The organism is Lysobacter sp. DMC104 (assembly GCF_056313665.1).
In genome coordinates, this window is the sequence record NZ_JBQUZW010000002.1 from 224,940 (window position 1) to 335,320 (window position 110,381).

Genomic DNA, 110,381 nt, shown 5'->3' on the forward strand with positions numbered 1-110,381 from the left:
CTCCGAACCCGCCTGACCTCTCCTGCCGCGCCCTCCCCGCCTCTCCCTCCCCCCGTTCTTCTCCAACCTTCAACGAGACCTCGCCATGAACGCTTCCGCCAAGCCCCAGATCGCTGTCATCGGTTACGGCAGCCAGGGCCGTGCCCACGCCCTCAACCTCCGCGATTCCGGCTTCGACGTCGTCGTCGGCCTGCGTCCGGGCGGCCCCACCGAGGTCAAGGCGCTCGCCGACGGCTTCACCGTGAAGTCGCCCGCCGAAGCCGCGGCACAGGCCGACCTGGTCGCCGTGCTTACGCCCGACATGGTGCAGAAGAAGCTCTACGCCGACGTGCTGGCGCCGAACATGAAGCAGGGCGCCTGCCTGCTGTTCGCGCATGGCCTGAACGTGCACTTCGGCATGATCTCGCCGCGCGCCGACCTCGACGTGGTGCTGGTCGCGCCCAAGGGCCCGGGCGCGCTGGTGCGCCGCGAGTACGAGATCGGCCGCGGCGTGCCCTGCATCTACGCCGTGCACCAGGATCGCAGCGGTCGCGCCGAGGAACTGGCGAAGACCTATGCCGGCGGCCTCGGCGGCGCGCGCGCCAATCTGATCAAGACCACGTTCAAGGAAGAGACCGAGACCGATCTGTTCGGCGAACAGGCCGTGCTCTGCGGCGGCGCCAGTGCGCTGGTGCAGGCCGGCTTCGAGACGCTGGTCGAGGCCGGCTACCAGCCGGAGATCGCCTACTACGAAGTCCTGCACGAACTGAAGCTGATCGTCGACCTGTTCTACGAAGGCGGCATCACCCGCATGCTCGAGTTCATCTCCGAGACCGCGCAGTACGGCGATTTCGTCAGCGGTCCGCGCGTGATCAACGCCGAGACCAAGGCGCGCATGAAGGACATCCTGAGCGAGATCCAGGACGGTACCTTCGTGCAGAAGTGGGTGGCCGAATACGACGCCGGCCTGCCGAACTACAAGCGCTACCAGCAGGCCGACAAGGACCATCCGATCGAGAAGGTCGGCAAGGAACTGCGCGCGAAGATGCAGTGGCTGCAACAGGGCCAGGCCGCGCCGCAGCCGGCCGCCACTCCGACCAAACCCAATCCCATTGCCGAGACTGCGTGATGAACGGTGCCCGCTGGCTGGTGCAGGCGTTGCTGGCGGAGGGCGTGGACACGCTGTTCGGGTATCCCGGCGGCACGATCATGCCCTTCTACGACGCCCTGCATGGATCGCCCCTCAAACACGTGCTGGTGCGCCACGAGCAGGGCGCCGCGTTCGCCGCGAACGGCTGGGCGCGGGCCAGCGGGCGGGTCGGCGTCTGCGTCGCGACCTCCGGTCCGGGCGCCTCCAACCTGGTGACCGGCATCGCCGACGCGATGCTGGACTCGGTGCCGATGGTCTGCATCACCGGCCAGGTCGCCACCCACCTGATGGGCACCGACGCGTTCCAGGAACTCGACGTCTTCGGCATGACCCTGCCGATCGTCAAGCACAACTTCCTGGTGCGCAGCGTCAACGAACTGCCGACCGTGCTGCGCGAAGCGTTCCGGCTGGCGCGTGAAGGGCGTCCCGGCCCGGTGCTGATCGACCTGCCGAAGGACGTGCAGGTGTCCGATGCCTCGCACCTGCCGGCGCACACCCCGGCGCCGGTCGATGCCGTGCCCGGCGCCAGCGACGCCTCGCTGCACGCGGCGCTGGCGCAGCTGGCGCTGGCGAAGAAGCCGCTGATCTACGCCGGCGGCGGCATCGCGCTGGGCAATGCGGTGGAGGCGTTCCGCGAATTCGTCGAGGCCGCGCAGATCCCGACCGTGCTGACGCTGAAGGGCCTGGGTGCGCTGCCGGATGCGCATCCGCTGAACCTCGGCATGCTCGGCATGCACGGCAGCCGCGCCGCGAACCTGGCGGTGCAGGCCTGCGACCTGCTGTTCGCGGTCGGCGCGCGCTTCGACGACCGCGCCACCGGCAAGCTGGCCGAGTTCGCGCCGAACGCCCGCGTGGTGCATCTGGACGTCGACGCCTGCGAACTGGGCAAGCTGCGCTTCGCCGATGCGCCGGTGCGCGGCGACGTCGCGATCAGCATGCGACGCATGCAGGCCGCGGCCGCCGCCCACCTGCACGCGCGCCACGGCGCCACCCGCCTGGCGTGGCGCGACGCCTGCGCGGCGGTGAAGACCAAGACCGCGCCGCGCTACGACGCGCCCGGCGACGGCGTGTATGCACCGTCGCTGCTGAAGCGGCTGTCGGCGCGCGCGCCCGACGCGATCGTCGCCTGCGACGTGGGCCAGCACCAGATGTGGGTGGCGCAGCACTGGGCGTTCGACCATCCGCGCAAGCACCTGACCAGCGGCGCGCTGGGCGCGATGGGCTTCGGCCTGCCCGCCGCGATCGGCGCGCAGATGCAGGACCCGACGGCGCAGGTGATCTGCGTCAGCGGCGACGGCTCGTTCCTGATGAACGTGCAGGAGCTGGCGACGGTCGCGCGCTACCGCCTGCCGATCAAGATCGTGCTGATCGACAACCAGGCGCTGGGCATGGTGCGGCAGTGGCAGGAGCTGTTCTTCGAGCGCCGCTACTCCGAGATCGACCTGTCCGACAACCCGGATTTCCTCGCGCTGGCGCAGGCGTTCGGCCTGCAGGCGATGCACGTGGACCGCGCCGCGGACGTCGATGCCGCACTGGACGCGCTGCTGGCCGCGCCCGGCCCCGCGCTGCTGCACGTGGCGATCGACCAGAACGCCAACGTGTGGCCGCTGGTGCCGCCGAACCACAACAACGCACAGATGCTGGACGCCAACGACGATGCCGACGCCGTGCAGGCGCTGGTCGACGCCGACGATCCGGACATCGCCGCGCTGCAGGCCGCGAGCACGCCGGTCGCCCGCGTCCCCGCGAGCGCGCCCGCACCGCAGGCCGCGGCTGCACAGCCGGCTTCGCCCGACGCCAGCGCACAGCCCGCCGCCACCGACACGCCGTCCCCGCATTCCACCCCCACCGCTTCCTGAGGAGTCACGCCCCCATGCGTTACCGACTCGATCTCACCCTGCGCCAGTCCGAAGGCGCACTGACCCGGGTGCTCGGCACCGCCGAACGCCGCGGCTTCCGGCCGCTGGCCGTCGAAGGCGAAGCCCGCGCCGACGGCGATCGCTGGCACCTGCAGATGACCGTCGAGGGCGAACGCCCGGCGGAAGGCCTGCACCAGCAGCTCGCGAAGCTCTACGACTGCCTCGACGTGCAGGTGCAACCATGCAGCTGAGCGCCGTCGCTTCGCGTCCCGCCGCGCAGCCGCAGGCCGTCCCCGCGACGCCGAAGCTGTGGTTCGACGGCGAACTGATCGACACCGGCACGCCGCAGGCGACCGTGCACACGCATGCGCTGCACTACGGCAGCGGCGTGTTCGAGGGCATCCGCGCCTATGCCACGAAGCGCGGCGCCGCGGTGTTCCGCCTCCCCGAGCACCTGGAGCGCATGCGCAAGGGCGCCGAGCTGCTGGGCATGACCTTCGATCCCGCCGTCGCCACCGAAGCCGTACTGGCGACGCTGCGCGCGAACCGCCAGAGCGACGCCTACATCCGCCCGCTGGCGTGGTACGGCGACGGCAGCTTCGGCCTGGACGTGGCCGGCCATCCGCAGCATCTGATGGTCGCCACCTCGTCCACCAACGTGCATCTCAACGGCAACCGCACGCGCGTGTCGGCCTCGTCGTGGCGGCGCAATCCGGCATCGGCGCTGCCGCCGCTGAAGCTCTGCGGCGCGTACGTCAATTCGATCCTCGCCAAGCGCGAAGTGAAGGCGCGCGGCTTCGACGAAGCGATGTTCATCGACGACGCCGGCTTCGTGGTCGAGTGCACCGGCGCCAACCTGTTCCTGGTCCGCGACAGCCGCGTCACCGCGGTCGAGCACCGCGACGCGCTGCCGGGCATCACCCGAGACACGCTGCTGGCGCTGACCGGCGCCGAATCGCGCCCGGTGACCGTGGCCGAACTGCTGGACGCCGACGAAGTGTTCGCCTGCGGCACCGCCGCCGAAGTGTCGCCGATCGCCGAGATCGACGGCCGCACGTATGTCGAAGGCAGCCCGGTCTCGCGCGACATCGCAGCCGCCTACGCGAAGGCCGTGCGCGGCGAGGACAGCCACGCTTCGGCGTGGTTGACCGAGGTCTGAACATGGACAGCGACGTCGGCCCGGTTCCCACCCCGCCCAGCGTGCAGGCCGGCGACATCCTCGCCGCGCAGGCGCGGCTGCGGCGCTACCTGCCGCCGACGCCGCTGCACCACGCCGAACGCTTCGGCTGCTGGCTGAAGCTCGAGAACCTGCAGCGCACCGGGTCGTACAAGGTGCGCGGCGCATTGAATGCCTTGCTGGCCGCGCGCGAACGCGGCGACGACCGCCCGGTCATCGCCGCCTCCGCCGGCAACCACGCGCAGGGCCTGGCCTGGGCCGCGTACCGGCTGAACGTGCCGGCGATCGCGGTCATGCCGCACGGCGCGCCGGACACCAAGATCGCCGGCGTCGCCCACTGGGGCGCGACCGTGCGCCTGCACGGCGACAGCTTCGACGAAGCTCGCCTGTTCGCGATGCAGTTGGCCGAGAAGAACGGCTACCGCTTCCTGTCCGCGTTCGACGATCCCGACGTGATCGCCGGCCAGGGCACGGTGGGCATGGAGATCGCGCCGCTGGCGCCGGACGTGGTGCTGGTGCCGATCGGCGGCGGCGGCCTCGCCGCGGGCGTCGCGCTGGCGCTGAAGTCGCAGGGCGTGCGCATCGTCGGTGCGCAGGTCGAACACGTCGACGCGATGCATCGCGCGCTGAAGGGCGATGCGTCGCCGATCATGCCCGCCGCCACGCTCGCCGACGGCGTGCGCGTGAAGGAAGCCGGCGTGCTCACCCGGCAGGTGCTGGCCGGTCTGCTGGACGATCTGGTGATCGTGCGCGAGGCCGAACTGCGCGAGACGCTGGTGCGTCTGGCGCTGGAGGAACATCTCATCGCCGAAGGCGCCGGCGCACTCGCGCTGGCCGCCGGCCGGCGTGTCGCAGGGAAGCGCAAATGCGCCGTCGTCTCCGGCGGCAACATCGATGCGGTCGTGCTCGCGCAGCTGCTCGCGGACGTGCGTCCGCGCGCGCCGCGCAAGCCGCGCCGCCGCGCGCACGACGAGGCCGCCGCCGTCACGGCGAAGGCCAAACCCGTGCGCGCCCGCAACGTCTCCCCCCTGCCGCTGCCCGCCTCCGCGGCCGCGGCGATCTTCCCTGCTCCCGCCCTGGAGGCCATCGCCTGATGGACACCGACGTTCGACCGTCCGCACCCGCCCGGGTCGCGATCTTCGACACCTCGCTGCGCGACGGCGAGCAATCGCCCGGCTGCAGCATGACCGCCGTGCAGAAGCTGCGCTTCGCGCATGCGCTCGCCGAACTCGGCGTGGACACGATCGAGGCCGGCTTCCCGGCCAGCTCGCAGAGCGATCTCGACGGCTGCGCCGCGATCGCCCGCGAAGTGCGCGGCGCCGGCGTGGCGACGCTCGCCCGCTGCAATCCCGGCGACATCGACGCCTGCGCCCGCGCGCTGGAACACGCCGAACGTCCGCGCATCCACGTGTTCATCAGCACCAGCCCGCTGCATCGCGAACACAAGCTGATGATGAGCCGCGACGAAGTGCTGGCGCGCGCCGTCGCCGGCGTGGAGCGCGCGCGCCAGTACGTGGACGACGTCGAGTTCTCGGCCGAGGACGCGCTGCGCACCGAGCCCGACTTCCTGGTCGAGATCTGCTCGGCCGCGATCGCCGCCGGCGCGCGCACGCTCAACATTCCCGACACCGTCGGCTACACCACGCCGGCGGAGATCCGCGCACTGTTCGAGCACCTGCGCACGCACGTGCGCGACGCCGACAAGGCGGTGTTCAGCACCCACTGCCACGACGACCTCGGCCTGGCGGTCGCCAACAGCTTGGCCGCGATCGAAGGCGGCGCGCGACAGGTCGAATGCACCATCAACGGCATCGGCGAGCGCGCCGGCAACTGCGCGCTGGAAGAACTGGTGATGGCGCTGGAAACGCGCGGCGCGTGGTTCAACGCCACCACCGGCGTCGACACCCGCCGGCTGGTACCGACCTCGCGCCTGCTCAGCCGCATCACCGGCATGCACGTGCAGCGCAACAAGGCGATCGTCGGCGCGAATGCGTTCGCGCACGAGTCCGGCATCCACCAGCACGGCATGCTCAAGCATCGCGGCACCTACGAGATCCTGCGGCCCGAGGCCGTGGGTTGGGCGAAGTCGCAGATGATCATGGGTCGCCACAGCGGCCGCGCCGCGCTGGCCGATCGGCTGAAGGAACTGGGCTTCACGCTCGACGAGGCGCAGCTGAACCAGGTGTTCGGCCGCTTCAAGGCGCTGACCGAGAAGAAGCGCGAAGTGTTCGACGCCGACCTCGAAGCGCTGGCGCTGGGCATCGACAGCAGCGCCGGCGGCACCGCCACCGTCGGCGGCTGGCGCCTGCATCGCCTGCACGTGAGCACCGGCGTGGGCGACGGCATCCTGCCGACCGCCAGCGTCGAAGTGTGTTCGCCCGACGGCGAGCGCCGCACGGAGGCGGCGACCGGCGACGGCCCGGTGCACGCGATCTTCGCCGCGCTGGCGCGCGGCACCGGCCTGCACCTGGACATCGAGAGCTACCAGGTCTCCAGCGTGACCACCGGCGAGGACGCGCAGGGCCAGGCCAGCCTGACCGCGCGCATCGACGGCGAGGAAATCACCGGCTCGGGCACCAGCACCGACATCCTCGAAGCCAGCGCGCTGGCGTGGCTGGACATCGTCAACCGCCTGCATCGCCGCGGCGTCGCCGTGCGCGCGGCCGCCGTGCCGCCGATCGCGGCCACCGCCTGATCGTTCCTTCCCCTCCCCTTCCCCAAGTCCTCCGTCCCCATGCCGCAAGCTCAAACGCCCAAGACGCTGTTCGACAAACTGTGGGAGGCGCACGTCGTCGTCCCCGAGACCGCGGATGCCCCCGCGGTGCTCTACATCGACCTGCACCTCATCCACGAAGTCACCACGCCGCAGGCGTTCGCCGAACTGGAATCGCGCGGGCTGACCGTGCGCCGCCCCGATCGCACCAAGGGCACGCTGGACCACAGCACGCCGACCACGCCGGCGAAGGCCGACGGCAGCCACGACTACTACACGCCCGACGCGCAGAAGCAGGTGGAGACGCTGCGCGCGAACTGCGCGAAGCACGGCGTCGAGCTGTTCGACTTCGGCAGCGACCATCGCGGCATCGTCCACGTGATCGGGCCGGAGCTGGGCCTGACCCAGCCGGGCACGACCATCGTCTGCGGCGACAGCCACACCGCCACGCACGGCGCGTTCGGCGCGTTGGCGTTCGGCATCGGCACCAGCGAGGTCGGCCACGTGCTGGCGACGCAGTGCCTGCTGCAGCGCAAGCCGAAGACGCTGGCGATCGAGGTCGAAGGCACGCTGGCGCCGGACGTCACCGCGAAGGACCTGATCCTGCACGTGATCGGCACGATCGGGGTGGCGGGCGGCACCGGCCACGTCATCGAATACCGCGGCAGCGCGATCCGCGCGCTGTCGATGGAGGAACGCATGACCGTCTGCAACATGTCGATCGAAGCCGGCGCGCGCGCGGGCCTGATCGCGCCGGACGCGACCACGTTCGAGTGGCTGGCGAAGACCCCGCGCGCACCGCGCGGCGCCGACTGGAAGGCCGCGGTCGCGCGCTGGTCGCAACTGCGCAGCGACGAGGGCGCGGCGTTCGACCGCACCGTGCGCATCGACGCCGCCGACATCGCGCCCACCGTCACCTGGGGCACGCATCCCGGGCAGGTGGTCGCGATCGACGCGGTCGTGCCGGTGGCGCACGACGCCGACACCCGGCGCGCGCTCGACTACATGAAGTTCGCCGGCGGCGCGCCGCTGCTGGAGCAGCCGGTCGACGTGGTGTTCGTCGGCAGTTGCACCAACGGCCGCCTGGGCGACATGCGCCAGGTCGCCGAGGTGCTGCGCGGCCGCCGCGTGCATCCGCGGGTGCGGATGCTGGTGGTGCCCGGTTCGGTACAGGTGCAGCGCGAGGCCGAGGCCGAAGGCATCGACCGCATCGTCCGCGCCGCGGGCGCCGAATGGCGCGAGCCCGGCTGCTCGATGTGCATCGCGATGAACGGCGACCTCGTCGGTCCCGGCCAGCTCGCCGTGTCGACCAGCAACCGCAATTTCGAGGGCCGCCAGGGACGCGATGCGCGCACCGTGCTGGCCTCGCCGATCACCGCCGCCGCTTGCGCGGTGGCGGGCCATGTCGTCGACCCGCGCCTGCTGGTGCGCGACGCCGCCCGGGAGCATGCCGCATGAGCGCCGAAGCCCTGGTCCGCCTGCAGTCGCGCACCGTCTGCCTGCCGGAGCGCAACATCGACACCGACCGCATCATCCCGGCGCGGTTCCTCACCACGACCACGCGCGCCGGGCTTGGCCGCCACGCCTTCAACGACTGGCGCTGGCGCGAGGACGGTTCGCCCGATCCCGATTTCCCGCTCAACCGGCCCGAGGCACAGGGCGCGGAGATCCTGATTGCCGGCCGCAACTTCGGCTGCGGGTCCTCGCGCGAGCACGCGCCGTGGGCACTGCGCGACGCCGGCCTGCGCGCGGTGATCAGCGCCGAGATCGCCGACATCTTCCGCAGCAACGCGCTGAAGAACGGACTGCTGCCGATCGTGCTCGACGAAGCCGTCGTCGACGAACTGCTGGCGCAGCCCGGCCTGACGCTCGACATCGACGTGGCCGCGGCCACGGTCACGCTGCCCGACGGCCGCGCGTTCGCGTTCCCGATCGACGGCTTCGCGCGCACCTGCCTGCTCGAAGGCGTCGACCAGCTCGGCTACCTGCTGAAGCAGCTGCCGCACATCCAGCATTTCGAAACCACCCAGAGAGAGACTCTTCGCCATGCACGCTGACATCGTCGCCCTGCCCGGCGACGGCATCGGCCCGGAAGTCACCGCCGCCGCGGTCTCCGTGCTGAAGGCCGCCGCCCGCCGCTACGGCCACACGTTCCGCTTCGAGACCCGCCTCATCGGCGGCGCCGCCATCGACGCCGAAGGCACCGCGCTGTCCGACGCCACGCTCGACGCCTGCCGCAAGGCCGACGCCGTGCTGCTGGGCGCGGTCGGCGGCCCCAAGTGGGGCACCGGCACGGTGCGCCCGGAACAGGGCCTGCTGCGCCTGCGCAAGGAGCTCGGGCTGTACGCCAACCTGCGCCCGGTGCGCACGCATCCGGTCACGCTGTCGGCCTCGCCGATCAAGTCGCACCTGCTCGCAGGCGTCGACATGATCGTGGTGCGCGAACTCACCGGCGGCGTGTACTTCGGTGCGCGCACCCGCACCGACGCCGCCGCCAGCGACCTGTGCGAATACTCGGTCGCGGAGATCGAGCGCGTCGTCCGCCGCGCCTGCGCACTGGCCCGCGGCCGTCGCAAGCACGTCGTCTCGGTCGACAAGGCGAACGTGCTGGAAACCTCGCGGCTGTGGCGCGATGTCGCCACCCGCGTCGCCCGCGACGAATTCCCCGACGTGACGATCGAGCACCAGCTCGTCGACAGCATGGCGATGCACCTGATCTCGCGGCCGCGCGACTACGACGTGATCGTCACCGAGAACATGTTCGGCGACATCCTCACCGACGAGGCGTCGATGCTCGCCGGGTCGATGGGCCTGCTGCCGTCGGCGTCGCTGGGCGAAGGCAAGCTCGGTGTGTACGAACCGATCCACGGCTCCGCGCCGGACATCGCCGGCCGCGGCATCGCCAATCCCTGCGGCGCGATCCTCAGCGCGGCGATGCTGCTGCGGCATTCGCTGGGACTGGAGGCCGAGGCCCAGTGCATCGAGAAGGCGGTGGCCGCGGCCATCGACCATGGCGCGCTGACCGCGGACCTGGCCCCGGCGGGCACCGCGATCAACACCGAATCGATGACCGCCGCCATCGTGGCGCAGCTTGAAATCGACTGCACCGCGGTGGTGCTGCGCGACTGATCCCACCGGGCGTCGGCCGCCGGGAACGCGGCCGACACGGTGCTACAAAAGACGTGTTGACGCCCCGCCGCCCGATCGTTTAAACCTGAACCATGTCCGTCGTCGCCGCCTTCGCCGTCGCCGCCTCCCGCGCTTCCCGCGGGATCGCCGTCGCGTCGGCGGCTGTCGCCCCGTTCGCCACGCCTGCGATGGTCACCACCACCACGATCCGCACGACCGGTACCACCGGTGGTGCGGGCTGCGGCGGCGAGACGGACTGATCCCCTTCGACCCCGCGCCCCGCACCCTCCCAGGGGTGCGGGGCACGTCGCCGCGCACTTCGGGCCGCGGGGTTCCCCATAAGGAGCCTTTCTCATGGATTCGCAAGCCCCAATGGACGCCCCGCAAGCTTCTCCCGCCGCCAGCCCCGGGCTGTCGCGCCCGCTCGCCCACAAGTTCGGCGGCAGCAGCGTCGCCGACGCCGAACGCTACCGCCACGTCGCCGCGCTGCTGCGCGATGCGCCCGCACCTCGGGCCGTCGTGGTCTCCGCGATGCAGGGCGTCACCGATGCGCTGACCGCGCTCGCGACCGACGCCGCCGCCGGCCGCGACTGGCTGGACGGCTGGTCGCGACTGCGCGACCGTCATTTCTCCGAGGCGCGCAAGCTCGATCCGCAGGATGCGCACGCGCTGATCGCCTGGCTCGACGCCGAATTCTCCGCGCTGTCGGCGGTATTGGGCCGGCTCGCCGACGATCGCGCCGGCAGCGCCCTCCCCGCCCATGACCTCGCCGCGGTGCAGGGCCTGGGCGAAGTCTGGTCGTCGCGGCTGCTGCAGGCCACGCTCGGCGGCGAGGCTGCCGGCTGGGGCCGGCTCGACGCCCGCGACGTACTGGTCGTGCATCCGGGCGAACTCGGCGTCGCGGTCGACTGGCCGCGCACCCGCGAACGCTTCGCCGCCTGGCGCGAACGCCATCCCGAGACCGACGTCGTCGTCACCGGTTTCGTCGCCCGCGACGACGCCGGACGCCCGGCCACGCTGGGCCGCAACGGCAGCGATTACTCCGGCGCGATTTTCGCGGTGCTGTTCGATGCCGGCGAACTGATCATCTGGACCGACGTCGACGGCGTGCTCAGCGCCGACCCGCGGCTGGTGCCCGACGCCGTCTGCCTGCCGTCGATGTCCTACGCCGAAGCCTGCGAACTCGCCTACTTCGGCGCGAAGGTGCTGCATCCGCAGACGATGGCGCCGGCGATGCAGGCGGGGCTGCCGATCGTGATCCGCAATTCACGCAATCCGGCCGCTCCGGGCACGCGCATCGCCGCCGACGCGATCATCGACCACGACGCGCCGGTGAAGGGCCTGAGCGTGGTCCGCGACATGGCCGTGCTGGAACTCACCGGCGCCGGCCTGATCGGCGTGCCCGGCACCGCCGAGCGCATGTTCGCCGCGCTGCGCGAGGCCGGTGTCTCCGTCACCATGATCTCGCAGGGCTCCAGCGAACACTCGATCTGCTGCGTGGTGCCCGCGGCGCACGCCGAACGCGGCCGCGAAGCGGTCGGCGCGGCGTTCGCCGAAGCCATCGCCGACGGCCAGGTCGAAGGCGTGGGCGTCACCCGCGACATCGCGGTGCTCGCCGCGGTCGGCGACGGCATGGTCGGCCAGCCCGGCGTGTCGGCGCGGCTGTTCGCCGGCCTCGCCCGCGCACGCGTCAACATCCGCGCGATCGCGCAGGGCGCGAGTGAACGCAACATCTCCGTGGCCGTCGCCGACGCCGACGCCGTGCGCGGCCTGCGCGCGGCGCACAGCGCCTTCTGGCTGTCGCCGGCAACGCTGTCGGTGGGCGTGATCGGCCCCGGCAACGTCGGCCGCGCGCTGCTGGCGCAGCTCGCCGAAGCGATGCCGCGCTTCGCCAGCGAACCGCGCGTGGACCATCGCCTCGACCTGCGCCTGCGCGCGGTGGCGTCGAGCAAGCGCATGGCGCTCGCCGACCGGCTCGACCCGACGCAGGCGGTGGCCGCGCTGGACGATGGCGAAGCGCTGGATCTCGACCGTTTCGTCGCGCACGTCCGCGCCGAACACCTGCCGCACGCGCTGATCGTCGATTGCAGCGGCAGCGACGCCGTGGCCGCGCGCTATCCCGAATGGCTGGCCACGGGCATCCACGTGGTGACGCCGAGCAAGCACGCCGGCAGCGGCGACTGGACGCGCTACCGCGCGATCCGCGACGCCGTGCAGCACGGCGCGCTGTTCCGCTACGAGGCCACGGTCGGCGCCGGCCTGCCGGTGATCCAGACCCTGCGCTCGCTGCTCGACACCGGCGATGCACTGACCGGCATCGAAGGCGTGCTGTCGGGCACGCTGGCATGGCTGTTCAACCGCTACGACGGCAGCGTGGCGTTCTCCGAACTGGTCGCCGAAGCAAAGGCGCTGGGCTACACCGAACCCGATCCGCGCGACGACCTCAGCGGCACCGACGTCGCGCGCAAGCTGGTGATCCTGGCGCGCGAAGCCGGCGGCACGCTGTCGCTCAGCGACGTCGAGATCGAGAGTCTCGTGCCCGAAGCACTGCGCGAGGTGTCGCGCGACGAATTCCTCGCCCGCCTGTCCGAACTCGACGCACCGATGCAGGCGCGGCTGGAGGCGGCGCGCGCGGAAGGCCGCGGCCTGCGCTACCTCGCGCGCCTCGGCGCCGACGGCCGCGCGCGCGTCGGCCTGGCCTCGCCCGAACCCGGCCACGCCAGCCTGCACAGCCGGCTCACCGACAACCTGATCCAGTTCCGCACCCGCCGCTACGCCAACAACCCGCTGGTCGTGCAAGGCCCGGGCGCCGGCGCCGACGTCACCGCCGCGGGCGTGTTCGGCGACATCCTCGCGATCGCCGCCACCCTCGGCGCGCGCCCGTCGGGAGTCGCGGCATGACGGCACGGCAACAAGGCGCGGTGCGCGCGTTCGCGCCGGCCAGCGTCGGCAACATCGGCGTCGGCTTCGACCTGCTGGGCCATGCGATCGCCGGTCCGCGCGACATCGCGACGGTGCGTCGCATCGACGAACTCGAAGTCCGCATCGCCGCGATCCGCGGCGACGTGCCCGGCGTCGACCAACTCCCGCTGGCCGCCGAGGCGAACACCGCCGGGCGCGCGCTGATCGCGCTGCGCGAGGCGCTGGCGCTGCCGTTCGGCTTCGAGGTCGAACTCGAGAAAGGCATTCCGCTGGGCTCCGGCCTCGGCGGCTCCGCGGCGTCGTGCGTGGCCGCGCTGGTCGCGGCGAACGCGCTGCTCGACACGCCACTGTCGCGCGAGGCGCTGTATCCGTTCTCGCTGCAGGGCGAAGCCGTCGCCAGCGGCAGCGCGCACGGCGACAACGTCGCGCCGATGCTGCTCGGCGGCGTGGTGCTGGCGACGCTCGACCGCATGATCCCGCTCGCCGTGCCCGACGCGCTGCACTGCGTGGTCGTGCATCCCGACCAGGTGCTGGAGACGCGCCGCGCCCGCGCCGCACTGGCTGAGCCCTACCCGCTGTCGCAGTTCGTCGCGCAGAGCACGCATCTCGCGCTGTTCCTCACCGGCCTGCAGCGCGGCGATCTCGCCCTGATCCGCGAAGGCCTGCACGACGTGCTGGTGGAACCGCGACGCGCGGCGCTGATCCCCGGCTTCGACGCGGTGAAGGCCGCCGCGCTCGCGCACGACGCGCTCGGCGCGAGCATTTCCGGCGCCGGCCCCAGCGTGTTCGCGTGGTTCGCGTCGAAGGCACAGGCCGAAGCCGCCGCGCCGGCGATGCGCGCCGCGTTCGGCGACGCCGGCTACGACTCGCGCGCGCATGTCTCGCCGGTCGCGGGACCGCGCGCCGACGTGCTGCCGGAGGACATCGCATGAAGTTCGTCAGCACCCGCGGCGGTACCCCGCCCACCGGCATCGACGCCGCGCTGATCGCCGGCCTCGCGCCCGACGGCGGCCTGTACGTGCCCGAGTCGATTCCGACGTTCGACGCGGTCGCCGCGCATGCGGCCTCGCCATCGCTCGCCGCCACCGCGGCGGAAGCGCTGGCCCCGTACTTCGCCGACTCGTCGCTGCGCGATGCGCTGCCTGCGCTGTGCGCGCGGGCGTATTCGTTCGATGCCCCGCTGCGCACGCTGCACGGGCACGGCGACCATCTGCTGGAGCTGTTCCACGGCCCCACCGCCGCGTTCAAGGACTACGCCGCACGCTTCCTCGCCGAATGCCTGTCGGCGCTGCGCGCGCCGGACGCGCCGGAGACGACGATCCTGGTCGCGACCTCCGGCGATACCGGCGCGGCCGTCGCCGGCGCGTTCCATCGCCGGCCCGGCTTCGCGGTGGTGATCCTCTATCCCGACGGCCGCGTCTCGCCACGCCAGGCCCACGGTCTGGAATGCTGGGGCGACAACGTGCGCACGTTCCGCGTGGCCGGCACGTTCGACGACTGCCAGCGCATGGCGAAGACGGCGCTGTCCGACCGCGACCTGCGCGAGCGCATGGCGCTGACCTCGGCCAACAGCATCAGCCTCGGCCGCCTGCTGCCGCAGCTGGCGTACTACGCGCACACCGCGCGCAATTTTTTCGCCGCGCACGGCGCGCCGCTCAACCTCGTCGTGCCCACCGGCAACCTCGGCAACGCCGCGGCGGCGCTGGTGGCGAAGCGGATGGGCTTCCCGATCGGCGATCTTGTGCTGGCGACCAACGCCAACGACGTGCTGCCGCGCTTCTTCGCCGGCGGCGACTACGCGCCCGAAGCGACGAAGGCCACGCTCGCCAACGCGATGGACGTGGGCGCGCCGAGCAACTTCGAACGCCTGCGCCACTGGTTCGCCGACGACGCCGCGCTGCGCGCCGCGCTGCGGGCGGAATCGGTCGACGACGCGACCATCCGCACCACGATCGCGGCCGCACCGGAACGCCACGGCATCGTCGCCTGCCCGCATACCGCCTGCGGCCTGCACGTGCTCGAAGGCATCCGCGCAGCCGGCGACACGCGCCCGTGGGCGGTCGCGGCGACCGCGCATCCGGCGAAGTTCGACAGCATCGTCGAACCGCTGGTCGGCCATGCCGTCGACGTGCCGCCGGCGCTGGCCGAATGCCTCGCGCAACCCGCGCACGGCGAAGCCCTCGCGGCCGACGACGCGGCACTGCGCGCGCGGTTGCTCGACGCCTGATGCGATGACGCATGGCGCAAGCGGCCACGCGCCGCCTGCGCTCAGGTCATGTGGCGTTCGATCCCTGTCAGCACGACGGTGCCGGGCGACCGACCGAGACTCCAGGGCAAGGTGACGAACACGAACGTCGCGATGACGATGCCGCAGAGCACTGCCACGCGCGCGAGTTGGCGGAGGAAACGGGCGAGTTCGGGATGCATGGTACGGCGCCTTTCATCGGAGGATGCAGGCAGCGTGCGCGTCGCGGCTTAAGCGGGGCTTGGTGCAGACACTTCGCGACCCGGGCCGCCCGCGGTGGGAGGGGGAGGGCCGCCAGGCGGCCCGGATGCGAAGACGGGACTGCCGCGCGGATCAATGCGCGGCGGTCGCGCCGACCTCTTCGGGCCGCACGCGGAACCACGCGGCGTACAGCGCCGGCAGGAACAGCAGGGTGAGCGCGGTGGCGACGATCAGGCCGCCCATGATCGCCACCGCCATCGGCCCGAAGAACGCGCTGCGGGTGAGCGGGATCATCGCGAGGATCGCGGCGAGCGCCGTCAGCACGATCGGCCGGAAACGGCGCACGGTGGCCTCGACAATCGCGGTCCAGCGATCGAGTCCCGCACCGATGTCCTGCTCGATCTGGTCGACCAGGATCACCGCGTTGCGCATGATCATGCCCATCAGCGCGATCACGCCGAGCATCGCGACGAAGCCGAACGGCACGCGGAACACCAGCAGGAACAAGGTCACGCCGATGATGCCCAGCGGCGCGGTCGACACCACCAGCAGCACGCGCGAGAAGCTGCGCAGCTGCAGCATCAGCAGCGTGAACACCACCAGCACGAACAGCGGCATGCCCGCCTTGATCGAGTCCTGGCCGCGCGCCGAATCCTCGATGGTGCCGCCGGTCTCCAGCAGGTAGCCGTCGGGCAGCGTCTTCCGGATGTCTTCCAGCGTCGGCAGGATCTGGTCGACCACGGTCGGCGGCGTCGGGCCATTGACGATGTCCGCGCGCACGGTGACCGTCGGCAACCGGTTGTGGTGCCAGATCACGCCGTTCTCGAAGGTCGATTCCAGGTGCCCGATCTGCATCACCGGCACGGTGCCGCCGTTTGTGGTGGGCACCGCGAGGCTGCCGAGCAGTTCCAGCCGCTCACGCTCGTCGGCAGGCCCGCGCAGCAGGATCTCGATCAGCTCGTTGTCCTCGCGGTACGTGCTGATGTGCTGGCCGGACAGCGCGCTCGCCAGGAACGCCGCGACCTGCTGCGACGACACGCCCAGCGCACGCGCGCGGTCCTGGTCGATGACCAGTTTCACCACCTTGCTCGGCTCGTCCCAGTTGAGGTTGACGTTGATCGTGTTCGGGTTCGCGCGCACCTTCGCCAGCACCTGCCGCGCGATCGCCTGCACGCGGTCGATGTGCTCGCCGGAAATGCGGAACTGGACCGGATAGCCCACCGGCGGACCGTTCTCCAGCCGGGTCACGCGCATTTGCAGCGTCGGGAAATCGTGGCGGACTTCGCCCATCAGCCAGTCGCGCAGCACCTCGCGGCCGTGGATGTCCTTCGCCCGCACCACGAACTGCGCGAAGTGCGTCTGCGGCAACTGCTGGTCCAGCGGCAGGTAGAAGCGCGGCGAACCGGTGCCCACGTACGCGACATAGTTGTCGATGTCGCGACGCGTCGCCAGGCGCTTCTCGATCTCGCGCACGACATGGTCGGTGGCCTTCAGCGAACTGCCTTCGGCCAGCTCCACGTCGACCATGAGTTCGAGCCGCGTCGAATCCGGGAAGAACTGCTGCGGCACGAAGCGGAAGAGGAAAATCGACAGCACGAACATCGCCAGGGTCGTGCCGATCACCGCCCAGCGATGGCGCACGCAGGCGCGCACCAGACCGCGGAAGCGCCGGTAGAAGCCGGTGCCGTAGGGATCGTGCGCGTGCGCGCCCGGCGCGACGATCGGCGCCGGACCGAGCACGCCGGCGTATTGCGGCCAGCGATCGGCCAGCCGCCCACGGAACGCGCGGAGGCGGCCCGACAGCGAACCGGGCTTCGGCAACGCATGCGGGTCCGGCAGCATCTTGTCGCCGAGGTACGGGATGAACAGCACCGCCGCCACCCACGACACCAGCAACGCCAGCGCCACCACCTGGAACAGCGAGCGCGTGTATTCGCCGGTGCCCGACTGCGCGGTCGCGATCGGCAGGAAGCCGGCCACCGTCACCAGCGTGCCGGTGAGCATCGGGAACGCCGTGGTCTCGTACGCGAACGCGGCCGCGCGCAGGCGCGTGAAGCCCTGCTCCATCTTGATCGCCATCATCTCGACCGCAATGATCGCGTCGTCCACCAGCAGGCCCAGCGCAAGCACCAGCGCGCCGAGCGAGATCTTGTGCAGGCCGATGTCGAAGTAGTGCATCGCGCCGAAGGTCATCGCCAGCACCAGCGGGATGCTGACCGCCACCACCAGGCCGGTGCGCAGGCCCAGCGAGAAGAAGCTCACCAGCAGCACGATGATCACGGCCTCGGCGAGCACGCGCACGAATTCACCGACCGAATCGCGCACCGCCGCGGGCTGGTCGGCGACGCGATGCAGTTCCAGGCCCACCGGCAGCTGGCGTTGCAGCACCACGGTTTCCTCGTCCAGCGCCTGGCCCAGCTTCACGATGTCGCCGCCGGGCTTCATCGCCACCGCGATGCCGATCGCGTCCTTGCCCATGAAGCGCATCCGCGGCTGCGCCGGGTCGGCGTAGCCGCGGGTGACCGTGGCGATGTCGCCGAGGCGCAAGGTGCGGCCGCCGGCGCGGATCGGGAAATCGCGGATGGCCTGCACCGACGTGAACGCGCCGTCGACGCGCAACTGCACGCGGTCGGTCGCGGTCTCGAAGAACCCGGCCGGCGTCACCGCGTTCTGGGTCGACAGCGCTTCCTGCACCGCCGCCAGCGGGATGCCGAAGGTCGCGAGCTTGGTGTTCGACAGCTCGATCCAGATCTTCTCGTCCTGCAGGCCGAGCAGGTCGACCTTGGCGACGTCCGGCACGCGCTGCAGTTGCAGTTCGAGGCGCTCGGCGTAGTCCTTCTTGACCGCGTCGTCGAAGCCGTCGCCGGTCAGCGCATAGAGGTTGCCGAAGGTGTCGCCGAATTCGTCGTTGAAGAACGGGCCGACCACGCCTTCGGGCAGCGTCTGGCGGATGTCGCCGACCTTCTTGCGCACCTGGTACCACAGCTGCGGCAATTCACGGCTTTCCATCGAATCGAGGGCCATGAAGATGACCTGCGATTCGCCCGGACGCGAGTACGAGGCGATGCGCTCGTAGTTGCCGGTCTCCATCAGTTTCTTCTCGATGCGATCGGTCACCTCGCGCGAGACGTCCTCGGCGGTGGCGCCGGGCCACAGCGTGCGCACCACCATCACCTTGAAGGTGAACGGCGGGTCTTCGGACTGGCCCAGTTGCCGGTACGACCACGCACCGATCAGCGCCAGCAACAGCATGGTGTAGAGGACCAGCGCCCGGTTCGCGAGCGCCCATTCGGAAAGGTTGAAGCGCCGCATGGTCAGGGTCTCCGGGTCACTGTGCGCCGACGGGGCGGTTGGCACGATCGACCGGCAGCACCGGCAGGCCCGGGTACAGCAGGTGCCCGCCCGCCACCACGACCCAGTCGCCCGCCTTCAGGCCGGACAGCACCGGCACGGCATCGGCCCCGTACGGACCGACGGCGACGGGAACCGGATGCGCACGTTGCGCCTTGGGATCGGCCACCCACACCACGGTCCGGCCCTGGTCATCGCGCTGCAGGGCGCCCAGCGGCACCGCCAGGGGGACGGTGGCGTCGCCGGGCGCGCCGATGTAGACGCGGGCGCTCTGCCCGATCGCCAGCGTCGGGCCGCCGTCGGGTGCGAGCGTCGCGCGCGCGGCGTAGGTGCGGGTGAGCGGGTCGGCGACCGGTGCGATCTCGCGGATCCGACCTTGCAGCCGCTGACCCTTGTCGTTCCAGGGTTCGATCAGCACCGGCTGGCCGGCGTGGAAATCGGCGATGTTCGCCTCCGGCAGGGCGAAGGCGACTTCGCGCTCGCCGTTCGCGACGAAAGTGAAGACGCCCTGCGCCGGGCCCAGCACCTGCCCCGCTTCGGCCATACGCTGACCGATCGCACCGTCGGCTGGTGCGCGCAGCTGGGTGTAGCCGCTCTGGTTCGAGGCCACGTCGCGCTGGGCACGCGCGGCCCGGGCCTGACCTTCGGCGGCACGCAGGGCCGCAGTCTGCTGGTCCAGCGCGGAACGGCTGACCAGCTGGTCCTTGGCGAGCGCGGCGAAGCGGGCGTGGTCGGCACGGGCGCGGGCAAGCTGGGCTTCGGCAGCGGCCAGTTGCGCCTGCGCGGCGTCGGTCTGGAGACGGAGATCGTCCGGATCGAGCTCGGCCAGGAGATCGCCGGCGTGGACGACATCGCCGGCGTCGACGAAGCGGCGGGCCAGCTTGCCGCCGACCCGGAACGACAGCGTGCTTTCCTCGCGGGCGCGGATTTCACCGGCGTAGGCCGTGGTGCCGAACGCGCCTGCCGGCCCGGCCTCGGCCGGGTGCGCCACCAGCACCGGCCGGGGCGGTTCGGGCGCCGCACCCTGGTTGCCGCAAGCCGCCAACCCCGCCACCATCGCCAGCAGCGTCGCCGCCCGGACGCTTCTTCCCGCGTGCATCGCCATGATCGCCTCGCCGGTTCCGGATCATCCGGAATTAATGAACTGGCAGGTATCGTATAAATAACAAACCAATTAGTCTAGTATTCATTCCATGAGCGCGTCCCACCCCAGCACCGCCCCCGCCGAGCCCGCGAAGGCCGGCCCGGGCCGCCCCAAGGATCTCGGCAAGCGTGCCGCGATCCTGGACGTGGCCAAGCGCCTGTTCACCCAATCCGGCTTCGACGGCGTGAGCATGGACCAGATCGCCGCAGAGGCCGGCGTGTCGAAGCTCACCGTCTACAGCCATTTCGGCGACAAGGAATCCCTGTTCAGTGCCGCCATCCGCGCCAAGTGCGAGGAACAGCTGCCGTCGGCACTGTTCCTGGCCGGGCTGGAAGGCAGCCTGCGCGAACAACTGACCGCCATCGCACGTGCCTTCCTCGCCCTGATCACCAGCGAGGAAGCCGTCGCCATGCAGCGGATGATGATGGCGCCGGGCACCGGCGATTCGAACGTGCGCGAACTGTTCTGGCAGGCAGGCCCGCAGCAGGTGAAGGACGTCTTCTCGGAGTTCCTGCGCGGGCGCGTCGCGCGCGGCGAACTGGACATCGCGGACGTGCCCCGCGCGGCGTCGCAGTTCCTCTGCCTCGTGAAGGGCGACCTGCACATGCAGTTGCTCTGCGGCATGTCGTGCAGCGGCCCCGACACCGACATCGAGGCCCACATCGACTCGACGGTCGATTTCTTCCTGCGTGCCTACGCCACCGAGGCCGCCGCGTGAATCCCCGGTCGCCCGTGGACGCTGCGTGGCGTGCCTGCGCCCGGCGCTCCGGTCGTCCCGGTGACTTCCGGCACTCAGTCGCGCCCCCCTGCACCGGCGATCCTGCGCCTGCGATGCGACGGCGCGCCCGGTACACTTGACGGTTGTTCCCGCCCTCCACCCGCTGTGCCCATCGCGAGAGACCCCACGATGACGATCGATTTCGCCAAAGCCCGAGAGACCATGGTCGAACAACAGGTTCGCCCCTGGGACGTGTTCCAGCCCCGCGTGCTCGAAACCCTGGGGCGGCTGCCGCGTGAGCGCTTCGTCGCCGAGTCCCACCGCGCACTGGCGTACGCGGATCTCGCGCTGCCCATCGGCCACGGCGAACAGATGATGAAGCCGGTGCTGGAAGGCCGCACCCTGGAATCGCTGGCGATCGGTGCAGGCGAGGACGTGCTGGAGATCGGCACCGGCAGCGGTTACCTGACTGCCTGCCTCGCCGCACTGGCCCGCGACGTGGTCAGTCTGGAACGCCATGCCGACTTCGCCGAGGCCGCCCGCGCGCGCCTGCAGGCGCAGGGCATCGCGAACGTCCGCATCGAGACCGCAGACGCCTACGCCTGGGACTCCGACCGCCGGTTCGACGCGATCTGCGTCGGTGGCGCGGTCGACGCCATCCCGGCGCGCTTCCTGCGCTGGCTGCGTCCCGGCGGCCGGATGTTCATCGTCCATGGCCACGCCCCGGCGATGGAGGCCGCGCTGGTGCGCCCCGCCGACGGCACCGCCGGGTTCGCGATCGAATCGCTGTTCGAAACCGAACTGCCCTATCTCGCCGGCGGCGCGCCGGCACCGCAATTCCAACTGTAACCGACCGACCGCGATGCCGGAGATGCAGCGGACCGATCAACCCGAAGGATGCCCATGACTCGCCGCCCCCTCGCCCACACGCTCGCCATCGCCCTGACCACCCTGCTGCCGCTCGCCGCCCATGCGGACGACCTGCTGCAGACCTACGAACTCGCGCGCGACAGCGATCCCCAGTTCTCCGCCGCCGAATCCACCCAGCTGCTCTCGAAGGAGGGCGCGGTGCAGGCACGCGCGGCGCTGTTGCCGCAGCTCAGCGGCAGCGCGTCGTACAACCGCTCGCACGGTAACAGCAACGGCTCGCAGGTCTTTGCCAACACCTTGGTCACCAGCGATTCCGACAGCACCACGACCGCGCGCGACTACGGCGTGAACCTGCGCCAGGTCGTGTGGGATGGCGGGCTGTTCAGCCGCGTGCGCAGCCAGAACGCGCTGGCCACCGCCGGCGACTTCCAGCTGAAGTCGGCGGGCGATTCGCTGATGACCCGCACTTCGGCGGCGTACTTCAACGTGCTGGTGGCGATGGAAACCCTCGCCGCGGCCGAAGCGCAGGAGCAGGCGCTGAAGAAGCAGTACGACTTCGCCGACAAGCGGCTGGAAGTCGGTCTGGCGCCGATCACCGACGTGCATGAAGCCAAGGCGCAGTACGAAGCCGCCCGCGCGAATACCATCGTCACCCGCAATGCACTGGATGATGCCTACCGCGCCCTCGCGGAGATCACCGGCAAGGACGCGAGCGTGCTCAAGTCGTTGCCGGCGGACTTCCAGCCCGCACTGCCCTCGTCGCTGGATGTCAACGGCTGGGTGCAGGCCGCACTGGACAACAACCCCGCGCTGAAGGCCAAGGAATACCAGCTGCGTTCGGCCGAAAGCGACATCACCAGCGCCCGCGCCGGCCACCTGCCGACACTGTACCTCGGCGCCAACTACGGCAAGACGCGCACCGACGGCGACCAGACCAACAACCTCACCAGTGCCACCACCGCGTTCGACAACGAAAGCAAGTCGCGCAGCATCGGCCTGACCCTGTCGGTGCCGATCTTCTCCGGCGGCGCCACCCAGTCGCAGGTGCGTTCGGCGCTGGCGCAGCGCGACATCACGGCAGACCAGTTCGAACAGCAGAAACGCGCCCTCGTGCGCAGCACGCGCAGCGCCTATGAGTCGCTGGTCGCCGGCATCAGCGAGGTCGAGGCCCGCCGAGCCTCGGTGTTCGCCGCGCGCAGCGCTTACGAGGCCTCGCAGATCGGGCTGGAAGTCGGCACCCGCACCGTGCTGGACGTGCTGAACAACCAGCAGACGCTGTTCAACGCCGAACGCGAATACGCGCTGTCGCGCTACAACTTCCTGCAGAACCGGCTGCTGCTGGAGCAGGCCGCGGGCACGCTCGACGTCGACGACCTGAAGGACGTCAACCGCCTGCTGACGGTGGATGCGGCGCCGAAGACCGCGCCCTGATCGACGCCGACAAGCTGTTTCCGGAGACGGGCCGCGCATGCGGCCCGTCGTCGTTTGCGGACGTGCAAACTCAACGCGCAAACTCAATCTGCGCTGCAGTTGCCATCGAGGCAGACGATGCTGCCGACCAGCAGCCAGCCATCCGGCATGCAGAGGTAGTAATCGATGGTGAAGCCCGTCGGGAAATCGGTCTGGATCCATTCGACCGACCACAGGTTGTCGTTGTTGCATGCCGGGAGGGTCGCCGCGGAGACGGGCGTGGAGAACGTGATGCCGAAGGCAAACGCGACCGCGGCGAGCGCGGTGAGGAAAGCGCGTGACATGGGAAGTCTCCTGAAGTGACGTGAGTCGACGCGAGACCGGCGCGCGATGGCGATGGGCCCCGCGTGCGTGTTGTAGTCCCGCGGGAAACGGCAGGAATTGACCCTCGTCACGCGGATTTCCCTTCAAGCGACGACGTTTCGATGGATTCCGCGCGGCGCATAGGCGCCCTTGAAGCGACCGGGGAAAATGCACGGTCGCATCGGCGATCGCGATCGATCCGCGCATTGCGATGGAGCACGCGATGCGTGCCGCAGCGCACGCACGATGCGTGCGCGCGGCGGTCAGCGCGAGGCCGTCGCGATGAGATCCAGCGTGCGCCGCAGCGCGCCTCGCCCCTGTTCGACGAGTGCGCGACCGGTCTCGGCCATGCGCGCACGCCCGGTCGGATCGGCGAGCAGGGCCTCCAGCGCGCCGGCCACGCCCGCGGCATCGGCCTCGATGCGCACCGCGTCGACGCGACGCAGTTGTTCGGCGATGTCGGCAAAGTTGTGCAGGTGCGGGCCGGTGACGATCGGCACGCCGACGGCCGCGGGTTCGAGCAGGTTGTGGCCGCCGACCGGCTGCAGGCTGCCGCCGACGAAGGCCACGTCGGCGCAGGCGTAGAACGATTGCAGTTCACCGAGCGTATCGATCACGAACACCGCGTCGTCGCCGTCCGGATGCACGGTGAGCGTACGCGTGGCCACGCGCAGGCCGGCGTCGACCGCGAGCTGGGTGACCGGGCGGAAACGTTCGGGATGGCGTGGCGCCCACAACAGCAGCAGGTCGGGCCAGCGCGCGCGCAACTGGCGATCGATCGCCAGCACCTGCGCTTCCTCGTCGGGATGCGTGCTGGCGGCGATCCAGGTCGGCCGTCCCGGCACGGCCGCGCGGAACGCCGCAGCAAAATGGGCGATGCCGTCGAGATCGATGCGCACGTCGTATTTGAGGTTGCCGAGCACCGCGAGCTGGTCCGGACGCGCGCCGAGTCGCGCGAAGCGGTCGGCATCGCCCTCGGACTGTGCGGCGACGGTGCGGAAGGTGCGCAGCGCCCGGCCCACCAGCGGACGCAGCACGCGATAGCCGCGCAGCGAACGCTCCGACAGCCGCGCATTGACCAGGTACGTCGGCACGCCGTGGTCGCGGCAGGCGAACAGCAGATTCGGCCAGAGCTCGGTTTCGACGATCAGCCCCGCCTGCGGCCGGAACCGGCGCAGGAAACGCGACACCGCACCGGTAAGGTCGTAGGGCAGGTAGACATGGGCGACGCGATCACCCCACAGCATCTTCACGCGTTCGGAGCCGGTGGGCGTGATCGTGGTGACCAGCAGGCGGCGATCGGGCCGTTCGCGCAGCAGCGCATGGATCAGCGGCGCGGCGGCGTTGACCTCGCCCACCGACACCGCGTGCACCCACAGGTGCGGCGCATCGGGCGCGGGCACGTCGCCGTAGCGGGCGTAGCGCTCGTGCCAGCGCAGCAGGTAGGCGCGCTGGCGGAAACCGCGCCAGACCAGGTGGTACAGGGTGACGGGCAGCAGCACGTACAGCGCCGCCGAATACAGGCCGCGCAGGGTGCGTTCGATCGCGCGTTCGAAGAAGCCGGCCCGCATCCACACAGGATAACCGGCCCGGCCGACCGCACGCCCGTGGCGCATGTCCGTGCCACGCGACGGACGCCCGCGGCATGGCCGCTTACAATGCCGCATGTCCTTCGCGTTCGACGCCCCGCCACCGCGCTCGCCCGCCACCTGGCCCGCGTGGCTGGGGATCGGCGTGCTGGCACTGCTCGCGCGGCTGCCGTGGCCGCTGCAGCGTGCGCTGGGCCGCGTCGCCGGCGATGCCCTGCGCCTGCTGCTGCGCGACCGCCGCCGCGTGGCCGCACGCAACCTCGCACTGTGCTTCCCCGAGCTGGACGCCGGCGAACGCGCGGCGCTGCTGCGCCGGCATTTCCGCGCGCTGGGCATCGCCCTGTTCGAGTTCGGCCGCGCCTGGTGGGGCTCGGTCGAGCCGCAACGCCGCGGGCTGCGCATCGAGGGCGTGGAGCACCTCGACGCCGCGCGCGCCGCCGGCCGCGGGGTGATCGTGGTCTCCGGCCATTTCACGACGCTGGAGATGAGCGCCCGCCTCGCCTGCGATGCGGTGCCGCTGGCCGGCATGTACCGGCCCTACCCGCAGGCGGCGATGGAATGGGCGGTGCTGCGCGGGCGCTCGCGCTACGCCGCGGCGATGTTCGCCAAGCAGGACGTGCGCGGCGCGGTGAAGCACCTCAAGCGCGGCGGCCTGCTCTGGTACGCGCCCGACCAGGACCCCAGCCGCGGCGAGAGCGTGTTCGTGCCGTTCTTCGGCCAGCCGGCGAAGAGCCTGGCCTCGACCCACCAGCTGGCGCGGCTCTCCGGCGCGGCGGTGGTGATGTTCGAGCACATCCGCCGCGACGACGGCGGCTACACGCTGCGCTTCTGGCCGGCGTTCGAGCACTTCCCGTCCGACGACGCCACCGCCGACACGGCGCGCGTGATCACCGCGATCGAAGCGATGGCGCGCACCGCGCCCGAGCAGTACCTGTGGATCCACCGCCGCTTCAAGCGCCGGCCGGACGGCAGCCGGGTCTACGACTGACCCCGACACGGGAACACGCGCATGGACGACGTCATCCGCTTCCGCTCGACACGCTTCCGGGTCGAACCCGGCGAGGACGCGGAGATCAATCCGGGAATCTACGGCCGGCAGCTCGCCGACTGGCTGCGCGCGCGCCTGATCGAGGCCGGCGAGGCCGTCGAACCGGTCATCGCCGAAGACTGGGGCCGCTGCCTGATGTGCCGACGCGACCCGTTCCTGCTGTGGATCGGCTGCGGCAACGAAAGCGGCATCGCGCCGCCGGTCGAACCGCCGCCAGCCGCGGAAGACATCGTCTGGGTCTGCTTCGTCACCGCCGAGATGCCGCTGCTGAAGCGGCTGTTCGCGCGTCCCGACACGACGCCCGCGGTCGACGCGCTGCGGCAGACATTGCAGGGCATCCTCGCTGCGGAACCGTCGATCACCCTGCTCGGCGACGACGATTGAAGCAGCCGCTCACGCCTCCGCCGGCGGCGCCTCGCGGCCGAGCAGGCTGCCGGCGTAGAACGCGGCCAACAGCAGCATCGCGCTGCCCCAGAAGCTCGAATAGAACGCGAGGTGGGTGTTGAACGGGAACACCGTCACCGCCAGCGCCAGCATCGCCGGATACGCCGCCTCGCGCGCCGCGGGTTCGGCGTAGCGCCACGCGCGCCGCGCCAGCGCGACGCCGGCCAGCCACAGCAGCAGGCCGAACGCGCCGGTCTCGCTGAGGATCTCCAGCACGATCTGGTGCGCGTGGTAGGCCGGGCCGATGCCCCAGGCCGCGCGCTCGGTCGGCGCCGGGTCGCAGGCCGGGAACGCCTGCCGGAACTGGCGCGGGCCGACGCCGTTGAACGGATGCGTCTTCGCCATGCACAGCGCGGCACCCCAGATGCGCCCGCGCCCCGACAGCGCGCTGTCGACGCCCTCGGCGTCGGCGCTGAGCGCGAACGCGGTGCGCTCGATGCGCTCGCGCACCTGCGGCGAGGCGAAGGTCAGCGCCACCAGCACCGCCGCGCCCGCGCCGAACACCGCCAGCAGCCGGCGCCAGCCCAGCAGGTGCCAGCCCGACAGCAGCAGCACGAGGCCATAGGTGATCCACGACGCGCGCGAACCGGCGAGCAGGATCGCGATGCCGACCGCGCCGGCCGCGACGAGCCAGCCGATGCGCCCGAAGCGCTGCGCGGCGGCGATCAGCGCGAACGGCGACAGGCTGGCGAGGATCACGCCGAGCTTGAGGTTGCAGGGCCCGAACGCGCCGCTGAGGCGGTCCAGCGTGGCGACCTCGTCGGCGGTGCAGTAACCGTGGCCGCTGATCGCGGTCTTGGCGGCGTCGAGCGCCGCGAACATCGGGCTGGTACCCGCGACGGCCTGGATCAGGGCATCGACCGTCCACGCGCCGACGATGAGCGCGAGCCCGGTGAAGGTGACGCGCCGGCCGCGCGCATCCGCGACTGCCGCCGCGGCCAGCCACAGGAACGGCAGGTAGCGCAGGTCGACGGCGACCGCGCGCAGGGCGTCGACACGGTCGATCGCGTCCACCGCCGCGAACAGCTCCGGCAGCCAGTAGGCGAAGAACAGCACGCTGGTCAGCGCCCACGCCTGCGGGCTGAGCAGCGCCCCGCCGCCACGGAAACGCACGTACAGCAGGCGGCCGATCGCGATCAGCGCGCCCAGCGCCAGCACGGCCTGCGGCACGCCCTTCGCCGGCCACAGTGCGACGAACGCCAGCACCCAGAACGGCGCCCAGCGCCAGCCGGCAGGCACGCGCGGTTCTGCGGCGGCGGTCGGAGCGTCGGTCATCGGAAGCGGGCGATCGGCATCAGGCGGAGGAAGCGAGGAGTTCGTCGTAGCAGGCGAGGGTCGCGGCCTGCATCGCCGCGAGCGAATGCGGCAGCGGCCACGCCGGCATCGTAACGGACGCGCCGGCTTCGAGCAGCGCGCACGCCGCGCGATGCAGCGCGTCGACGTCGAACGGCGCCACCGCACCCGCCGGGCACAGGTCGCCCAGCAGTTCGCCGACGCCACCGTGCGCCCAGCCGACGACCGGCCGGCCGGTCGACACCGCCTCCACCACCGTGCGCCCGAACGCCTCCGGCTTGCGCGACACCTGCAGCACGAGGTCGCTGGCGGCGTACGCGGCGGCGATCGCGGCGGTCGGCGGCGTCATCGCCAGCGCCCCGGCGATGCCGAGCCGCGCGGCTTCGGCCTCCAGTTCGGCGAGATAGGCCTCGCGGCCGGGCTCGCGCACGCCGGGCATCCACAGCCGCGCGTCGAGACCGTCGCCGCGCAGCGCCGCCAGCAGCGCCAGCGCGTCGCCGTGGCCCTTCAGCCGCGTGCCCCGCCCCGGCAGCAGCAGCAGCGGGCCGTCGCCGCCCAGCGCGGGATGCTCGGCGGCGACCTGCGCCCGCGCCGCGCGGTCGGGCCGCGGCCTGCGCGGGAAGGCGTCGGGGTCGATCCCGCGCGGGATCACCCGCAGTTTCGCGGGATCGGTGTCGGGATAGTGTTCGAGCACGTAGTCGCGCACCGTCGCGGACACGCAGATCACGCGCTCGCCGCGGGTCATGATCCGGCTGTAGCGCGACGGCGAATTCAGGCCGTGCACCGTGGTCACGAAGCGCGGTCGGGTCGCGGCCGGCATGCCGCGCAGCGCGAACCAGCCGACCCACGCCGGCAGCCGCGAGCGCGCATGCACGAGGTCGGCGCCGACCTGCGCGAACAGCCGGCGCAGCGTGCGGACATGGCGGAAGGTCAGCGGCGACTTGCGGCCGATGTCGAGGGCGGCGTGCTCGGCGCCGAGCGCTTCCAGCGTCGGCACCAGCCGGCCGCCAGCAGACACGACGACGGCGCGATGCCCGGCGCGGACCAGCGCCTCGGCGATCTCGAGCGTGGAACGTTCGACGCCGCCCGAATGCAGGGCCGGCAGCAGCTGGACGACGACGAGGCGGCGCGACACGGCGCCGGCGGCCGCGGTCAATCGATCAGGACGTACTGCGCGCCGCAGTACGGGCAGGTGGACGTGCCGCCCTCGGCCTCGATCGCCAGATACACGCGCGGATGCGAGTTCCACAGCGCCATCGCGGGCGAGGGGCAGCTCAGCGGCAGGTCGCCGCGATGCACTTCGTAGCGTTGCTGGGCATTGGCGGTGGCGGGCTGGGCGGTCATGGCACGGTCTGTCCTGCGCGGAACCGGCATTCTAGCCCAGAGCCCGCCGTCCGACGCCGTTAGCATGCCGGCACCCACCCCGCAGAGGCCGCACGCCATGGACAGCGCCACCGGACCCACCGTCGAAATCGTCGGCCGCGAGGCCTCGCACTACACCCGCCAGGTGGGGATGCTCGCCCACGAACTGGGCATCGCGTACACGCTGTCGCCGATCCTCGACCTGATGAGCGAAGACCCCGCGACCTTCGCCGGCAACCCGGCGCTCAAGCTGCCGGCCCTGCGCCACGGCGACACCGTACTCTGGGGCAGCGCCAACCTCTGCCGCTGGCTGGCGCGGCACGCGCGCGGCGGCGAGGCCCGGGTGTTCCTGCCCGAGCACGCCGAAGACCCGCTCTGCATGAACGCGCACGAGGTCCTCGCCCACGCGATGGCCGTGCACGTCGAGGTCATCTTCCACGAACTCGTCTCGAAGCGCCCGCCCGACGTCGCCTCGCACAAGCGCCGCGCCAGCCTAGTCAATTCGCTCGCCTGGTTCGACACCGAATGGGACGCCATCCGCGCCACCCTGCCGGCCGACCGCATCGCCGTGTTCGACCTCGGCCTGTTCGCGCTGCTGGAACACATCCCGTTCCGCAACCCGATGGACCTCTCGCACCTGACCCGCCTCATGGCCTTCGCCGACGCCTTCCGCCAGCGCCCCTCGGCGCAAGCCACGCCCTACCGCTTCGACGCACCGCCGCCTGACGCGACGCGCTGACCCGCGGCTCGCCCGGACCGTCGCCCACGCCGCTGGCAACAAAAAACCTCCCCGCCGCAACGCGACGGGGAGGTCCGGGGGAGGAGCGCCCGCGAGGGCGGATTACTGCGCCTTCGGCACCATCGCCTCGGTCGTGATCGTCAGCTTCACCTCGTCGCTGACGTTCGGCGCGTACTTGCCCAGGCCGAAGTCGGTACGCTTCACCGTCGCCGTCGCGCTGAAGCCCGCGGCTTCGCGCTGACCCAGCGGATGCACGCCCAGCTTGTTGATGGTCACGTTCAGCGTCACCGGCTTGGTGATGCCCTTGATCGTCAGGTTGCCGACGACGATCAGCTTGTTCTTGCCGGCAGCCTTCACCGACGTGCTCTTGAAAGTGATCGTCGGGTACTGGGCGGCGTCGAAGAAGTCCGCGCTGCGCAGGTGGTCGTTGAAGTCGGGGACCTGGGCGTCGAGGCCGTCCAGCGGCAGCGTCACTTCGACCTTCGAGGCGGCGACGTTGGCCGGATCGTAGACGATCACGCCGTCGGCCTTCAGGAAATTGGCGATCGGATTGGAGAAGCCGAAGTGGCTCCAGCTGGCGACCACGTCGGTGTGGTTGGGGTCGATCTTGTAGGACGTCGGCGCGGCGAAGGCGATGGTGGAGACCAGGGCGAGCGCGGCGGCGATCAGCGTGCGTTTCATGGGAACACTCCTGTGGGATGCGGGCGGGTGGCGATGCAGCAGAGAGGCGACCGGGGCGGCGACGGTTGCGCGCCCCTGCCGTCGAGCGGGGATCAGGCGATCAGGCAGGCTTCGTCGAAGCCCAGCCGCGGCGAGCGCGGGAACAGCGAGGCCGGGTCGCCCTTGCCGAGATTGACGAGGAAGTTGGAGCGGATCGCGGTGCCGGCGAAGAAGGCTTCGTCGACCATCGCGTTGTTGAAACCGGACATCGGGCCGCAATCCAGGCCCAGCGCGCGGGCGGCGAGGATCAGGTACGCGCCCTGCAGGCTGCCGTTGCGCAGCGCCACCGTTTCCAGCACCGGCTCGGGGCGGCCGGCGAACCAGCTGCGCGCGTCGGTGTGCGGGAACAGCACCGGCAGCTTGTCGTAGAAGGCCATGTCATGGCCGACGATCACCGTCACCGGCGCGGCGAGGGTCTTCTCGCGGTTGCCGGCGTCCAGCGCCGGGCCCAGCTTCGCCTTGGCCTCGGGCGAACGCACGAACACGAAGCGGGCCGGGCAGGCGTTGGCGGCGGTCGGGCCCCACTTCAGCAGCTCGTACAGCCGGTGCAGGGTGGCGTCGTCGATCTCGCCGGAGAAGGCGTTGTAGGTGCGGGCGGTGCGGAACAGCTGGTCCAGCGCGGGGGCGTCGAGCGATGCGGACATGGGTGAATCCCGGCGTGTGAGAATGTGAACGAGGGGCGCAGTGTAGAGTTCGTTGCGGCGATGGACAGCCGCACCCCGGGAACGTATCGAGTCAAATCCGGAACGATGGCGACCAACGACGCCGATTCACCACAAATCTGTGCCGTCAGCGACGGCCGTGCCGGCAACGACCGGCAGGCGGTCGCGCTGGCGACGGCGCTTGCCCGCGGCGCCCCGATCCGGACCGTCACCCTGACCCCGCGCCTGCCCTGGCGCCTCGCCGCCCCGCGGGCATGGCCGAACGCGGAACGCGCCTTCGGGCCGGCGTTCGCCGCGCTGCTCGACGCCCCGCCGGCGGTGGTCGTCGGCTGCGGCAGGCAGGCCGCGCTGGCCACGCGCCTGCTGCGCGCGCGCGGCGCGAAAGCCGTGCAGATCCTCGATCCGCGGATCGATCCATCGCACTGGGACGTGGTGGTGGTGCCCGAACACGACCGTCTGCGCGGGCCGAACGTCGTGCCGGTGCTGGGCAGCCTGCATCCGATCGACGACCGCTGGCTGGCGCAGGCCCGCGCCGATTTTCCGGCCTTCGCCGACCTGCCCCGCCCGCGCACGGCGGTGCTGCTGGGCGGGCGCACGCGCCACGCGCGTTTCGACCGCATGGCCTTCGAGGTGCTGGGCTCGAAGCTGGAAGTCGCCCTCGCCCGCGACGGCGGCAGCGTGCTGCTCACGGCCTCGCGGCGCACGCCGAAGGAACTGCGCGACGTGCTGGCGCACCGCTACGACGGCACGCCGGGCGTGGTCTGGCGCAGCGAGCGCGACGGCCCGAATCCCTACGCCGGGCTGCTGGCCTGGGCCGATCGCATCGTGTGTTCGCCGGACTCGGTCAACATGGTCACCGAAGCCTGCGCCACGCGGGTGCCGGTGTACGTGTTCGATCCCGGCCGTGTACGCGGGCGGCCGCGACGCTTCCTCGATGCGCTGCTGGCGAAGGGCCGCATCCGCGCGATGGACACCGCGCTGGCGACGTTCGAGGTGGAACCGCTGCGCGAATCGTCGCGGGCGGCGGCCGAAGTGGCGGCGCGGCTGGGGCTGGCGCCGCGGGCCTGAGCGTCGTCGCGGATCTAAGTCGTCGCGAACCAGTCGTCGCGAACTAGCGGCGGGATGCCGGGCGACGAGGCGCCGGCTTCGCGGGACGCGCCGCGGGGTCGCGATCGACGTCGGGGCGGAACATCCGGAACGCGCCCCACGCCGCCAGACCGGCGACGACCGTGGCGGTGCCGAGCACGGGCCGACGCTTCAGCGCACGCACGGCGGACAGCGCCATCGCGGCCGCCCACGGCCGCCGCATCAGGCTGGCGGCGAGTCCGATCCAGCCGCTGCGCGCGGCCACGCCGGCGCCCAGGCCACCGAGGCTGGACATCACGCCGCGCACGTTGCCGGTGCCGTGACGCAGCTCGGCCACGGCGCCGGCCAGTTCGTCGCGCTGCATCGATGCACGCATGCGCAACAGTTCCATGCGCAAGGCGCGGACTTCGGAACGGGGGTCGCGACTCATCCCGAGATCTCCGGGTCGTCGCCATCGGCGACGGTGTTCTGGGCATCACCGCCCTCGCCCGCCGCGCCGAAGATCGCGCGGCGATCCTCGGCGAGCTGGCGCAGGGTTTCGGCGAGCGGGGCCGGGGCCGCATCGATCTCGCGCTTCAGCGAACCCAGCATCGCCAGCGCCACGCCGGCGTACAGCAGGGCGAACCCGAGCAGCGACCACGGGCCGACATGGGGCCACAGCAGCGCGACCAGCAGCGCGGTGGCCGTGACCACCGCGAACACGGCCAGCAGCATCGCCAGCAGGCCGCGCAGGAACCAGCGCAGCAACTGCGCCCGCGCCTCCGCGAGCTCCAGGCTCGCGAATTCGGCGCGGGACATCAGCAGGTTGAGCGCGGCGGTGCCGACGCGGCGCAGGGACTGCAGCGGCGATGCCATGGCCGGACGCGCCCTCAGCGGCGCGAGACGAGCAGGCCGACCAGGAAGCCGACGCCGGCGGCGATGCCGATCGAACCCCACGGGTTCTCGTGCACCCAGTCGTCGGTGGCACGGGCCGCGGCCTTGGTGTTGCGCGCGACCGAGGCCTGCGCGTCCTGCAGGCGCGCACGGGCGCGACCGAGGGCTTCACTGGCCCGCGCACGCAGCGCCTGCGCACGCTCGCCGGTGGCGGACGCGGCTTCTTCCAGGATCGACTCGACGTCGTCGAGCACGACCTTCGCGTCGGTGACGAGTTCTTCGGTGTCCAGATAGTGGTTCTTCGACATGGAGCGTCTCCTTGGCAGGGGAATGTGGATCGCGACCGGGGGAGGATCGCGCGGATGCACCGGCCGGCACATCGTGGGCGCAGCATAGCGCGCCCGGGGCGCGGCCGGGCTTCGGTATTCAGGACGCAGCCATCGTCGTGCGATCCGGGCCTGCATCGGTGTCGTCGCCATGCAGAACGCGGCGCGTGGCCGCGATCACGACCGCGCGCGCCATGGCCACCGCTGCATCCGGCACGACGATCCGTGCGCGCCGGTCGAGGGTGCACGCCAGACCGGCGGCGACCAGCGCGGCATGCGCACCCTGCAACGAAGCGGCGGCGCCCTCGTCGAACGCGCCGGCGTCGCGCAGCGCAGCGATCAGTCCGGGCGTGTCGCGCGGCGCGAGCAGCGCCGGCGCGCGTGCGGCGTCGCGCAGCACGAGGAACTGCAGCAGGAATTCGAGATCGACCAGCCCGCCCTCGCCCTGCTTGAGATCGAAGCGTTCGCCGGTCGAGCGATCCAGCTCGCCGCGCATGCGCGCGCGCATCGCCCGCACCTCCTCGCACAGTGCGTCCGCGTCGCGCGGGCGCGCGAGCGTGTCGGCGCGGGTGCGCTCGAACGCCTCGCACAGCGCGGCATCGCCCACGACCGCCCGTGCGCGCACCAGTGCCTGGTGCTCCCAGGTCCACGCACGCTGGCGCTGGTAGTCCTCGAAGCTCGCCAGTGTCGACACCATCAGGCCCTTGGCGCCGTCGGGGCGCAGGCGCACGTCGACCTCGTACAACCGCCCGGCGCCGGTGGGTGCACCCAGCAGCGCGACGATCTTCTGCGCCAGCCGCGCCGCCCAGCGCGGGGCGTCGAGCGCGCGCGCGCCGTCGCTCATCGCGTCGGCCGGCGCGTCGTGGACGAAGACGAGATCGAGATCGGAGCCGAAACCCAGCTCGCGTCCGCCGAGGCTGCCGTAACCCAGCACCCCGAAGCGCAGGCCGGCAATCCGGCCGTGCTGCGCCTCCAGTTCGCGCAGCGCGAGCGTATGCACGGCGACCAGCAGCGCATCGGCCAGCGCCGCCAGCCGGCGCGCAGCCTCGACCGCTTCGACGCGACGATCGAGCACCGCCAGCGCGATGCGGAAGCCCAGCGTCTGCCGCGCCTCATTGAGTGCGAGCAGCGCGGCCTCGCCGTCGTCGTGGCGCAGCGCCGCCGCCGCGGCATCGGCGAAGGACTTGTCGCCGGGCAGCGGCCCGGCGACGCGCAGGTCGAGCAGTTCGTCGAGCAGCAGCGGGTGCTTGGCCAGGCGATCGGCCAGCAGCGCGCTGCGCGCCAGCGTGTCGACCAGCCGCGACAGCGCCGCCGGCTGTTCGTCGAGCAGCGCGAGATAGCTCGCGCGCCGCAGCAGCGTCTGCAGCACCGCCAGCGCGCGCCGCAGCGCCAGCGGCGGCTCGCTGGACACGGCGATGCCGGCCAACAGCGCGGGCATGATCCGATCGAGCCGCGCACGCGAGGCATCGGACAATTCGCGCACGCCCGGCGCACGCGCGAAGTCGCGCAGCACGGTGTCGGCCCCGCCTGCGTCCGCGAAGCCGGCGTCCTGCAACGCACCGGCGTCGCCGGCCGTGTCCGTGCCGTTCTCCGCACGCAGCGCGCGCCAGTAGGCGACCAGCGCATCCGGTCGCGCGACCTCGCCGCGCGGCGCGAGCAGGGCCGCGAACTCGCCGGCGACGCGCGCCCGGTGCGCCTCCAGTTCGATCGACAGCGCGGCCCAGTCGGCAAAGCCCAGCCCGCGTGCGATGCGCGCACGGTCGTGCGCGTCCTCGGGCAGGCGCTGGGTCTGCGCGTCGCGCAGCATCTGCAGCCGGTTTTCCAGCACGCGCAGGAAGCGGTACGCCGCCAGCAGCGCGTCGCAGGTGTCGGCGGTCAGGTGACCGGCGTCGCGCAGCGCACGCAGCGCCGGCTGCAGGCGACGCTCGCGCAAGGCCGCCTCGCGACCACCGCGGATCAATTGCAGCGCCTGCGCGAGGAATTCGACCTCGCGGATGCCGCCCGGACCGCGCTTGATGTCGTCGGCCATGTCGCGGCGCGCGACTTCCGCGGCGATGCTCGCCTTCATCTCGCGCAGGCCGTCCAGCGCGCCGTAGTCGAGGTAGCGCCGGTAGACGAACGGCCGCAGCGCGTCGAGGAAACGTCCGCCTTCCACGATGTCGCCCGCCACCGGCCGCGCCTTCTGCCAGGCGTAGCGCTCCCAGTCGCGGCCTTCGCGCTGGAAGTACTGCTCCATCGCCGCGAAGCTCAGCGCGATGCGACCGGCGCTGCCGAACGGACGCAGGCGCAGGTCGACGCGATGGCAGAAGCCTTCCGCCGTGGTCTCGTCGAGCAGCTTCGCGAGCTGCTGACCCAGTCGCGCGAAGTAGTCCTCCGCAGCCAGTGCGCGCATGCCGTCACTCTCGCCATCGCGGGCGTAGGCGTACACGAGGTCGACGTCGGAACTGAAATTGAGCTCTCCGCCGCCGAGCTTGCCCAGCGCGAACACCACCAGCCGCACCGGCGCGCCGTCGGCATCGCGCACGACGCCGAAGCGCTGCGCGAACTCGGTTTCGAGCGCGTCGAGCGCGATGCGCAGGCAGTCGTCGGCCAGCGCGCTGGTGCCGGCGAGCGTGTCGTCCAGCGTGTCGAGGCCATGCACGTCGCGCCAGACCAGGCGCACCGACACGGCCTGGCGATGGCGTCGCAGCAGCGTCGGCCATTCGCCGCGCTGTTCGGCCGAAAGCACCGGTGCCGGCAGCGGCGACGCACCGTCGTCGGCCAGCAGCGCGGGCAGCAGCGCGGGCTGGCGCAGGCAGACATCGACCGCGAAATCGCTGGCCTGCACGAGCCGGCGCACGCGCGCCGCGGCGGAAGGATCATCGGCCAGTGCGGGCACGACGGCGCACAACCGCGCGAGGGCGCGGTCGAGCACGGCATCGGAAGGATCGGGCGGAAGCGGCGACGTCATCCGCGGATTCTGGCATCCCGGCGTGATGACCGACTGCGCGACGACCGACGGCACGGCACCGTCCGGCGGGAGCAGCGGAAGGAATGACGGGCAATAAAAAGCCCGCCCCGGTCGAACCGGTAGCGGGCCTGCTCCCTCCCCCACGTCGGGATGCCGGCGCATCGTGAAGGATGCGTTAGGACAAAGCACGCTGCGGTGCAAAAAAGAACCCGACGGTACATTTAAGCGCCCCGGAGGGACGCGCCATCGCGACACGGAACGCCCTCGTGCGCGGCCATCGACCGGCATACTGCGGACGCCGGACCACTGCGTCCGGCGTCTCCATCCGCGGCGTCGAAGGGTCCGGATCGCCCGGGGAGGCACCGGTCCGCGGACGCGACGTCTTTCATCCCGTTTCCAAGGAGTGGTTCCCGATGCATCGCACCCTGAAATCCCGGCTGGCGGCCATCGCCTGCGCCGGCCTGCTCTCCCTCGGCGTCGCGCACGCCGCGCGTCCCGTCGCCGAATCCGCGTCCCGCCAGAATGCCGACACCGCCGAAGACCTGGTCCAGCCCGGCCAGCTGAAGATCGCCAAGGCGTTGGGCGACGACGTCACCGGCCAGCTCGTCACGCCCTCCGGCGCGATGACGTTCACCACGCGCAGCCTGTCCACCGCCGGCAAGCGCACCGCGGCCGGCGCCGCGCCGGATCGCGTGCAGGCGCGGCTCGAAGTGAACGGCGCGGTGATCGACCACGAGATCGACTACGCCGCCGGCACGCTGGTAGTGAGCACCGAGGCCGGCGTCGTGATCGATGCCAGCGACCGCGCCGTGCTGCGCACCTTCCAGACCGAACTCGGCCGCAGCCTGCTGATGCAGGGCTCGGCGAAGAGCACGCCGAAATCGCTCGACCTGCTGTGGCGGCTGTCGGAGATGTATTCCGAAGTGCCGCTGGGCCATCGCCTGAAGCAGACGTGGACGATCCGCCGCACCGACGCGAAACCGCTGTTGCCCGGCGCCACGCTCGCGAATGCCGGCGCGAACGGCGACCTGCCGCGGCTCGACAGCCCGCCGCAGAAGGCGACGTGCAACGAGCAGAGCGGCGGCAGCTTCACCAACCTGCACAGCATCGCGGACGTCTGCCTCAGCGGTCGCGTGTACTACCGCGCGTCGGCGCACGACTTCTGCCCCACGCACGGCTACACCAGCAAGACCGTCGCCTATGGCTGCGGCGCGAGTTCCTGCGCGGGCCGCTGCGGCGCGGGCTGCGGCGTGGGCGACGGCCTCGGCGCGTGGTACCAGGACTGCCTCGACCACGACGTCTGCAACCGCGACCACAACTCGCAGCTGGGCGCCTGCGGCGACGAATGGACCGAAGCCGCCGACGACTACGCCTTCGGCGCGATTTCCTGCTACACGACCTGCCACTGACAGCGCCCTCCGCTGCCGTCCGCGCAAAGAAAAACCCCGCGAGCGATCGCGGGGTTCTTCGTTTGACGGCTTCCGGCGAAGCGGGCGAAGGCCATGGAAGGCCTTCGCCTGGACCGTAGCCCGGGGTGAGCGAAGCAAACCCCGGGTTGATCGATCGGGATCGATCGATCAGAAATCCATGCCGCCCATGCCGCCCATGCCGCCGCCCATGCCGCCCGGGGCCGGCTCGTCCTTCTTCGGCGCTTCGGCGACCATCGCTTCGGTCGTGATCATCAGGCCGGCGATCGAAGCCGCGTTCTGCAGCGCGGTGCGGGTGACCTTGGTCGGATCCAGGATGCCGGCCTCGACCATGTCGACGAATTCGCCGGTGGCCGCGTTGTAGCCGTAGTTGCCCGTGCCTTCCTTCACCTTGTTGACGATGACCGAGGGCTCTTCGCCGGCGTTGGTGACGATCTCGCGCAGCGGGGCTTCCATCGCGCGCAGGGCGATCTGGATGCCGTGGTTCTGGTCTTCGTTGATGCCCTTGATGCCTTCGACCGCGGTCTTGGCGCGGATCAGCGCGACGCCGCCGCCCGGGACGATGCCTTCCTCGACGGCCGCACGGGTGGCGTGCAGGGCGTCTTCGACGCGGGCCTTCTTTTCCTTCATCTCGATCTCGGTCGAAGCGCCGACCTTGATCACGGCCACGCCGCCGGCGAGCTTGGCGACGCGCTCCTGCAGCTTCTCACGGTCGTAGTCGGACGAGGTCTCTTCGATCTGGGCCTTGATCTGCTTGATGCGGGCCTCGATCGCCGAGGTGTCGCCGGCGCCGTCGATGATCGTGCTGTTCTCCTTCGAGACCTGCACCTTCTTCGCGCGGCCGAGATCCTTGATCGTGGCCTTCTCCAGCGACAGGCCGACTTCCTCGGAGATCACGGTGCCGCCGGTGAGGATGGCCATGTCCTCCAGCATCGCCTTGCGGCGGTCGCCGAAGCCCGGGGCCTTCACGGCGCAGACCTTGACGATGCCGCGGATGGTGTTGACCACCAGCGTCGCCAGGGCTTCGCCCTCGACTTCTTCCGCCACGATCAGCAGCGGCTTGCCGGCCTTGGCCACGCCTTCGAGCACGGGCAGCAGGTCGCGGACGTTCGAGATCTTCTTGTCGTGCAGCAGGATGTACGGGTCGTCGAGTTCGGCGGCCATCGACTGCTGGTTGTTGACGAAGTACGGCGACAGGTAGCCGCGGTCGAACTGCATGCCCTCGACGACGTCGAGTTCATTGTCCAGGCCCGAGCCTTCCTCGACCGTGATCACGCCTTCCTTGCCGACCTTCTTCATCGCGTCGGCGATGATGTTGCCGATCGACTCGTCGGAGTTGGCCGAGATCGTGCCGACCTGGGCGATCGCCTTGTCGTCGGCGGTCGGCTTGCTCATGGCCTTCAGTTCGGCGACGGCGGTGGCGACCGCCTTGTCGATGCCGCGCTTGAGGTCCATCGGGTTCATGCCGGCGGCGACCGCCTTCATGCCCTCGCGGATCAGCGCCTGGGCCAGCACGGTCGCGGTGGTGGTGCCGTCGCCGGCGTTGTCGGAGGTCTTGGAGGCGACTTCCTTCACCATCTGCGCGCCCATGTTCTCGAACTTGTCGGCCAGTTCGATCTCCTTCGCGACGGACACGCCGTCCTTGGTGATCGTCGGGGCGCCGAAGCTCTTCTCGAGCACGACGTTGCGGCCCTTCGGGCCGAGGGTCGCCTTCACGGCGTTGGCGAGCACGTTCACGCCGCGCACCATGCGCGAGCGGGCGTCTTCACCGAAACGGATGTCTTTGGCAGCCATGGTCTGAAACTCCGGAAAAATGAGGTGTTCGTAGGGCGGGCCTCGGCCCGCCGTTGCGACAGCGATGCGTCAGCACGCGTGCGGCGGGGCGATGCGCCCGCCCGCGCGCATCAGCCGACGATCGCGAGGATGTCGTCTTCCTTGATGATCTTGTATTCGACGCCGTCGGCCTTGTACGCCGAGCCCGAGTACTGGCCGTAGATCACCTTGTCCCCGACCTTGACCTTCGGCGCGCGCAGGCCGCCGGTGGCGTCGATGAACTTGCCTTCGCCGATGGCGACGACTTCGCCCTTGGTCGGCTTTTCCTTGGCGGCGTCGGGGATGATGATCCCGCCGATGGAGGTTTCCTCGGCTTCGATCGGCTTGACGATCACGCGATCGTAGAGCGGCTTGAGATTCATGTGAACCCTCGCAAGTGGTTGATTGGATTGGGAAAGGGCGGCGATCTTAGCACTCTCGACCCGAGACTGCCAAAACCGCGGCAAAAAGTGCGCCCGGCATGCCGGGACGGGCGGGAGATGGGGGGCGCCCGGCGGCTTTCAAGGGGGCCAGGCAAAGAAGAAGGGGCGGATCGCTCCGCCCCTTCGTCCGGGACCGCCCCCGGCACGAGGCCGGGACCGGGTTGTCGCGACCGGATCGATCAGAACCGGTAGTCGGCGCTGACGTACCAGAAGGCGCCCGGCAGGTCGTACGTGCCGGCGTCGTAGCCGTTCAGCGAGCAGGTCACGCAGATCGGCGGTTCCTTGCCGAACACGTTGTTGCCGCCCACCGACAGCTTCAGGCCGTCGAACAGCGCGTTGTTCCACGAGAACTGCACGTCGTGGTAGGTCACGGCGCCGAGCTTGTTGACCACACGGGCGTTCAGGCAGTTCGGGACGGTGGAGATCGTCGCGTTGTTGCAGTCTTCCTCGACCGAGTCGATGTAGCGCAGACCGTAGGCGACGTCGAAGTTGCCCTTGTGCCAGCCGAGCTGGGCGTTGGTCTGCCACTCGGGGATCGCGCTGTCGCCGACTTCGATGCCGACGCGACGCGAGCTGACGTTGCCGTCGCCGTCGACCGCCTTGTACTCGCGGACCCAGGTCGTCTGCAGCGCGGCGCTCAGGCTGCCGAAGCCCCATTCCGGGCTCAGCCAGTTGATCTTGAGGTCCGCACCGCTGGTCTTCACCGTGCCGAAGTTCTGCAGGAAGTTGTTCGGCGGGTTGAGGTTGCCGCTGCTGCCGCGGGTGAACGGCGAGCAGACCTTCGGATCCGTGCCGTTGCCCGTGGTGTAGCAGGCGTCCAGCAGGCTCTGCAGGTCGGCCGACAGGATGGCGCCGTCGATCTTGTGGTCGTAGTAGCCGACTTCGAAGTCAAGCTTGCGCGACCACGACTGGTCTTCCGCCCAGCCCGGGCTGTAGACCGCACCGATCGTCCAGCTGTCGGACTTCTCGGGATCCAGATCGCGGTTGCCGCCGGTGAAGGTGGTGATCTGGGTGTTGGCCTGCTCGAAGTTGTCGGGGACGCCCGCGGCCACGCACGCGGCCTCGAGGCCGGCCGAGACGCCGTTGGTGCGGTCGACCACCGGCGCGCCGGTCGGGCCGCAGGGGTCGGTCAGGGTGGCACCGAACTGGGTCAGGCCGTACAGCTCGCCCAGGTTCGGGGCGCGGAAGCCCTGCGAGTAGGTGCCGCGGACCACGACGTCCTCGATCGGCTGCCAGCGGAAGCCGACCTTGCCGGTGGTGGTGCTGCCGAAGGTCGAGTAGTCGGACCAGCGGACGGCGGCGGTCAGGTCGAGGGTGGCGAGGACCGGGAAGTTGAACTCGCCGTAGACTTCCTTCACGTCGTAGCTGGCGGAGATCGGCGAAGCGAACGAGTCCTGCGACTCGCCGGTCTGGCGCAGCGGATCGGGATTGAAGTCGCCCTTGTACTTGCGGTACTCGGCACCGGCGGCGAAGCCGGCGTTGCGGTCGGCGATCGCGAACAGGTCACCGGTCAGGTTGAACGAGAACGAGTCGAGCACCTGGGTGCTGGCGTCACGCTGGTTGGTGATGATGTAGTCGATCATCTGCCGGGTGAACGGACGCGCCTGGCCACCGAAGATATCCAGCGGCACGCAGCCCGGGGTCGCGGCGCACACCGCCGGATCGCCCAGCGCGGTGCGGATATGGGCCACGTTGTAGCCGTTGGTGAAGCGCTGCGTCGCCGAGTTGCGGCTGTGGACGTAGTTCGCGTCCCAGCCGAAGTTGCGGTCGCCGATGTCGAACAGGCCGTCGAGGCCGACGTTGAAATACCAGGTGTCGACGTTCTGCGTGAAGATGCGCGGCCCGACTTCCAGCGGGCGGCGGCCGATGAACACGAAGTTGTTGCTCGCGTCCAGGGCGAAGCCGAACGGGTTGTACGGATGGTTCGCCGGGATCGAGATCGTGTCGGCGATGCCGCCGGTGCCGGCGCCGGGACCGACGAAGATCGGCTCGGGCGCGGCCTGGTTGGTCGACTGGCGGTTGTTGAACAGGCCCTTGAAGTGCAGACGGGTGTTGTCGCTGATGTCGATCGTGGCGCTGGCGAACAGGGCCTTGCGCTCACTGGGCGTCAGCAGCAGGTTGTACGGCGCGAAGTTGAAGCGGTCGGCACCGGTGAACTGGTGGTAGGTGCCGCCGTTCGGGTTGCCCGGGACGAACACCGGGGAGGTGGTGCCGTTGTTCAGGGTGATGCTGTAGAAGTTCGTGCCCGTGGGATCGAAGAACACGAAACGACCCTGCGGGGTGCCCGAGCTGCCCGCGGCAAGGCCGGCATTCGGTTCGGGGAACGAGGACTGACCCCAGTCGCCCGAGCTGATGCGGTCCTGCTTGTAGTAGCTGGCCGCGAAGACGGCGTTCCAGCGGTCGCCGCCGGTGCCGATGGTGAAGGAGGCGTCCTTGGTCTCGCCGCCACGGCTGTATTCGCCGTAGTAGGTGTGCAGCTCGGCACCCTTGAAGCTCTTGCGGGTGATGATGTTCACCACGCCGGCGATGGCGTCGGAGCCGTAGATCGCGGAGGCGCCGTCTTCCAGCACTTCGACGCGGTCGATGATGGCCAGCGGGATGGTGTTGAGGTCGGCGCTGCCGCTGACGCCCGAGGCCGAGGATTCGTTGACCCAGCGGATGCCGTCGACGAGGACCAGCACGCGCTGCGAGCCGAGGTTGCGCAGGTCGACCTGGGCCGAACCGGCACCGATGCCGCCGCCGTCCGGCGGATAGCCGAAGTTGCCCGAGGAGTTGAACTTGGCGTTCAGGGCCTTGCCGCTGGCCGTCAGCTGCTGGAGCAGCTCGCCAACGCTGGCGACGCCGGTCTCTTCGATCTTGGCGCGGTCCATGACGTACACCGGCTGGGCGGTGACGGCATTGGTCTGCTTGATGCGGGACCCGGTGACACTGATCGTGTCGAGGGTGCTCTTGTCGCTCTGCGCGTCCTGCGCCGCGGCGATGCCGGGCAGCGCGAGGAGCAGCGTCAGGTGGACAGCGGCCGTCAGGCGATTACGGCGCAGCTTGCTCATGGGTTCTCTCCGTTGAAATTGAATATCTAAAGTGTCGCAGCGGCCACCGCCCGGGCCCCCTCCCGGAGCGGCACCCGGGCTTTGTAAACAAAATGTGAAGGCGCGGCAAGATGCCGGCCGGTCCCCGGACCTCCGGCAGGGGCCTGCAGGGCCTCCCCGCCAGGCCGCGCCGTCGCCCCCGTCACCGCACCCGCGGTGGCCGCCGATGGTTCATCGCGCTTCGCTATAGTCCCCGCATGCGCATCCCCCACCTGTCCCTCGTCGCGACCCTGCTGGTCGCGATCTCCCCCGCCGCCTGCCGCGCGCAGAACGACACCCCCGCGCTGCTCCGCGCCCGGGCCGCCCTCGAAGCCGCCGAACGCGGGCTGGTCCCCGCCGCGCCGCTGCCCGCCGGGCATGCCCTCGCCGGTTGGGTCGAATACGCCGGCCTGCGTCGCACCCTCGACACCCTGCCCGCTGGCGACGGTCAGGCCTTCCTGACCCGTTACGCCGGCCAGCCCGTGGCCGAGGCCTTCCGCGAGGACTGGCTGGCGGCACTGGCCCGGCGCGAGGACTGGCCGGCCTTCCGTGCGGCGTGGTCGTCGTCCATCAAGGGCACCGCCCTCCGCTGCGCCGAATTGAACGCCCGGCAGGCGCTGGGCCTGACCGACGCCGACTGGACCGCCGACGCCCAGGCGCTGTGGCGCAGCACCGGGCGTTCGCTGCCCGACGGCTGCGACGCGCCGATGGCGGTGCTCGCCGCCCGCGGCGGCCTGACCCCGGCCCTGCGCTGGGAGCGGATCGAGAAGGCCGCGGCCGAATGGCAGCCCGGCGTGATGCGCGCCGCCGCCCGCGGCCTGCCGGCAGACGACTTCGCGCTGGCGAACGACTACGCCGCCTTCATCGAATCCCCGCACGACCGCGCGCTCGGCTGGCCCAAGACGCCGCGCAGCCGGCTGGTCGCCTCGCAGGGGCTGGCGAAGCTGGCGAAGGCCAACCCGGCGGCGGCGGAAGCGCGGCTGCCGAAGATCACGGAAGCGCTGGGCCTGAACGATGCCGAGCGCGGCCGTGCGCTGTACCAGGCCGCGCTGTGGACGGTCGCCTCCTACGGCCCCGAATCCGCCCGCCGGCTGGCCGCGGTGCCCGACGTCGCCTACGACGACAAGCTGCACGAGTGGCAGGTGCGCGAGGCCATGGCCCGCTCCGACTGGAAGTCGGCGCTGGCGGCGATCCGCGCCATGCCCGACGCCCAGCGCCGCGATTCGCGCTGGCGCTATTTCGAGGCGCGGCTGCTGGAAATGGGCGGCGACCGCACCACGGCCCAGGCGCTGTACCGCGACGCGGCGATGAAGCCGGAATTCCACGGCTTCCTCGCGGCCGACCGCATCGGCGCGCCGTATGCGCTGTGCCCGTCGACGCCGGCGACGACGCCCGCCGCGAAGGCCGCAGTCGGCAACGATCCGTCGATGAACCGCGCCATGCTGCTGTACCGCCTCGACCGCGCCGCCTGGGCCGAACGCGAGTGGAAGGACGCACTGTCGCGGTTCACGCCCGAGCAGCGCCGCATCGCCGTCGGCATCGCCCAGGACAACGGCTGGTTCGACCGCGGCGTGTTCGGGCTGGTGAACGTGGGCGGCAAGAGCTATCCCGAGGAATCGCAGCTGTACACGCTGCGCTTCCCGCTGCACCACGACACCGCGATCCGGCGCGAGGCGGCGAAACAGAACATCGACCCGACCTGGGTCGCGGCCGAGATCCGCGCCGAGAGCGTGTTCAATCCGCGCGCGCGCTCCGGCGCCGATGCCCGCGGCCTGATGCAGGTGCTGCCGTCGACGGGCGCCGGTCTGGCGCGACGTCTCGGCCTGCCGTGGAGCGGCGGCGAGGCGCTGTACGAGCCGGAGTTCAACATCGCGCTGGGCACCGCCTATCTGCGCGAACTGGAAGACAAGTACGGCATGACCTACGTCGCGATCGCCGCCTACAACGCCGGCCCGGCGCCGGTGGCGCGCTGGCAGACGCAGCGCCCGGGCATGGACGCCGACTTCTGGATCGAGACCATCAGCTACAAGGAAACCCGCGATTACGTCGCGCGCATCCTCGCCTTCAGCGTGATCTACGACTGGCGGCTCAACGGCAACGCACTGCCGATCACCGACCGCCTCGCCGGGCGGATGGTGGAGACGCGCAAACAGTTCGTGTGCCCGGCGCCGCCTGCAGCGACCGGGAGCGCGGGCGGGACGCGGAGATGAGCAAGCGTGTCGTCATCCTCGGCGGCAGCGGCTTCGTCGGCCGGTCGCTGGTCGCGCGCCTGCTCGCGGACGGGCATCGCGTGGACGTGCTCTCGCGCGACGCGGCCACGCGCGAGCGCGTGCCGCCGGGCGCCACGCATCGCGCGGGCGACGTGCACGACGCCGCGTTCCTGCGTGACGCGTTCGCCGGTGCCGATGCCGTGGTCAACCTCGTCGGCATCCTCAACGAGCGCGGCGACGACGGCCGCGGCTTCCGCAAGGTGTACGTCGAACTGGGCGACAGCGTGATCGACGCGATGCGCGCCACCGGCGTGCGCCGCCTGCTGCAGATGAGCGCATTGCATGCCGGCGATGGCGCCAGCCACTACCTGCAGGCGCGCGGCGAAGCGGAACGGCATGTCGTCGATTCGGGCCTTGACTGGACGCTGTTCCGACCGTCGGTGATCGCCGGCTCCGGCGACGGCCTGTTCTGCCGCTTCGCGCAGTTGCTGCGCTTCGCGCCCGGCCTGCCGCTGGGCGGCGCCGGCGTGCGTTTCCAGCCGGTGTGGGTGGGCGACGTGGCCGAGGCCTTCGCCCGCGCGCTGGTCGACGACGCCACCATCGGCCGGCGCTACGACCTCGTCGGCCCCGAGGTGATGACGCTCGGCGGGATCGTCAAGCTCACCGCGAAGACGAAGGGCTGGTCGCGCTTCGTGCTGCCGCTGCCCGGCGCGCTCGGCCGGGTGCAGGCCGAAGTCGGCGAACACCTGCCGGGCAAGCCGATCAGTCGCGACAACTGGCGTTCGCTGCAACGCGATTCGACCAGCGACGACAACGGCCTGCCGAAGCTCGGCATCGCGCCCACCGACGTCCGCGCGAAACTGCCCGAAATCCTCGGCATGCGCGCCTGACGCGCGGCCGCCCGCACCCCGCTTCCACTTCGACAAAGAGGACACGCCCATGGGACTGATCGACGGCCTGCTCGGCCACGCCGGCGAAACGCCGGTCGACAAGCTCGCCGAGGAATTCGCGCCGCTGCTGGCGCCCGGCGAATCGCTGCAACGCGCGTTCTCCACCATCCGCGACCTGATCGTGTTCACCGACCGCCGCGTGATGCTGGTGAACAAGCAGGGCATCACCGCGAAGAAGACCGAATACCGCAGCATCCCGTACCGCGCGGTCACGATGTTCTCGCTGGAGACGGCAGGCCATTTCGATCTGGAATCCGAACTGCGCATCTGGCTGTCCGGGCAGCCGGCACCGATCGAACTGCACCTCGGCCGCGGCAGCGGCTCGCAGGCGATCGTCGCGCTGCTGGCGCAGCACGCGGCGCGCTGAGGCGACACGCCACGTATCGGCGCAATGCGGCGCCGGCAACCCGGGTGGCGGGCCGGGGCCCGCCCTACGTACACTGCCGGCATGAAGACCTATCTCGTCGGCGGCGCTGTGCGCGACCGCCTCCTCGGCCTGCCCGTGCACGATCGCGACCACGTCGTCGTCGGCGAATCGCCCGAGTCGATGCTCGCCGCCGGCTTCAAGACCGTGGGCAAGGATTTCCCGGTGTTCCTGCATCCGGACACCGGCGAGGAATATGCCCTAGCCCGCACCGAGCGCAAATCCGCGCGCGGGCATCGCGGCTTCGTCGTGCACGCCGCGCCGGAGGTGACCCTGGAAGAAGATCTGCTGCGCCGCGACTTCACCATCAACGCGATCGCGCAGGCCGACGACGGCACGCTGGTCGATCCGCACGGCGGCGCGCGCGATCTGGACGCGCGCGTGCTGCGCCACGTCGGCCCGGCCTTCGTCGACGACCCGCTGCGCGTGCTGCGCGCGGGCCGGTTCATGGCGCGGCTGGCGCCGTTCGGCTTCACCGTCGCGCCGGAAACCATGGCGCTGATGCGCACGATGACCGAGGCCGGCGAACTGGCCGACCTCACCGCCGAGCGCGTGTGGAAGGAGCTCGCCGGCGCGCTGCGCGCCCCGCGCCCGTCGGCGTTCCTGCGCACGCTGCACGACTGCGGCGCGCTGAAGGTCGTGCTGCCGGAAGTCGATGCGCTGTACGGCGTGCCGCAGCGCGCCGAATTCCATCCCGAGGTCGACACCGGCGTGCACGTGGAGATGGTCTGCGACATGGCCGCGCGACTGGCGCCGGGCGACGAGCTCATCGGCTTCGCCGCGCTGACCCACGACCTCGGCAAGGCGCTGACGCCAGCGGAAGAACTGCCGAAGCACATCCTGCACGAGCAGCGCGGCCTCGAACCGCTGGAGGCGCTGTGCGCGCGGCTGAAGGTGCCGGCGATGCATCGCGATCTCGCCCGCGCCGCCTGCCGCGAACATCTGAACGTGCATCGCATCGCCGAACTGCGCAGCGCGAAGATCCACGACCTGATCGCGCGCTGCGACGGCTTCCGCCAGCCGCAGCGGATCGCGCAGCTGGCCGTCGCCTGCGAAGCCGACAAGCGCGGTCGCGGCGGCATGGCCGACAGCACGTATCCGCAGGGCGCCGACCTCGTGCGTCTGCATGCCGCGGCCATTGCCGTGCAGGGACGCGACGTGGTCCGTCCGGGCATGGATGGCCTTGCGATCGGTGACGCGCTGCGGCGTGCGCGGATCGCGGCGATCGCCGCGGAGCGCAGGACGGGCGGCGACGCCGAGGACGCGGACGCGTCCTAGCGCGACGCCGCGTCGTCGCGGCGATCGAGCCGCAACAGCAGATCGTGCAGCGGCGTGAGCCGGGTGCCGAGGCCGGCGATCACGCCCAGCGTGTTCGCCAGCGCGTCCATGCGGTCCATCATCCGCCCCTGCCCCATCGCGCCCTGCGCGTATTCCAGCGCGATGCCCATCAGCACCAGGCCGAGGCCGACGATCGACAGCGAGCGCCAGCGCGGATACAGCTGCACCGCGCCGGCCGCGAGCACGGCGTACGAGAGGAAGTGTTCGAGCTTGTCGTTCGCGCTGGGCAACGTCTGCAGCGACGACGACGGCAGCAGCGAGAAGGCGACCACCGTCGACACCGCCGCCATCCACAGCAGCGACCATAGCCATGGCCGCCGGAACGGCTTCAGCGAACGGCCGTAGCGATACCCGGCCACGGCGTCAGAGCCGATGGCTCAGGTCGCCCGCCAGGAAGGCATGGTCGAGATCCGCTCGACGCGAGAAGCCGATCGCCTGGAAGCGCTCGCCCATCTCGCCCGGCAGGGTCAGCTGCTTCGCCTGCTGCCGCAGGGCGTAGCGCGCGGCCTCGTCGGGCGCGTGCGATTCCTGCTCGGCCAGCCGCTGCTCCAGGCCGTTGCCGATCAGGAAGCTCGCCTGCGAGCAGTAGCCTGCGAAGTCGAACCCCGCGCCGGTGCCGGCTTCGGCCAGCGCGGTGAAATCGACCGAGACGGTGACGTCCTGCAAGCCCACGCGCGCGAACACGTCGTCCACCAGCCGGTGGCGATGGAACGCGCGCAGCGTGCCGTCCTCGCGACGCGGGTCGTAGTACTCGCGGCGCGGATATCCGTAGTCGGTCAGCAGCACCGCGCCCGTGCCGAGGCCGCCGAGCACCGCCTGCAACCAGTACGGCAACTGCGGCAGCACTTCGGAACGGTAGCCGTCGCGGAACGACGTGCCGCACTGGCGTTCGACGTGCCGCACCGCCGCCGACAGCAGCGCATCGGCGGGACGATCGACGCGGACGAAACCGCCATCGGCGTCCAGCGCGACGTGTTCCTCGTAGACCTCGCCATCGCGGATCGCGAAACGCGAGGTCGGCAGCGCGTCGATCACCTCGTTCGCGAACAGCACGCCGTTCCACGGTTCGTGGATCGGCATCTGCAGCCACGACACGCGGGCGAAGACCTCGGGCGCGAGGCGCTCGCGCAGGCGCACCTGCTGGCGCTGGCGCAGGTCGGCGCTGGGCTCGAGGATCGCGTAGCGCGCCGGCAGCGCGCCCACGGCCTCGAGCCGGCGCAGCGCGGCCTCGGCGAACGCGCCGCTGCCGCCGCCGACTTCGACGAATACCGCCTCGTCGCCGACCTGCTTCAGCACCGGCGCGAGCGCATCCGCCACGCATTCGGCGAACAGGCTGCCGAGCTCGGGGGCGGTGACGAAATCGCCGCCTGGACCGAGTTTGGTGGCGCCGGCGCTGTAGTAGCCGAGCCCCGGCGCGTACAGCGCCAGCTCCATGAACCGCCAGAAGGGCAGGACGCCGCCGTTGCTCGCGATCTGGTCCCGGATGACCTCCGCCAGCTGTTCGCTGTGCGCACGGGCGTCCGGGTCCAACTCGTCGTCGATCACCATGCGGCAGCTCCGTTGCGGGGCTGCACAGGATAACGAATCCCGCTCAGCGGGGGGCCTGCCCGGCCTTCTGGGCCTGTTCTTCCTCGCGCATCTTCTTGCGCGCGAACCACCAGATGTAACCGCCCATCAGGACGATGAAGCCAAGGCCGCCGAGGGTCATCCAGCCGACCGGCTTGGCGAAAAGTTCGGAAATGATCGGATCCATTGCGTTGCTCCGCTGGGGATGGCGCACGGCAGCATGCGCCTGCGCCGGCAGCCGCGTTTGACTGTGGTCAAATGCCCCGTCGCCCCTCGCTTCGAGCGCCCCGAGACCCTGCCATGTCCGACTCCCGTCCCGTCGCCCTCGTCACCGGCGCCGCGCGTCGGCTGGGCGCCGCCATCGCGCGCCGCCTGCATGCCGCCGGCCACGACCTCGCGCTGCACTACCGCGATTCGGGCGACGACATGGCCGGGCTGGTCGTCGCGCTCGAACGCGATCGCCCCGGCAGCACGCTCGCCGTGCGCGCCGACCTTGCCGAGTACGACCGCCTGCCCGAACTGGTGGCGCAGGCCGTCGGCCGCTTCGGCCGGCTCGATGCGTTGGTCAACAACGCCTCGGCCTTCTCGCCCACGCCGCTGGGCACGATCACGCCCGCCGACTGGGACGCGCAATTCCTCGTCAACGCCCGCGCGCCGGTGATCCTCGCCCAGGCCGCCGCGCCGCACCTGCGCGACGCCCGCGGGGCCATCGTCAACCTCGTCGACATCTACGCCGAGCGACCGCTGCGCGACCACATCGTCTACGGCATGAGCAAGGCCGCGCTGGTCGCCGCCACCCACGCGCTCGCGCTGGAACTGGCGCCGCAGGTGCGCGTGAACGCGGTCGCGCCGGGCGCGATCCTGTGGCCGGAAGGCAAGCCCGAGTCCGCGAAGGAGACGATCCTCGCGAAGACGCCGCTAGCCCGCACCGGCACCGAGGACGAGATCGCCGAGGCCGTGCGCTGGCTGCTGCAGGACGCGACCTACACGACCGGGCAGATCCTCCGCGTCGACGGAGGACGGCTGCTCACGCGCTGATCGCATACGACACGGGCCGGCGTCTTGCGGCGCCGGCCCGTGTTTTCGCGACGCGTTCGGCGCTTGCCGCGACGTTTCAGCGCTTCGGCACGAACGCCGATTCCAGCGCCAGCCCGCGGAACGCCGACGGCGTCTCGCCCGCGACCGCATAGCGGTACAGCGCGGCGGAATAGATGCCGCCCAGCGCCGACTGGATCGTGGCCAGCACCAGCAGCGCGATGACTGCGATCACCGCCACCGCGATGCCGGCCGCCGGCGCGGCCTGCCAAGCGAGGAACGTCGCCGCGATGCCGGCCAGCACCATGCACGTCGCGATCAGGCCGAACGCCGCACCGATGCCGACGTGGCCGATGGCGTTCTCGCCCCAGGTCTTCTTCAGCAGCGCCACGCTTTCCTTCAGCGCGTCGACCGGCCCGATGTCGCGGCTCACCAGCACCGGCACCACCAGGAACGTCGCCAGCGTCCACGCCACGCCCAGGCCGCTGCCGATCATGCGCACGATGAAATTGTTGTCGCGGTCCTTCAGCGACTTCAGCACCACGCCGACGGTGGCCGCGATCGCGGCGTAGCCGAGGATCGCCGGCAACTTGCCGCGGGCGATGCGGATGCCGTCGGAGAACGTCGGATCGCCGCCTTCCAGCCGGATCGACGCCGCGCCCACCAGCGCGCTGTTGAAGAACACGATCACCGCGTACTGGCAGAAATAGAAGGCGAAGCCCACGAGCGCACCGACGACGTTGAACCCGTGGTCGAACAGCTTGAGCGCGAACACCGGCAGCGCGAACGTCGCCAGCACCAGCAGCGTCGCCAGCGACGACAGCACCGGGAACAGCATCAGCTCCTTGTCGGCGCGCAGCACCGACGCACTGGCCTTCACCAGGTTCCAACTGCGCGAGAACTTCTCGAACATCGCCTGCGTCCTCCCCGGACACGGTGTGTGGAGGCGGCATCGTCCGCGATGCCCCCACACGCCGCAAGCGCAGGAAGTCACCGGCTATGCAATAACGTTGCGCGCGTCGAACCGCTCAATCGCCGCCGGCGTCGAACACCGGCGCGCACGGCACGTCGCGCTCCGGCGAGTCATTCCACAGCGCAGCGAGCGTGCATCCGCTGCGCGGATCGACGAAGTCCGGCGCGATCTCCGCCAGCGGCCGCAGCACGAACGCATGGCGCAGTTCGTCGCGCGGCAGTTGCAGGTGCCCGGGCCCCGACAGCACCAGGTCGTCGTAGAACACGATGTCGATGTCCAGCGGGCGATCGCCGAAGCGCGGCCCGCTGCGATCGCGCCCGTGCGCATCCTCCAGCGCGTGCAGCCACGCATTGAGCGCCTGCGGGTCGAGATCGCTGTCGATCACCGCCGCAGCGTTGAGGAAATCGGGACCGTCGAAACCGACTGCGGGGAAGCGATACACGGTCGAAGCGACGATGTCGCCGAAGCGCGCCCGCAGCGCCGCGAACGCCGAACGCAGATTGCGTTCGGCCTCGACGTTGCTGCCGAGGCTCAGGTAGGCCTTGCCCATCGATGCGTCCTCAGGCGCGGCCGCGTTCGATGATCACGCCCACCGCGCGCGCGCCGCGCACCGCGCCGGGCTTGCTCAGCTTCAGGCGCACGTGCGACACCGCGAATTCGGCCAGCACGATCTCCGCGCAGCGCTCGGCCAACGTTTCCACCAGCCCGAACGACGACGCCGAGACGTACTCGATCAGGCGCTTGCTCACCGCCTTGTAGTCCAGCGTGTCGACGATGTCGTCGGTCGACGCAGGTTTGCGGTTGTCGAAGCTCATTTCCAGATCGAACAGCAGCGGCTGGCGGATGCGTCGCTCCCAGTCGTAGATGCCGATCAGCGCCTCGATCTCGAGGGCTTCGATGAAAACCTTGTCCATGCAGGAACGTCCGGGCGTCGGGGAGGCGACATTGTAGGTCGGGCCCTGGCCCGACATCGCGACATTTCCGATCGCGTCGCGCGATGGGCGGAACGGTTTCGATCGTCGTGCGTTGCGACCTGCACGGTCGCGACGGCGGGCCTGGGCCCGCCCTACGCGCGCGGCGCGGACTCGACCGCCGGCAGCGTCGCCATGTCCCAGCGCGGCACGACATGCACGGCGGCGTCGCTGCGCTGGCCGGCTTCGAGCCGCAGCGCGCCGGCGAAGGCGATCATCGCGCCGTTGTCGGTACACAGTTCGGGCCGCGGGAAACACACCCGGCCGCCGCGCTTCGCCGCCATCGCCTGCAGCTTTGCGCGCAGGCGCTTGTTGGCGCCGACGCCGCCGGCCACCACCAGCACCTTCGCACCGGTGGCGTCGAGCGCGCGCTGGCACTTGATCGCGAGCGTGTCGACCACCGCGTCCTCGAAGCCGCGGGCGATGTCGGCGCGGGCGGTGTCGGACTGGTCGGAATCGCGCCAGGCCAGCAGCACCTGCGTCTTCAGGCCGCTGAAACTGAAGTCGAGGCCCGGACGGTCGGTCATCGGCCGCGGGAAGCGGTAGCGGCCGGGGTCGCCGGTCTCGGCCAGCGCCGCCAGCTGCGGGCCGCCCGGATACGGCAAGCCCATGAGCTTGGCCGACTTGTCGAAGGCCTCGCCGGCCGCGTCGTCCAGCGTGTCGCCGAGCAGCCGGTAGGTGCCGATGGCATCCACCGCGACCAACTGGCTGTGGCCGCCGGAGACCAGCAGGGCGACGAATGGCGGCTCCGGCCGGCCGTGGACGGGGTCGTCGTCCTCCATCAGCGGCGCCAGCAGGTGGCCTTCCATGTGGTGGACGCCGACCGCCGGCAGGTCCAGCGCCCACGCCAGCGACCGCGCCACCCCGGCGCCGACCAGCAGGGCGCCGACCAGCCCCGGGCCGGCGGTGTAGGCCACCCCGTCGAGGTCGCGGACCGACAGCCCGGCCTCGGCCAGCGTCTGGCGGATCAGCGGCAGCAGCTTGCGCACGTGGTCGCGGCTGGCCAGTTCGGGCACCACCCCGCCGTACTCGGCGTGCAGCGCGATCTGGCTGTAGACCGCATGCGCCCGCAGCCCGGCCGCGCCGGGCCGGGCCGTGTCGTACACGGCCACGCCGGTCTCGTCGCAGCTGGATTCGATGCCGAGGACCTTCATGGGCAACCGGAAACGGAGGAATGCGGGGCGGATAGTCTACCCGCCCCACCGCAGCGGCCCGGCGGCGACTTGCGCCACCGGGGGGAGGGCCATTATCATGCGCGGCTCGCCCGGAAGGACCGGGCCAGGCTTCCTTAACGAGATTCCTATGCCCAGCGTCAAAGTCCGCGAAAACGAGCCGTTCGAGTTTGCCCTGCGCCGCTTCAAGCGCACCTGCGAGAAGGCCGGTGTCCTGGCCGAAGTCCGCAAGCGCGAGTTCTACGAAAAGCCGACTCAGGAACGCAAGCGCAAGGCGGCCGCCGCGGTGAAGCGCCAGGCCCGCCGCACCTCGCGCGACGCCACCAAGCGTCAGCGTCTGTACTGATTCCCGGCGCGACCCTCAAGGTCGCGTTCCGCTGCGAATCCCGAAGCCGGCCGCGCCCAGCGCAGCCGGCTTTTTGCGTTTCCCGATCGCCGGCCTCCGGCGATCGCCCTGCATCCCGCTTTCCCTGTTTTCCTCGCGCCCGCCCGGCGGACCGCGACCCCACGGAGCCCCACCATGAGCCTCAAGCAACGCCTCACCGATGACATGAAGACCGCGATGAAGGCCGGCGAGAAGGAGCGCCTGGCCGCCATCCGCCTGATCAACGCCGCCATCAAGCAGAAGGAAGTCGACGAGCGCGTCGAGATGGACGACGCCCGCGTGCTGGCCGTGCTCGACAAGATGGTCAAGCAGCGCAAGGACTCGATCGAGCAGTACGACAAGGCCGGCCGCGACGACCTGGCCGCGGTCGAGCGCGCCGAGATGGCGATCATCGAGCAGTACCTCCCGGCCAAGCTGGGCGAGGCCGAGATCAAGGCCGCGATCGAGGCTGCCGTCGCCGAGACCGGCGCCGCCGGCCCGGCCGACATGGGCAAGGTCATGGGCGTGCTCAAGCCGCGCCTCGCCGGCCAGGCCGACATGGGCGAGGTCTCGAAGCTGATCAAGCAGCGCCTCGCCGGCTGAGCCCCGCCGCGATGACCGCGCCCTCGCCCGCCATCGTCATCCGCCCGGCCGTCCGCGAGGACGCCGGGCGGATCCTCGCCTTCATCCGCGAGCTGGCCGAGTACGAGCAGCTCGCCCACGAAGCCGTCGCCGACGAGGACGGCCTCGCCCGCCAGCTCTTCGGCGACACGCCGCGCGCCGAGGTGCTGATCGCCGAGGTCGACGGCGAGGCCGCGGGCTTCGCGCTGTTCTTCCATAACTTCTCGACCTTCGTCGGCAAGCCCGGGCTGTACCTCGAAGACCTGTTCGTGCGCCCGCAGTACCGCGGGCTCGGGCTCGGCAAGCGACTGATGGTGCGACTTGCGAAGCTCGCGCTGGACCGCGACTGCGGCCGCTTCGAGTGGTCGGTGCTGGACTGGAACACGCCTGCCATCGACTTCTACCGCAGCCTCGGCGCGGTCGGCATGGACGCATGGACCGTGCAGCGGGTGACGGGCGACGCGCTCGCGGCGCTGGCCGCTCAGGACGCGGGATGAGCCCGTGTTCCTGCGTTTCGTCGGCCACGATCTCGATCCGCGCACGGGCCAGCCGATCGGCCTGATGACGCTGGCGTACGCGCTGCGCAATTCCGGCGACGCGAACGTCGCCGACACCGACCAGTTGCTCGCGCATCTGGACTGGATCCAGCGCACCGTGCCGATCCCGACCCGGTTCGCGCGCCGCCGCAACGGGGGACACAAGGAAACGCACGGCCTGTCCTGGGCCAAGGCTTCGGCGACCGAGTTCGTGCGGCACCTGCATGCAATCGCGGACATTCTCGGCCGCTACGACACGCCGGTCGACATCATCCGGAGCACACGCCCCGGCTACGTGGTCCACGAGGACGACTGGCAGGTCGTCGCCGAACCGTTCCACGGCGAAGGCCGCTGACGCCTTCGCTTTTTCCGCCCTTCGAGGGCCATCCGACAGGAGGTGCACCATGAACCGCAAGCAGAACCGCCGCACGCCGTGCTTTCGAGGCCACGCCGGCCGTTGAGGTCACCCGCAAGCGCCGCAAGGGCTATCCGTCCGAAGCCCGCGTGAAGCGCGGCCGCCGCTTCGTCCACGGCGACAAGGAACTGGTCGAGAAGCTGGGCCACAACGATCCCTGTCCGTGCGGCTCGACCCGGAGGTTCAAAACAGTGCTGCCTCCGCAGCGGTCGCCATGACGGCACCGAACGACATCACTTCTTTCAGGGACTGAGTTCTTTCAGAGGCCGAGCCCTCCGACGCCCCGGTCCGCCGGGGCGTTGTTTTTCCCGGCACCTGCAACCCTGAGCTATACTCGGACCGAATTCGGTCTGACAGGACATGCCCCATGAGCGACCCGATCATCAGCCTCAGCGACTTCAAGGCCGACGCCAGCCAATGGCTGAAGCGGCTTCAGGACGCCTCGGAAACGGTCGTGCTGACCCAGAACGGACGTGCCAGCGCCGTCGTCCAGAGCTTCGAGAGCTACCAGCGGCAGCAGCAGGCGTTGCTCATGCTGAAGCTGGTGGCGCAGGGCGAAGCCGACGTGCGTGCCGGCCGCCTGACGGCGCAGGACGACGCCTTCGCGCGTCTGCGCGAGCGCATCGCGACCCGGGAATGAACGCGGGCGCCGTGCTCTGGACCGACACCGCGATCGAGGACCTCGGCGCGATCGTCGACCACATCGCCGCGGACGATGTCGCTGCGGCATCGGCTGTGCTGGACCGGCTGCAAGCGCGTGCCGCGACCCTCGCGACGCTGGCTGCACGCGGACGCATCGTCCCCGAACTGCGGGAGATCGGCATCACCCACTATCGCGAACTGGTCGAACGCCCCTGGCGCCTGCTGTACCGCATGGACGCCGCTTCGGTCTTCGTGGTGGCCGTGCTGGACAGCCGGCGCGAACTCGATACCGTGCTGCTCGAACGACTGACCCGCTGCTGACATGGCCCGCATCCCCGACGCCTTCATCGACGACCTGCTGGCTCGCACGGACATCGTCGAGCTGATCGGGTCGCGCGTGCCGCTGAAGCGGCAGGGGCGCGAGTACTCGGCGCGCTGTCCGTTCCACGACGAGCGCTCGCCGTCGTTCACGGTGTCGCCGACCAAGCAGTTCTACCACTGCTTCGGCTGCGGCGCGCACGGCACCGCGATCAGCTTCCTGATGAACTACGACCGCCTCGAATTCCTCGATGCAGTCGACGAACTCGCCAAGCGCGTCGGCATGGAGGTGCCGCGCGACACGCAGCAGCGCAACGTCAATCCCGACAGCATCGACCAGTACGCGGCGCTGGAAGCGGCGAACAAGTTCTTCCAGCGCCAGCTCGCCGCCTCGCCGAAGGCGCTGGCGTATTTCGAGCGTCGCGGCGTGAGCGCGGAGATCCGCGCGCAGTTCGGCCTCGGCTACGCACCCGATGGCTATTCGGCGCTGAAGGACTCTCTCGGCACCGACGATCGGCGGATGAAATTGCTGGAGCGCGTCGGCCTGTTCTCGAAGAACGACAAGGGCCACGTCTACGACAAGTTCCGCGACCGGGTGATGTTCCCGATCCACGATCGCCGCGGCCGCACGATCGCCTTCGGTGGCCGCGTCCTCGAGAAGGACGATGGCCCGAAATACCTCAACTCGCCCGAGACCGCACTGTTCCACAAGGGCCGCGAACTGTACGGCCTGTGGCAGGTGCGGCAGGCGAATACGAAGATCGAACGGCTGATCGTCGTCGAAGGCTACATGGACGTGATCGCGCTGTTCCAGCACGGTGTCGCGCAGGCGGTGGCGACGCTGGGCACCGCGACCACGCCCGATCACGCCGAGCTGCTGTTCCGCAACGCGCCCGACGTGTACTTCTGTTTCGACGGCGACGCCGCCGGCCGCCGCGCCGCGGGCAAGGCGATGGAATCGGTGCTGCCGCGCATGAAGGACGGCCGCCAGGCGTTCTTCCTGTTCCTGCCCGACGGCGAGGATCCCGACACGCTGGTGCGCAGCGAAGGCCGCGAAGGCTTCGACGCACGGCTGGCGCAGGCGGTGCCGCTCTCGCAGTTCTTCTACGACGACCTCGCGAAGGACGTGAACCTCGGCACGCTCGACGGCAAGGCGCGCATGGCCGAGCGCGCGAAGCCGCTGCTCGCGCAGATTCCCGACGGTGCGTTCGGCGATCTGATGCGCCAGCGCCTGACCGAACTCACCGGCGTCGGCGCCGCGCGCACGGGCATGCCCGAAGCGCCGCCCGCGCGACCGCGCATGCCGCCTGCGCAAACGCAGAAGCGCAGCCTCGTGCGCAGCGCGATCGCGCTGCTGCTGCAGCAACCCGCGCTCGCACTCGACCTGCAGCCGCCGTACACCTTCAGCGTGCTGCGCCAGCCGGGCGTGTCGCTGCTCGCCGAACTGATCGCGCTGGTCCGCGAGCGCCCGGAGATCACCACCGGCGCGTTGCTCGAACATTTCGCCGAGCGCGAGGAAGGCGCGGCCCTGCAGAAACTCGCGATGCAGGCGATGCCCGGCGAGGAAGCGAAGTGGCGCGACGAATTCCTCGACGCCATGGCGCAACTGGAACGGCAAACGTTGCACCAGCGCATCGACGAACTGCAGGCGAAGCAGCGCGAGGTCGGCCTCGACGACGGCGACAAGGCAGAGCTGCGGGCGTTGCTGCTGGCGAAACTGCAACCCACGCGCTGATCATCCATCGTCGGCACCCGCAAGGTCGCAGTCCGTGAGATGGGCGGATGCGATCTTGTGTCCACGGCGGGCGCGGCAGCGCCCGGGCGGCCTCGGCAGGATGCCGATCGCCGCGGACGATGGACCCGCACTCCCTCACGGCGCCCGCTGCCCCTTCCCCAGCTGCGCAACGCCGACGGATACACCTGTCCGACTGCGGAATCCGACGTCCACACGCGAATGGCCGCCCCGCGCGCCGCGCCCGCCGACCATGCCGCTGCGAAAGATGCGCGTCGTCGGGGCGATGTCAGCCCCACACCTCGCGCATCACCCGCGCGAAGTTCGCGCCCAGCACTTTCTCGATGCGCGCGTCGGAATGGCCGCGCTTCGACAGCAGGAACGCGAGGCGATCGAAGCGATCCGCCTGGTTGAGATCGGGGATGAAGGTGTAGAGATCCGGCGGGCGGCCGGGCCCGAAGATGCCATCAGCGACCGAGGCCGCGACCCACTCGCGGTTGTCCTGTTCGAATTCGGGCGTGCGCGCGATCGGCGCGACCCCGCCGTCGGTGCCGAGGCCGACGTGATCCTCGCCGGCGACGTCGATCGCATGCTCGATGTGGCGGATCAGGTCCTCGGCCATCGGCTGCGCGTCGGTGCGCAGGTAGGGCCAGAAGATCATGCCGGCGACGCCGCCCTTGCCGGCCAGCGCGCGCAGCGTGGCGTCGTCGGTGTTGCGCGGCAGGTCGGCCAGCGCGCGGCAGCCGGTGTGGCTGATCAGCATCGGCTGCTTCGCGGCGGTCACGCCTTCGGCCATGGTCCGCGCCGAACCGTGCGCGAGATCGAGCACGATCTTCTCCGCCTCGATCCGTGCGATCACCTCATGGCCGAAGTTGCTGAGGCCGGCGTTGCCCGGCTCCATGCAGCCGTCGCCGACCAGGTTGCGGCGGTTGTGGGTGAGCTGCAGCACGCGCAGGCCGCGCTCGCGGAACATCGTCAGGCGATCGAGATCCTCCCCCAGCGACTCGGTGCCCTGGAAGGTGCAGATCAAGCCGAGACGATGCTCGCGGCGCGCGCGATCGAGATCGTCGGCGGTGCGGATCATCATCAGGTGATCGGGATGGCGCGCGACGATCGCGTGCCAGGTGTCGAAGTTCGACTTCGTCTTCTCGAACGCGGCATCGTCGAGCCAGAAGCGTCCCGACGGCGCCAGCGTGAGCACGACGGCGGTGAGGCCGGAGGCGCGGATCGCCGCGAGTTCGCCCGGCACCGCGGGATCGTCCGGTCCATACCAGGCGAGCCCCACGCCGCCGGCTCCGTCGATCACCGGCGCGGCGCCATAGCGCGACCAGGCAGGTCGCCGGGCCGTCTTCGCCGCTCCGGCAGCACCGGCGAAGACGGAGGCGATCGCGGCGCCTCCCAGTCCCTTGAGCACCTCGCGTCGCGTGGTCATGTGCGTCTCCGGCTGGGCACATCGCCCGGAGAGGCGAGTCTAGCGCCGCCGGCCGGCCGGGGACGTCTCCGGCCACAGTCCCCGGATCGCGGCGATCCCCTGCGCGCCATGCGTGCGCGCGAGGTCGAGATCGCCGCGGCCAAGGCCGCCGATGGCGTAGATCGGCAGGGCGACGTCCTCACGCAGGGTCGCGAACGCCTCCCAGCCAATGCCCGGCTCGCCGGGATGCGAGGCTGTCGGCAGCACCGGGCCGAGCACTGCGGCATCGCAGCCCAGCGCCTGCGCGTGGCGCAGCTCGTCGAGGTCGTGGCAGGAGGCGATCACCGGGCGATCCGGCGGCAGCGGTCGTGCGTCGAGCCTGCGCAGATGCCGTGCAGGCAGATGCACGCCGATGCCGAGCGCGTCGGCGAGCGCGAAGTCATCGTTCACCAGCGCCTCGCCGTCGACCGCACGGATGTCGGCGACCGCGGCTTCGATCAGTGCACGCCAGCGCGCGGGTGTGGCCGCCGCCAGCATGGGCGCGCGCAACTGCACGCGACGCGCGCCGGCGTCGAGCGCGGCACGCAGGCCGGCGCGCCACGTGCGATCGTCGTCGCCGGGTTCGGGCGTGATCAGGTAATGCGCCGGCTGGCGCAGCGCGGCGACCACCGGGCGATCGGCATCGGGCATCGCATAGCTGGCGAGCTTGTGCGGCGGCGCCCAGACCAACGCCTGGCCGTCGAGCCCCTTCACCGTGCCGGTCCACGACGCGATGCGGCGCACGTCCAGGCACAGCCGCTTGTGCGGGTAGCGCTGCGGCACCGCGATCACCGGTGCGCCGACGCGCGCCTCGATGCCGAGCTCCTCGCGCAGTTCGCGGACCAGCGCCTGCTCCGGCGTCTCGCCCGGATCGACCTTGCCGCCGGGGAATTCCCACAGGCCGGCGAGATCGCGGCCTTCGGTGCGACGCGCCAGCAGGATGCGGCCGCGCGCGTCGGTGATCACGCCGGCGACGACGTGGATGCGTTGTTCGGGTCGACTTCGATCGGGGGCGCTCATGCGGAAGAAAGGTCGCGCTGGATCCGTGCGCGCTCCGTTTTACCGGCCCCGCATGTCGGCGGCAAGACCACGGCGAACCGAAACGGAAAACGCCCGCTTGCGCGGGCGTTTTCGTGCGAAGGCAGCGCGGCGGTCAGGCCAGCTGGCCGTGGCAGTGCTTGTACTTCTTGCCCGAACCGCAGGGGCACGGGTCGTTGCGGCCGACCTTCGGCAGGCTGTCGTCGGCGAGCTGGTAGTCGGGCGAACCCGCTTCCTCGTCGCTGCCGTAGCCGCCGGTGTCGGCATGCTGGAACTGCATCTGGCGCGTCATCGCCTCGGCGCGGGCACGCTCGGCGGCTTCGGCCTGCGCGATCTCGGCCTCGGTGCGGATGCGCACGCGGGCAAGCAGCGACACGACCTCGCGCTTGACCTTCTCCAGCATTTCGCTGAACAGCTCGAACGCTTCCTTCTTGTACTCCTGCTTCGGCTGCTTCTGCGCGTAGCCGCGCAGGTGGATGCCTTGGCGCAGGTAGTCCATGCGGCCGAGGTGCTCCTTCCAGCTCTGGTCGAGCACGGTCAGCATGATGTGCTTCTCGAGCATGCGCATCGTCTCTTCGCCGACCGCCGCTTCCTTGTCCTCGAAGACCTTCGCCACCGCCTCCTGAACGTAGGCGGCGATGCCGGCAGCGTCGATTTCCTTCTGCGCGTGGACGTGGTCTTCCAGCGCCATCTGCAGGCCGAACTCGGCCGCCAGCTCGGATTCCAGGCCCTTCAGGTCCCACTGCTCGTCGATCGAATCCGGCGGCACGAAACGGTCGACCAGGTCGGCGACCACGTCGCCGCGGATGCCGTCGATGTTCGCCTTCACGCTGTCGGCTTCGAGCAGGTCGTCGCGCTGGCGGTAGATCACCTTGCGCTGGTCGTTGTTGACGTCGTCGAAGTCGAGCAGGTTCTTGCGGATGTCGAAGTTGTGGGCCTCGACCTTGCGCTGCGCGCCGGCGATCTGCTTCGTCACCAGCGGGCTTTCGATGATGTCGTCTTCCTTCAGGCCCATGCGCGCCATCATCCGCTGCACCCAGTCGGCGGCGAAGATGCGCATCAGCGAATCTTCCAGCGACAGGTAGAAGCGCGACGAACCCGGGTCGCCCTGGCGGCCGGAACGACCGCGCAGCTGGTTGTCGATGCGGCGCGATTCGTGGCGTTCGGTGCCGATGATGTGCAGGCCGCCCGAGGCCTTCACGGCGTCGTGGCGCTGCATCCATTCGGCCTTGATGCGCTGGCGCTCGACGTCGCTGAGTTCACCCTGCTCGGCTTCCAGCGCCTGGATCTCGGCTTCAAGCGAGCCGCCCAGCACGATGTCGGTACCGCGGCCGGCCATGTTGGTGGCGATGGTCACCGCGCCCGGACGACCGGCCTGCGCGACGATGTGCGCCTCGCGCTCGTGCTGCTTGGCGTTGAGCACTTCGTGCGCGATGCCGGCGGCCTTGAGCTGCTCGGACAGCATCTCGGAGACTTCGATCGACGTGGTACCGACCAGCACCGGCTGGCCCTTGGCGTTCGCGTCCTTGATCTCGCCGATCACCGCGCGGAACTTGCCGGCGCGGTTGAGGAACACGGCGTCCGGATGGTCCTTGCGCACCATCGGGCGATGGGTCGGGATCACCACCACTTCCAGGCCGTAGATGCTCTGGAATTCGTAGGCTTCGGTATCCGCGGTGCCGGTCATGCCCGAGAGCTTGCCGTACATGCGGAACAGGTTCTGGAAGGTGATGCTGGCGAGCGTCTGGTTCTCGCGCTGCACCGGCACGCCTTCCTTCGCCTCGACCGCCTGGTGCAGGCCGTCGGACCAGCGGCGGCCCGGCAGCGTGCGGCCGGTGAATTCGTCGACGATCACCACTTCGCCGTCACGCACGATGTAATCGACGTCGCGCTGGTAGATCGCATGGGCGCGCATCGCGGCGTTGAGGTGGTGCACGACGTGGATGTTGTGCGCGGCGTAGAGGCTGTCCTCGCCTTCGAGGATGCCGGCGCGGCGCAGCAGGTCCTCGGCGTGCTCCTGGCCGGCTTCGGACAGGTGCACCTGCTTGCCCTTCTCGTCGACCCAGTAGTCGCCGACGCCGTCCTCGACGTCCTGCCGCTTGAGCTGCGGCACGATGCGGTTGACCTTGACGTACAGCTCCGGCGATTCGTCGGCCGGGCCGGAGATGATCAGCGGCGTGCGCGCCTCGTCGATCAGGATCGAGTCGACTTCGTCGACGATCGCGTAGTGCAGGCCGCGCTGGTAGCGGTCTTCCTTCGACAGCGCCATGTTGTCGCGCAGGTAGTCGAAGCCGAATTCGTTGTTGGTGCCGTAGGTGATGTCCGCGGCATAGGCGCCATGCTTGTCCGAATGCGGCATGCCCGGGTAGACGACGCCGACCGACAGCCCCAGCCAGTTGTACAGGCGCCCCATCCATGCCGAGTCGCGGCGGGCGAGGTAGTCGTTCACCGTCACCACGTGCACGCCCTTGCCCTGCAGCGCGTTGAGGTAGGTGGGCAGGGTCGCGACGAGGGTCTTGCCTTCGCCGGTGCGCATTTCGGCGATCTTGCCCAGGTGCAGCACCATGCCGCCGATCATCTGCACGTCGTAATGGCGCATGCCCAGCACGCGCTTCGACGCCTCGCGGCAGACCGCGAAGGCCTCCGGCAGCAGCTTGTCGAGCGCCTCGCCGTTCTCGATCCGCTGCCGGAATTCCGGCGTCTTCGCCTGGAGTTCGGCATCGGACAGCGCCTGCATCTGCGGCTCGAGGGCGTTGATCTTCTTGACGATGCCGCCGAGCTGCTTGACCAGACGGTCGTTGCGGCTGCCGAAGATGCTGGTCAACAGGCGATTGAACATGGGTCGGGAATGATCGAAGGAGGAATCGGGCCGCATCCGCCGTCCGGGCGGTCGTCGGCAACAAAAAGGGGCGCAGCGCGCCCCTCCGCAACAGCCGATTGTACTTGGTGCCGGAGCCCGGGGGTATCAACCCCCCGCCGGTCAGCCTTTCGCGGCCGGGCGCGCGACGGCACCGCCGGCATCGCCCAGGAACTGGTTCGGATTGACCACCGCCCCGTTTTCCCAGACCTCGAAGTGCACGTGGGCGCCGGTGGAGCGGCCGGTGGAGCCGGCCTTGGCGATCTCCTGGCCGCGACGGACGAGGTCGCCGACCTGGCCGATCAGACGGGAGTTGTGCGCATACCGGGTGACGTAGCCGTTGCCGTGGTCGACCTCGATCACGTTGCCGTAGCCGTTGCGGACGCCGGCGAAGGTGACCACGCCGTCGGCCACCGCCAGCACCGGATCGCCGGTATTGGCCTCGAAATCGATGCCCTTGTGGAACTGGCCGCCACCGCCGAACGGATCGGCGCGGCCGCCGAAGCCGGACGTGATGTAGCTGTGCGCAACCGGCGCCCGCGACGGGGTCGCGTTGCGGTCCAGTTCGCGGTTGAACAGCAGCGCTTCCAGCACCGACAGCTGGCCGCCGGCGCGATGCAGCTGCGTGCCGAGGCTGTCCAGCCCGCTGCGCAGGTCGGTGGCCGGCAGGTCGTGCACCGGGCCGGCGCCGCCGACGCCGACCGGCTTGTCGAAGTCGAACTCGCCATCGCCGAGCTGGGCGACGCGGGTCAGGCGCTCGCCGAGCGCGTTGAGGCGGTTGGCCTCCGCCTGCAGTTCGCCGAGCCGGGCCGCGAGCGCGTTGACTTCGCGCTGGGCTTCGAGCCGGGTGTTGCGCAGGCCGTCGCGCTGGGCAATGACGTCGGCCTTCAGGCGATCGAACTGCGCGTCGCGCAGCCAGCTCTGGGCGAAGGTGCCCATCACCGCGCCGAGGGTGAGCAGCGCGACGGCGGCGTAGGCGGGCTGCTCGCGCATCGCGCGGCGGCCCGCGGCCAGTGCGCGCAGCGACAGCGGACGCAACCGTGCCCAGGTGTGCGTCGCGGTGGCCTGAACGGCGTGCGCCGCGGTCATCGCGTGACGCTGCGCAAGCAGGAGGAAGCTGTGTACAGTCATCGGTCTCATGTCTCGTTCACGACCCTCGACGCCCCCCGCCTCGCGCCCCGCAAAACCGCGGGATGCGTTCGATGCCCTGCTGGGCACCGACGCCAGCGACCCGGGCACGCATTCGCTGCGGCGGGCGCTGTGGCTGGACACGCTGGATCAGCAACTCCGTCCCCACCTTCCGGCCCAGCTCGCCGCGCATGCGCGCCTGGCGAACGTCGACCGCAAAAGGCTCGTGTACCTCGTGGATGCACCGGTGTGGCACGCGCGGATGCGCCTGACCGCCACCGTCCTGCTCGACGCCGCCCGCTCCCTCGGGCTGGAAGTCGACGACCTGGTGGTGCGCACGGCATCCGGACCGCAGGCGATGCGGCCGCGAAGCACCGGAACGTCGACCAGGACGACCGCACTTCCCCTTTCGGCCGCCGCGCGCGAAGCCTTCGCGGCTGCCCTCGCCGCCCGCGATGAACCTGCGCAGGGGGACCCGACCTGAGGGTCTGTCCCGGGCCGGCCGTGGGGGTAAAGGGCCGGTCCGTGGGACACGAAGCCGGCATGCTACCGGCCGCATCGGGCCGGGGGGTTAAGAAATGCGGGGCTTTTTCGTTAAATTATCGTAAAACGCTCGGCGCAAGGTCACGGATCGGGCAATCCACATGATCCGTTCCAGAGAACCCGCCGAGCTCCGGCAAGGTCAGGCGAGGGCCGGGGCGCCGTAGACGACCGGCACCGGCACGTCGTCCGGGAAAGTCGCGAACTCCCAGGCGGACTGCTCGGCGAGCAGGGCGCGGACCAGCTTGTTGTTGAGGGCGTGGCCCGACTTGAAGCCCTCGTAGGCGCCGAGGATCGGGTGCCCGGCGAGGTACAGATCACCGACGGCGTCGAGGATCTTGTGGCGGACGAACTCGTCGGCGTAGCGCAGGCCGTCGTCGTTCAGCACGCGGAACTCGTCCAGCACGATGGCGTTGTCCATCGAACCGCCGAGGCCGAGGTTGCGCTCGCGCATGAACTCCAGGTCGCGCATGAACCCGAAGGTGCGGGCGCGGCTGACTTCGCGGATGTAGCGCTCGGTGGAGAACTCGACCACCGCGCGCGACTGCGCCGCGGGAATGGCCGGGTGGTTGAATTCGACGGTGAACCCGAGGCGGAAGCCGTCGTAGGGCTCGAACCGGGCGACCTTGTCGCCGTCGCGCACTTCCACGGGTTTCACGATGCGCATGAAGCGCTTGGGTGCGTTCTGCTCGGCGATGCCGGCGGACTGCAGCAGGAACACGAACGGGCCGGACGAGCCATCCATGATCGGCACTTCGGGCGCGGACAGATCGATGTAGACGTTGTCGACGCCGAGGCCGGCGAGCGCGGACATCAGGTGCTCGACCGTCATCGCCTTGCCGCCGTCGCGCGAGAGGCCGGTGCAGAGCATGGTCTCGGTGACGAGGTCGGCGCGGGCGGGGATCTCGACGACCGGATCCAGGTCCACGCGGCGGAACACGATGCCGGCATCGACCGGCGCCGGTCGCAGGGTCAGGTACACCTTCTCGCCGCTGTGCAGGCCCACGCCGGTGGCGCGGATCGTGTTGCGGAGGGTGCGTTGCCGGGCCATGGGAGTGTCGGGTGCCTGCGCGTCGGGAGAGACGGGAAATGCAGGAATTCGCCTGCGAACGGAGGGCGAGATTAGCACGCAGGATGCTGAACCTGAACGGAAGCGACGCTCTGTTTCCGCGGTGCAACAACCGTGTGGTACCGCCACCGACGCCGACGGAAAAACCCGCCGGACCGGAGTCCGGCGGAAAGGGACATGGCAATGTCGCCGACGGCCGCTGGTGGACGGCCGCCGGCGCGGATCAATCCGCCTGCCGGCGCAGGAACGCCGGGATGTCCAGGTAGCTGCTGTCGCTGCCGAAATCGGCGGCCGCCGGGGCCTGGCCGGCATCCGCCGGGCCGCGACCGCGCAGGTGGGCGGCGATGCCGGCGCCCGGGGACACCGGCGCCATCGGCTCGTCGATCATCATGCCGGTGGTGCCGTCGCGGCGACCCTGGGTGTTGATCAGCTGCACCTGCGGACGGCGCGCCTGGGCGAAGCCCTCGTCGCGATCCTGGGTGCGCACCGACTGGCGCGAGACGGCGCGGTTCAGGCCGGTGGCGACCACCGTGACCTTCACCTCGTCCTGCATCTCCGGGTCGAGCACGGTACCGATGACCACGGTCGCGTCTTCCGAAGCGAAGTTCTCGATCGTGCGGCCGACCTCGTCGAACTCGGCCATCGTGAAGTCCGGACCGGCGGTGATGTTGACCAGGATGCCGTTGGCGCCGGCCAGGTTGACGTCGTCCAGCAGCGGGTTGTTGATCGCCGATTCGGCGGCGGCCTGCGCGCGGTCGTCGCCGCGGGCGGAACCGGTGCCCATCATCGCCAGGCCCATCTCGGACATGACGGTGCGCACGTCGGCGAAGTCGACGTTGATCAGGCCCGGGCGCACGATCAGGTCGGCGATGCCCTGCACCGCGCCCTGCAGCACGTCGTTGGCGGCGCGGAACGCCTGGATCATGGTCGCGTTGCGGCCGAGCACGGTGATCAGCTTCTCGTTCGGGATCGTGATCAGCGAGTCGCAGTGCTGCGACAGCTCCTCGATGCCCTTCAGCGCCACCTGCATGCGGCGGCGGCCTTCGAACGGGAACGGCTTGGTGACGACGGCGACGGTCAGGATGCCCATCTCCTTCGCCAGCTGCGCCACGACCGGCGCGGCGCCGGTGCCGGTGCCGCCGCCCATGCCCGCGGTGATGAACACCATGTCGGCGCCCTGCAGGGCATCCATGATGCGTTCGCGGTCTTCCAGCGCGGCCTGGCGGCCGACTTCCGGATTCGCGCCCGCACCCAGGCCCTTGGTGACGTTGCTGCCGAGCTGCAGCTGGAGCTTGGCGCCGCAGTTCTTGATCGCCTGCGAATCGGTGTTCGCGGTGATGAACTCCACGCCCTCGATGCAGCCGTTGACCATGTGCGCGACCGCGTTGCCGCCGCCGCCGCCCACGCCCACGACCTTGATGACCGCGTTCGGCGCCATCTTTTCCACCAGTTCGAAAAATGCCATGTCCGTGTCCTCGTCTAGTTATGTGTGTCGCTGTTGTCTGGATCGCGTGTTGCCGTGAAACCGTTTGCCGCTCCGCCTTCGTGAACCGTCTTTCCGAATCGTCCTGAAGCCAACCTCAAAACAGTGTTCGAAACCGCTTTCCGAAGCCGCGACCGATGCGCCGGGGGACGCGCCGGTCAAAACTCTCCCTTGAACCAGGTCCGCACCTTGTTGAACAGGCCGACCGCGCGACCCGCCGGGATCACCGGGCGGCGCGGATGCTCGATCTGGCTGCCCATCAGCAGCAGGCCGACGCCGGTGGCATGCACCGGATTGCCCACCACTTCGCCGAGTCCGCTGACGTGCTGCGGGATGCCTACGCGCACCGGCATCTGCAGCATTTCCTCGGCCAGCTCGACCACGCCTTCCATCTTCGCGGCGCCGCCGGTCAGCACCATGCCGGCGCGCACCAGTTCCTCGAAGCCCGAGCGACGCAATTCGGCCTGCACCATCTCGAAGATCTCCTCGTAGCGACCCTGCACCGCCTGCGCCAGCGCATGCCGCGGCAGCCGGCGCGGCGGACGATCGCCGACGCTGGGCACCTGGATGCTTTCCTCGGCCGTCGCCAGCTGCGCCAGCGCGCAGGCGTAGCGGACCTTGATCTGCTCGGCCTCGGGCGTGGGCGTGCGCAGCATGTGCGCGATGTCGTTGGTGACGTGGTCGCCGGCGATCGGCAGCGACGCGGTGTGGCAGATCGCGCCGTGCACGAACACCGCGATGTCGGTGGTGCCGGCACCGATGTCGACCAGCACCACGCCCAGTTCGCGCTCGTCGCTGGTCAACACCGCGGTGCTGGAGGCCAGAGCGGAGAAGATCAGGTCGTCCACCTGCAGGCCGCAGCGCTGCACGCACTTGCTGATGTTGGCCGCCGCCGACTGCGCGCAGACCACGAGGTGTGCGTGCACTTCGAGGCGCACGCCGGTCATGCCGACCGGGTTGCGGATGCCTTCCTGCGAATCGTCGAGCACGTAGTCACGCGGGATGGCGTGCAGGATCTTCTGGTCGGCAGGGATCGCCACCGCCTTCGCCGCTTCCAGCACGCGGTCGAGGTCCTGGTAGCTGACCTCGCCGTCGCGGATCGGCACAATGCCCGGCGAATTGCGGCACTGCACGTGGTTGCCCGAGATCGACGCATAGACCGAACGGATCTCGCAGCCGGCCATCAGTTCGGCTTCCTCGATCGCGCGCTGGATCGACTGCACCGTCGACTCGATGTCCACGACCACGCCGCGCTTGAGCCCGCGCGATTCGTGCGTGCCGATGCCGATGACCTCGACCGGGTTGCCGGGGGCGTACTCGCCCACCAGCGCCACGATCTTCGAGGTGCCGATGTCGAGGCCGACGATCAGCGATTTGTCGCCTTTGCGGTTCATGTCCTGTCCTGCGCCTGCGCTTCGGGGGCCAGCGCGGGAGCCGGTCGCCACGTGAGCGCGAAGCCGTTGGTGTAGCGGAGATCGGCGCGACCGAGCGTCTCGCCCTGCGGCGCTTCCAGCCGCGGCAGCAGGCGCGCGAAGCGCTGCAGCCGCAGCTTCGCGTCGTCGCGGCCGACCAGCAGTTCGGCGTCGTTGGAGAGCGTCAGCGACCAGCTGCCGCGGTCGTCGAGGCGCAGCGTGCGCACGTCGAGCCCGGTCGGCGCGAAGGCGGCGCGCGATTCGTTGTACAGCCGCACGAGGTCCGCGATGCGCGTTTCAGGACCATCGAAACGCGGCAAGCCGTCCGGCACGGACACGCCCTTCGCCGGGAAGATGCGACCGCGCTCGGAGAGCAGGCGATCGGCGCCCCACCACGCGAACGGACGATGTTCCTCGATCGTCACCACCAGCTTGTCCGGCCACTGCTTGCGCACTTCGGCGTGCTCGACCCACGGCAGCGCGGCGACCGCGGCGCGCGCGTCTTCCAGGCGCACGGCGAAGAAGCCGCGGCGCGCGTGCGGCAGCACCGCGGCGACGATCTGCGCGTCGGTGACGCGGGTCAGCCGGCCCTCGACCTTCACCGTGCGCAGCGGCCAGCGCTCGGTGCCGGCCCAGCCCTGGATGACGGCCACGATCGGCAGCGCGACGAGCGTCAGCGCCAGCACCCACGCGAGCAGTCGCAGGAACGCCTTCATCGTGCGGCGGCCTCCGGCAGCGTGGCCACGGTGGTTTCGAGGATGCGCCAGCACAGGTCCTCGAAGCCGATGCCGATCTGGCGCGCGGCCTTGGGCACCAGCGAGTGGCTGGTCATGCCCGGCGCGGTGTTCACCTCGATCAGCATGAAGCCGAGTCGGCGATCGCGCATCACGTCGACGCGGCCCCAGCCGCTGCACGCGGCGGCACGGAATGCGCGCAGCGCGAGATCGCGGATCGCGGCCTCGTCGTCGCCGTCGAGACCCGGACACAGGTACTGGGTGTCATCGGCGATGTACTTGGCGTGGTAGTCGTACCACTCGCCCGCCGGCACGATGCGGATCGACGGCAGCGCGAGGTCGCCGAAGATGCCGACGGTGAATTCCTCGCCCTGCACCATCTGCTCCATCAGCAGCTCGCCGGCATAGGTCGCGGCAAACGCCTCGGCCTGCGCGAGATCGCTTTCGGCGAGGATGCGGAACACGCCGACGCTGGAGCCTTCGCAGGCGGGCTTCACGAACACCGGCAGGCCGAGCGCCCGCGCCGCCGCCGTCATGTCATCGCCCGCGCGCAGGCGCACGAACTTCGGCGTCGGCAGGCCTTCGCTCATCCACACCTGCTTGGTGCGGATCTTGTCCATCGTCAGCGCGGAGCCGAGCACACCGGAGCCGGTGTACGGCACGCCCAGCGCGTCCAGCGCACCCTGCAGCACGCCGTCCTCGCCGCCGCCGCGGTTGCCATGGAGGATGTTGAACACGCGATCGAAACGCGCTTCCGACGGCATCGCCAGCGCCTGGATCAGCGCCGGGATGCCGTCGACGGCGTGCGCATCGACGCCGCGCGAACGCAGCGCTTCCAGCACGTTGCGGCCGGAGTCGAGCGACACCTCGCGCTCGGTGCTGGTGCCGCCCATGAGCACGGCAACGCGGCCGAACACGGCGGGATCGGTGAAACGGGCAGAGGACACGGCGGTCACGGCGTCGCCTCCCCGGCGCGTTCGGAAGGGAAACCCTGCGCAGCGAGCGCCTGCGCGGCGGCGCCGATGTCGCCGGCGCCCATCATCAGCAGCAGGTCGCCGTCGCGGAGCACGTCGGGCAGCACCGCGGCGAGTTCGCCGGCGCTGCCGACCACGACCGGGTCGATGCGGCCGCGCGCGCGGATGCTGCGCGCCAGCGACTTGGCGTCGGCACCGGCGATCGGCGCTTCACCGGCCGGATAGATCTCTGTGAGCACCAGCGCGTCGACATTCGACAACACCGCGGCGAAATCATCGAAGAGATCGCGCGTGCGGCTGTAGCGGTGCGGCTGGAACGCGACCACGAGGCGGCGATCCGGCCAGCCGCCGCGCGCGGCCTTGAACACCGCGTCCAGTTCCTTCGGATGGTGGCCGTAGTCGTCGACCAACTGCACGGTCGCGCCCTGCGCGGTGCGCAGTTCTGCGAGCAGGTTGAAGCGGCGGCCGATGCCGGCGAACTTCTCCAGTGCGCGCGCGATGACCTCCGGCGCAACGCCGAGCTGCCAGCCGATCGTCGCCGCGGCCAGCGCGTTCTGCACGTTGTGGCGACCCGGCAGTGCCAGTGTCGTCGGCGTGCGAGAGCCGTCGGGCAGGCACAGCGTGAAAAGCATCGCCGGGCCGGCCTGCTCGACGTCCTCGGCGCGCACGTCGGCCTTCGCGTCGAAGCCGTAGGTAATGACATGGCGCGGCGTGTCCGCGGCGAGCGCCGCGACCTCGGCATCGTCGATGCACAGCACGGCGAGGCCGTAGAACGGCAGCCGGTGCAGGAATTCGGAGAACGCGGCCTTCACGCGCGCGAAGTCGCCGCCGTAGTTCTCGAGGTGGTCGGCGTCGATGTTGGTGACGACCGCGACCAGCGGGTTCAGGCGCAGGAAGCTGCCGTCGCTTTCGTCGGCCTCGGCCACCAGCCAGTCGCCGCTGCCGAGGCGCGCGTTGGCACCGGCGGCGAGCAACTGGCCGCCGATGACGAAGGTCGGATCGAGCCCGGCCTCGCCCAGCACGCTCGCGGTGAGCGAGGTCGTGGTGGTCTTGCCGTGGGTGCCGGCGATCGCGATGCCGCGACGGAAGCGCATCAGTTCGGCCAGCATCTCGGCGCGCGGCACCACCGGGATGCGCTGCGCGCGCGCTTCCATCCACTCGGGGTTGTCGCGCTTGATCGCGCTGGACACCACCACGCAGTCCGCGCCCAGCACGTTCGCCGCGGCGTGGCCGCGCGAGACGGTGGCGCCGAGCGCGGCGAGCCGGCGCGTGGTCGCGTTGTCGGCGTTGTCCGAGCCGGACACCTGGTAGCCCAGCGTGCACAGCACTTCGGCAATGCCGCTCATGCCGGCGCCGCCGATGCCCACGAAATGCACGCGCGGGAACAACTTGGCGAAATCCGCCTTGGAAACATCCTTCGCGTCGAGCAGACGACGGATCATGCGCGGGCCTCCTCGAGCACGGCATCGGCCACGCGTTCGGCGGCATCGACCTTCGCCAGCGAACGTGCGGCATCGGCCATGAACAGGCGGCGATCCGGATCCAGCACCAGATTGCGCAGCTCCATGGCCAGTTTCGGAACGAGCTGATCGTCCTGCTTCAGCACCACACCGGCACGGCGCTGGGCGACGTACTGGGCATTCTTGGTCTGGTGGTCGTCGACCGCGGTCGGCAGCGGCACCAGCAGGCCGCCGACGCCGACGGCGCACAGCTCGGCGAGCGTCAGCGCACCGGCGCGGCAGACCACGATGTCGGCCCAGGCATACGCGGCCGCCATGTCGGCGATGAACGGTTCGATCGACACCGGCACGCCGGCCGCTTCGTAGGCGCGCGCGGTGTCGTCGCGCAGCTTCTCGCCGCACTGGTGGCGCACGTCGACGCCCGCGCCCTGCAACTGCGCGATCGCCTTCGGCACCGCGTCGTTGAGCGCGCGCGCGCCCTGACTGCCGCCCAGCACCAGCACGCGCATCGGGCCATCGCGACCGGCGAAGCGCTCGCGCGGCGGCGGCACGGCGGCAATCACGCTGCGCACCGGATTGCCGACCACGGTTTCCTTGCCCGGGAATGCATCGGGGAAACCGCAGAGCACGCGACGGGCGAAGCGGGCCAGCACGCGGTTGGTCAGGCCCGGCGCGCGGTTCTGTTCGTGCACCAGCAGCGGCACCCGCGCCAGCACCGCGGCGATGCCGCCGGGCCCCGCGGCGAAGCCACCGAAGCTGATCACGGCGCGCGGCTTGTGCGCCTTCAGCACGCGTCCCGCGGCGCGAATGGCCGACAACACGCGGAACGGCGCGCGCAGCAGCGTGCCGATGCCCTTGCCGCGGACACCGGAGATCGCGATGGTCTCGATCGCGACACCGTGCTGTGGCACCAGGCGCGTTTCCATGCCGCCGTCGGCGCCGAGCCACAGCACCCGCACCTCGCGCGCGCGCAGCGCGGCCGCGACCGCGAGGCCCGGGAAGATGTGGCCGCCGGTACCGCCGGCGAGGATCAGCACCGGCGCCTGCGAAGTCGTCTGCGGAGACGTCGCGTTCATGCGCGCCTCCCGAAGGTGGGTTCCACACGATCGCGCAGGCGGCTGGTGCCGCGCGCGGCATTCGCGGTCGACGTCGCGGTGGCACCGGCCGTCGGCTTCGACACGTTCGACGGCGCGGTCGCGATGGGCGGCTGCGCAGTGTCGGGCATCGGGCCGGCGTAGCTCTGCGCCGCCTCGCCGCGCAGGCGCGCGACCTGGCGTTCGGCGCGGTCGAGTTCGTACGACACGCGCAGCAGCAGGCCGAGTGCGGCACAGGTGCCGAGCACGCTGGAACCGCCGTAGGAAATCAGCGGCAGCGTCAGACCCTTGGTCGGCAGCAGGCCGAGGTTCACCCCGATCGACACGAAGCTCTGCAGGCCCATCCACAGGCCGACACCGAACGCGCAGTAGCCGGCGAAGTGGCGGCGCATCTCCACGCACTTGAGGCCGATCCAGAACGCACGGCCGACCAGCAGCGTGTACAGCGCGATCACCGCGCACACGCCGGCGAAGCCCAGTTCCTCGGCAATGACCGCGAGGATGAAGTCGGTGTTCGCCTCGGGCAGGAAGTCGAGCTTCTGCACCGAGCCGCCGAGGCCGACGCCGAACCACTCGCCGCGGCCGATCGCCATCAGCGCATTGCTGAGCTGGTAGCCGCTGCCGAACGGATCGCGGAACGGATCGAGGAACGAGGTCAGGCGCAGCACGCGGTAAGGCTCGGCGATGGCGATCGCCGCCAGCGCCGTCAGGCCGATCACCACCGGGCCGAACATCCGCGGCAGGTGCACGCCGCCCAGCACCAGCATGCCCGCGGTGATCGCGAGGATCAGCGACGACGAACCGAAGTCGGGCTGCAGCAGCAGCAGCGCCACCAGCATCGCCGCCACGCCCAGCGGCTTGAGCATCGCGCCCCAGGTCGCGTTGACCTCGTCGCGGAAACGCACGAGATAGCTGGCCAACCACACGATGTACATCGACTTCACCGCTTCCACGGCCTGGAAGGTGGTGAGGCCGAGGTTGAGCCAGCGCCGCGCGCCGTTGATGGTGCGGCCGATGCCGGGCAGGAACACCGCGAGCAGCAGCACGAAGCACAGCACCAGCAGCAGGTGGTCGCGCTGCTCGATGCCCTTGAGTTCGGTGCGCATCAGCCAGCCGGCCACGCCCGTGCCCAGCACGATGAAGATCAGGTGCTTGACGAGGAAGTAGTACGGGCCGACGTGCAGGCTTTCGCCGATGGCGATCGAACTGGACGCCACCATCACCACCCCGAGGCAGGCGATCGCGACGATCGCGCCGAGCAGCCACGGGTCGTAGCGGCCGGGCAACGCGTCGAGACGCGTCGCCTGCTGGCCGAACCCGAAGCGCGGGAGGAGGGAGGCGTTCGCCATCAGCGCACCTTCAGCGTGGCGAGGCCGACGAGGACCAGCACCACCGAAATGATCCAGAAGCGCACGATCACGCGCGGCTCCGGCCAGCCCTTCAGCTCGAAGTGGTGGTGGATCGGGGCCATGCGGAACACGCGCTTGCCGGTGAGCTTGAACGAGGCGACCTGGATCATCACCGACAGCGTCTCGATGACGAAGATGCCGCCCATCACGACGAGAATCAGCTCCTGGCGCACGATCACCGCGACCAGGCCGAGCACCGCGCCCAGCGCCAGCGCGCCGATGTCGCCCATGAACACCATCGCCGGATAGGTGTTGAACCACAGGAAACCGAGGCCGGCGCCGGCGATGGCCGCGCAGATGATCACCAGTTCGCCCGCGCCGGGCACCGCCGGGATCTTCAGGTATTCCGAGAACACCGCGTTGCCCGAGGCGTAGGCGAACACGCCCAGCGCGCAGGCGACCAGCACCGTGGGCATGATCGCGAGGCCGTCGAGGCCGTCGGTGAGGTTCACCGCGTTCGAGAAACCGACCACCCAGAAGTACGCGACCGCGACGAAGAAGACCGCACCACCGACGCCGACCAGCGGCAGCGCCACGTTCTTGAAGAACGGGATGTAGAGCGTCGTCGCCGACTGCGCGTCGGCGGTGTAGTACAGGAACAGGCCGGCGGCGAGGCCGAACAGCGACTGCAGCGCGTATTTGGTGCGCGAGCGCATGCCGTTGGGATCGCGCTTGACGATCTTGATCCAGTCGTCCCACCAGCCGATCCAGCCGAAGGCGATCATCGTCACCAGCACCACCCACACGTAGCGGTTGCGCAGGTCGCCCCACAGCAGCACCGAGGCGAGGATGGTCAGCAGGATCAGCGCGCCGCCCATCGTCGGCGTGCCGGCCTTGGAGAAATGCGACTGCGGGCCGTCCTTGCGGATCGGCTGGCCGCCCTTGAGCTTCGCCAGGCGCGCGATCACCGCCGGGCCCCACCACAGCGACAGGCCGAGCGAGGTCAGCGCGGCGAGGATGCCGCGGAAGGTGAGATAGCCGAACAGGCCGAAATGGCGCTGCAAGGTTTCCAGCCAGCGCGTCAACTCAAGCAGCATGGGTGTTTCCCCCGTCCCCGCCGCCGGCGAGGATGTCGTTCACGATTCTGTCCATCGCGCTGCCGCGCGACCCCTTCACCAGCACCCGCGGCGCGTCGGCGACGTCAGCAAGATCCGCACGCAGCGCCGTCGCCAGCGCAGCGTGGGTATCGAACGTCCGCCCGCCTTCCCCGAAGGCATCGGCCGCACCCGCACTGAGTGGGCCCAGCGCGTACAGCCGGGCAATGCCCGCAGCCTTCGCGCGGCGACCGATCTCGACGTGCAGCGCCGCGGCATCCGCACCGAGTTCGCGCATGTCGCCGATCACCAGCCAGCGCGCGCCACCGACCGCAGACAGCGTGTCGATCGCGGCCTGCAGCGAGCCCGGATTGGCGTTGTAACTGTCATCGATCAGCGTCGCGCCGCCGGGCAGCGCATGCACGTTGAGGCGACCGCCGACCGGACGCGCGGCGTTGAGACCCGCGGCGATCGCCGGCAAGCCGATGCCCACGCCCATGGCCAACGCCGCCGCGGCCAGCGCGTTCGACACGTTGTGGCGACCGGGCATCGCCAGCGCGATGTCGGCCTCGCCTTCCGGCGACACCAGCACGAAGCGCGAGCCGTCCGCCGCAAGCGCGATGTCACGTGCGGTGAGGTCGGCATCGGCGTCGAGCGCGAAGCGCAGCTGGCGCCGGCCTTGCGCGCGCGCCGCGAAATAGGGCGAGAACGCATCGTCGGCATTGATCGCGGCGGTGCCGGCGGCAGCCAACGCGTCGTAGATCGCGGCCTTGGTGTCGGCGATGCCGAGCAGGCTGCCCATGCGCTCCAGGTGCGCCGGCGCGATGTTGTTCACCAGCGACGCATCGGGACGCACGATGTCGGTCAGATACGCGATGTCGCCCGGCTTGCCGGCGCCCATCTCGTAGATCGCGTACAGCGCGTCGTCGGGTGCATCGAGCACCGCCAGCGGCAGGCCGATCTCGTTGTTGCGGTTGCCCGGCGTGTGGTACGCGCGGCCCGGCGCAGCGGCTTCGAGGATCGCCGACACCAGCGTCTTCACGCTGGTCTTGCCGTTGCTGCCGGTGACCGCGAGCACCTTCGTCGCACGGCCGTGCTGCACCGACGCGGCCAGCGCCGCCAGCGCGCGCTCGGTGTCGGCGACGACGACCTGCGGGATCGCGACATCGGCCTGGCGCGACACGAGCGCCGCAGCAGCACCGCGTTCGACCGCCTGCACGACGTAGTCGTTGCCGTCGAAGTTCTCGCCGCGCAGCGCCACGAACAAGGGCATACCCATCGCATCGAGGCGACGGGTGTCGGTGACCAGCGCGTCGATCGTGCGGTCGTCGCCGACGAGGCGGCCGCCGGTGGCCTGCGCGATGCGGGAGAGCGTCATCGGCGTCATGCCCGCGCCTCCAGGGCCGCGCGCGCGACCTCGGTGTCGTCGAACGGATGCTGCACGCCGTGGATCTCCTGGTAGGGCTCGTGGCCCTTGCCGGCGATGAGCACGAGATCGCCCGCCTGCGCTTCCGCGACGGCCTGTGCGATCGCCGCGCCGCGGTCGCGCACGACGCGCGCCTTCGCGGCATCGACGAAGCCGGCGAGGATGTCGGCGACGATCGCGTCGCCGTCCTCGGTGCGCGGGTTGTCGTCGGTGACGAACACGACGTCGGCGCGCGCCTCGGCGATTTCCGCCATCTGCGGGCGCTTGCCGGCGTCGCGGTCACCGCCGCAACCGAACACGCAGAGGACGCGGCCCGTCGCATGCGCACGCAGCGCGTCGAGCGCCTGCGCCAGCGCGTCCGGCGTGTGTGCGTAGTCGACGACGACCAGCGGACGGTCGCCGTTGCCACCGAGGCGATTCATGCGGCCATGCACCGGCGCGAGTTGCGACAGCAGGTCGGCGATGTTCGCCGGCGTTTCGCCCTGCGCATGCAGCACGCCAGCGACCGCCAGCAGGTTGTCGACGTAGAAGCGACCGAGCAGCGACGAACGCACCGCATGTGCTTCGCCACCGACGTGCAGCGTGAAGGCGATGCCGGCGAGATCAAGCACGATGCCGTCGGCACGCAGCGTCGCATCGGCATCGCCGCGCGCGCTGACGCCGATCGCGGGCACCGCGTCGCGCGCCCGTACGGCGTCGAACAGCGCGCGGCCGTGCGCGTCGTCGAGATTCAGCACCGCCGCGCCAAGGTCCGGCCATGCGAACAGCTTCGCCTTGGCCTCGCCGTAGGCGTCCATCGTGCCGTGGTAATCGAGATGGTCGCGGGTGAGGTTGGTGAACACCGCGACCGCGAAATGCACGCCGTCGACGCGCCCCTGGTCGAGCGCGTGCGAGCTGACTTCCATCGCCACGGCCTGTGCACCGGCGTCGCGCAGCTCGGCGAGCAAGGCGTGCGTGCGCAGCACCAGCGGCGTGGTGAAGCCGGTCGGCGACACCTGGCCGTACAGGCCGGCACCGAGCGTGCCGATGGTGCCGGCGATGCGGCCCTGCAGCGTCCACGCCTGCGCGATCAGCTGCACGGTGGAGGTCTTGCCGTTGGTGCCGGTGACGCCGACGGTGGTCATCGTGCGCGACGGCGACGCGTGGAAGTGGTCGGCCAACGTGCCGAGCCGCGCACGCAGCCGCGGCACCGCGATCACCGGAACGCGCGCCGACTCGACGACCTCGGCGAATTCCGTCGGCACCGGCGCTTCGCACAGCACGACGGCGGCGCCCGCGGCTTCGGCCTGCGCGACGAAGTTCAAACCGTGCGCCCCGAAACCTGCGATCGCGACGAACGCATCGCCCGGGCGTACGGCGCGGCTGTCCTGCACCAGCCCGGCGATCGCCAGACCACCCGGAATGCCGGTGACGTCGGGCAGCAGAGCGGCGAGCGGCATGCGGCGGCTCATCGTGCGCCTCCCGCGGCCGGCACGGCGTCGAGTGCTGCGGGCAGCGCCGGGGCAGGCGCGCGACGCGGCACCGACGGGACGCGGGGCGCCGCAGCCGGCGTCGACATCGCGGACGGCAGCGCGACCGGCGGGGCAACGGCCACCTGCGCAGCCTGCCGCGCGCGACGAACGTCGGGGCTGGCCTGCGCGGCCAGCCAGGTGTCGATGTCGTCCGGCGGCACGTCCATCAGTCGCAGCGCGCCTTCCATCACGTTGTGGAACACCGGCGCGGACACCAGGCCACCGGTGTAGCCCAGCGTCGGATCCGGGTCCTTCAGCACCACGACCATCGCGAAGCGCGGATGGTCGACCGGCACCAGTCCGGCGAAGAACGCGTTGTAGCGTTTGGAATACACGCCGTTGGCATTGATGCGCGCGGTGCCGGTCTTGCCGGCGACGTGGTAGCCGAGGATCGACGCCTGCACGGCGGTACCGCCGGGCTCGGTCACGGTCTGCATCATGCGCAGCACTTCGGCGGCGATCGCCGGATCGAGGATCTGCCGGCTTTCGCCGGTCTCGCCCTTCACGAACGTCGGCACCACCGAACGCCCGCCGTTGCCGATCGCGGCATAGGCACGCGCGATCTGCAGCGGGGTGACGCTCACGCCGTAACCGTAGGCCATCGTCTGCTTGGTCGTGCCGCTCCAGTCCTCCGGCTTCGGCAGGTCGCCGGGGCTTTCGCCCGGGAACCCGCTGCCGGTGGTCGCGCCGTAGCCGAAGCGGCTGTAGAACCCGTACATCTGGTCCTTGCTCAGGCGCATCGCGATCTTCGCCGAGCCCACGTTCGAGCTCTTGCGGATCACGCCGACGGTGTCGAGCACGCCGTAGTTGTGCGTGTCGGTGGTCTTCCAGCGGCCGTTGGGGATCCAGCCAGGGTTGGTGTCGAAGAGCGTGCGCGGGGTGATGACGCCGGCTTCCAGCGCCGCGGCGACGGTCAGCGGCTTCATCGTCGAGCCCGGCTCGATCACGTCCGTCACCGCACGGTTGCGGTGGGCGTCGCGGGTGCCGAGGCTGATCGCGTTCGGGTTGAACGACGGCAGGTTCGCCATCGCCAGCACTTCGCCGGTGGCGACGTCCAGCACCACCGCCGATCCACTCACCGAATGCGTGTCCTCGATCGCCTGCTTCAGTTCGCGATAGGCGAGGAACTGGATGCGGCGGTCGATGGTGAGCGTGATGTTCTGGCCCGGTTCGGCCGGACGGACGAGGTCGACCTCTTCCACGGTGCGACCATGGCGGTCGCGGATCACGCGCTTGAGGCCCTGGCGGCCGGCGAGCACGCGCTCGTAGGCGTACTCCAGCCCTTCCTGGCCGTGGTCGTCGACGTTGGTGAAGCCCAGCACATGCGCCATCGCTTCGCCCTGCGGGTAGAAGCGGCGGTATTCGCGCTGCGAGGCCACGCCCGGCACGCCCAGTGCGAGGATGCGCCGCGCCTCGGCCGGGTTGATGCGGCGCTTGAGGTAGACGAATTCCTTCTGCTTGCGCTGGATCAGGCGCGTGCGCAGGGTCTCGGCGTCGATGCCGAGCGCCGCGGCCAGCGCCGGGATGCGCTCGGGCGACTTCAGCACTTCCTGCGGCGTGGCCCAGATCGATTCCACCGGCGTGGACACCGCCAGCGGCTCGCCGTTGCGGTCGGTGATCATGCCGCGCGAGGTCGGGATCGTGACTTCGCGCAGGAAGCGCTCGTCGCCCTGCTTGCGGTAGAACTCGTTGCGCACCAGCTGCAGGTCGACCGCGCGCGCCACCAGCGCCAGCGCGCAGACGCCCATCGCGCCGCCGACCAGCATCAGCCGGCCGCGCAGGTCGAAGCGCGCGCGGCCACGCGGCGCCGGGCCGCGGCGGTCGCTCGCGCGGCGGGCGCGTTCACGCAGGGATTCGATCCAGTCGGCCAGGCGCGTGGTCATGGGCGCAGCACCGCCGTGTCAGCGGGTTCCGGCGGACGCATGCCGAGGCGATCGCGCGCGATCGTGTCGATGCGGTGGCTTTCCGCCCACGTCGCCTGCTCCAGCTGGAGCCGGCTGAATTCGATGTTGAGCGCGTCGCGGGCCTGCTCCAGCCGGGTCAGCTGGAAGAACAACTGGCGATGGCGGTAGCGCGCGTCGACCACGCCGACCGCGGAGATCACGTTTGCGAGGACCAGCACGGCGAGGATCAGACGCAGACTCATGCGGCCGCCCCCTGCGCCGGCGACGGCAGCTTCTCGGCCACGCGCAGCACGGCGCTGCGGGCGCGGGGGTTGGCAGTGGTCTCGGCCTCGTCGGCCTTCAACGCGTCGCCGACGATGCGCAGGGTCGGCGTGAACGCGATTTCGACCGGCATGCGGCGGTTGGCCGGCGGCGGCTTGGCAAGGCCGGCGATGAACTGCTTGACGATGCGGTCTTCCAGCGAGTGGAAGCTGATCACCGCGAGGCGGCCGCCGGGCTTGAGCGCGGCGACGGCGGCCTCGAGGCCGCGGGTCAGGTCTTCCAGCTCGCGGTTCACGAAGATGCGGATCGCCTGGAAGCTGCGCGTGGCCGGGTGGATCTTCTGCGCGCCGCGCGGCACGACCGAGGCGATCAGGTCGGCCAACTGCGCGGTGCGCAGCAGCGGCGTGTCGGCGCGGCGGGCGACGATCGCGCGGGCGATGCGCCGGCTCTGCTTCTCCTCGCCGTAGGTCCACAGGACGTCGGCGATCTCGCGCTCGCCGGCGCGGGCCAGCCATTCCGCGGCGCTTTCGCTGGCGTCCGGGTCCATGCGCATGTCGAGCGGGCCGTCCTTGCCGAAGCTGAAGCCGCGCTCGGCCACGTCGAGCTGCGGCGAGGACACGCCGAGGTCGAACAGCACGCCATCGAGGCCCTCGCGGACGCGATCCCAGCCGGCGAGCGCGGCGAAGCTGCCGCGACGGACGGCGACGCGCGTATCCGCGCCGAACGCCAGTTCGGCGACGCGGATCGCTTCGGGATCCTTGTCCATCAGCAGCAGCCGGCCTCCGTCACCCAGACGCTCCAGCACGCCACGCGCGTGTCCGCCACGCCCGAAGGTGCCATCGAGATACGTTCCATCCTTCCGAACCCGCAGCCCGTCCATGACCTGCTCGAACATCACCGGAAGGTGGGCGGGTACCGGACCCGCACCACCCGCGGTCACAGCTGCAGATCGAGCATCGCCTCGCCCAGGTCCGCATCGCTCAGCGTCATGCGGATCTGCGCGTGGTGCGCCTGCTCGCTCCACAATTCGAACTTGTCGCCCATGCCCAGCAGCACGGCGCGTTTGTCGATGCCCACCGCACTGCGATGGCTGGCCGGGATGCCGATGCGGCCGTTGGCGTCGGGCTCGACGAAGGTGGCGGCGCCCACCAGCTTCAGCTGCAGACTGCGGCTGACGCTCTTGGTGCGCGGCAATGCGTTGACCTGGTCGCGGACCTTCTCCCACACCGGACGGGGGTAGAGGTACAGCGAACCGGACTCGAAGGGGTTGTAGGTGATGACCAGGTGGCTGTCGCACGCCTGCGCGATGACGTCCCGGTAGGCGGTGGGAATCGCCAGCCGGCCCTTGTCGTCGATCGTGATGGCGGTCTCACCTTGGAACACAACGGCCTGCCTGGTCTGGCCCGTCTGCAGCGGGCTTGGTGAACACGGAAAACCACGATTCACCCGGTTTTCCCACAGGCCGCCACATTAGGAGCGCCACACAGGGTTGTCAACAGCTTTCTGCGACGGAATTCACTATGTGCGTCAATGGCTTGCAGCCATGTTCACAGACAAGTTCAAGGTTTATCCACAACCCCCTGTTTCGTCTCAAATTTTGAGACTCCAGACCTTCGGTCGGGCCTTCCTGGTGGCCGCCCCCGCGCCCTCGGAAAGGTGAACCCGGTCCGGTTCGCAGCCGATCCGCCCGCGAGGCGTCGTCCGGGCCCGCGGACGGGCGCAGCCGCCCGTCCCGCCCGCCGGGGAAACCGGCGCGCGGGACAGGGGATGGAGGTGAAGGGGCAGAGTCGGCCGATAAGCCGGGTTCTGTCGTGGACAGTCATTCCTCTGGGCGCATCGTCACCGATACGCTCAAGCAGCCTACCCGGAGACGTCGCGGGCCACGACATCGTCTCCCTATTTGGCCTTGCTCCCGGTGGGGTTTGCCGTGCCGGTCCGTTGCCGGACTCGCGGTGCGCTCTTACCGCACCATTTCACCCTTGCCGTCCCGCTTTCGCGGTCTTGGGCGGTATCTTTCTGTTGCACTTTCCGTCGGCTCGCGCCGCCCAGGCGTTACCTGGCACCGTGCCCTGCGGAGCCCGGACTTTCCTCGGCATCCGCAAGGGATGACGCGACTGTCTGGCCGGCTCTGCCGGGGCGGATTGTCGCACATCGCACGGGATTGATCCGGCGCAAGGAATGCAGCCTCGACAAGAGGGAGAGTCAATGCATCCCCCCAAATGCCGACGAGGTGTCCATGGCAGGCAAATCCTTCACCCGGATCACGGATGACGTCTCCACGGCGCTGGCGGCGATGCGCCACGAAGTCCCGGACACCATGAAGGGCTTCAGCGCGATGGCCCAGGCGTCGCTCAAGGCCGGCGCGATCGACGCCCTCCACAAGGAACTGATCGCCCTCGCGATCGGCGTGTCCTCGCGCTGCGACGCGTGCATCGGCTTCCACGTCAAGGCACTGATCCGCCTCGGCGTCACCCGCGAACAGCTCATGGAAACGCTTGCGGTCTGCACCTACATGGGCGGCGGTCCGACCCTGATGTACGCCGCCGAGGCCGTGCGCGCCTACGACGAATTCACTGCCGCCGCAACCGCCTGACCCGTCCCGCGTCCGCGCGCCGGACCGCCCTTTTCCCGCACCGGATCCGCACGCGCCCCGCTTCGACGCGGGGCACGCAGGGATCGTCATGCCCGAAATCTGCCGGAGGCTCCTGGAATGCCCTTTCTCGAGTGGTCGTCGTCGCTGTCGGTGGGACTGGAATCGGTGGATCGCCAGCATCGCCTGCTGATCGGTTGCATCAACGACCTCGGCGACGCCATCGCGCAGGGCCGCGGCGGCTTCATGCTGCAACGGGTGCTGGAACGCCTGCGCAACTACACCCGCGTCCATTTCGCCTACGAAGAGGCGATGTTCCAGGTCTACCGATACGAGTCAGCGGAGGACCACGCCGCCGCGCATGCGGCCTTCGTGCGCATGCTCGAAGCCTGCGAACAGCGCCATGCCGCGGGCGAAGGCAGCGTCGGCGAGGAACTGTTGGTCTACCTCAGCCGCTGGCTGTCCGACCACATCCTGGTGGAGGACAAGGCCTACGCCCGGGTGCTGAAGGCGCGCGGCGCGGAGTGAGCCGTCGTCATTCCGCGTCAGGCGTGCCGGACGGGCCGCCGTACAACGCCTTCCGCGGTGCGCCGGACAGTTCCGCCGCCAGCTTCGCGGCGGTCGACGGCGGCAGGTGGGCGCCGAGCAGCGCGTAGATGCGCCGGCCTTCGGCGATCTTCGTGGCCTCCTCGTCGGCCACGCCCTGCACCAGCAGCACGAATTCGCCCTTGCGCTGGTCGGCGTCGGCGGCGACGCGGGCATGGAGCGCGGCGAGGGTGCCGTCGAGGACGGTCTCGAACAGTTTGGTGAGTTCGCGGGCGACCGCGGCCGGGCGATCCGCCCCGAACGCGGCGACGGCGTCGGCCAGCGTCTCCTCGATGCGATGCGAGGCCTCGTAGAAGATGAGGGTGCGCGCCTCGCCGGCGAGGCGGGCCAGGCGCTCGCGGCGGGCGCCGGTCTTGGCCGGGAGGAAACCCTCGAACGCGAACCGGTCGCTGGGCAGCCCCGCCACGCTGAGCGCGGCGATCAGCGCGCTGGGGCCGGGCACGGGGCTGACCTTCACCCCGGCGGCGCGGGCGGCGGCGACCAGCCGGAACCCGGGGTCGCTGACCAGCGGGGTGCCGGCGTCGGACACCAGCGCCAGCGATTCGCCGGCCAGCAGGCGGGCGACGAGGCGTTCGGCCACGCCGGATTCGTTGTGCTCGTGCAGCGCGATCAGCGACTGTTCGACGCCATGGTGGGACAGCAGCTGCCGAGTGTGGCGGGTGTCCTCGGCACAGATCGCGGCGACCCCGCGCAGGGTCGACAGCGCCCGCGGCGAGAGGTCGGCGAGGTTGCCGATCGGCGTGGCGACCACGTGCAGGATGCCGGCGGCGGCGGGGGAAGACATCGGGTTCGGCTCGCTCGGCTTCGTCGTGGGCGGGTAGAATCCTAACGATTCCGCCGTGGGGTTGCGCCGATGTCGATGAAAGCGAAGGAAATGTCCGGGTTGAAGGGCTGGCCGAGGGCGCTGGTCTGCGCCGGTCTGCTGGGCCTGGGCCTGGGCCTGAGCGCCTGCGTGCCGCCGCCGACCAAGCCGAACAACGCCGCCGTCTACCGCGTGAACCCCGTGATCGCCCAGGCGTCGACCCTGGCCCGGAACCACGCCTCGATGAGTGGTCAACCCCGCACCGACGCCGCGCGCGAGATCGAGCGCCTGCTCGCCGGCATCGACACCGCCACCCTCGCCGTCGAAGCCGGGCGCATGGGTGAAGGCGATCCGCTCTACAACTTCGCCGGCCGCGAACTGATGCGCCGCGGCCAGCCCTTGCCCCGCCCGTTCGACCGCGAAGGCGCCGGTTGGCGCTTCAGCGCCGACGGCCGCACCGCCGCCGACCGCGACGGCTACCGCCCGCCGCGCAAGCTCGCCGTGCTGCTGCCGCTGACCGGCGACATGGCCGCCGCCTCCACGCCGGTGCGCGACGGCCTGCTGGCCGGCTACTACGGCGAACACCGCGCCCGCCCCGACGTCGCGTTCTACGACACCGGCAGCACGCCGGCCGGCGCGGTCGCCGCCTACCGCAAGGCCGGTGAGGACGGCGCGGACTACGTCGTCGGCCCGCTTGGCCGCGAGCAGGTCGCCGCGCTGTTCAAGGAAACCGGGCTGAAGGTGCCGGTGCTGGCGCTGAACCGCGGTCCCGAGGCCCCACCGTCCGGCAACGCCAGCTTCGCGCTGGCGCCGGAGGACGACGGCATCGCCGCCGCCGAATACCTGCTGTCGCGCAACGTGCGCAGGGTGCTGGTGCTGGTGGGCAGCGACGACGGCCTGCGCCGCAGCGCCACCGCCTTCCGCGAACACCTCGCCGGCCGCGGCGGCGTGGTGGTCGAGACCCTCACCGTCGCCGACAAGCCGGCCGACGCCACCGCCGCGCTGCAGGCCGCGACGCAGAAGGAAGGCGGCGTCGACGCCGTGTTCCTCGCGCTGAAGGGCACGCAGGCGCGGGCCGTTGCGCCGCAACTGGTCGCCGCCGGCCTCGGCGCCAAGCCGCGCGTGGCGACGGCGCAGCTGCTGTCGGGGACCGGCAAGCCGGACCAGGACCGCGCGCTGGACGGCATCGCCTTCCCGACCGAAACCTGGACCGTGCAGGGCCTGCCCGGCCTGCCGCCGGCGGACGCCACCGGCAAGGCGCTGGCCTCGGCCCGCGGCCCGGCCGCGAAGTTGTTCGCGTTCGGCTACGACGCGTGGCTGCTGACCGGCTATCTCGATGCCATCGCCCAGCGCGCCGATCGTGCGCTGCCCGGCGCCACCGGCCAGCTGCGACTGGACGGCATCGGCAACGTCGTGCGCTCGCCGGCGTGGTCGGTGTTCGCCGACGGCCAGATCGTGGCGCTGGCGAAGAGTGGCGGCTGAGCCGCGCACCTCGCGCCGCGCGCAGGGCGCCGCCATCGAGGCGCTCGCCGCCGCCCATCTGCGCGAGCACGGCCTTGTTCCGATCGCCGCCAACGCGAACGCCCGCGGCGGCGAACTGGACCTGGTGATGCGCGACGGCGACACCGTCGTCTTCATCGAAGTGCGCTACCGCCGCGACGCCCGCTTCGGCGGCGGCGCGGCCTCGGTCGACGCCGGCAAGCGGCGCAAGCTGGTGTTCGCGGCCGAATGTTTCCTCGCCGCGCATCGCGAGCTTGCCCGCCTGCCCTGCCGCTTCGACGTGATCGACGCCAGCGGCGATCCCGAGGCACCGACGTTCACGTGGCTGCGCGACGCCTTCCGCGCCGACGACGTCTAGCGTTCGCATGCCCACGATCTTCACCCACGCCGTCGTGCCGCTCGCGGCCGGGCTCGCGCTGGGACGCCGCGCGCTGCCGCCGCGGCTGGTCGCCGCCGGCGTCATCGCGTCGATGGCGCCGGATTTCGACACCGTCGCGTTCAGGCTCGGCATCGCTTACGCCGACCAGTTCGGCCATCGCGGTGCGACCCATTCGATCGTGTTCGCGCTCGTGCTGGGCGTGCTCGCCGCGACTGCCGCGCCGTGGCTGCGCAGCGGACGCTGGCGCGCGTTCGCCTTCGTCGCGCTGTGCACGCTCTCGCATCCGCTCCTCGACGCGCTGACCAGCGGCGGTCTCGGCGTCGCGCTGCTGTGGCCGGCGTCGCACGAACGCTTCTTCGCACCGTGGCGGCCGATCGCGGTCTCGCCGATCGGCGCGCGGTTCTTCAGCGCGCGCGGGCTGACGGTGCTCTGGTCGGAGTTGCAGTGGGTGTGGTTGCCGGTGATCGCGCTGGCGGTCGCCGCCGCAATCGCGAAACGGCGGGCCGGGGCCCGCCCTACAATCGCGCCATGACCACGCTCCCCGCCGACCTGTTGCGCACGCTCGCCGATCTGCTCGGCGACGGGCTGCGCACGGAGGCCGGTGAACGTCTGACCTACGGCTACGACAACTCGCGGCGGCAGGCGATGCCCGATGCGGTGGCACTGCCGACGCACGCCGACCAGATCGTCGCGCTGGTGCGCGCCTGCCGCGCGCATCGCGTGCCGGTGATCGCACGCGGACGCGGCACCAACACCACCGGCGCGTCGGTGCCGGTCGACGGCGGCGTCGTGGTGTCGTTCGAGCGCATGAATCGCATCGTCGACATCCGCCCGGGAGACCGTTGCGCGATCGTCGAGCCCGGCGTGCTCAACGGCGACCTGCAGCGCGCACTGCGGCCGCACGGGCTGTTCTGGCCGCCCGATCCCACCAGCGCCGATTTCTCCACCGTCGGCGGCAACCTCGCCTGCAATGCCGGCGGCCCGCGCGCGGTGAAATACGGCGCCAGCCGCGACAACGTGCTCGCGCTGACGGCCGTCACCGGCGCCGGCGAACTCATCCACTGCGGCAGCGCGACCACCAAGGGCGCGACCGGCTACGACCTGCAGCGCCTGCTGGTCGGCAGCGAAGGCACGCTCGCGCTGATCGTCGAAGCGACGCTGAAGCTCGCGCCTTCGCCCGCCGCGCGCGCGGCGCTGCGCGCGACGTATCGCGACGTCGATGCCGCGGCCGCCGCGGTCGCGCGATTGATGGCGCAGCCGGCCACGCCGTCGATGCTGGAATTCATGGACGGCCTCGCGCTCGGACTCGCCCGCGAACGCATGCGTGCACAGACCGGCGCGAGCGACCTGCCCGACGACGCCGGCGCGCTGCTGATGATCGAAGCCGACGGCGATGCGGCGACGCTGCCCGCTGCGCTCGATGCGCTGCGCGCCGCGGCGGACGGCGACGGCTGCCTCGCGGTCGATCTTGCGCCGGACGAAGCTGCGCGCGAGCGGCTGTGGGCCGCACGCAAGGCGCTGTCGCCGGCGCTGCGCGACCTCGCGCCGGGCAAGATCAACGAGGACGTGGTCGTGCCGGTGTCGCGCATTCCCGCACTCGTCGCCGGCGTGCAGGCACTGGCACGCACGCACGCGCTGCCGATCGTCTGCTTCGGCCATGCCGGCAACGGCAACCTGCACGTGAACCTGATGTACGACCCCGCCGACGCCACGCAGCGCACGCGCGCCGAAGCCGCGATGGCCGAGGTGTTCGCGCTGACGCTGTCGCTCGGCGGCACGCTCTCGGGCGAGCACGGCATCGGCCTCGCGAAGCGCGCGTTCATGCCGCAGGCGATCGACGCACCGACGCTCGCGGTGATGCGGCAACTCAAGGCCGTCTTCGATCCCGACGGCATCCTCAACCCGGGCAAGCTGCTGCCGTGAGCCGCAAACTCGACACGCTGCTGCGCGAGATCCGCGCGTGCACGCAGTGCGAAGCGCAGCTGCCGCTGGGCCCGCGGCCGGTGCTGCGCGCGAGCGACACGGCGCGCGTGCTGATCGTGGGCCAGGCGCCGGGCACGAAGGTCCACGCAACCGGCATTCCGTGGAACGACGCCAGCGGACAACGGCTGCGCGGCTGGCTCGACATGACGCCGGATGACTTCTACGACGAGGCGCGCATCGCGATCGTGCCGATGGGCTTCTGCTATCCCGGCCGACAGGGCAGCGGCGACGCACCGCCGCGCCCGGAATGTCGCGCGACGTGGCATCCGCGGCTCTTGCCGGAACTGAAGAAGGTCAGGCTGACGCTGCTGTTCGGGCAGTACGCGCAGGCGTATTTCCTCGGCGACCGACGCAAGGCCACGCTCACCGACACCGTGCGTGCATGGCGCGACTACGGACCCGCGCTGCTGCCGATGCCGCATCCCAGCCCGCGCAACGTCGGCTGGTTCAAGGCGAATCCATGGTTCGAGGCCGAGGTCGTGCCGGCGCTGCGCGAACGCGTGGGCGCGGCGTTCGCGGATTGAAGTCGCGATGCTCTGCTCTTGCAGGAGCGACGTGAGTCGCGACCCGGAAGCGTCAAATCAAGACGCACAAAGCAGGTCCCTCGCTGCGCTCGGGATGACAACGGAAACAGAAGCGGCGCGTCGTCTGCTTCTGTAGGAGCGACGTGAGTCGCGACCAGATGCCGCGCGGGGTCGCGACTCACGTCGCTCCTACAACAGCAGGCCGGCGAATTGTCGCGACGCTCAGCCCGCGAAATGCTCATAACCGCTGCGCGGCGGCGTCCACGCGACGCCATCGGCGGTGACGACGGCGATGTCGCCGCTGCCGGCCACGATCATGCCGATGCGCGTCGCAAGCACATCGGTGTCGAGCAGTGCCGCTTCGATCGCGAGGCGCGCGGTCTTCGGTGCGGTGAAGCACAGTTCGTAGTCGTCGCCGCCCGCGGCCTGCACCGTGCGGCGCGTGTCGCCGTCGAACGCGGCGCGCAGTGCGCCGGATGCCGGCAACGCATCGACGTCGATGCGTGCGCCGACGCGGCTGGCACGGCACACGTGCGCGAGATCGGCGAGCAGGCCGTCGGACACGTCGATGCAGGCGTGCGCGACACCGGCCAGTGCGCGTCCGACCGCGACGCGCGGCGTTGGCCGGTCAAGGCGTGCGCGCAGCGCGGGATCGATCGCGGCACCCGCCTGCCACTGCCGCAGCGCCGCAGCGGCATCGCCGAGCGTGCCCGTGACCCACACGTCGTCGCCGACGCGCGCATCGCCGCGACGCAGCGCACCGCGCGGTTCGACGAAACCGTGCACGGTCACGCACACCGACAGCGGCCCGCGCGTGGTGTCGCCGCCGACGAGCGCGACGTCGTGGCGCGACGCGAGGCCGAGGAAGCCGTCGAGGAAGGCGTCGACCCACGCGGCATCGGAGTCCGGCAGCGACAGCGACAGCGTGCACCACGCCGGCGTCGCGGCCATCGCGGCGAGGTCGGACAGGTTCACCGCCAGCGCCTTCCAGCCGATGTCGGCCGGCGCGGTGTCAGCCGGGAAATGCACGTCCGTATTGAGCGTGTCCATCGCGACAACGAGGTCACGGCCCGGCGGCATGCGCAGGATCGCCGCATCGTCGCCGATGCCCAGCACCACGTCGTCGCGCGATGCGGCGCGGGCGCGGATGCGGGCGATGAGGTCGAATTCGGGCATCGGCATCAATCGAGACACATGCCCGCGACGACCATGCCCAGCGACACGAGATTGTTGCATCCGAAAAGCGCCGCGGTATCCGCTTGGCACGCGCCGGAGATGCGATCGCCGGGACGCGCTTCGGGGGGCGCGATGCAGGCGCCCTGGCAATCCGATTCGTCGAGACAGGATTTCGCTGCATCGGCGAACGGCATGACGCACGACGGCGTGCCGAACATGCCAACGCCCTGCACGTGGTCACCTTCGCGCTCGCACTTCGTCACGTCGATCGCGCGAAGGGCGCGTGCACGGACTTGCTCGACGCTGTGCTCCAGCGCACGTTCCTTCATGCCGCTACATCCCGCCAACAGCGCCAGCCCCGACAGCAGCGGGTGCGAGGCACGGAACAAGCCGGCGCGCATGATCGGATCAGCTTCGCGCCGCTTTCACCTCGACACCGCGCAGGTCCGCCGCGAGGCGATCCAGCACGCCGTTGACGTAGGTGTGGCCGTGTTCGGAGCCGAAGCGCTTCACCGATTCCAGCGCCTCGTTGATGACGACGCGGTAGGGCACGTCCTCGCGACGGGCGAACTCGTAGGCGGCGATGCGCAGCGCGGCGCGTTCGATCGGGTCGACCTCGTCGATCGTGCGGTCGAGGTGCGGCGCAAGCGCCGCATCGAGGGTCGCAAGATGCGTCTCGACGCCGTGGACGAGGTCCTCGAAGTACGCAAGGTCGGCGATCTCGCGTGCCTGCTCGTGGGCGAACTGGGTGACGATGTCGCGCGCGGTGGCGCCGGACAGCTGCCACGCATACACGGCCTGCAGTGCGCGGCGACGGGCGCGGGTGCGCAGCACGGGATCGACGCCGTCCTGACGGCGATGATGCGGTTTGTTCATGCCAGTTTCTCCAGCAGGTTCGCCATCTCGATGGCGACCAGCGCCGCCTCTTCGCCCTTGTTGCCGTGGCTGCCGCCGGCGCGGGCCACGGCGTCCTCGTAGCGGTCGACCGCGAGCACGCCGTTGGCGACCGGCACGCCGGAATCCAGCGACACCCGCATCAGCGCCTCGGAACAGCCGTCGGCGACCTGCTCGTAGTGGCGGGTGTCGCCGCGAATGACGCAGCCCAGCGCGACCAGCGCGGCGTGGCCACCGGCACCGGCGAGGTGGGCGGCGGTCACCGGCAGTTCCCACGCGCCGGGCACGCGGATCACGTCGACCGCGTCCTCGGCCACGCCGTGGGCGACGAACGCCTCGCGCGCGCCGGCCACGAGCTGCTCGGTGATGCGCGGGTTCCAGCGGCTGGCGAGGATCGCGAACCGGGCGCCGGCGGGGGCGCGCAGATCACCTTCGAAATGGGGCATGGGAAAGGGCTTGCGGACAGAGGGGGTCGGCTATTGTAGCCGCCCCCATCGCGATCCTCCCCCGCAGGCGGGGGAGGAAGAAAGACGGCGGCCCTGCCCGACGAGCTGGTCCAGTGTCGCGACGCGGCGGAGAGACTTTCAGCCGCCCGGGTGTGCACCTTCCCCCGCATGCGGGGGAAGGCCGGGATGGGGGCGCGCCGGTGCAGTCACCCCCCACCTCGATCCTCCCCCGCAGGCGGGGGAGGAAGACAAGCGGCCCCGATCCCCGCTCAGAGCGCGACGTACTCCACGACTTCCAGCCCGAAGCCGGCCAGGCCGACCTGCTTGCGCGGGGTGCCCAGCACCCGCAGCCGGCCGAGGCCGAGGTCGGCGAGGATCTGGCTGCCGGCGCCGTTGCGGCGCCATTCGGCCATCGCGCCGCCACGGGCGGGCGGCTCCGGCTGCTCGCGGATCCGCGCCAGCAGCGCGTCCGCGCCCTGCGGCTCGCCCAGCAGGACCAGCGCGCCGCGGCCCTCGGTGGCGATCCGCGCCAGCACGTCGCCCACGGCCGGGCCGAAGTCGGCGCGGCGCCAGTGCAGCGCGTCGGCCAGCGGGTTCTGCATGTGCACGCGGACCAGCGTCGGCGCGTCGGCGTCGACCTCGCCGCGCAGCAGCGCGAAATGCAGGCCGTGGCCGATGCGGTCACGGTAGGTGTGCAGGCGGAACGGGCCATGCTCGGTCTCGATCTCGCGCACGTCGACGCGCTCGACCGTATGCTCGGTGGCGAGGCGATGGCGGATCAGCGCTTCGATCGAGCCCATCTTCAGCCCATGCTCGCGGGCGAAGACTTCCAGTTCCGGGCGCCGCGCCATGGTGCCGTCGGCGTTGAGGATCTCGACCAGCACGCCGGCGGGCTCGAAACCGGCCAACAGCGCGAGATCGCTCGCGGCCTCGGTGTGGCCGGCGCGGGTGAGCACGCCGCCGGGCTGCGCCATCAGCGGGAAGATGTGCCCCGGCTGCGACAGGTCGTGCGGCCTGGCGTCGGGACGCACCGCGGTGCGCACGGTGTGCGCGCGATCGTAGGCGCTGATGCCGGTGGTCACGCCCTCGGCGGCCTCGATGCTCACGGTGAAATTGGTGTGATGCGGCGACGTGTTGTCGCGCACCATCGGCGGCAGTCCGAGCTGGCGGCAGCGCTCGCGCGTCAGCGACAGGCACACCAGGCCGCGCGCGTGCGTGACCATGAAGTTGATGTCCTGCGGCCGCACCAGTTCGGCGGCCATGATCAGGTCGCCTTCGTTCTCGCGGTCCTCGTCGTCGACGATGACCACCATGCGCCCGGCACGCAGTTCGTCCAGCAGTTCGGGAATCGTGTTGAACGTCATGTGTCGCGACCTCGGGAAAGGAAAGGAGCCGCGGCGGGCGACAGGGCGGGCCGCGGTGTCATGGCGCATCCACCAGCCAGGCCGTGAGCCGCCGCACCAGCGGCAGCACCAGCAGCAAGGTGGGAAAGCCGATCAGCCACGACATGCCCCAGGCGCCCAGCCACAGCGCCACGACGCCGTCCACCAGACCGACGCTGCGCAGCGTGCTGACCAGCGAGACGATCGCGGTCATGAAGATCGACAGCAGCAGCGGCATCACGAACGCGGCGTAGCGGGCCGGCAGTTTCGGGAAGCCACGCGTCGCGGGTGCGGGCGATTGCGGCGCGCTCATGCCCCGTCCCGCGCTGCCAGCAAGCGTTCGACGTAGCGCGCGACGAGGTCGACCTCCAGGTTCACCGCGTCGCCGACCTGCGTCGCCGAAAACGCGGTGTGCGCGACGGTGTGCGGGATCAGCGCGACCTCGAAGCCGTCGTCGTCGATGCCGTTCACGGTCAGACTGACGCCGTCGACGCAGATCGAACCCTTGGTCGCGATGTACTTGCGCAGCGCCGCCGGCACCTCGAAGCGCCAGCGCTGCGAACGCGCGTCCGGCCATACCTCGCGCACGCGGCCGACGCCGTCGACGTGGCCGCTGACGAGGTGCCCGCCGAGGCGATCGGTCGGCAGCATCGCGCGTTCGAGGTTCACCGGCGCGCCGATCGCGAGGCCGCCGAGCGTGGTCAGTGCCAGCGTTTCGGTGGACGCGTCGACCGCGAACGACGCGGCATCGAATTCGATCACGGTCAGGCACACGCCGTTCACCGCGATGCTCTCGCCCAGCGCGACATCGTCGAACGACAGCGTGCCGGTACCGATGCGGAGGCGGACATCGCCGCCACGGGGCTCGCGCTGCAACAGCGTGCCGACCGACTGGATCAACCCTGTGAACATGACTTCGCCTCGCGTCGCGTGATGCCAAGGCGGCACGGCGCAGGCTCCGCGTAGGCGGCTGCGTCGATGCTTCTTCCATCCGGACTGTGACCGTCGGCCCCGGCATTCGACCGGGTCTGCTGACCTTCCGGCGATGCCGGAAGCGCTCGCGGGCTCGCGCGGACGTCGCCGCGCCTACCGCCGGTGGGGACTTCCACCCCGCCCTGAAGAGGCCGCGATTCTAGCAGTCCGCGCGCCGCGACCCGCGGGACGGGGCGTCCCGCACGGGGAACGCCGGGCGTCCGGGTTCTGCAGCGGCGGCTCAGCCCTGCCGGCGTGCCGCCAGCGCGAACAGCGGCCAGCGCATCCGCTGCGTCGGCGCGTCACCCCAGGCCGCGGCGATCGCCCAGCCGTGCACGGCCACGGGATCGACCCCGTGCGCCTCGCGGTAGCGCTTCACCGCGGAGTAGCTGGAGAAATAGTCGAGCATCCGCGACAGCGGCCAGTCGACGACGATCTCGCGCACCGGCAGCGGCGGCGTGTCGATGAGGTCGAACGGCGGCGCAGCGAACAACGGCTTGAAGTCGACGTAGGCGCGATCGACGAGGAAGCGTTCCGCCGGCCAGGCATCGCGGATGCGGGCCGAGAATGCGCCCACCGATTCCTGCAAGGCCGGCGGCACTTCGAGATCCTGGTAGCCCCAGGCCACGACCACGCCGCCCGGCCGCAGCACGCGCGCGGCTTCGGCGAGGAACGCGCGGCGATCGAACCAGTGCAGTGCCTGCGCCACGCAGACCGCGTCGACGCTGGCATCGGGCAGGCTGCAACGCTCGCCCGGCTCCACCGCGAAGTGCACGTTGTCGCGCTTCGGCGCCAGTGCGAGCTGGGCGTCGCTGGGATCGGTGGCGTGGACGGCATCGAACACCACCGCCAGCCCCTGCGTGGCCTGGCCGCTGCCGCAGCCGGCTTCCCACACGCGGTCGCGCGCGGGCGCGAGCGCGGCGATCCAGTCGAACAAGGCCGGCGGATACACCGGCCGCGCGCTGGCGTAGCGCTGGGCCGCGGCGGAGAAATGATCGGCGAATCCGGCGTCGCTCATGCCCCACTCTCCGGTTGCAGCAACAGACGGAGATCGTCGCCGAAGCGGCGCGTCTCCACGACCTTCAGCGCCATGCGCTGCGTCATGTCGGCGATGTCGAGACCGTCGAACAGCGGCCGCGCGTCGCCGCCCAGCAACACCGGCGCGACGTAGAGCAGCACTTCGTCGACCAACTGCGCCTGCAGCAGCGCGCCGGCCAGCCGCGCACCGGCCTCGACCTGCACCTCGTTGACGTCGCGCGCGGCCAGCGCCGCGAGCACCGCCGGCAGGTCGAGCGCGCCGGCGCGTACCGGCACTGCCGCGCGCACGAGATCGATGCCGCGCGGCGGCTTGGCGTCGGGCGCGTGGAAATAGAGCGTCGGCGCATCGCCCTCGCGAACGCGATGGCGCATCACCGTGGCAAGCCCGGGATCAAGCACGACGCGCAGCGGCGGCACGAACTCCGGCACGTCGGCACCGTCGAAACGCACGGTCAGCTGCGGATCGTCAGCCATCACCGTGCCGGCGCCGGTCAGCAGCGCGCCGGCACGCGCGCGCCAGTGCATCACGTCGCGCCGCGAGGCCTCGCCGCTGATCCACTTGGAATCGCCGTTCGCGAGCGCGGTGCGGCCATCGAGGCTGGTCGCCAGCTTCACGCGCACCCACGGGCGGCCACGCTCGACGCGCGAGAAGAAACCGCGATTGAGTCGCCGCGCAGCGTCGGCCATCAGTCCGTGTCCGACCATGATGCCGGCCGCGCGGAGTTTCTCGAAGCCGGCGCCATCGACCTGCGGGAACGGGTCGCGCATCGCCGCGACCACGCGCGCGACGCCGGCGGCGATCAGCGCGTCCGCGCACGGCCCGGTGCGACCGGTGTGCGCGCAGGGCTCCAGCGTGACGTAGGCGGTGGCGCCGCGCGCGCGTTCGCCGGCGGCCTCCAGCGCGAACACTTCGGCGTGCGGGCCGCCGGCACGCCGGTGCCAGCCTTCGCCGACGACGGTGCCGCCGTGCGCGATCACGCAGCCGACCATCGGATTGGGTTTGGTGGTGTACGCGCCGCGCTCGGCCAGCCGCAGCGCCTGCGCCATCATCGCGTGGTCGACGGCGGTGAACGCCGGCATGCCTTCATTCACGGACATAGCGTCCCCGTTCGTCGCCATCGGGCCAGGTCGGCACCAGCGCATCGCCGTCGATGCGCAGCGTCATCGTGTCGAACATCGGTGGCACCAGCCGCGCGCTGTCGAGCGCGATCATGACGACGTCGCCCTGCGCGGGATCGACGTCGAAGGCCTGCTCGACCACCGGCAGGCCGCCCTCGCCGTCCGCAGCGTCCGCACCCCGCAGCACGATGCGGCGCAGCGCGGCACCGGGCCGCGGCCGCAGCAGCGCCCAGCCGCCGCGATTGGTCACGCGCGCTTCGTGGCGGCCATCGCTGAATTCGAACGCGACGCGGATGCCGGAGAACCGCAGGCCGGCCTTCGGATCGCCGACCACGACGCCCAGCCCCTGCCCCGGCTTCACGCCGGTCGGCAGGCCGGGCGCGCGCGCCGGTGGCAACGCACACACGGCGGGCACGCGCGGCGGCGGCATCTCCGGGCGATCGAGGTCGGCGTTGTCGAACGCTTCGCGGACGGCGGTCTCGGCGGCACGATAGGCGGACATCGCATCGACGGCCTGCGCCATCGCCGCATCCGCGGCGGTGCGCAGCGCAGCATCGCGAGGGGCCGCGTCGGCGCGCGCCCGCGCCGCCATCGCGAAGTCGGCCGCAGATTCGGCGCCGGTTCGCGCCGCGGCGAATGCGGCCAGCGCCTCGTGCGCGGCCTGCGCCAACGCCTGCGGCGACGGTTCGGCCCCGGTGTCGCCGGCGAACGGCGGCGCGGACACGGCGTCCGCGACGTCGAGGAACGGGCAGCGCGCGTAGGCCGCGGCTTCCGCCGCATCGGCCTCCATGTCGCGCAGGCGATCCTCGGTGTCCTCGTCCCACGGCATCGCGCCGTCGCGGTGGAACAGCGGCGCGTCCTGCGCGGGCCGCTCGGTCGTCAGCACCACGCGGCCATCGGTCTCGGTCCAGCGCCCGGACGCGGTCTGGTCCATCGCCCCGTAGGCGAGAAACCACTCGAAACGGCCGTCGTCGCGCAGCAGCAGCTCCGAACCGACCTCGGTCATGCCGTTGAGGTAGTAATGACCGGCAAGGCGATCGGCCGCGAACGCAGGCGACACGGCCACCAGCGCAACGAGCGCCGCAGCCGTCGCGCAGCGCAGGATCGCGCTCACTTCTTTTTCTTGTCCTTGTCGCCGCCGCGGCGGTCCGCATTGCGGTCGAAGGGCACCACGTCGCCGCCGGCGAGCAGCGGCAACTGGCCTTCCCCCGGCAGATCGCGTTCGAGGCGATCGAGTTCCTCGCGGAAGTCGGCCACATCCTCGAACGCGCGATACACCGACGCGAAGCGGACGAAGGCGACGTGGTCGAGCTTGCGCAGCTCGGCCATGACGAACTCGCCGACGCGGCGCGACGGCAGTTCGCGCTCGGTGGTCATGCGCAGCTGATGCACCACCGCACGCACCGCGGCCTCGATCTGCTCTTCCGACACCGGCCGCTTGTGCAGCGCGCGGTCGAAACCGTGGCGCAGCTTGCGCGCGTCGAAATGCTCGCGGCGGCCATCGCTCTTGATGATCGCCGGCAGCTTCAGTTCGATCGTTTCCAGCGTGCTGAACCGCTCGCCGCAGGCCTCGCACTCGCGCCGGCGACGGATCGTCGCGCCGTCTTCGCTGACGCGCGAATCGATGACGCGGGTGTTCTCGTGCTGGCAGTAGGGGCAGTGCATCAGGAGATTCGCTGGATGTAGGGCGGGCCTTGGCCCGCCGTTGCAACGGATCCGGCGGAAGAAGCAACGACCGGAGCTGCTGCGACCGTCGCAACCGTATCGGCGGTGTCGCAATGGCGGGTCAAGACCCGCCCTGCGGACAACATGCCATCAACCGTAGACCGGGTACTTCCGGCACTGCGCTTCGACGTTCGCCTTCACGCGGGCGATCACCGCCTCGTCGTTCGGGGCGTCGAGCACGTCGCAGATCCAGTTCGCCAGGTCGATGCAGTCCTGCTCGAGGTAGCCGCGGGTGGTCACCGCCGGCGTGCCCAGGCGCAGGCCCGAGGTCACGAACGGCTTCTGCGGGTCGTTCGGCACCGCGTTCTTGTTCACGGTGATGTGGGCGCGGCCGAGCGCGGCTTCCGCGTCCTTGCCGGTGATGCCCTTGCCGATCATGTCGACCAGCATCAGGTGGTTCTGCGTGCCGCCGGAGACGATCTTGTAGCCGCGGGCGATCACGGTGTCCGCCATCGCCTGCGCGTTCTTCACGACCTGCTGCTGGTAGGCCTTGAACTCGGGCTCCAGCGCTTCCTTGAAGGCGACGGCCTTGGCGGCGATGACGTGCATCAGCGGGCCGCCCTGGATGCCGGGGAACACGATCGACTGCAGCTTCTTCTCGATCTCTTCGTTCGCCTTCGCGATGATGATGCCGCCGCGCGGGCCGCGCAGGGTCTTGTGCGTGGTCGAGGTGACGACGTGCGCGTGCGGCACCGGGTTCGGGTACACGCCCGCGGCGACGAGGCCGGCGACGTGCGCCATGTCGACGAAGAGATACGCACCGACCTTGTCGGCGATGGCGCGGAAGCGCGCCCAGTCGACGACCTGCGAATACGCCGAGAAGCCGGCGACGACCATCTTCGGCTTGTGTTCGAGGGCGAGGCGTTCGACTTCGTCGTAATCGATCAGGCCCTGGTCGTTCACGCCGTACTGCACCGCGTTGAACAGCTTGCCGGAGGCGTTGACCTTGGCGCCGTGGGTGAGGTGGCCGCCATGCGCCAGCGACATGCCGAGGATGGTGTCGCCCGGCTGCAGCAGAGCGAAGTAGACGGCCTGGTTGGCCTGCGAGCCGGAGTGCGGCTGCACGTTGGCGTAATCGGCGCCGAACAGCTGCTTGCAGCGGTCGATCGCCAGCTGTTCGGCGATGTCGACGTACTCGCAGCCGCCGTAGTAGCGCTTGCCCGGATAGCCTTCGGCGTACTTGTTGGTGAGCTGGCTGCCCTGGGCTTCCATCACCCGCGGGCTGGCGTAGTTCTCGGAGGCGATCAGTTCGACGTGGTCTTCCTGACGGCGGTTCTCGGCCGCGATCGCCGCGGCCAGTTCGGGATCGAAACCTTCGATGCGGGCATCGCGCGGGAACATCGGCGCTCCAGGGGCGGCGTGGGGAGCGGAATTGTAGCCCCCGCCCGCCCCCCCGGGCCACCGAAGCCCGGCCCGACCGGGCCCGAAACTGGCGGGCACCGGGCGATTCCGGCGATAATTCCGCAATCCCGAACCGCCCATCCCCGCCCTGCCGCGCGCAGGGCGCTGTCGCCTGCCACCCGGCCGGCGCCGCGAACGCCCGGAGCCCCCATGCAATACATCTACACCATGAACGGCGTCAGCAAGATCGTGCCGCCGAAGCGCCAGATCATCAAGGACATCTCGCTGTCGTTCTTCCCGGGCGCGAAGATCGGCCTGCTGGGCCTGAACGGCGCCGGCAAGTCCACCGTGCTGAAGATCATGGCCGGCGTGGACACCGACTTCCAGGGCGAGGCCCGCCCGCAACCGGGCATCAAGGTCGGCTACCTGGCGCAGGAGCCGGAACTCGATCCGAACAAGACCGTCCGCGAATCCGTCGAGGAAGGCGTGGGCGAAGTGCTGCAGGCCCAGGCCGCGCTGGAAGCGGTCTACGCCGCCTACGCCGAGGAAGGCGCCGACTTCGACGCGCTGGCGAAGGAGCAGGAGCGCCTCGAAGCCATCCTCGCCTCCGGCGACGCGCACATGCTGGAACAGCAGCTGGAAGTGGCGGCCGACGCCCTGCGTCTGCCGCCGTGGGACGCCAAGATCGCCAACCTCTCCGGCGGCGAGAAGCGCCGCGTCGCGCTGTGCCGCCTGCTGCTGCAGAAGCCGGACATGCTGCTGCTCGACGAACCGACCAACCACCTCGACGCCGAGTCGGTGGAGTGGCTGGAACAGTTCCTCGCCCGTTTCCCGGGCACCGTGGTCGCCGTCACCCACGACCGCTACTTCCTCGACAACGCCGCCGAGTGGATCCTTGAACTCGACCGCGGCCGCGGCATCCCGTGGAAGGGCAACTACACCGAGTGGCTGGTCCAGAAGGACGAGCGCCTCAAGCAGGAAGAGAACCAGGAAAAGGCGCGCCAGAAGGCGATCGCGCGCGAACTGGAATGGTCGCGCCAGAACGCCAAGGGCGGCCGCAGCAAGGGCAAGGCCCGTCTCGCCCGCCTGGAGGAACTGCAGTCGGTCGATTACCAGCGCCGCAACGAGACCAACGAGATCTTCATCCCGCCGGGCGAGCGCCTGGGCAACTCGGTGATCGAGTTCAAGGGCGTGTCGAAGTCGTTCGGCGACCGCCTGCTGATCGACAACCTCGACATGCTGGTGCCGCCGGGCGCGATCGTCGGCATCATCGGCCCCAACGGCGCCGGCAAGTCGACGCTGTTCAAGATGCTGATGGGCATCGAGAAGCCGGACAAGGGCGAGATCATCAAGGGTCCGACCGTGAAGCTGGCCTACGTCGACCAGAGCCGCGAGAAGCTGGAAGGCAACCACAACGTCTTCCAGGAAGTCTCCGGCGGCCTCGACATCCTCAACATCAACGGCGTCGAGATCCAGTCGCGCGCCTACATCGGCCGCTTCAACTTCAAGGGCCAGGACCAGCAGAAGATGGTCGGCTCGCTGTCGGGCGGTGAACGCGGCCGCCTGCACCTGGCGAAGACGCTGCTGCAGGGCGGCAACGTGCTGCTGCTCGACGAACCGTCGAACGACCTCGACATCGAGACCCTGCGCGCGCTCGAAGACGCGCTGCTGGAGTTCCCGGGCAACACCTTCGTCATCAGCCACGACCGCTGGTTCCTCGACCGCATCGCGACCCACATCCTCGCGTTCGAGGGCGACTCGCACGTCGAGTTCTTCCAGGGCAACTACCGCGAATACGAGGCCGACAAGAAGCGCCGCCTCGGCGAGGAAGGCGCCCAGCCGCACCGTCTGCGGTTCAAGGCGCTGAAGTGACGGGTCGGCGCGCCCGCGCATCGCGCGGGCGCCCTTGCCGATCCGTCATCCCCGCGCAGGCGGGGATCCCGCGCCTGACAGGCGCGGAAAGCGGGATCCCGGCGTTCGCCGGGATGACGATGCAGAGGAGGCGAATCGACGGCTTCGATTCGGTGCACGAGACGCTGACCGCCGAACGCATCCCATCCGGAACGCGACCGCCCACACAGTTCGCGCCATCGCCGCCGCCGACTCGCCCCGGCGCGCTACCGCCCGACATCCGACTTTGAAAAGATGAGCCTTCCGGGGACCCGATGACGACCGAACCGATGCGCAGCTTCATGGACCGCCTGCGGGACCGCTGGCATGGCGCCGACACGCTCGTGTGCGTCGGGCTCGATCCCGAGCCGGCGAAGTTCCCGGCGAGGTTCGCCCACGATCCCGACGCGATCTTCCATTTCTGCCGCGACATCGTCGACGCCACCGCGCCCTACGTCTGCGCGTTCAAGCCGCAGATCGCGCATTTCGCCGCGGCGCACGCGGAGGAGGCGCTGCGGATGCTGATCCTGCACATCGGCTTCCGCTACCCGGACATCCCGGTGATCCTCGACAGCAAGCGCGGCGACATCGGCAGCACCGCGCAGCACTACGCCGCGGAGGCGTTCGACCGCTACGGCGCCGACGCGGTGACGGTGAATCCGTACCTCGGCCGCGATTCGGTGCAGCCGTTCCTTGATCGCACCGAGAAGGGCGTGGTCGTGCTGTGCCGCACGTCCAATCCCGGCGCCGGCGACCTGCAGGACATGGTCATCGGCGGCCGTCCGCTGTACCAGCACGTGGCCGAGAAGATCGCCCGCGACTGGAACGACAACGACAACTGCGCGCTGGTCGTCGGCGCGACGTGGCCGGACCAGCTGCGCGAAGTGCGCGCGATCGTCGGCGACGTGCCGTTCCTGGTGCCGGGCATCGGCGCGCAGGGCGGCGACGTGCAGGCCGTGGTGTCGAACGCCCGCACCCGCGACGGCACCGGCCTGATCGTCAGCTCCTCGCGCGCGATCCTCTACGCCTCCGCCGGCGACGATTACGCCGCCGCAGCAGCGCACGCCGCGCGCACGCTGCGCGACGAGATCAACCGGCATCGCTGAAGACTCTCGGTAGAGCGGCCAGCCAAAAGCCATGCACGCACTGGTAGAGCGGCCTTCAGGCCGCTGCCATCACGAGACCAGAGCAAGAGCAGCGGCCTCAAGGCCGCTCTACCGAACAGCAAGCGCTATTCAGGCGCTGCCGGCGCGCGCTCCTCGCGCAAGACCATGATGCCGTCGAGCACATCGGCCCATGCCGCGGCATGGACGATGCGGTCGTTGATCGGTCGCGCGGACATCACGCCGTGGCGACGCAGCCAGCGGCGATCGAGATAACGCAGGTCGCCGCGCGCGTCCGCCAGCGCGACCGTTTCCAGCGCTTCGGGGGCTGCCGGAGGCAGCGCGTGCACCGCGCCGGACAAGTCGCCGAACGCGCCGCCCGCCGCGCTGAAGCCGATGGCGGCGACGCGATCGCCGTACGTGCTGGCGAGATGCGTGCCCATCGGCACCATCGCCGGCGCGATGTTGTCGAGCCGCTTCGCCGCGTGCACGGTCGCGCACCACACGATCGCGCGCGTGCCGCGCGGCCAGCGCGCGCGATGCCAGGCCACGAGTTCGGCCATGCCGAGGTCGCGGCGGTCGCCGTTGCCGTCGAGCGCCATGTCGAGATAGCGGCCGTACGCCGCGGCCATGCCGGCGAGATCCGATGCCGTATCCGCGCCCTGCGCCGCCAGCGCGGCGCGTACGGCGTCGCTGCACGCGCGCAACCGTGCCTGCGCATCGGCGTCGAACGGCGTCGCGTCGTCGTACTGCCAGCGATCGTGGCGATCGAATTCGCGTGCGCAGTCCGTGCGCCGGGGCTCGGCCAGTGTCGATGCCAACGCGCTGCCGAGCTGCATCTTCGCGTAGCGGCCGGTACGCCCACCGACCTGCGGATCGATGCCGCCGACGCGCAGCCGGCCGGCGACGACCTCGCCGTGCAGCCAGTCGAGCAGCGGCCGCGTCTCGGGCATGCGCGACCACACCGGGCCGACGGCGTCGGCGAGCATCGCGACGTCGGCGCGACCGTCCGCGGCGACGTGCGCGTAGTCGAGCACGTCGTACACCTGGCTCTCGAACAGCACCGCGCGGAAACCGCAGCGCGCGACGAGGCGCTGCGTGATCGCGATCTTCACCTGCACCGAGCGCGCGGCGCCGTGGTTGGCATCCTCGCCGAGCACGACGACGTCGCGGCGGCAGACGTCACGGACGAGGCGGTCGATCTCGGCGCGATCGGCGCGGGTGAAATCGTCGAACGCCGTGGGCGCGGCGGCCTGCGCCTGCGCGAGCCATGCGAACGCGAGCAGCGCGCACGTCCGCCACGCCTGCACGCGGCGCCTCATCATCGTGCCCGCCGCCATGCCGAGAACGCGGCGAACGGGAACCGCGTCCAGATCATCGTGTACACCGCCAGCCGCACCGGCAGGCCGCGCCGCGGCGCCTCGAACCGGCGGAAATACCGCGCCAGCCCGCGGTGCTTGTGCCATTCGACGAACAGCGGCCGGCTGCGGCTGGACACGCCTCGCACGTGCACGACGCGGACGTCGTTGGCGACCGCGACGAGTGCGCCGGCGTCGCGCGCGCGGCGGCACAGGTCGAGGTCCTCCGCATGCAGCCGGTAGCCGGGATCGAAGCCGCCGATGCGCTCGAACAACGTCCGCGGCAGCAGCATCAGCGCGCCGGACACAGCCTGCACCGGTTGCAGCGCCACGTCGGCCTCGATGGCGACGCCGAGACGTCGTGCGGCACGATTCGTGAGCATCGCGGCGAAGTCGGGATCGCGCCGGCGCGCGGCCTCGTCGCGCACGCCGGCCTCGTCGACCAGGTCGGCGCCGAGCAGCATGGGACACGACGCGCGCGACGCATGCGCGCGCAGCCGCGCGAGGGTGTCGGGTTCGACCAGCGCATCGGGATTGACGAAGGCCAGCCAGCCGGCGTCGGCACCGGCGTCCGCGGCGCCCTGGTTGCAGGCCACGCCAAAGCCGGAGTTGTCGGGATTGCCGATGAAGCGCAGCCGCGGATCGGCCAGCGCGTGGCGCTGCACGACATCGAGCGTGCCGTCGGTGGACGCGTTGTCGACCACGCGGATGCAGGTCACGCCGTCGGCGGCGCGCAGCCGCGACAGGCAGGCGTCGATGGTCTCGGCGCTCTGGTAGGTGACGACGACGACGGCGATGCCGTCCGCTGAGGTCATGGCGTACCACCGGCGTCGTCGGCGCCGCCGAACAGGTCGGGCTGCGTGCGCAGCGCCGCGTCGGCATGGGCGCGACCGAGCGCCTCGCGCAGCCCGTGCAGCGGGTCCTGCATCAGGAACTGCGCCAGTCGCGCGGGCCAGCCGGGCCAGCGCACGCCGAGGGTCGCGACGTCGTCGTCCAGCGGGATGCCCTCGCCGCGGCGGGCGACGAACGCGGTCTCGCACAGCACGTTGCGCCAGCCGAGCCCGGCCATGCGCAGCGACAGGTCGACCAGGGCGGCGTAGGCCGAGGCATAGCTCTGGATGTCGAGGCCGCCGGCCTTCGCCCGCGCGCGGCCGCGCAGGAACAGCGCGTGGTCGACCGCGGACGGCAGCTCGGGATGGTGCGCCGGCAGCGACGCGGCGGCGCGCGCCAGCCGCGCGGGATCGTCGGGCGCCGCGCCGACCTCGCCCACCCGCGGCCATGCGGCGGTCTCGCCGGCGTTGCACCAGGGCGTGGCGGTGGCGATGGCGGCATCGCGGGCGGCGCATTCGACCAGGCGCTCGGCCCAGCCCGGCAGCGGCACGGCATCGCCGGCCAGCAGCAGCACGTCGGCATCGCCGCAGGCCTTGAGCATTTCGTCGAGGTGGGCGGCCTGACCGATGGGGCGCGGCCGCCGGGTGCAGTCGGCCCGCAGCGGCGTGCGGGCCAGCCAGTGTTCGATCACCGCCCGGCCGCGCGGCCCGGCCTGGGCGTCGTCGGCGAGCCAGACCCGCGTGCCCGCGGGGGTGCCGGCGTCCAGCGCCGCCAGACAAGCGTCGAGGGCGTCGTCGTCGACGCCCACCGGCACCAGCACGACCGGCAGCCCGCTCATCCCCGTCGGCGGACGCCCGGCCTCAGCGATGCGGCTGCGCCGGGAGCGGCTTCAGCCCCTTCGGCGGCGGCAGCGGATCCATCGCGCGGAAGCGGCGCGAGTATTCGTCGGTCATCGTGCGCAGCTCGTTCTGGTCGCGGATGATCGTCGCGGTCAGCAGCACCACCACTTCGGTGCGGTCCTGGTTGCTGGTCTGGTGGCCGAACAGGCCACCGAGCACCGGGATGCGGCTCAGGCCGGGCAGGCCCGACGAGCCGCGCGTGGTGCCTTCCTGGATCAGGCCGGCGAGCAGCACGGTGTCGCCGCTGCTGGTCACGGCCTCGGTCTTCAGGCGGCGGGTGTTGATGCGCACGTTGCCGTTGGCGTCGGCGTCGGAGCCAGGCGAGCTGACCTCCTGCACGATGTCCAGGAACACCGTGCCGTCCTTGGTGACGCGCGGACGCACCTTCAGGATCACGCCGGTGTCGAGGTACTGCACCTGGCTGACCGAGCTGCTGTTGCCCAGCACCGGATTCACCGACACCGACGTCACCGGGATGCGGCTGCCGACGTTGAGCGTGGCTTCGGAGTTGTTGCGGGTGAGGACCGAACCGGTCTGCAGCAGGCGCACGTCGGTGACCTTGTCGAGCGCGGTGATGATCGCCGCGGCGTCGTTCTGGATCAGCGTCCACGCCAGGCCCGGGCCGGCCTTGCCGCCGCCGAGGCTCGCGCCCAGCGTGCTCCACTTCGGCGGGGTGACGCCACCGGGACTGGTGACGTCGGGCAGGCCGTTCTCGGTGGTGGCGTTCTCGAGGAACCAGCTCACGCCGTAGGACAGCTCGCCGCCCAGCGTGACCTCGACCACCTGCGATTCGATGTGGACCTGCAGCGGCATCACATCGAGCTTCTCGATCACGTCGAGGATCGAGCGCCACGCCGACGCGGTCGCGCGGACCAGCAGGGTGTTGTTTTCCTGGATCGCCGACACCGCGACCTTGTCGCCGCCGACTTCCAGGGTAACGCTGCTGTTGCCGCCCTGCGCCGGGCTCAGCGACAGTCCGCCGCCACCCAGGCCGCCGCCGCTGTTGCCGCTACCGAGGCTGCCGCTGCTGCCCCCGGGATTGATGCCGCTGCCGTCGTAGCCGCCGTCCTTGCTGCCGCCGTCGCCGCCGCTGATGACCGCGGCCTGGCCACCGGGGATCAGCGAATAGCCGCCGCCGTCGTCGTTGCCGCCGCCGCGGCCGCCGCTGCCGCCGAAGACCTCGCTCAGGCGCGCGGCCAGTTCCTTGGCGGTGACGTACTTCAGTTCGTAGGAATACAGGCGCACGCCTTCGCCGGCGCCGTCGATGCGTTCGATCCACTCCTGGATGTCGTCCAGGTAGTCGGGCTGCGAGGTGATGGCGAGCACCGCGTTCGCGCCTTCCAGCGGCATGAAGCGGAACATGCCCGCGACCGGCGACTTGCTCTGTTCGCCGAAGACCTTCTCCAGGTCGGTCACGACCTTCTGCGCCTTGCTCGACTGCAGCGGGTACACGCCGACCGACATGCTGGACATCCAGTCGACGTCGAAGATCTGGATCGTGCGCAGGTAGTTCTCCAGCTCCGCGCGGGTGCCGGCGATGGTGATGACGTTGCGGCCGGAATCGACGGTGACGATGGCGTTGGGGCGCGCGAACGGCTTGAGCAGCTTTTCCATCTCGGTGGCCGAGATGTAGCGCAGCGGCACCACGCGCGACTCGAAGCCGCGGGCGGCCTCCGGCGAGCCGGTGCGCGGCGTGACCACGCCGGTGGCCAGCGCCTGGTCGGACGGCACGATGCTGTAGCGGCCGTCGCTGTAGATCATCCGCGCGTTGTTCCAGCCGAGGATCATCTCCAGCACCGACAGCGCCTGCGCGGCGCTGACCGGCTTGGGCGTGGCGTAGGTGACGGTGCCCTGCACGCCCGGGGCGATGGTGTAGTTCTGGCCCAGCAGGTCGCCGAGGATGGCCTTCACCACCGCGTGCAGCGATTCGCCCTCGAAATTGAAACGCGCTTCGCCGCTGGTGGCGCCGATGTCCGGCAGCGGCGCGGCGGCGGCGGCGCTGTCGATCACCCGGCCGCTGCCGCGGCGGATGCGCGGCTGCGGACGGCCGTCCTCGCGTTGCTGCGCCTCGTCGTCACCGGCGGGCGTGGCGGCGGCATCGGCATCGGCGGCCTTGCCGGCAGGGGCGGCGCCCGTGCCGCGGTCCTCGGCGCGGATGATCCGCGGCTGCGGCCCGGCGGCACAGGCCGCGAGCATCGCGGCCAGCATGGCGGCGAGGAAGACTTGGCAGGAGCAGCGCCGAACAAATCGCAGGGTCATCGTGTGGATCTCAGGGAGATTGGTCCGGCGCTCCGCCGGGATTCTGCGCGGCTTGCGCAGCCTGTTGGCGGAGCTGGGCGCGGCGCGCCTCGATCCGCTTGCGGATGGCTTCGAGCTGGGCCTCGGTGGAGACCGGGGCCGGCGGCGTCGGCGACGTGTTGGCCATCGGCGTCGGCGGCGGCACCGCCTGGATGGGCTGCGGCGGCGGTACTTCGCCCGGCACGCCGGGCGGCTGCTGCACCACACCCCCGGGGCCGACCATGCCGCCCGGCCCTGCGGCCGACATCGGCGGCGGCGGCGGCGGCGGGCCGCCGGCGACCGGCGGGGCGTCGCCGCCCACACCGTTGTAGACGCGCAGTTCCAGCACGCGGTCGCCGTCCGGGCCACGGAAGGTCGCCTGGCGCGGCTCGATCGCGGCGAGCGTCCATTGCGGCGCGGTTTCGACCACCTCGCCCATCTTCACCCGCACCGGCGCCGCGCCGTCGGTCGGCGGACGCAGGATCGCGATCTTCGTGTCGCCGGCGATCAGCACGCTGGTCAGCAGGAAGTCGAAGGTGTTGGCCTTGGCCTCGTCGGTCGCGCCGCCGATGGTGAACGGCTGCGGCTGGCGGTTCTCGGAGAAGATCGGGCGCAATGCGATCGTCTGGTACTGCGCCTGCGGGCCGGGCCGTTCGGCGGCCGGGATCTTCGTCGCCGGGAGGCGCTGGGCCGGGATGTCGTCCGGCAGCGGGCCCAGCCGACTGCCGAGCCCGGCCAGCGCGAACACCCACAGGCACACCGCCCAGCCGGCGACGCCGGCGAGCAGCCAGGTCCGGGGACTGAGACTATCGAGCCGCATCGCTGTTGCCTCCCGCGGCGGGCGCGACATAGCCGTACAGGTCGAAACTCACGTCCACGCCGCCGCCGGTGGGCGCCTGGTCGGGCGTGAAGAAGAAGCGCTGCGCGGTGACGTTGAGGTTGTCGACGAACAGCCGCGGCGAGCCGCTTTCCAGGGAATGCAGCACCGCCGCCAGTTCCGGCGTGCCGCACTGCAGGCGGACCTGCACCACCGCGCGCTGGAAGCGCTCCTTGCGCGGCTCGGTCAGCGGCGAGCGGTTCTGGATGGCGCAGCTGCGGTTCTTCGGGCTGGCCTCCTGCACCGCGGTTTCCAGCCGCTGGATCAGCGACGCGGTCGCCAGCTCGGTGCTGCCCTCGCCCATGAAGCCGGGCAGGCGTGCGGCCTGTTCGCGCACCTCGCCGAGACGCTTGCGGATCTCCGGTGCCTGCGCGAGCGTGGCGCGGGCGCGGGCGTCGCGATCCTTCAGGTCGTCGATGCGGTCCTGCAACGCCAGCATCGGCACGGTCCACCAGGTGTGGACCAGCACGAGATAGGCCACCAGCAGCACCGCGGCCAGCAGGCCCAGCGCGGCCCAGCGCTCGCGCGGCGGCACGGAGGTCGGCGTCGTGGTCATGGCGCGCCCTCCGTCTCGGCGGCCGGACCGCCGCGGGCGGGCTTGTCGCCCTTCTTCGGCGCGCCGGTGATGGTCAGCTCGGCGACCAGCGTGAAGCGGTCCTTGCCCTTGGTGGGATCGGGCATCAGCGCACCGGTGAGGTTCATCGCGTGCCAGAGCTTCGAGGACTGGAGCTTCTCGACCAGCTGCGGCGCCTGCGAGCTGAGACCGATGATCAGCAGGTGGTCGCCTTCGATCGACACCTTCTCGACATACGTGTCGTCGGGCAGGCGGCGGGTGAGTTCGTCCAGCACCTCGACCGTGGTCGGGCGGCCGTTGCGGGTCTGCTGCAGGAAGCGCAGCCCTTCGACCAGGTCGACCAGCTGTTTCTTCTCCGCCGAGACCTTGCGCGCCTGCTGGCTGCGCCGCTTGGCCTCGGTTTCCAGCGTGTCGGCGGCGCCTTCGCGGTTGCTGCGGATCTGCCAGAGGCCGGCGCCGGCGGCGGCCAGCGCGATGGCGACGAGCGCGATGTTCCAGGCGGCGCGCGGGTCGCGGCGACGGCGCCGACGCGCGCCCGGCAGCAGGTTCACGCCCAGCGGCAGACCGTCGGGACCGGCGATGTCGACGCCGGCGAGCGTGGCGACCAGCGGTTCGCCCAGAGCGGCCAGCGCCTGGTCCAGCGCTGCGCGCGGCACCACCACCAGCTCGGCGTCCAGTTGGTCGCCGCGGCGGCCGAGGAGGCGGGCGTCGTGGTGCACGTCATCGGCGGAGAACGGGGTCTGGCGGTCGATCTCGAAGCCGAGGACGTCGCGCAGGCGATCGGCGGCGGCGGCCGGCAGGGTCAGGCGGCGGCGCAGGCCGGTGGACGCCGGCAGCACCAGCCAGCGCGGCAGGCCGGCGATGCGTGGAGAGAGGATGCGGGCCAGCGGGTCGCCGACGGCGGTGGCGACGGCCTCCTGCGGCAGTTCGGCGAGGGTCCGGACCGGCGCCTCGCCCGGCTGCGCCGGCAG

The 110,381-nt window shown here is 70.8% G+C and carries 105 protein-coding genes, 1 other RNA gene, 3 pseudogenes and 1 riboswitch (2 of these 110 cut by a window edge); of the genes and pseudogenes, 45 read left to right on the forward strand and 64 right to left on the reverse strand.

Features of this window, described 5'->3' with window-relative positions; genetic code table 11:
• The 14 genes and pseudogenes from ilvD to thrC all read left to right on the forward strand — a co-directional run.
• Positions 1 to 16 carry the final stretch of a dihydroxy-acid dehydratase gene (gene ilvD, locus ACT53R_RS03885; RefSeq protein ID WP_476170526.1) on the forward strand. It extends 1,724 nt beyond the left edge of the window, so 16 of the gene's 1,740 nt are visible here — the last part of the coding sequence; its start codon lies beyond the left edge, outside the window; it ends in the stop codon at positions 14 to 16.
• A 6-nt stretch (positions 17 to 22) separates the two neighbouring features.
• Entirely contained in the window at positions 23 to 1,108 is a 1,086-nt protein-coding gene (gene ilvC / locus ACT53R_RS03890) for a ketol-acid reductoisomerase (protein ID WP_476170733.1), read from the forward strand.
• Positions 1,108 to 2,781 (forward strand): annotated as a pseudogene (gene ilvG, locus ACT53R_RS03895) (acetolactate synthase 2 catalytic subunit); the annotation flags it as partial. The gene ilvC and the pseudogene ilvG, both read left to right, overlap by 1 nt.
• A gap of 221 nt (positions 2,782 to 3,002) precedes the next feature.
• On the forward strand, positions 3,003 to 3,239 hold the full coding sequence (locus ACT53R_RS03900; RefSeq protein WP_476170527.1) for an ACT domain-containing protein: 237 nt from the start codon (positions 3,003 to 3,005) through the stop codon (positions 3,237 to 3,239).
• A complete protein-coding gene (locus ACT53R_RS03905; protein ID WP_476170528.1) occupies positions 3,230 to 4,147 on the forward strand; it encodes an aminotransferase class IV in 918 nt (305 codons plus the stop codon). The genes ACT53R_RS03900 and ACT53R_RS03905 overlap by 10 nt, the downstream gene beginning before the upstream one ends.
• A 2-nt stretch (positions 4,148 to 4,149) precedes the next feature.
• The gene (locus ACT53R_RS03910) at positions 4,150 to 5,259 is read left to right on the forward strand and encodes a threonine dehydratase (RefSeq protein WP_476170529.1); all 1,110 of its coding nucleotides are present in this window, start codon (positions 4,150 to 4,152) and stop codon (positions 5,257 to 5,259) included.
• A complete protein-coding gene (locus ACT53R_RS03915) occupies positions 5,259 to 6,860 on the forward strand; it encodes a 2-isopropylmalate synthase (protein ID WP_476170530.1) in 1,602 nt (533 codons plus the stop codon). The genes ACT53R_RS03910 and ACT53R_RS03915 overlap by 1 nt, the downstream gene beginning before the upstream one ends.
• Positions 6,861 to 6,899: 39 nt before the next feature.
• Complete coding sequence (leuC, locus tag ACT53R_RS03920; protein WP_476170531.1) at positions 6,900 to 8,336, forward strand: 3-isopropylmalate dehydratase large subunit; 1,437 nt, start codon at positions 6,900 to 6,902, stop codon at positions 8,334 to 8,336.
• On the forward strand, positions 8,333 to 8,935 hold the full coding sequence (gene leuD / locus ACT53R_RS03925; protein ID WP_476170532.1) for a 3-isopropylmalate dehydratase small subunit: 603 nt from the start codon (positions 8,333 to 8,335) through the stop codon (positions 8,933 to 8,935). The genes leuC and leuD overlap by 4 nt, the downstream gene beginning before the upstream one ends.
• Positions 8,925 to 10,007 carry a 3-isopropylmalate dehydrogenase gene (leuB, locus tag ACT53R_RS03930; RefSeq protein WP_476170533.1) on the forward strand — a complete coding sequence of 361 codons (1,083 nt, stop codon included), beginning with the start codon at positions 8,925 to 8,927 and terminating at the stop codon, positions 10,005 to 10,007. Before leuD ends, leuB begins: the two co-directional genes overlap by 11 nt.
• A gap of 92 nt (positions 10,008 to 10,099) precedes the next feature.
• Entirely contained in the window at positions 10,100 to 10,267 is a 168-nt protein-coding gene (locus tag ACT53R_RS03935) for a hypothetical protein (RefSeq protein ID WP_476170534.1), read from the forward strand.
• A 94-nt stretch (positions 10,268 to 10,361) separates the two neighbouring features.
• Entirely contained in the window at positions 10,362 to 12,908 is a 2,547-nt protein-coding gene (thrA, locus tag ACT53R_RS03940) for a bifunctional aspartate kinase/homoserine dehydrogenase I (protein ID WP_476170535.1), read from the forward strand.
• Positions 12,905 to 13,861 carry a homoserine kinase gene (locus tag ACT53R_RS03945; protein WP_476170536.1) on the forward strand — a complete coding sequence of 319 codons (957 nt, stop codon included), beginning with the start codon at positions 12,905 to 12,907 and terminating at the stop codon, positions 13,859 to 13,861. The genes thrA and ACT53R_RS03945 overlap by 4 nt, the downstream gene beginning before the upstream one ends.
• Positions 13,858 to 15,156, forward strand: coding sequence for a threonine synthase (gene thrC / locus ACT53R_RS03950; protein ID WP_476170537.1), 1,299 nt, complete (start codon positions 13,858 to 13,860; stop codon positions 15,154 to 15,156). Before ACT53R_RS03945 ends, thrC begins: the two co-directional genes overlap by 4 nt.
• A 41-nt stretch (positions 15,157 to 15,197) precedes the next feature.
• On the opposite strand, the gene ACT53R_RS03955 is transcribed toward thrC, so the two are convergent.
• The 3 genes from ACT53R_RS03955 to ACT53R_RS03965 form a co-directional block, all read right to left on the reverse strand.
• A complete protein-coding gene (locus tag ACT53R_RS03955; RefSeq protein ID WP_476170538.1) occupies positions 15,198 to 15,356 on the reverse strand; it encodes a hypothetical protein in 159 nt (52 codons plus the stop codon).
• A gap of 151 nt (positions 15,357 to 15,507) precedes the next feature.
• Positions 15,508 to 18,687, reverse strand: a complete 3,180-nt coding sequence (locus tag ACT53R_RS03960) for an efflux RND transporter permease subunit (protein ID WP_476170539.1) — start codon at positions 18,685 to 18,687, stop codon at positions 15,508 to 15,510.
• A 16-nt stretch (positions 18,688 to 18,703) separates the two neighbouring features.
• Positions 18,704 to 19,831 carry an efflux RND transporter periplasmic adaptor subunit gene (locus ACT53R_RS03965; RefSeq protein ID WP_476170540.1) on the reverse strand — a complete coding sequence of 376 codons (1,128 nt, stop codon included), beginning with the start codon at positions 19,829 to 19,831 and terminating at the stop codon, positions 18,704 to 18,706.
• Positions 19,832 to 19,919: 88 nt separating this feature from the next.
• On the opposite strand from ACT53R_RS03965, the gene ACT53R_RS03970 reads away from it, so the two are divergent.
• From ACT53R_RS03970 to ACT53R_RS03980, 3 genes are all read left to right on the forward strand, one after another.
• A complete protein-coding gene (locus tag ACT53R_RS03970; RefSeq protein ID WP_476170541.1) occupies positions 19,920 to 20,588 on the forward strand; it encodes a TetR/AcrR family transcriptional regulator in 669 nt (222 codons plus the stop codon).
• 189 nt (positions 20,589 to 20,777) lie between these two features.
• On the forward strand, positions 20,778 to 21,437 hold the full coding sequence (locus tag ACT53R_RS03975; protein ID WP_476170542.1) for a protein-L-isoaspartate O-methyltransferase family protein: 660 nt from the start codon (positions 20,778 to 20,780) through the stop codon (positions 21,435 to 21,437).
• 54 nt (positions 21,438 to 21,491) lie between these two features.
• Positions 21,492 to 22,889, forward strand: a complete 1,398-nt coding sequence (locus tag ACT53R_RS03980) for a TolC family outer membrane protein (RefSeq protein WP_476170543.1) — start codon at positions 21,492 to 21,494, stop codon at positions 22,887 to 22,889.
• A gap of 83 nt (positions 22,890 to 22,972) precedes the next feature.
• On the opposite strand, the gene ACT53R_RS03985 is transcribed toward ACT53R_RS03980, so the two are convergent.
• Both ACT53R_RS03985 and waaA read right to left on the reverse strand, forming a co-directional pair.
• Positions 22,973 to 23,212 carry a hypothetical protein gene (locus tag ACT53R_RS03985; RefSeq protein WP_476170544.1) on the reverse strand — a complete coding sequence of 80 codons (240 nt, stop codon included), beginning with the start codon at positions 23,210 to 23,212 and terminating at the stop codon, positions 22,973 to 22,975.
• Between the two features lie 282 nt (positions 23,213 to 23,494).
• Positions 23,495 to 24,802 (reverse strand): lipid IV(A) 3-deoxy-D-manno-octulosonic acid transferase, encoded by a 1,308-nt coding sequence (gene waaA / locus ACT53R_RS03990; protein WP_476170734.1) that lies wholly within the window; start codon positions 24,800 to 24,802, stop codon positions 23,495 to 23,497.
• Between the two features lie 94 nt (positions 24,803 to 24,896).
• Between waaA and lpxL the strand changes: the two genes are divergently transcribed.
• Complete coding sequence (lpxL, locus tag ACT53R_RS03995; protein WP_476170545.1) at positions 24,897 to 25,808, forward strand: LpxL/LpxP family Kdo(2)-lipid IV(A) lauroyl/palmitoleoyl acyltransferase; 912 nt, start codon at positions 24,897 to 24,899, stop codon at positions 25,806 to 25,808.
• A 21-nt stretch (positions 25,809 to 25,829) separates the two neighbouring features.
• Positions 25,830 to 26,252: a hypothetical protein gene (locus tag ACT53R_RS04000; protein WP_476170546.1), complete on the forward strand. Its 423-nt coding sequence runs from the start codon at positions 25,830 to 25,832 to the stop codon at positions 26,250 to 26,252.
• Between the two features lie 9 nt (positions 26,253 to 26,261).
• On the opposite strand, the gene ACT53R_RS04005 is transcribed toward ACT53R_RS04000, so the two are convergent.
• From ACT53R_RS04005 to ACT53R_RS04015, 3 genes are read right to left on the reverse strand one after another with little or no spacing between them, the layout of a single operon-like run.
• On the reverse strand, positions 26,262 to 27,587 hold the full coding sequence (locus ACT53R_RS04005; RefSeq protein WP_476170547.1) for an O-antigen ligase family protein: 1,326 nt from the start codon (positions 27,585 to 27,587) through the stop codon (positions 26,262 to 26,264).
• A gap of 19 nt (positions 27,588 to 27,606) precedes the next feature.
• Positions 27,607 to 28,740 (reverse strand): glycosyltransferase, encoded by a 1,134-nt coding sequence (locus ACT53R_RS04010; RefSeq protein WP_476170548.1) that lies wholly within the window; start codon positions 28,738 to 28,740, stop codon positions 27,607 to 27,609.
• A 17-nt stretch (positions 28,741 to 28,757) separates the two neighbouring features.
• Positions 28,758 to 28,949 (reverse strand): zinc-finger domain-containing protein, encoded by a 192-nt coding sequence (locus tag ACT53R_RS04015; RefSeq protein WP_476170549.1) that lies wholly within the window; start codon positions 28,947 to 28,949, stop codon positions 28,758 to 28,760.
• Positions 28,950 to 29,046: 97 nt separating this feature from the next.
• Here ACT53R_RS04015 and ACT53R_RS04020 point away from each other — a divergent pair, with 97 nt between their 5' ends.
• Positions 29,047 to 29,706, forward strand: a complete 660-nt coding sequence (locus ACT53R_RS04020; RefSeq protein WP_476170550.1) for a glutathione S-transferase family protein — start codon at positions 29,047 to 29,049, stop codon at positions 29,704 to 29,706.
• Between the two features lie 102 nt (positions 29,707 to 29,808).
• Here the strand turns inward: ACT53R_RS04020 and ACT53R_RS04025 are convergent, their stop codons facing one another.
• Both ACT53R_RS04025 and ACT53R_RS04030 read right to left on the reverse strand, forming a co-directional pair.
• Entirely contained in the window at positions 29,809 to 30,387 is a 579-nt protein-coding gene (locus tag ACT53R_RS04025) for a YceI family protein (protein ID WP_476170551.1), read from the reverse strand.
• Positions 30,388 to 30,479: 92 nt separating this feature from the next.
• Entirely contained in the window at positions 30,480 to 31,070 is a 591-nt protein-coding gene (locus tag ACT53R_RS04030; RefSeq protein ID WP_476170552.1) for a malonic semialdehyde reductase, read from the reverse strand.
• Positions 31,071 to 31,175: 105 nt separating this feature from the next.
• Here ACT53R_RS04030 and ACT53R_RS04035 point away from each other — a divergent pair, with 105 nt between their 5' ends.
• Positions 31,176 to 32,156, forward strand: coding sequence for a mitochondrial fission ELM1 family protein (locus ACT53R_RS04035; RefSeq protein WP_476170553.1), 981 nt, complete (start codon positions 31,176 to 31,178; stop codon positions 32,154 to 32,156).
• A 43-nt stretch (positions 32,157 to 32,199) separates the two neighbouring features.
• Here the strand turns inward: ACT53R_RS04035 and ACT53R_RS04040 are convergent, their stop codons facing one another.
• The 4 genes from ACT53R_RS04040 to glnE all read right to left on the reverse strand — a co-directional run bounded on the left by ACT53R_RS04040 (position 32,200) and on the right by glnE (position 36,323).
• Positions 32,200 to 32,604 carry a hypothetical protein gene (locus ACT53R_RS04040; RefSeq protein WP_476170554.1) on the reverse strand — a complete coding sequence of 135 codons (405 nt, stop codon included), beginning with the start codon at positions 32,602 to 32,604 and terminating at the stop codon, positions 32,200 to 32,202.
• On the reverse strand, positions 32,601 to 33,029 hold the full coding sequence (locus ACT53R_RS04045) for a phage holin family protein (protein WP_476170555.1): 429 nt from the start codon (positions 33,027 to 33,029) through the stop codon (positions 32,601 to 32,603). Before ACT53R_RS04045 ends, ACT53R_RS04040 begins: the two co-directional genes overlap by 4 nt.
• Positions 33,030 to 33,043: 14 nt before the next feature.
• The gene (locus ACT53R_RS04050; protein ID WP_476170556.1) at positions 33,044 to 33,355 is read right to left on the reverse strand and encodes an ElaB/YgaM/YqjD family protein; all 312 of its coding nucleotides are present in this window, start codon (positions 33,353 to 33,355) and stop codon (positions 33,044 to 33,046) included.
• A gap of 118 nt (positions 33,356 to 33,473) precedes the next feature.
• Positions 33,474 to 36,323 (reverse strand): bifunctional [glutamate--ammonia ligase]-adenylyl-L-tyrosine phosphorylase/[glutamate--ammonia-ligase] adenylyltransferase, encoded by a 2,850-nt coding sequence (gene glnE, locus ACT53R_RS04055; protein ID WP_476170557.1) that lies wholly within the window; start codon positions 36,321 to 36,323, stop codon positions 33,474 to 33,476.
• A 413-nt stretch (positions 36,324 to 36,736) separates the two neighbouring features.
• Here glnE and ACT53R_RS04060 point away from each other — a divergent pair, with 413 nt between their 5' ends.
• Positions 36,737 to 37,732, forward strand: coding sequence for a DUF8213 domain-containing protein (locus ACT53R_RS04060; RefSeq protein ID WP_476170558.1), 996 nt, complete (start codon positions 36,737 to 36,739; stop codon positions 37,730 to 37,732).
• A 168-nt stretch (positions 37,733 to 37,900) separates the two neighbouring features.
• Here ACT53R_RS04060 and groL read toward each other — a convergent pair whose 3' ends face one another.
• The 3 genes from groL to ACT53R_RS04075 all read right to left on the reverse strand — a co-directional run bounded on the left by groL (position 37,901) and on the right by ACT53R_RS04075 (position 43,055).
• Positions 37,901 to 39,544, reverse strand: a complete 1,644-nt coding sequence (groL, locus tag ACT53R_RS04065; RefSeq protein WP_476170559.1) for a chaperonin GroEL — start codon at positions 39,542 to 39,544, stop codon at positions 37,901 to 37,903.
• Between the two features lie 110 nt (positions 39,545 to 39,654).
• Positions 39,655 to 39,945, reverse strand: a complete 291-nt coding sequence (locus tag ACT53R_RS04070) for a co-chaperone GroES (protein ID WP_476170560.1) — start codon at positions 39,943 to 39,945, stop codon at positions 39,655 to 39,657.
• 239 nt (positions 39,946 to 40,184) lie between these two features.
• Positions 40,185 to 43,055, reverse strand: a complete 2,871-nt coding sequence (locus ACT53R_RS04075) for a TonB-dependent receptor plug domain-containing protein (RefSeq protein WP_476170561.1) — start codon at positions 43,053 to 43,055, stop codon at positions 40,185 to 40,187.
• 236 nt (positions 43,056 to 43,291) lie between these two features.
• On the opposite strand from ACT53R_RS04075, the gene ACT53R_RS04080 reads away from it, so the two are divergent.
• The 4 genes from ACT53R_RS04080 to ACT53R_RS04095 all read left to right on the forward strand — a co-directional run bounded on the left by ACT53R_RS04080 (position 43,292) and on the right by ACT53R_RS04095 (position 47,935).
• Positions 43,292 to 45,283 (forward strand): lytic transglycosylase domain-containing protein, encoded by a 1,992-nt coding sequence (locus ACT53R_RS04080; RefSeq protein ID WP_476170562.1) that lies wholly within the window; start codon positions 43,292 to 43,294, stop codon positions 45,281 to 45,283.
• Positions 45,280 to 46,173: a complex I NDUFA9 subunit family protein gene (locus ACT53R_RS04085; protein WP_476170563.1), complete on the forward strand. Its 894-nt coding sequence runs from the start codon at positions 45,280 to 45,282 to the stop codon at positions 46,171 to 46,173. The genes ACT53R_RS04080 and ACT53R_RS04085 overlap by 4 nt, the downstream gene beginning before the upstream one ends.
• A gap of 49 nt (positions 46,174 to 46,222) precedes the next feature.
• On the forward strand, positions 46,223 to 46,600 hold the full coding sequence (locus ACT53R_RS04090) for a PH domain-containing protein (protein ID WP_476170564.1): 378 nt from the start codon (positions 46,223 to 46,225) through the stop codon (positions 46,598 to 46,600).
• An 81-nt stretch (positions 46,601 to 46,681) separates the two neighbouring features.
• A complete protein-coding gene (locus ACT53R_RS04095) occupies positions 46,682 to 47,935 on the forward strand; it encodes a multifunctional CCA addition/repair protein (protein WP_476170565.1) in 1,254 nt (417 codons plus the stop codon).
• On the opposite strand, the gene ACT53R_RS04100 is transcribed toward ACT53R_RS04095, so the two are convergent.
• The 3 genes from ACT53R_RS04100 to ACT53R_RS04110 form a co-directional block, all read right to left on the reverse strand.
• On the reverse strand, positions 47,932 to 48,285 hold the full coding sequence (locus ACT53R_RS04100; RefSeq protein ID WP_476170735.1) for a VanZ family protein: 354 nt from the start codon (positions 48,283 to 48,285) through the stop codon (positions 47,932 to 47,934). The genes ACT53R_RS04095 and ACT53R_RS04100 overlap by 4 nt on opposite strands.
• 73 nt (positions 48,286 to 48,358) lie before the next feature.
• Positions 48,359 to 49,543 (reverse strand): class I SAM-dependent methyltransferase, encoded by a 1,185-nt coding sequence (locus ACT53R_RS04105; protein ID WP_476170566.1) that lies wholly within the window; start codon positions 49,541 to 49,543, stop codon positions 48,359 to 48,361.
• A 43-nt stretch (positions 49,544 to 49,586) separates the two neighbouring features.
• Positions 49,587 to 49,748 carry a DUF3149 domain-containing protein gene (locus ACT53R_RS04110; RefSeq protein ID WP_476170567.1) on the reverse strand — a complete coding sequence of 54 codons (162 nt, stop codon included), beginning with the start codon at positions 49,746 to 49,748 and terminating at the stop codon, positions 49,587 to 49,589.
• A 113-nt stretch (positions 49,749 to 49,861) separates the two neighbouring features.
• Here ACT53R_RS04110 and ACT53R_RS04115 point away from each other — a divergent pair, with 113 nt between their 5' ends.
• Complete coding sequence (locus ACT53R_RS04115) at positions 49,862 to 50,599, forward strand: pteridine reductase (RefSeq protein WP_476170568.1); 738 nt, start codon at positions 49,862 to 49,864, stop codon at positions 50,597 to 50,599.
• Positions 50,600 to 50,675: 76 nt separating this feature from the next.
• Here the strand turns inward: ACT53R_RS04115 and ACT53R_RS04120 are convergent, their stop codons facing one another.
• The 4 genes from ACT53R_RS04120 to tsaD form a co-directional block, all read right to left on the reverse strand.
• The gene (locus ACT53R_RS04120; RefSeq protein ID WP_476170569.1) at positions 50,676 to 51,509 is read right to left on the reverse strand and encodes a DUF6159 family protein; all 834 of its coding nucleotides are present in this window, start codon (positions 51,507 to 51,509) and stop codon (positions 50,676 to 50,678) included.
• 115 nt (positions 51,510 to 51,624) lie between these two features.
• Complete coding sequence (gene folK / locus ACT53R_RS04125; RefSeq protein ID WP_476170570.1) at positions 51,625 to 52,119, reverse strand: 2-amino-4-hydroxy-6-hydroxymethyldihydropteridine diphosphokinase; 495 nt, start codon at positions 52,117 to 52,119, stop codon at positions 51,625 to 51,627.
• A 10-nt stretch (positions 52,120 to 52,129) separates the two neighbouring features.
• Positions 52,130 to 52,483: a dihydroneopterin aldolase gene (folB, locus tag ACT53R_RS04130; RefSeq protein ID WP_476170571.1), complete on the reverse strand. Its 354-nt coding sequence runs from the start codon at positions 52,481 to 52,483 to the stop codon at positions 52,130 to 52,132.
• Positions 52,484 to 52,635: 152 nt separating this feature from the next.
• Positions 52,636 to 53,694: a tRNA (adenosine(37)-N6)-threonylcarbamoyltransferase complex transferase subunit TsaD gene (tsaD, locus tag ACT53R_RS04135; protein ID WP_476170572.1), complete on the reverse strand. Its 1,059-nt coding sequence runs from the start codon at positions 53,692 to 53,694 to the stop codon at positions 52,636 to 52,638.
• Positions 53,695 to 53,842: 148 nt separating this feature from the next.
• Here tsaD and rpsU point away from each other — a divergent pair, with 148 nt between their 5' ends.
• From rpsU to dnaG, 8 genes are all read left to right on the forward strand, one after another.
• A complete protein-coding gene (rpsU, locus tag ACT53R_RS04140) occupies positions 53,843 to 54,058 on the forward strand; it encodes a 30S ribosomal protein S21 (protein WP_345304421.1) in 216 nt (71 codons plus the stop codon).
• Between the two features lie 174 nt (positions 54,059 to 54,232).
• Positions 54,233 to 54,679, forward strand: coding sequence for a GatB/YqeY domain-containing protein (locus ACT53R_RS04145; RefSeq protein WP_476170573.1), 447 nt, complete (start codon positions 54,233 to 54,235; stop codon positions 54,677 to 54,679).
• 11 nt (positions 54,680 to 54,690) lie between these two features.
• Positions 54,691 to 55,194 carry an N-acetyltransferase family protein gene (locus ACT53R_RS04150; protein ID WP_476170574.1) on the forward strand — a complete coding sequence of 168 codons (504 nt, stop codon included), beginning with the start codon at positions 54,691 to 54,693 and terminating at the stop codon, positions 55,192 to 55,194.
• A 4-nt stretch (positions 55,195 to 55,198) separates the two neighbouring features.
• Positions 55,199 to 55,588 (forward strand): hypothetical protein, encoded by a 390-nt coding sequence (locus ACT53R_RS04155; protein ID WP_476170575.1) that lies wholly within the window; start codon positions 55,199 to 55,201, stop codon positions 55,586 to 55,588.
• Between the two features lie 149 nt (positions 55,589 to 55,737).
• Positions 55,738 to 55,866, forward strand: coding sequence for an SEC-C metal-binding domain-containing protein (locus tag ACT53R_RS04160; RefSeq protein WP_476170576.1), 129 nt, complete (start codon positions 55,738 to 55,740; stop codon positions 55,864 to 55,866).
• A 149-nt stretch (positions 55,867 to 56,015) separates the two neighbouring features.
• Positions 56,016 to 56,288: a type II toxin-antitoxin system Phd/YefM family antitoxin gene (locus tag ACT53R_RS04165; protein WP_476170577.1), complete on the forward strand. Its 273-nt coding sequence runs from the start codon at positions 56,016 to 56,018 to the stop codon at positions 56,286 to 56,288.
• The gene (locus tag ACT53R_RS04170) at positions 56,285 to 56,611 is read left to right on the forward strand and encodes a type II toxin-antitoxin system RelE/ParE family toxin (protein WP_476170578.1); all 327 of its coding nucleotides are present in this window, start codon (positions 56,285 to 56,287) and stop codon (positions 56,609 to 56,611) included. Before ACT53R_RS04165 ends, ACT53R_RS04170 begins: the two co-directional genes overlap by 4 nt.
• A 1-nt stretch (position 56,612) precedes the next feature.
• The gene (dnaG, locus tag ACT53R_RS04175; protein WP_476170579.1) at positions 56,613 to 58,343 is read left to right on the forward strand and encodes a DNA primase; all 1,731 of its coding nucleotides are present in this window, start codon (positions 56,613 to 56,615) and stop codon (positions 58,341 to 58,343) included.
• A 286-nt stretch (positions 58,344 to 58,629) separates the two neighbouring features.
• Here dnaG and ACT53R_RS04180 read toward each other — a convergent pair whose 3' ends face one another.
• The 4 genes from ACT53R_RS04180 to ACT53R_RS04195 all read right to left on the reverse strand — a co-directional run bounded on the left by ACT53R_RS04180 (position 58,630) and on the right by ACT53R_RS04195 (position 64,678).
• Entirely contained in the window at positions 58,630 to 59,772 is a 1,143-nt protein-coding gene (locus ACT53R_RS04180) for a dipeptidase (RefSeq protein WP_476170580.1), read from the reverse strand.
• A gap of 39 nt (positions 59,773 to 59,811) precedes the next feature.
• A complete protein-coding gene (locus ACT53R_RS04185) occupies positions 59,812 to 60,810 on the reverse strand; it encodes a Nudix family hydrolase (protein ID WP_476170581.1) in 999 nt (332 codons plus the stop codon).
• Positions 60,811 to 60,943: 133 nt separating this feature from the next.
• Entirely contained in the window at positions 60,944 to 63,667 is a 2,724-nt protein-coding gene (secA, locus tag ACT53R_RS04190) for a preprotein translocase subunit SecA (RefSeq protein WP_476170582.1), read from the reverse strand.
• 141 nt (positions 63,668 to 63,808) lie between these two features.
• Positions 63,809 to 64,678: a M23 family metallopeptidase gene (locus ACT53R_RS04195; RefSeq protein WP_476170736.1), complete on the reverse strand. Its 870-nt coding sequence runs from the start codon at positions 64,676 to 64,678 to the stop codon at positions 63,809 to 63,811.
• A gap of 145 nt (positions 64,679 to 64,823) precedes the next feature.
• Here ACT53R_RS04195 and ACT53R_RS04200 point away from each other — a divergent pair, with 145 nt between their 5' ends.
• Positions 64,824 to 65,297 carry a DciA family protein gene (locus tag ACT53R_RS04200; protein ID WP_476170583.1) on the forward strand — a complete coding sequence of 158 codons (474 nt, stop codon included), beginning with the start codon at positions 64,824 to 64,826 and terminating at the stop codon, positions 65,295 to 65,297.
• A 198-nt stretch (positions 65,298 to 65,495) separates the two neighbouring features.
• On the opposite strand, the gene lpxC is transcribed toward ACT53R_RS04200, so the two are convergent.
• The 16 genes and pseudogenes from lpxC to rnpB all read right to left on the reverse strand — a co-directional run bounded on the left by lpxC (position 65,496) and on the right by rnpB (position 83,254).
• A complete protein-coding gene (lpxC, locus tag ACT53R_RS04205) occupies positions 65,496 to 66,404 on the reverse strand; it encodes a UDP-3-O-acyl-N-acetylglucosamine deacetylase (protein WP_476170584.1) in 909 nt (302 codons plus the stop codon).
• Between the two features lie 498 nt (positions 66,405 to 66,902).
• Positions 66,903 to 67,887 (reverse strand): annotated as a pseudogene (gene ftsZ, locus ACT53R_RS04210) (cell division protein FtsZ); the annotation flags it as partial.
• A 176-nt stretch (positions 67,888 to 68,063) separates the two neighbouring features.
• The gene (gene ftsA, locus ACT53R_RS04215) at positions 68,064 to 69,299 is read right to left on the reverse strand and encodes a cell division protein FtsA (protein WP_476170585.1); all 1,236 of its coding nucleotides are present in this window, start codon (positions 69,297 to 69,299) and stop codon (positions 68,064 to 68,066) included.
• A complete protein-coding gene (locus ACT53R_RS04220; protein ID WP_476170586.1) occupies positions 69,296 to 70,033 on the reverse strand; it encodes a cell division protein FtsQ/DivIB in 738 nt (245 codons plus the stop codon). Before ACT53R_RS04220 ends, ftsA begins: the two co-directional genes overlap by 4 nt.
• Positions 70,030 to 71,007, reverse strand: coding sequence for a D-alanine--D-alanine ligase (locus ACT53R_RS04225; RefSeq protein WP_476170587.1), 978 nt, complete (start codon positions 71,005 to 71,007; stop codon positions 70,030 to 70,032). The genes ACT53R_RS04220 and ACT53R_RS04225 overlap by 4 nt, the downstream gene beginning before the upstream one ends.
• Positions 71,004 to 72,467, reverse strand: coding sequence for a UDP-N-acetylmuramate--L-alanine ligase (murC, locus tag ACT53R_RS04230; protein ID WP_476170588.1), 1,464 nt, complete (start codon positions 72,465 to 72,467; stop codon positions 71,004 to 71,006). The genes ACT53R_RS04225 and murC overlap by 4 nt, the downstream gene beginning before the upstream one ends.
• A gap of 5 nt (positions 72,468 to 72,472) precedes the next feature.
• A pseudogene (gene murG, locus ACT53R_RS04235) lies at positions 72,473 to 73,561 on the reverse strand (undecaprenyldiphospho-muramoylpentapeptide beta-N-acetylglucosaminyltransferase); the annotation flags it as partial.
• Positions 73,558 to 74,928 carry a putative lipid II flippase FtsW gene (ftsW, locus tag ACT53R_RS04240; protein WP_476170589.1) on the reverse strand — a complete coding sequence of 457 codons (1,371 nt, stop codon included), beginning with the start codon at positions 74,926 to 74,928 and terminating at the stop codon, positions 73,558 to 73,560. The pseudogene murG and the gene ftsW, both read right to left, overlap by 4 nt.
• Positions 74,928 to 76,025: a phospho-N-acetylmuramoyl-pentapeptide-transferase gene (gene mraY, locus ACT53R_RS04245; RefSeq protein WP_476170590.1), complete on the reverse strand. Its 1,098-nt coding sequence runs from the start codon at positions 76,023 to 76,025 to the stop codon at positions 74,928 to 74,930. Before mraY ends, ftsW begins: the two co-directional genes overlap by 1 nt.
• Positions 76,015 to 77,409, reverse strand: coding sequence for a UDP-N-acetylmuramoyl-tripeptide--D-alanyl-D-alanine ligase (locus ACT53R_RS04250; RefSeq protein ID WP_476170591.1), 1,395 nt, complete (start codon positions 77,407 to 77,409; stop codon positions 76,015 to 76,017). The genes mraY and ACT53R_RS04250 overlap by 11 nt, the downstream gene beginning before the upstream one ends.
• Complete coding sequence (locus ACT53R_RS04255; protein ID WP_476170592.1) at positions 77,406 to 78,899, reverse strand: UDP-N-acetylmuramoyl-L-alanyl-D-glutamate--2,6-diaminopimelate ligase; 1,494 nt, start codon at positions 78,897 to 78,899, stop codon at positions 77,406 to 77,408. Before ACT53R_RS04255 ends, ACT53R_RS04250 begins: the two co-directional genes overlap by 4 nt.
• Positions 78,896 to 80,725, reverse strand: coding sequence for a peptidoglycan D,D-transpeptidase FtsI family protein (locus ACT53R_RS04260; protein WP_476170737.1), 1,830 nt, complete (start codon positions 80,723 to 80,725; stop codon positions 78,896 to 78,898). The genes ACT53R_RS04255 and ACT53R_RS04260 overlap by 4 nt, the downstream gene beginning before the upstream one ends.
• A 113-nt stretch (positions 80,726 to 80,838) precedes the next feature.
• Positions 80,839 to 81,105, reverse strand: coding sequence for a cell division protein FtsL (gene ftsL, locus ACT53R_RS04265; protein ID WP_476170593.1), 267 nt, complete (start codon positions 81,103 to 81,105; stop codon positions 80,839 to 80,841).
• On the reverse strand, positions 81,102 to 82,064 hold the full coding sequence (rsmH, locus tag ACT53R_RS04270) for a 16S rRNA (cytosine(1402)-N(4))-methyltransferase RsmH (RefSeq protein ID WP_476170594.1): 963 nt from the start codon (positions 82,062 to 82,064) through the stop codon (positions 81,102 to 81,104). The genes ftsL and rsmH overlap by 4 nt, the downstream gene beginning before the upstream one ends.
• A complete protein-coding gene (mraZ, locus tag ACT53R_RS04275) occupies positions 82,061 to 82,507 on the reverse strand; it encodes a division/cell wall cluster transcriptional repressor MraZ (RefSeq protein WP_476170595.1) in 447 nt (148 codons plus the stop codon). Before mraZ ends, rsmH begins: the two co-directional genes overlap by 4 nt.
• 396 nt (positions 82,508 to 82,903) lie before the next feature.
• Positions 82,904 to 83,254: RNase P RNA component class A (gene rnpB / locus ACT53R_RS04280), an RNA gene on the reverse strand.
• A 106-nt stretch (positions 83,255 to 83,360) separates the two neighbouring features.
• Between rnpB and ACT53R_RS04285 the strand changes: the two genes are divergently transcribed.
• Together ACT53R_RS04285 and ACT53R_RS04290 are read left to right on the forward strand one after the other, a co-directional pair.
• Positions 83,361 to 83,717, forward strand: coding sequence for a carboxymuconolactone decarboxylase family protein (locus tag ACT53R_RS04285; RefSeq protein WP_476170596.1), 357 nt, complete (start codon positions 83,361 to 83,363; stop codon positions 83,715 to 83,717).
• Positions 83,718 to 83,834: 117 nt separating this feature from the next.
• A complete protein-coding gene (locus tag ACT53R_RS04290; protein ID WP_476170597.1) occupies positions 83,835 to 84,242 on the forward strand; it encodes a bacteriohemerythrin in 408 nt (135 codons plus the stop codon).
• Between the two features lie 7 nt (positions 84,243 to 84,249).
• Here the strand turns inward: ACT53R_RS04290 and rsmI are convergent, their stop codons facing one another.
• Complete coding sequence (gene rsmI / locus ACT53R_RS04295; RefSeq protein WP_476170598.1) at positions 84,250 to 85,104, reverse strand: 16S rRNA (cytidine(1402)-2'-O)-methyltransferase; 855 nt, start codon at positions 85,102 to 85,104, stop codon at positions 84,250 to 84,252.
• A 69-nt stretch (positions 85,105 to 85,173) separates the two neighbouring features.
• On the opposite strand from rsmI, the gene ACT53R_RS04300 reads away from it, so the two are divergent.
• The 5 genes from ACT53R_RS04300 to ACT53R_RS04320 are packed head-to-tail and all read left to right on the forward strand — an operon-like array spanning position 85,174 to position 89,508.
• The gene (locus tag ACT53R_RS04300) at positions 85,174 to 86,604 is read left to right on the forward strand and encodes a penicillin-binding protein activator (RefSeq protein WP_476170599.1); all 1,431 of its coding nucleotides are present in this window, start codon (positions 85,174 to 85,176) and stop codon (positions 86,602 to 86,604) included.
• Positions 86,594 to 86,980 (forward strand): YraN family protein, encoded by a 387-nt coding sequence (locus tag ACT53R_RS04305; protein ID WP_476170600.1) that lies wholly within the window; start codon positions 86,594 to 86,596, stop codon positions 86,978 to 86,980. The genes ACT53R_RS04300 and ACT53R_RS04305 overlap by 11 nt, the downstream gene beginning before the upstream one ends.
• Before the next feature lie 7 nt (positions 86,981 to 86,987).
• Positions 86,988 to 87,533, forward strand: coding sequence for a metal-dependent hydrolase (locus ACT53R_RS04310; RefSeq protein ID WP_476170601.1), 546 nt, complete (start codon positions 86,988 to 86,990; stop codon positions 87,531 to 87,533).
• Positions 87,530 to 88,924: an FAD-binding oxidoreductase gene (locus ACT53R_RS04315; protein ID WP_476170602.1), complete on the forward strand. Its 1,395-nt coding sequence runs from the start codon at positions 87,530 to 87,532 to the stop codon at positions 88,922 to 88,924. Before ACT53R_RS04310 ends, ACT53R_RS04315 begins: the two co-directional genes overlap by 4 nt.
• Entirely contained in the window at positions 88,921 to 89,508 is a 588-nt protein-coding gene (locus ACT53R_RS04320; RefSeq protein ID WP_476170603.1) for a uracil-DNA glycosylase family protein, read from the forward strand. The genes ACT53R_RS04315 and ACT53R_RS04320 overlap by 4 nt, the downstream gene beginning before the upstream one ends.
• A gap of 222 nt (positions 89,509 to 89,730) precedes the next feature.
• Here the strand turns inward: ACT53R_RS04320 and thiL are convergent, their stop codons facing one another.
• The 12 genes from thiL to glyA all read right to left on the reverse strand — a co-directional run bounded on the left by thiL (position 89,731) and on the right by glyA (position 99,601).
• Positions 89,731 to 90,684, reverse strand: a complete 954-nt coding sequence (gene thiL / locus ACT53R_RS04325; RefSeq protein ID WP_476170604.1) for a thiamine-phosphate kinase — start codon at positions 90,682 to 90,684, stop codon at positions 89,731 to 89,733.
• A gap of 5 nt (positions 90,685 to 90,689) precedes the next feature.
• On the reverse strand, positions 90,690 to 91,013 hold the full coding sequence (locus tag ACT53R_RS04330; RefSeq protein ID WP_476170605.1) for a hypothetical protein: 324 nt from the start codon (positions 91,011 to 91,013) through the stop codon (positions 90,690 to 90,692).
• Between the two features lie 79 nt (positions 91,014 to 91,092).
• Positions 91,093 to 91,560, reverse strand: coding sequence for a transcription antitermination factor NusB (gene nusB, locus ACT53R_RS04335; RefSeq protein ID WP_476170606.1), 468 nt, complete (start codon positions 91,558 to 91,560; stop codon positions 91,093 to 91,095).
• Positions 91,557 to 92,024 carry a 6,7-dimethyl-8-ribityllumazine synthase gene (gene ribH, locus ACT53R_RS04340; RefSeq protein WP_476170607.1) on the reverse strand — a complete coding sequence of 156 codons (468 nt, stop codon included), beginning with the start codon at positions 92,022 to 92,024 and terminating at the stop codon, positions 91,557 to 91,559. The genes nusB and ribH overlap by 4 nt, the downstream gene beginning before the upstream one ends.
• A 269-nt stretch (positions 92,025 to 92,293) precedes the next feature.
• Entirely contained in the window at positions 92,294 to 93,388 is a 1,095-nt protein-coding gene (gene ribB / locus ACT53R_RS04345) for a 3,4-dihydroxy-2-butanone-4-phosphate synthase (RefSeq protein ID WP_476170608.1), read from the reverse strand.
• A 58-nt stretch (positions 93,389 to 93,446) separates the two neighbouring features.
• A complete protein-coding gene (locus ACT53R_RS04350) occupies positions 93,447 to 93,719 on the reverse strand; it encodes a DUF2798 domain-containing protein (protein ID WP_476170609.1) in 273 nt (90 codons plus the stop codon).
• A complete protein-coding gene (locus tag ACT53R_RS04355; protein WP_476170610.1) occupies positions 93,716 to 94,318 on the reverse strand; it encodes a riboflavin synthase in 603 nt (200 codons plus the stop codon). Before ACT53R_RS04355 ends, ACT53R_RS04350 begins: the two co-directional genes overlap by 4 nt.
• Positions 94,319 to 94,381: 63 nt before the next feature.
• A riboswitch (FMN riboswitch) is annotated at positions 94,382 to 94,533 on the reverse strand.
• Positions 94,534 to 94,619: 86 nt separating this feature from the next.
• The gene (locus tag ACT53R_RS04360; RefSeq protein ID WP_476170611.1) at positions 94,620 to 95,396 is read right to left on the reverse strand and encodes a class I SAM-dependent methyltransferase; all 777 of its coding nucleotides are present in this window, start codon (positions 95,394 to 95,396) and stop codon (positions 94,620 to 94,622) included.
• Positions 95,393 to 96,514 (reverse strand): bifunctional diaminohydroxyphosphoribosylaminopyrimidine deaminase/5-amino-6-(5-phosphoribosylamino)uracil reductase RibD, encoded by a 1,122-nt coding sequence (gene ribD / locus ACT53R_RS04365; protein WP_476170612.1) that lies wholly within the window; start codon positions 96,512 to 96,514, stop codon positions 95,393 to 95,395. The genes ACT53R_RS04360 and ribD overlap by 4 nt, the downstream gene beginning before the upstream one ends.
• A complete protein-coding gene (locus tag ACT53R_RS04370; protein WP_476170613.1) occupies positions 96,501 to 97,649 on the reverse strand; it encodes a hypothetical protein in 1,149 nt (382 codons plus the stop codon). The genes ribD and ACT53R_RS04370 overlap by 14 nt, the downstream gene beginning before the upstream one ends.
• Positions 97,646 to 98,200: a transcriptional regulator NrdR gene (nrdR, locus tag ACT53R_RS04375; protein ID WP_476170614.1), complete on the reverse strand. Its 555-nt coding sequence runs from the start codon at positions 98,198 to 98,200 to the stop codon at positions 97,646 to 97,648. Before nrdR ends, ACT53R_RS04370 begins: the two co-directional genes overlap by 4 nt.
• Positions 98,201 to 98,350: 150 nt before the next feature.
• Positions 98,351 to 99,601, reverse strand: a complete 1,251-nt coding sequence (gene glyA, locus ACT53R_RS04380; RefSeq protein ID WP_476170615.1) for a serine hydroxymethyltransferase — start codon at positions 99,599 to 99,601, stop codon at positions 98,351 to 98,353.
• Between the two features lie 210 nt (positions 99,602 to 99,811).
• Here glyA and ettA point away from each other — a divergent pair, with 210 nt between their 5' ends.
• Positions 99,812 to 101,473 (forward strand): energy-dependent translational throttle protein EttA, encoded by a 1,662-nt coding sequence (ettA, locus tag ACT53R_RS04385; RefSeq protein ID WP_476170616.1) that lies wholly within the window; start codon positions 99,812 to 99,814, stop codon positions 101,471 to 101,473.
• Positions 101,474 to 101,766: 293 nt separating this feature from the next.
• Positions 101,767 to 102,597 (forward strand): orotidine-5'-phosphate decarboxylase, encoded by an 831-nt coding sequence (pyrF, locus tag ACT53R_RS04390; protein ID WP_476170617.1) that lies wholly within the window; start codon positions 101,767 to 101,769, stop codon positions 102,595 to 102,597.
• Positions 102,598 to 102,722: 125 nt separating this feature from the next.
• Here the strand turns inward: pyrF and ACT53R_RS04395 are convergent, their stop codons facing one another.
• The 7 genes in view from ACT53R_RS04395 to ACT53R_RS04425 are tightly spaced (at most 22 nt apart) and all read right to left on the reverse strand, a layout consistent with a single transcriptional unit that may run on beyond the window.
• Positions 102,723 to 103,919, reverse strand: coding sequence for an erythromycin esterase family protein (locus ACT53R_RS04395; RefSeq protein ID WP_476170618.1), 1,197 nt, complete (start codon positions 103,917 to 103,919; stop codon positions 102,723 to 102,725).
• Positions 103,916 to 104,767 (reverse strand): glycosyltransferase family 2 protein, encoded by an 852-nt coding sequence (locus ACT53R_RS04400; RefSeq protein ID WP_476170619.1) that lies wholly within the window; start codon positions 104,765 to 104,767, stop codon positions 103,916 to 103,918. Before ACT53R_RS04400 ends, ACT53R_RS04395 begins: the two co-directional genes overlap by 4 nt.
• Positions 104,764 to 105,621 (reverse strand): glycosyltransferase family 2 protein, encoded by an 858-nt coding sequence (locus ACT53R_RS04405; protein ID WP_476170620.1) that lies wholly within the window; start codon positions 105,619 to 105,621, stop codon positions 104,764 to 104,766. Before ACT53R_RS04405 ends, ACT53R_RS04400 begins: the two co-directional genes overlap by 4 nt.
• A 22-nt stretch (positions 105,622 to 105,643) precedes the next feature.
• Positions 105,644 to 107,941: a type II secretion system secretin GspD gene (gene gspD, locus ACT53R_RS04410; protein ID WP_476170621.1), complete on the reverse strand. Its 2,298-nt coding sequence runs from the start codon at positions 107,939 to 107,941 to the stop codon at positions 105,644 to 105,646.
• 10 nt (positions 107,942 to 107,951) lie between these two features.
• Positions 107,952 to 108,779: a type II secretion system protein XpsN gene (locus ACT53R_RS04415; protein ID WP_476170622.1), complete on the reverse strand. Its 828-nt coding sequence runs from the start codon at positions 108,777 to 108,779 to the stop codon at positions 107,952 to 107,954.
• Positions 108,766 to 109,392, reverse strand: a complete 627-nt coding sequence (gene gspM / locus ACT53R_RS04420; protein ID WP_476170623.1) for a type II secretion system protein GspM — start codon at positions 109,390 to 109,392, stop codon at positions 108,766 to 108,768. The genes ACT53R_RS04415 and gspM overlap by 14 nt, the downstream gene beginning before the upstream one ends.
• On the reverse strand, positions 109,389 to 110,381 hold the 3' portion of the coding sequence (locus ACT53R_RS04425; RefSeq protein ID WP_476170624.1) for a PilN domain-containing protein. It continues 261 nt past the right edge of the window; only the last 993 of its 1,254 coding nucleotides appear in the window; its start codon lies off the right edge, out of view; it ends in the stop codon at positions 109,389 to 109,391. The genes gspM and ACT53R_RS04425 overlap by 4 nt, the downstream gene beginning before the upstream one ends.

What these genes read in the sequence shown, in the direction of transcription:
- ACT53R_RS04050 (WP_476170556.1), bottom strand. Translation starts at nt 33,355, where the DNA reads ATGTCGAAGAACCACTATCTGGACACCGAAGAACTCGTCACCGACGCG.
- ACT53R_RS04170 (WP_476170578.1), top strand. Translation starts at nt 56,285, where the DNA reads ATGAACGCGGGCGCCGTGCTCTGGACCGACACCGCGATCGAGGACCTC.
- ACT53R_RS04165 (WP_476170577.1), top strand. Translation starts at nt 56,016, where the DNA reads ATGAGCGACCCGATCATCAGCCTCAGCGACTTCAAGGCCGACGCCAGC.
- ACT53R_RS03965 (WP_476170540.1), bottom strand. Translation starts at nt 19,831, where the DNA reads ATGGCGATGCACGCGGGAAGAAGCGTCCGGGCGGCGACGCTGCTGGCG.
- ACT53R_RS04250 (WP_476170591.1), bottom strand. Translation starts at nt 77,409, where the DNA reads ATGACGCCGATGACGCTCTCCCGCATCGCGCAGGCCACCGGCGGCCGC.
- ACT53R_RS04260 (WP_476170737.1), bottom strand. Translation starts at nt 80,725, where the DNA reads ATGCTGGTCGGCGGCGCGATGGGCGTCTGCGCGCTGGCGCTGGTGGCG.
- dnaG (WP_476170579.1), top strand. Translation starts at nt 56,613, where the DNA reads ATGGCCCGCATCCCCGACGCCTTCATCGACGACCTGCTGGCTCGCACG.
- gspD (WP_476170621.1), bottom strand. Translation starts at nt 107,941, where the DNA reads ATGACCCTGCGATTTGTTCGGCGCTGCTCCTGCCAAGTCTTCCTCGCC.
- glyA (WP_476170615.1), bottom strand. Translation starts at nt 99,601, where the DNA reads ATGTTCCCGCGCGATGCCCGCATCGAAGGTTTCGATCCCGAACTGGCC.
- ftsL (WP_476170593.1), bottom strand. Translation starts at nt 81,105, where the DNA reads ATGAGTCTGCGTCTGATCCTCGCCGTGCTGGTCCTCGCAAACGTGATC.
- mraY (WP_476170590.1), bottom strand. Translation starts at nt 76,025, where the DNA reads ATGCTGCTTGAGTTGACGCGCTGGCTGGAAACCTTGCAGCGCCATTTC.
- ribH (WP_476170607.1), bottom strand. Translation starts at nt 92,024, where the DNA reads ATGCCCCATTTCGAAGGTGATCTGCGCGCCCCCGCCGGCGCCCGGTTC.
- ACT53R_RS04315 (WP_476170602.1), top strand. Translation starts at nt 87,530, where the DNA reads ATGACCACGCTCCCCGCCGACCTGTTGCGCACGCTCGCCGATCTGCTC.
- ACT53R_RS04220 (WP_476170586.1), bottom strand. Translation starts at nt 70,033, where the DNA reads ATGAAGGCGTTCCTGCGACTGCTCGCGTGGGTGCTGGCGCTGACGCTC.
- lpxL (WP_476170545.1), top strand. Translation starts at nt 24,897, where the DNA reads ATGTCCTTCGCGTTCGACGCCCCGCCACCGCGCTCGCCCGCCACCTGG.
- groL (WP_476170559.1), bottom strand. Translation starts at nt 39,544, where the DNA reads ATGGCTGCCAAAGACATCCGTTTCGGTGAAGACGCCCGCTCGCGCATG.
- ACT53R_RS04110 (WP_476170567.1), bottom strand. Translation starts at nt 49,748, where the DNA reads ATGGATCCGATCATTTCCGAACTTTTCGCCAAGCCGGTCGGCTGGATG.
- rpsU (WP_345304421.1), top strand. Translation starts at nt 53,843, where the DNA reads ATGCCCAGCGTCAAAGTCCGCGAAAACGAGCCGTTCGAGTTTGCCCTG.
- ACT53R_RS04310 (WP_476170601.1), top strand. Translation starts at nt 86,988, where the DNA reads ATGCCCACGATCTTCACCCACGCCGTCGTGCCGCTCGCGGCCGGGCTC.
- ACT53R_RS04020 (WP_476170550.1), top strand. Translation starts at nt 29,047, where the DNA reads ATGGACAGCGCCACCGGACCCACCGTCGAAATCGTCGGCCGCGAGGCC.
- ribD (WP_476170612.1), bottom strand. Translation starts at nt 96,514, where the DNA reads ATGTCCGTGAATGAAGGCATGCCGGCGTTCACCGCCGTCGACCACGCG.
- ACT53R_RS04025 (WP_476170551.1), bottom strand. Translation starts at nt 30,387, where the DNA reads ATGAAACGCACGCTGATCGCCGCCGCGCTCGCCCTGGTCTCCACCATC.
- ACT53R_RS04395 (WP_476170618.1), bottom strand. Translation starts at nt 103,919, where the DNA reads ATGATGAGGCGCCGCGTGCAGGCGTGGCGGACGTGCGCGCTGCTCGCG.
- ACT53R_RS04360 (WP_476170611.1), bottom strand. Translation starts at nt 95,396, where the DNA reads ATGAGCGACGCCGGATTCGCCGATCATTTCTCCGCCGCGGCCCAGCGC.
- gspM (WP_476170623.1), bottom strand. Translation starts at nt 109,392, where the DNA reads ATGACCACGACGCCGACCTCCGTGCCGCCGCGCGAGCGCTGGGCCGCG.
- ACT53R_RS04300 (WP_476170599.1), top strand. Translation starts at nt 85,174, where the DNA reads ATGTCGATGAAAGCGAAGGAAATGTCCGGGTTGAAGGGCTGGCCGAGG.
- secA (WP_476170582.1), bottom strand. Translation starts at nt 63,667, where the DNA reads ATGTTCAATCGCCTGTTGACCAGCATCTTCGGCAGCCGCAACGACCGT.
- ACT53R_RS04060 (WP_476170558.1), top strand. Translation starts at nt 36,737, where the DNA reads ATGCATCGCACCCTGAAATCCCGGCTGGCGGCCATCGCCTGCGCCGGC.
- ACT53R_RS04090 (WP_476170564.1), top strand. Translation starts at nt 46,223, where the DNA reads ATGGGACTGATCGACGGCCTGCTCGGCCACGCCGGCGAAACGCCGGTC.
- ACT53R_RS04195 (WP_476170736.1), bottom strand. Translation starts at nt 64,678, where the DNA reads ATGCGCGAGCAGCCCGCCTACGCCGCCGTCGCGCTGCTCACCCTCGGC.
- ACT53R_RS04030 (WP_476170552.1), bottom strand. Translation starts at nt 31,070, where the DNA reads ATGTCCGCATCGCTCGACGCCCCCGCGCTGGACCAGCTGTTCCGCACC.
- ACT53R_RS03980 (WP_476170543.1), top strand. Translation starts at nt 21,492, where the DNA reads ATGACTCGCCGCCCCCTCGCCCACACGCTCGCCATCGCCCTGACCACC.
- ACT53R_RS04150 (WP_476170574.1), top strand. Translation starts at nt 54,691, where the DNA reads ATGACCGCGCCCTCGCCCGCCATCGTCATCCGCCCGGCCGTCCGCGAG.
- ACT53R_RS04400 (WP_476170619.1), bottom strand. Translation starts at nt 104,767, where the DNA reads ATGACCTCAGCGGACGGCATCGCCGTCGTCGTCGTCACCTACCAGAGC.
- ACT53R_RS04350 (WP_476170609.1), bottom strand. Translation starts at nt 93,719, where the DNA reads ATGAGCGCGCCGCAATCGCCCGCACCCGCGACGCGTGGCTTCCCGAAA.
- ACT53R_RS04100 (WP_476170735.1), bottom strand. Translation starts at nt 48,285, where the DNA reads ATGGCGGCGGTGTCGACGGTGGTCGCCTTCTCGCTGCTGCCGTCGTCG.
- ACT53R_RS04255 (WP_476170592.1), bottom strand. Translation starts at nt 78,899, where the DNA reads ATGAGCCGCCGCATGCCGCTCGCCGCTCTGCTGCCCGACGTCACCGGC.
- ACT53R_RS03915 (WP_476170530.1), top strand. Translation starts at nt 5,259, where the DNA reads ATGGACACCGACGTTCGACCGTCCGCACCCGCCCGGGTCGCGATCTTC.
- glnE (WP_476170557.1), bottom strand. Translation starts at nt 36,323, where the DNA reads ATGACGTCGCCGCTTCCGCCCGATCCTTCCGATGCCGTGCTCGACCGC.
- ACT53R_RS04115 (WP_476170568.1), top strand. Translation starts at nt 49,862, where the DNA reads ATGTCCGACTCCCGTCCCGTCGCCCTCGTCACCGGCGCCGCGCGTCGG.
- ACT53R_RS03975 (WP_476170542.1), top strand. Translation starts at nt 20,778, where the DNA reads ATGACGATCGATTTCGCCAAAGCCCGAGAGACCATGGTCGAACAACAG.
- ACT53R_RS04105 (WP_476170566.1), bottom strand. Translation starts at nt 49,543, where the DNA reads ATGGTGATCGACGACGAGTTGGACCCGGACGCCCGTGCGCACAGCGAA.
- ACT53R_RS04040 (WP_476170554.1), bottom strand. Translation starts at nt 32,604, where the DNA reads ATGAGTCGCGACCCCCGTTCCGAAGTCCGCGCCTTGCGCATGGAACTG.
- thiL (WP_476170604.1), bottom strand. Translation starts at nt 90,684, where the DNA reads ATGCCCGAATTCGACCTCATCGCCCGCATCCGCGCCCGCGCCGCATCG.
- tsaD (WP_476170572.1), bottom strand. Translation starts at nt 53,694, where the DNA reads ATGAAGGTCCTCGGCATCGAATCCAGCTGCGACGAGACCGGCGTGGCC.
- thrA (WP_476170535.1), top strand. Translation starts at nt 10,362, where the DNA reads ATGGATTCGCAAGCCCCAATGGACGCCCCGCAAGCTTCTCCCGCCGCC.
- ACT53R_RS04355 (WP_476170610.1), bottom strand. Translation starts at nt 94,318, where the DNA reads ATGTTCACAGGGTTGATCCAGTCGGTCGGCACGCTGTTGCAGCGCGAG.
- ACT53R_RS03910 (WP_476170529.1), top strand. Translation starts at nt 4,150, where the DNA reads ATGGACAGCGACGTCGGCCCGGTTCCCACCCCGCCCAGCGTGCAGGCC.
- ACT53R_RS04120 (WP_476170569.1), bottom strand. Translation starts at nt 51,509, where the DNA reads ATGTTCGAGAAGTTCTCGCGCAGTTGGAACCTGGTGAAGGCCAGTGCG.
- ACT53R_RS04145 (WP_476170573.1), top strand. Translation starts at nt 54,233, where the DNA reads ATGAGCCTCAAGCAACGCCTCACCGATGACATGAAGACCGCGATGAAG.
- leuD (WP_476170532.1), top strand. Translation starts at nt 8,333, where the DNA reads ATGAGCGCCGAAGCCCTGGTCCGCCTGCAGTCGCGCACCGTCTGCCTG.
- lpxC (WP_476170584.1), bottom strand. Translation starts at nt 66,404, where the DNA reads ATGGCCCGGCAACGCACCCTCCGCAACACGATCCGCGCCACCGGCGTG.
- folB (WP_476170571.1), bottom strand. Translation starts at nt 52,483, where the DNA reads ATGGACAAGGTTTTCATCGAAGCCCTCGAGATCGAGGCGCTGATCGGC.
- rsmI (WP_476170598.1), bottom strand. Translation starts at nt 85,104, where the DNA reads ATGTCTTCCCCCGCCGCCGCCGGCATCCTGCACGTGGTCGCCACGCCG.
- ACT53R_RS03960 (WP_476170539.1), bottom strand. Translation starts at nt 18,687, where the DNA reads ATGCGGCGCTTCAACCTTTCCGAATGGGCGCTCGCGAACCGGGCGCTG.
- ACT53R_RS03970 (WP_476170541.1), top strand. Translation starts at nt 19,920, where the DNA reads ATGAGCGCGTCCCACCCCAGCACCGCCCCCGCCGAGCCCGCGAAGGCC.
- ACT53R_RS04015 (WP_476170549.1), bottom strand. Translation starts at nt 28,949, where the DNA reads ATGACCGCCCAGCCCGCCACCGCCAATGCCCAGCAACGCTACGAAGTG.
- ACT53R_RS04415 (WP_476170622.1), bottom strand. Translation starts at nt 108,779, where the DNA reads ATGCGGCTCGATAGTCTCAGTCCCCGGACCTGGCTGCTCGCCGGCGTC.
- ACT53R_RS04000 (WP_476170546.1), top strand. Translation starts at nt 25,830, where the DNA reads ATGGACGACGTCATCCGCTTCCGCTCGACACGCTTCCGGGTCGAACCC.
- nusB (WP_476170606.1), bottom strand. Translation starts at nt 91,560, where the DNA reads ATGAACAAACCGCATCATCGCCGTCAGGACGGCGTCGATCCCGTGCTG.
- ACT53R_RS04070 (WP_476170560.1), bottom strand. Translation starts at nt 39,945, where the DNA reads ATGAATCTCAAGCCGCTCTACGATCGCGTGATCGTCAAGCCGATCGAA.
- ACT53R_RS03905 (WP_476170528.1), top strand. Translation starts at nt 3,230, where the DNA reads ATGCAGCTGAGCGCCGTCGCTTCGCGTCCCGCCGCGCAGCCGCAGGCC.
- folK (WP_476170570.1), bottom strand. Translation starts at nt 52,119, where the DNA reads ATGGGCAAGGCCTACCTGAGCCTCGGCAGCAACGTCGAGGCCGAACGC.
- thrC (WP_476170537.1), top strand. Translation starts at nt 13,858, where the DNA reads ATGAAGTTCGTCAGCACCCGCGGCGGTACCCCGCCCACCGGCATCGAC.
- ACT53R_RS04285 (WP_476170596.1), top strand. Translation starts at nt 83,361, where the DNA reads ATGGCAGGCAAATCCTTCACCCGGATCACGGATGACGTCTCCACGGCG.
- ACT53R_RS03985 (WP_476170544.1), bottom strand. Translation starts at nt 23,212, where the DNA reads ATGTCACGCGCTTTCCTCACCGCGCTCGCCGCGGTCGCGTTTGCCTTC.
- ACT53R_RS03935 (WP_476170534.1), top strand. Translation starts at nt 10,100, where the DNA reads ATGTCCGTCGTCGCCGCCTTCGCCGTCGCCGCCTCCCGCGCTTCCCGC.
- ACT53R_RS03945 (WP_476170536.1), top strand. Translation starts at nt 12,905, where the DNA reads ATGACGGCACGGCAACAAGGCGCGGTGCGCGCGTTCGCGCCGGCCAGC.
- ACT53R_RS04180 (WP_476170580.1), bottom strand. Translation starts at nt 59,772, where the DNA reads ATGACCACGCGACGCGAGGTGCTCAAGGGACTGGGAGGCGCCGCGATC.
- nrdR (WP_476170614.1), bottom strand. Translation starts at nt 98,200, where the DNA reads ATGCACTGCCCCTACTGCCAGCACGAGAACACCCGCGTCATCGATTCG.
- ACT53R_RS04085 (WP_476170563.1), top strand. Translation starts at nt 45,280, where the DNA reads ATGAGCAAGCGTGTCGTCATCCTCGGCGGCAGCGGCTTCGTCGGCCGG.
- pyrF (WP_476170617.1), top strand. Translation starts at nt 101,767, where the DNA reads ATGACGACCGAACCGATGCGCAGCTTCATGGACCGCCTGCGGGACCGC.
- leuB (WP_476170533.1), top strand. Translation starts at nt 8,925, where the DNA reads ATGCACGCTGACATCGTCGCCCTGCCCGGCGACGGCATCGGCCCGGAA.
- waaA (WP_476170734.1), bottom strand. Translation starts at nt 24,802, where the DNA reads ATGCGGGCCGGCTTCTTCGAACGCGCGATCGAACGCACCCTGCGCGGC.
- ACT53R_RS04005 (WP_476170547.1), bottom strand. Translation starts at nt 27,587, where the DNA reads ATGACCGACGCTCCGACCGCCGCCGCAGAACCGCGCGTGCCTGCCGGC.
- ribB (WP_476170608.1), bottom strand. Translation starts at nt 93,388, where the DNA reads ATGACGTTCAACACGATTCCCGAACTGCTGGACGAACTGCGTGCCGGG.
- ACT53R_RS03900 (WP_476170527.1), top strand. Translation starts at nt 3,003, where the DNA reads ATGCGTTACCGACTCGATCTCACCCTGCGCCAGTCCGAAGGCGCACTG.
- ACT53R_RS04330 (WP_476170605.1), bottom strand. Translation starts at nt 91,013, where the DNA reads ATGAAGGAACGTGCGCTGGAGCACAGCGTCGAGCAAGTCCGTGCACGC.
- ACT53R_RS04200 (WP_476170583.1), top strand. Translation starts at nt 64,824, where the DNA reads ATGTCTCGTTCACGACCCTCGACGCCCCCCGCCTCGCGCCCCGCAAAA.
- ACT53R_RS04405 (WP_476170620.1), bottom strand. Translation starts at nt 105,621, where the DNA reads ATGAGCGGGCTGCCGGTCGTGCTGGTGCCGGTGGGCGTCGACGACGAC.
- ACT53R_RS03955 (WP_476170538.1), bottom strand. Translation starts at nt 15,356, where the DNA reads ATGCATCCCGAACTCGCCCGTTTCCTCCGCCAACTCGCGCGCGTGGCA.
- murC (WP_476170588.1), bottom strand. Translation starts at nt 72,467, where the DNA reads ATGATCCGTCGTCTGCTCGACGCGAAGGATGTTTCCAAGGCGGATTTC.
- ACT53R_RS04045 (WP_476170555.1), bottom strand. Translation starts at nt 33,029, where the DNA reads ATGGCATCGCCGCTGCAGTCCCTGCGCCGCGTCGGCACCGCCGCGCTC.
- leuC (WP_476170531.1), top strand. Translation starts at nt 6,900, where the DNA reads ATGCCGCAAGCTCAAACGCCCAAGACGCTGTTCGACAAACTGTGGGAG.
- ACT53R_RS04185 (WP_476170581.1), bottom strand. Translation starts at nt 60,810, where the DNA reads ATGAGCGCCCCCGATCGAAGTCGACCCGAACAACGCATCCACGTCGTC.
- ACT53R_RS04290 (WP_476170597.1), top strand. Translation starts at nt 83,835, where the DNA reads ATGCCCTTTCTCGAGTGGTCGTCGTCGCTGTCGGTGGGACTGGAATCG.
- ettA (WP_476170616.1), top strand. Translation starts at nt 99,812, where the DNA reads ATGCAATACATCTACACCATGAACGGCGTCAGCAAGATCGTGCCGCCG.
- ftsW (WP_476170589.1), bottom strand. Translation starts at nt 74,928, where the DNA reads ATGGCGAACGCCTCCCTCCTCCCGCGCTTCGGGTTCGGCCAGCAGGCG.
- ACT53R_RS04035 (WP_476170553.1), top strand. Translation starts at nt 31,176, where the DNA reads ATGGCGACCAACGACGCCGATTCACCACAAATCTGTGCCGTCAGCGAC.
- ACT53R_RS04080 (WP_476170562.1), top strand. Translation starts at nt 43,292, where the DNA reads ATGCGCATCCCCCACCTGTCCCTCGTCGCGACCCTGCTGGTCGCGATC.
- ACT53R_RS04095 (WP_476170565.1), top strand. Translation starts at nt 46,682, where the DNA reads ATGAAGACCTATCTCGTCGGCGGCGCTGTGCGCGACCGCCTCCTCGGC.
- ftsA (WP_476170585.1), bottom strand. Translation starts at nt 69,299, where the DNA reads ATGAACCGCAAAGGCGACAAATCGCTGATCGTCGGCCTCGACATCGGC.
- ACT53R_RS04075 (WP_476170561.1), bottom strand. Translation starts at nt 43,055, where the DNA reads ATGAGCAAGCTGCGCCGTAATCGCCTGACGGCCGCTGTCCACCTGACG.